Source organism: Streptococcus halotolerans (genome assembly GCF_001598035.1).
In the GTDB taxonomy this organism is placed as follows: domain Bacteria; phylum Bacillota; class Bacilli; order Lactobacillales; family Streptococcaceae; genus Streptococcus; species Streptococcus halotolerans.
The window spans coordinates 980,414-1,095,756 of the sequence record NZ_CP014835.1; the positions used below are offsets into that span (position 1 = coordinate 980,414).

A 115,343-nucleotide genomic window follows, 5' to 3' on the forward strand; every position below is an offset into this window, starting at 1 on the left:
TTCTGTCGCCTTATCGATTGGGATATTGTTCGTTCCTGCCCCCGCACGCGCAATAGCTTTAAGATTGTCCGGAAAATGATTGTCATGCAAATTTTGACTACGTAGCATATAGGCATCTGGATTTTCCGCCAAATCACCATCAATTTGAAAGGCGTTGCCCAATTCTTTCAAACCAAGCTTGTTAATATTATTAAATGTCTTTACGCTAAAGACCATACTAATCTCCTTTTATCTTGCTCTATTTAAATGGACTCATACACTTCACTCTTTCTGGTGAGTGCCTGCTAGAACGTTAGAAATCGTAACGAAGCCCCTCATCGACTTCTTGATAGTCAGCCGTCTCAGATCTACTCTTCATTTTTTGATAGGCTAGTCGTTCACCCTCAAACATGACTTTTCCACAATAAACATACCCTAGCTTTTCTAAAATGTGTTGCATGATCACGTTTTGAGGATGTGTATCACAACGGAAATCCGGTCCCTTATGACCTTCAATCAAACCTTGCAAGAAGGTCTGTGCTATCTTTTGACCACTAGCTTTCTTAGCGACAGCAATTCTATGGAAAACAGTGTATTGATGATTAGCATGCTTCCATTTGCCGTCTGTGATTTTTTCATAAGCGGGATCTTGCCCCACAATGACTGCCGCATAAGCTACAATCTCGCCATCCACGAGCCCAACCCAAGCCCGTCCCTGCAAAATATCATCAATGATATCGCTGACTTCTGGGTATTTTCCTTGCCATTGATCACTCCCGGATGCTTTTAAAAAAGCTCGCGCTTCTTCAATAATGACCATAATGGTCTCTACTTCGTTGGGATGTGCTAAGCGCAACTCCATTACTGATGTTCCTCCTCAAATGCTTTCATAAACGTAATCAATGCTTTGACACCCTCGAGTGGAAAAGCATTGTACAGGCTTGCTCTCATACCGCCCACACTACGATGACCTTTAATGTTTTTGAATCCTGCTGCATCCGCTGCTTCATTAAAGGCTTTATCCAATTCTTCACTTGGTGTCACAAAAGGAATATTAGCCAATGATCGGTCTTTGACAACCGTAACTGGACTCTTATAAAAATCAGAAGCGTCGATAAAATCATAAAGAAGGCCTGACTTCTGATGATTTAGTTCTTCCATTTTAGCAACGCCCCCTAGAGATTTGACGTGTTCAAAAACTAATTTGGCCATATAAATACTAAAAGTTGGCGGCGTATTATAAAGAGAGGCATTATCTGCTTGGAGACGATAATCCAACATGCTAGAAAGAGCAGGCTCATCATTCAAGAAATCCTCACGGATAATAACAATCGTTACACCAGCCGGACCCATGTTCTTCTGAGCACCAGCATAAATCATCGCAAAATCTGACACTTTGTAATTAACAGCCAAAATGTTAGATGACATATCCGCCACAACTGGCACACCATTAGTATCTGGCAAGTCGTAGATACTAGTTCCCTCAATGGTATTATTACTTGTTAGATGAACATAAGCTGCTTCAGGATCAATAAGGCTCGCATCAAAATCTGGAATACGATTAAAACCTGTTTCTTCAGAAGAAGCTAGGCAGATGGGTTCAAAAGCAATTGTCTTAGACAGCTTCACAGCTTCAGTATAAGCTTTCTTGCCCCAAGACCCTGCAACAAGATAATAAGCTTTTTTACCTCTGGCCATGTTTAAAGGCAACATAGAAAACTGAGTTGAAGCGCCTCCTTGTAAAAACAGCACCCTATAATTATCTGGAATTTGCATTAAATCTCTTAACAGTTGTTCAGCTTCTTTGATAATGCCATCAAATTCTTTGGAACGGTGGGACAATTCCATAACACTCATGCCCGAATTGGCATAATCTAAAAACTCAGCTTGTGCCTTTTTTAAGACTTCTTTTGGCAATACTGCAGGACCTGCAGAAAAGTTATAAATTGTCATAACCACGACCTCCATTTGAAAATTAATTCATTATATCACAAATTCCTACAATATTGTCAGAATTTTTGTGTAATGGCGCCCTTTTTTATGGCATCATTCCCAAAGGAAAACACAAACAATCATGATATAATAAAATCATCTCATCTTGAAAGGATACTTATGATTACGAAAGAATTTTGTGCTGAAAATTTAACCGACTTACATAGACTAACCAGCCCAGACATTACTCGGGTTGAACTATGTGATAACTTGGCTGTTGGTGGAACAACACCTTCATACGGTGTTATCAAAGAAGCCAATCGCTATCTCCATGAAAAAAAGATTACCACAGCTATTATGATCCGTCCTCGTGGTGGCAACTTTATCTATAATGATCTTGAGCTTCGTGCCATGGAAGAAGATATCTTACAGGCAGTTGAGTTGGAATCTGATGCTCTCGTTTTAGGCCTATTGACAGAGGACAACCAACTAGATAAGGACGCCATCGAACAACTCTTGCCTTCCACCCAAGGGCTTCCTTTGGTTTTCCACATGGCTTTTGATCAAATTCCTCAAGAAGATCAGTTTCAAGCTATGGATGACTTAATCGACTATGGCTTTACGCGCATCCTCACTCATGGAAATCCTGATGGCAAGTCAGACATCTTTAACAACCTCACACATTTAAAAGCCTTAATTGAACATGCTGCAGATCGAATCGAGATCCTAATTGGCGGAGGGGTCACTAAGGACAATTTCGAAGAACTAGTCAAGCTAACAGGCGCTAAGCAAGTTCATGGAACGCGTTTGCTATCATAAACCAAATAAAGAAGAGAGACTGTACAGTTATTACAATGGCACAGTCTCTCTTCTTTATTTCATTTCATAATAAGGCAGATTGTCATTTACCCTAGCACGTGGGAAACGGTATGATAGTTATCTTCTTGGAAAGTCCTTCCAAAGGTAAGAATTAGCCTAGTAATGCCTAGGAAAAACAGACTTAGGACAGCAAGCCCCTTGAAACCATCAAAAGCCCTAACATAACAAAATTGTGTGTATAGATAGTACAAACCAATCGCCCAGCCGATAAAATAATACCATTTGTCCGACTCTCCAAATGTGATCTTATGTTTCACAAAACCACCATAGAAAGGAATCAGAGAATACCAACCTTTCTGACCTGCTTTTTGAAACAATCGCCAATTGCCAATCAAAGAAAGCAAAGCAGAAATCATTATGGGAAAAATAAAACCATAAATGACTCTTAATATGGAATAAGCCATAACATCTTCTAAAACTCTTTTGAACATTTATTGTTCATGCAGTAAGAAGATCAATCACATGTTATTCTTTCGAAAACGCTCGCTCTAGACTATGTCTTAACTAAGCGCGTGATAAGCATTGTAAACTTCTTGTCGATTGAGGCCACGCTCTTTGGCAACGGTTTTAATCGCTTGATTAGGCTTGGTCCCTGACGCTATTCGTACTCTAACATCCTCTAAAGGAGACAGAACGTCCTGTTCTTCAGATACTCTAGAGCCATCATCACCTTCAACAATTAATAGACACTCCCCCTTTAAAGGATGCTCAGTCAAGTAAGCTAATACCTCTGTAATACAGCCACGTTGATATTCCTCGTAAAGTTTGGTCAACTCTCGCACGAGAACTACCTGCCGATCTCCGTAGATAGCAAGCATATTTTCCAAGGTTGATACCACACGATAAGGGGATTCGTAAAAAATTTGGGTCTCTTGATAGCCTTGTTTGTCAGTAAAAAAGGCCTTTTGCTGTCCAGCCTTACGAGGTAAAAAACCATAAAAAATATGAGGTTGGGGAGCCAACCCGCTAGCGATCAAGGCGGTAATGCCAGCTGAAGCTCCCGGTAGGGCCACCACTGAAATGCCTTCTGAAATGGCCGCCTTGACCAAGTCATGTCCTGGATCTGAAATGGATGGCATACCCGCATCAGACACTTGCGCTAGGGACACTCCTTCTTTTAATAGAGAAATCAAAGCCGGGATTTTTTCAAAAGCATTGTGTTCGTGAAAACTAATTTGCCGTGTCTCAATGTCAAAATGCTTAAGCAATAAACCAGTATTACGAGTGTCTTCTGCACATATGGCGCCAACAGTCTTCAAGGTCTCAACAGCGCGATATGTCATATCGGATAAATTACCTATCGGTGTTGGAACTAAAAATAAGGTTCCATAGGAAGCTTGTCCTTTAAAACTCTTTTGAATTTGCATGCTTACTCCCTATAAAGTAACTCTAAACAAAAGGCACATTGTTCATCATTTTCACGTCTCTGACCGTAAAAATCGGTACAAATATGAAACCCTTCCTCATAAATGGTATCCAAGTGTTGTTTGGTTTGATGCTGATTTTTTTCAGAATGTTGCTCACTAACATGGGACAATCGTTCTCGCAACTTACTATTTTCCAAGCGTAGTTGCGTATTTTCTTCTACCAAATCCTGCACTTGCTTTTTAATGGCTTCAATCTCGGCTAAGGTAACCATGAGATTTTGCGAAAACCCATCAAATGCATCAAATAAATCTTTTTTAGCCACCACAGCTACCTCCTCATGAACCTTCATTCATTATGCTTGTAAAATCATGTATTCTAAAGCATTTTGAAAACTAACGTTAGATCGCCACATCCTTCTAGCAAGAATCACCTTATCCAAATAGTCAAGCGCTTTTTGATTCTTCAAATCTTGTCCCAAAAGAGAAACCAGCAATTGAAATGCCAAAGCTTGAGAATCTTTATCTGTCAATTGACTTGCTAAACGGCTTATTTCTAAGTAGGCTTTTCCTTTGTCTGTTACTAATAAGTTTACCAATCGCTCCAGTAAATTTAAATATTGTAAAACTTTAGCATCCTCCGCTAAACGTCGAGCCTCACTAACAGATGAAGCGACATCTGAAAGAAGGACTGCTTGCTGGCGAAGCAAGCCCATTTGTTCCAAATCAGCCATAATCACTTGTTTATTTTTGCGAAAATGGAACTGTTGACAGCGGCTTTTAATGGTTGCTAAGAGCTGATTATCATCTTCGACCAAAAGAACCAAGTAAACTTGACTTTGTGGCTCTTCCATCACTTTAAGAAGACTATTAGCAGCATTGACATGCATCTTATCCGCTCCACGGATAAGCACAACTTGCTCCTTCCCTTCATAACTAGAACTGGAAAAACGACTCAATAACGAACGCACTTCATCTGTTTTAATCAGACCATTAGTGGGTTCCAAAATGGCCAAGTCCGCAAAATCGTTGTCTAGTATGAGACGGCAAGAACGGCATTGTCCACACGGCTCATGACCCTTAAAATCTTCACAAAACTGATACTGGGTCATCCAAATAGCCATCTCCCAAGACGCAAATCCACCTGTAAATAGATAGGCATGACTGCGTTTTCCACTAGCAAGAATCTGGCGCATCTCTGTTAATAATTGCGGTTGTTGCTGCTCCAATACCGTCGTCAGAGGATTTTTAGACATGCTTTAGTTCCTTGTATTTCTGTATAATAGCAGCCAAGGTATCATCGACAACCTTGTCCACAGACTGACTGGCATCAATCAAGGCAATACGTTCAGCATTTTCCTCAAGAAGTGCCAAATAGCCTTGGCGAACCTTTTGGTGCAACTCCAATTTTTCCAAATCCAAGCGATTCACTTCTCGATCAGCATTTTGAGAAATACGCTCTAAACCAAGTTCTGAACTAACATCCAGATACACCGTCAAATCTGGTTGACGGTGGTCTGTTGCATAAGCGTTCAACCAAGTAATATCTGCTATCTCTAACCCACGTCCATAGCCTTGGTAAGCTACTGAACTATCAATAAAGCGGTCTACTAGTACAAAAGCATCCTTCTCAAGATTTGGTAGTATTTTTTCCACAAGATGTTGACGACGTGCAGCGATATAAAGTAATAACTCTGTTTTCGCATCCATCGCCGTATGATTGACATCTAAGATAATATCGCGAATTTTTTCAGCAATGTCAACACCTCCAGGTTCTCGAGTTGCCACAATATCCTGATCGAATAATTGCTGTAATTTAGGGATAACTTGCTCCAAAACAGTCGTCTTTCCAGCACCATCAGGGCCTTCAAAGGAAATTAAAAATCCATTAGTCATAGTACTTCTATTTTAGCAGAATTTATGAAAAAAAACGACAGGAATTATTGTCGTTTTCTTGTCTTTTAAAATCCAGCTTTAGCCTCTGTTTTGATAATGTTTAGCACTGTGATACCTTGATTTTCCAATGCTTTTTGTAAGGTATGAGTATCTGCTTGTCCTTCAATCTGAATTTCAACCAAGGTTTTTCCAGACTTATGATTAGCCACAACAGTACGGTGAATATTAAGATTGGCATCACTAATCACACGAACTACCTTTTCCAAACTCCCAATGGTATCATTTAGAAGAATGTTAAGACGAAGACCTTCTGTTCCATAACCAGATACTTCAAGGAAAGCTTTGAAAATATCGCGATCCGTGATAATACCGTAAAGTTGGTCATTATCCACAACAGGTAATACACCTATCTTGTGTTTCATCATGATGTAAATAGCGTCTTCTAGACTGGCATCCTGTGAAACGGTAATGACATCACGAATCATAATATCACGAATGCTTGTTTTATTTAGCAAATAATTCATTTCATAAATGGAGAGACTAGTTGCTTTTGAAGGTGTTGCATCAGCCATGGTTCCTTCTGTTACCAAACCAACCAGACGATCATTTTCAATAACAGGTAGTCGACGCAAATCGTGAGACTTCATTTTATCTGAAGCGTGAGCAACCGTCGTATCTGGCGATACGTAAATGACCCTTGAGGTCATAAAATCTTTAACGGGCATAGAGTTCTCCTTCAACTTGTTCAATATTTTTAGACAACCAAAAGTAAAAACAATCATTGCCTATCATCTACTAGCTCAGAAAGGCTACCTAGCTGCCTTATCATTCACTAGTAACATTATCATTTCTTGATTAAAACTATCCACTGGGTAGGAGCGAACGATGGCTAGGTAATTCTAATCTACGACTTTAAAAGCGTCTGTGGACGTGGACGCAAGGATAATGGCTAGCGCAATGTCAATTACCAATTAACATTGTCCCCAAAAAATACGGAGGATTGTCCCACAATCCTTATCTACAACCTAAAAAGGTCCAGTGGACGCAAGGATAATTGCTAAAGCAATTGTCATTTCCCTATTAACATTGTCCCCAAAAAATACGGAGGATTGTGCCACAATCCTTATCTACAACCTAAAAAGGTCCACTGGACCTTTTTAGCCACCCAGATATGCTTTTTTGACATCATCTGATTCAAGGAGTTCTTGTCCTGTTCCTGATAAGACGATTTTTCCAGTTTCTAAGACATAACCACGGTCTGCGATTGAGAGAGCTTTGGTCGCATTTTGTTCAATCAGGAGCACCGTTGTTCCCTGTTTTTGAATGTCTTTGACAATATCAAAAATTTCTTGAATAAAGATTGGTGCTAATCCCATCGATGGCTCATCAAGGAGCAGGAGTTTGGGTTGACTCATGAGGGCACGCCCCATGGCCAGCATCTGTTGTTCACCACCTGACAGTGTCGCTGCATCTTGATTTTTACGTTCTTCAAGACGCGGAAAACGCTCAAAAATACTTTTTAGATTTTTTTGATTCTGGTCCTTATCTTTTTTCAAAAACGCACCCATTTCAAGATTTTCCATAACGGTTAATCCTGCGAAAACATGACGACCTTCTGGAACTTGTGATAAGCCATCAGACACAATCTTGCGAGCAGGCATTCTCTGAATCTCATCTCCTAAGAAAGTAATTTTCCCCTCCTTAGGACGAACTAGTCCGGAAATGGTCCGAAGAATAGAGGTTTTACCAGCGCCATTAGCACCGATTAAAGAAACAACTTCTCCTTCATTAACCTCAAAAGAAACATTTTTTACCGCCTCAATTGCCCCATAGCTGACTGACAGGTTTTCGACATGTAACATAGCCATTAGACATCACCTCCCAAGTAGGCTTCAATAACACGTTGATTCTTTTTAATCTCATCTGGCGTACCGTGTGCAATGAGACGACCATACTCAAGAACATAGATACGCTCGGTCACTTCCATAACCAGACTCATATCATGCTCAATCAAAATAATGGTAATCCCAAATTGATCCTTAACTTGACGAATAAGTGCTGTCAATTCAGCTGTTTCTTGTGGGTTCATCCCTGCAGCAGGTTCATCTAAGAAAAGAATTTTAGGTTCAGTAGCTAGAGCACGCACGATTTCAAGACGGCGTTGCTGTCCATAAGGTAAGTTCTTCGCTAAATGATTGGCATGACCATCAAGCCCAAAAATCGCTAACAACTCCATAGCTTTTTGACGCAATGTGTCTTCACTAGCATAGAACTTTGGTAATCGTAATAAGGAAGACAGAAGATGCGACTTATTAGTATTACTCATACCAAGCAATACATTATCCAAAACGGTCATATCTTTAAAAAGACGAATATTTTGGAAGGTACGAGACAAACCAAGTGAAGCAATAGTGTAAGGTTTTTTTCCATTTAGCAAGCTACCAGCAAGGGTTACAGTCCCTTCGGAAGGCTCATAAACTCCTGTCAAAAGGTTAAAAAGCGTCGTCTTTCCAGCACCATTAGGACCGATAAGACCAACCAATTCACCCTCATTGAGTTCCATGGTAACATCACCCACAGCTGTCAAACCGCCAAAATGTTTCGTTAAATGTTTCACTTCCAGTAAAGCCATTAGTAGTTGCCCCCTTTATTTTTTGGAATGAATTTAGACAACATCAATTCTTTAGTTCCCAAAAGCCCTCCCGGACGGAACACCATTACTAAAATTAAGGCTAAAGAATAGATAATCATACGCAAATCGGCAACATTCTGCAAATACATGTTAAGAATTCCCAACACGATAGCAGCAACAATCGTTCCAGTCATTGAGCCAAGACCACCTAAAACAGCAATGATCAAATAATCAATAGAGCGCATAATCGTAAAATCTTTAGGGGCAATAGTCCCAATGTAACCAACGTAGAGAGAGCCTGCGATAGCTGCTGTCATAGCAGCGATAGCAAAGGTAATCACCTTTACTTTTGTTGTATTCACTCCCATTGATTCCGCAGCAATCTCGTCTTCACGTACAGAAATGACTTGACGACCTGTTGCACTCCGAAGATAGTTCATCAAAAGCACTGCAATAATGACAACAAAGATAAAAACAACTTGCCAGCTTGTATAAGGAAGAATCCCTGTCAAACCAGCTGCGCCGTTGGTCAAGTCACCACCATTGACAATAGCGATACGGATGATTTCCGCCACACCAAGTGTTGCAATCGCAAGGTAGTCACCTTTAAGACGAAGCGTCGGAAAACCAACTACCACTGCAATGATACCTGCGACAATCGCCCCCACAAGCATCGATAGGTAGAAACCGACATACGTTGGATTAGCTTGTGTCATAATAGCTGTCGCATAAGCACCAATAGCCATAAATCCAGCTTGTCCAAGTGAGAATTGACCAGAAAAGCCTAAAACTAAATTAGTTCCCATAGCCATAATCATTGAGATACCAATTCCCATTAAAATCTGAACATGGTAAAGCCCTAAAATACCTGTACTAACTAAGCTATTGAGGACAAGAAAAGCGACTACAATAAGGCCTAGCCAAGCTAGGATTGATTTGATACGTTTTGTCATTTGCTTATACCTTCTCCTTAATATTTTTACCAAGAATACCTGTCGGACGAACCAAGAGAATAATGATCAAGATTGCATAAACAACAGCATCTTTATAGCTTGACAATCCCATAGCTGTAGACAGTGTTTCCAGCATCCCAATCATAAATCCTCCGACAGCTGCACCAGGAATAATCCCAATACCACCCAAAACAGCAGCCACAAAAGCTTTGATACCAGGTGCCATCCCCATGAGAGGATTCATTGTATTATAGTAAAGACCAATCAGCACACCCGCAGCCCCAGCCATAGCAGAACCAATAGCAAAGGTAAAACTAATCGTTGAGTTAACATTGATCCCCATCAATTGTGCGGCATCGCTATCAACAGAAACAGCCCGCATGGCTTTACCCATCTTTGTTTTCTTAACAATGAAGTTAAGCGCGAGCATCAACAGAAGAGATACTGTTAAGATAATCAATTGAATATTGGTTACACTAATAGGACCTAAATCATATTTAATCGTTTTGATTGCCTGTGGAAAGGCACGCGCTTCGGCACCAACCAAATAGACCATGCCATATTCTAAAAGAAATGAGACGCCAATGGCTGTAATCAAAGCTGCAATCCGCGTTGACTGTCGCAAGGGGCGATAAGCCAAAAATTCAATGACAACCCCAATAGCAGCTGTGATCAGCATTGTTACTATTAAAGCAACAAAGAAATTCAAGTGGAAGGTCGAGATCAGATAGTAGCCAACAAACGCTCCCATCATATAGACATCACCGTGTGCAAAGTTAATCAACTTGATGATACCATAAACCATGGTATAACCTAGCGCCAACAGTGCGTAAACACTTCCCAAAATGAGACCATTGACCAGTTGTTGTAACATAAGAGTTTACCAAACTTTCTATCAAAATGATAACATCTGAGAAGGGTTACTCCCCAGATGTTATCTTGCGTTTTAATTCTGAAACAAGTCGGGTAGTAATGGTCATCAAAAACCTTACCTACCACGATTTTAGATATTATTTGTCAGCTTCAACAACGGTAGCTGAACTTTCCTTACCATCTGTAAGGCCAACAACTGATACGGATTTCACTGGATTGTGCTTCTTATCAATCGTCATTGTACCAGTAGCGCCTTCAAAGTCTTTGGTTTTAGCAAGGTTTTTAGCAATTTCAGCAGAATTGTTAGCACCTTTTGCTGCATCTGCTACCATGTAAACAGAATCATAGCCAAGCGCTGCAAACATCGATGGTTCTTCACCATATTTTTCCTTGTAAGCTTTAGCAAATGCTGCTGCTTTTTGAGAGGTTTTAGCTGAGTATCCTGAAACGTAATAAACGTTTGAAGCATTCTTAGCTCCTGCCAACTCGACCAGTTTATCATCCGCAAAGCCATCAGGACCAACAATAGAGGCTTCGATTCCCATTTCACGAGCCTGTTTAATGATAGTACCTACCTCTTGGTAGTAACCTGGCATCACGATAGCATCGAAATCCTCATCTTTGAATTTTGTTAGAGCTGATTGAAAATCAGTGTCTTTGGCTTGGAAAGTTGACTCACTAACAATGTCACCTTTATAGTGCTTTTTAAACTCTTTAGCGATCCCTTTTGAATAATCGCTCGAATTATCATAGTAAAGAACTACTTTTTTGGCTTTTAAATCATTACTAAGAAATTTTGAAAGGACCTCACCTTGATAACTGTCGATAAAGGTTGTACGGAACATGTATTGACGTGTCTTACCATCCTTACCAACGGTCAGATCATCCTGTGTTGCTGCTGGTGCGATCAATGGCACAGCTGCTTTTTCAGCATTTGGACTAGCTGAAGCAACGGCTGACGATACCATTGGACCCACGACAGCATTAACGCTACTTTCCGTTGTTAAGTTTGTGGTAACTGTAGCTGACTCTGAGTTATCAGATTTATTATCTTTAACGAACGCTTTGATTTTCTTACCGTCAACACCGCCACCTTTATTGATCTCAGCAATCGCTAATTGAGCGCCATTTTTACCGGCATTACCATAAGCAGAAACATCACCTGTTGACTCAAAGTTTAATCCCACTTTCAGCGTATCGCCAACTTTAGTTCCTTCTGCGTTTGCACTTGAACTACTAGGAGCAGCGCTACAAGCTGCAAGAAAGGCTGTACTCATAACTGTAACAGCTGCAAAAGTTAATTTTTTCTTCATAAAACAATCTCCTTAAAGTATGTTACATCATAATACAGAATTATCAGAATATTGTCAATACTTTATTTCTGAATTTTTTAAATTTTTCAAAAAAATAGCTTTATGAGGCTTCTAAGCCGATCAGATTGAAGAAAAGTATATGGTGAACCATTTGCTTCAACCTTTTTTCTTTATATTAGAAAACAAAAAATCTCTTAGAAATACTGTCACATCAATACTTCTAAGAGATTTATTAGTTACAGACGTAAAGGTCCTTTTCTCGATAGTCTCATGTTCGAGAGGTTTTGTCTTCTTTCCGAGAGACTTTTAAGTCTCTTTCTTCAGAACTTTGGAAAAGAAACAGTAACACTTGAGAGTTTTTTTCTGTACTGTCACTATTTTCAGTAACAATCGACAAAAAAATAGACAGTCCTTAAGAACTATCTATTTGTTATCATTCCTCATGGTTGTTCAGATTCCCTACAAAATTCATATCGATATCATCGAGAGCGGACGGTTTAACCTTTTTAACATATTTCATTGTTTTTAAAGTTGACACAATGTCTTCTTCCTGCTCTTTATCAATATATATCATGACATATTTAAATCGTTTGGAATGGTAAAAAATATCACCAAATTTACTTAACTTTCTAGCATCGCGATTATAGTAAAGATAAACCGCAAGGCTCATTCTTTCTTTGATTTCCATAGTTTCCTTTTTCTTATTCAGTCTTATTTCTATTATTATAGCAAAATTTCCCAAATAAAAAACCTGCCAAGGCAGGTTAGCTCACATTCTGAATTATTTTAATTCATTGTTATCCATAATAGCATCGATGAAGCCATATGCAAGTGTTTCTTCAGCATCCATCCAGCGATCACGTTCAGCATCGATATGGATTTTTTCCATACTTTGTCCTGAATTATCAGAAAGAATTTTTTCTAGTTTGTGACGTGTTTTCAAAAGATGCTCAGCAGCGATAGCCATATCTGTTTGTTGCGTACCGCCACCAGTACCTCCCATCGGTTGGTGCATCATGTATTCTGCGTTTGGCAACATGAAACGTTTACCCTTGGCACCTGATGATGCGATAATAGTCCCCATTGAAGCTGCCATTCCCATAACGATGGTTTGCACATCAGCTTTGATGAAGTTCATGGTATCAACGATAGCCAAGCCAGCAGAAACAGAACCACCGGGCGTATTGACATAAAGGTAGATATCTTTAGTTGGGTCTTGGGCATCCAAGAAAAGCAACTGCGCAATCACTGAGTTTGCCATGTTATCTTCAACTGGACCCGTTAACATAATAATACGGTCTTTTAGCAGACGTGAGTAAATATCATAAGAACGCTCACCGCGTGACGTTTGTTCAATAACTACAGGAATCATATCTTTCTCCATTTCATTGTTTGTTAGCAATTTCAATTGCCAATTTAATGACTGATTTCATTATATGACTTTGGTCAAAAAAGGTCAAATAAAAAACTCATTTTTTAGCATTCTAAGTGATAGAGTGCTAATTCAACATCTAAAAGGAAAGAGCAATCTCTTGCTCTTTCTAGGCTAATGCCAACACTATTGCTATTTTGTACCAAAGAGACGGTCACCCGCATCACCGAGACCAGGAACAATGTAACCATGCTCATTTAGTTTTTCATCAAGAGATGCCGCGTAGATATCCACATCTGGATGAGCTGCTTGCAATTTTTCCACACCTTCTGGAGCAGCCACTAAACACACAAAGCGAATATTTGTCGCACCGCGTTTTTTGAGTGAATCTACTGCCAATATTGCTGATCCACCAGTCGCAAGCATTGGGTCAACCACGAAAATTTGGCGTTGATCAATGTCTTCTGGCAATTTAACCAAGTATTCCACTGGCTCAAGCGTTTCTTCGTCACGATACATACCGATATGACCAACTTTAGCAGCCGGAACGAGACTCAAAAGGCCATCTACCATACCAATACCAGCACGAAGGATTGGAACAATGGCTAATTTCTTACCAGCCAATTGTTTTTGAACCGTTGTTGTTACTGGTGTTTCAATTTCAACGTCTTCAAGAGGCAAGTCACGAGACACTTCGTATCCCATCAACATAGCAATTTCATCAACTAATTCTCTAAAATCTTTTGTTGGAGTCGTTGAACGACGTAAGATTGAGAGTTTGTGTTGAATGAGCGGATGTGAAATGACTTGGAATTTTCCCATGATTTAAAACCACTTTCTATTGTTTTTATTTATTATATCAAAAAATCCTCCACGAGGGGAGGATTTAAGCAGGTCAATCCAACAAAATTCAACTATCCTTTCGGGAAAGCTTTGACTAAGCGCGTCAGCGCTTCTTCTATCACGTGGGTGGGCGTTGCCGTATTTAGACGGAAGTGATACTCTCCCTCTTTTCCAAAGGTTAAACCATCGTTTAGGATTACTTTGACCTCTTCTTGAAGAATTCTTCCTAGTTCATTATGGTTAATCTCGTAGTCAGAAAAATCTAGCCAAACCAGATAAGTACCTTCTGGTTTCATTACCTTGATATTTGTTTGTGTGGTCAAGGTTTCAGTGAGTAAATGGATATTCGTTTCCAAAACGTTTTTTAACTCGTCTAACCAGTCCTTACCATACCTTAGCGCTGTTTCTGTGGCCCAAAAACCTAGCGTGGAGACTTCGTGTTGATTATTGACCAACTGTGCATCCCTAAAAGCTTTCTTTAGTTTAGGATTTGGGATGAGCGCAAAGCTATTTTTGGTTCCTGCAATATTAAAAGTCTTGGTTGCACTCGTCAATACCAGAGCAAAATTCTGATAGTCAGCATTAACAGACAAGAGGCTATGATGCTTGTGTCCAAAAAGGGCTAAATCTTGATGAATTTCATCTGAAACCAGATAAACACCATGTTTTCGGCAAAGTTCTGCTACCCTAACAATCTCCTCCTTGGTCCAAACTCGCCCTCCAGGATTGTGAGGACTGCAAAAGAGGTAGAGTTTAACCTCATGATCAACCAAGTCTTTTTCTAATTGCTCAAAATCTATCTCAAAGTGCCCATTCTTGTCTACCAAAGAGTTGCTTACTAAATGGCGCTCAGCTAACGTGACACTTCGTGCGAAAGGAGGATAAACTGGCGTGTTAATGAGGACAGCATCTCCTTTTTGTGTAAAAGCATTGATAGCCACTGAAATGGCTGGCACCACTCCTTCAATCAAGACAATGTCTTCTTTATTAAGGATAACTTGATGCTGTGTTTTTTCCCAATCTTGAATAGCTTGATAGAGGCTATCTTTTGGAGCATCGTAGCCAAAAACGGACCTTTTAGCAAATTCTTCAAGTGCTTTTGTCATAGCTGGAAAAACCTGAAAGTCCATATCCGCAATCCAAAGAGGAATAATCTCTGGATCATGTTTAACCTTTTGCCACTTGATGGCATTGGTTTTTAGACGTTCTGGAATATCGGTAAAATTGTACTTGGTCATATTTACTCCTCACTTACTCAAAGCTTGTTCTAAATCAGCTTTCAAATCCTCTACATCTTCGATTCCTACCGATAGTCGCAACAAATTATCGGACAAACCATAAGAAAAGCGTACTTCAGCAGGAATATCAGCATGTGTTTGAGTAGCTGGGTAGGTCATCAGACTTTCTACACCACCCAAACTTTCCGCAAAACTAATCACTTTGAGACTATTTAAAAGTGCAGGAATTTTTCCTTTGTCCTTAACTTTAAAAGAAATCATCCCGCCTTTTCCTGTGTAAAGGACTTCTTTAACAGCCACATGATTATCTAGAAAAACAGCCAACTCTTGAGCATTTTTTGTTACAGCCTCCATACGGATTTTAAGGGTTTTGAGCCCACGCATGAGAAGATAGGAATCCAGTGGAGATAAATTAGGTCCAGTGGTGTTGTAATGATACATAAGTGTTTCAAAAAGCTCTGTATTATCTGTAATCACAACCCCTGCTAGGACATCGTTGTGACCTGATAAGTATTTTGTCGCTGAATGTATGACAATATCAGCACCAAGCGGAATCGGATTTTGATAAACTGGGCTATAAAAAGTATTGTCAACCAAGACTTTTGCCCCCTTATCATGGGCGACCTTGGCTACTTTTGCAATGTCAAATTCAACCATCAAAGGATTGGTTGGGGTTTCAACATAAACCACATCAGTCGATTCATCAATAGCAGCGATCATTTCCTCTTCGGTATTGGCATAAGTGACACTAAACCGGCCTTCTGACTCCTGATTGTTAAACCAACGAAAAGAACCGCCATACAAATCACGCGCTGCAACAACTTTACTGCCATAAGCAAAGACGGAAAAAGCAAGCACAACAGCACTCATACCTGAACTGGTTGCAATTGCATACGCTGCTTGTTCAATTTTTGCCAATGTTTCTTCCAATGCACTTCTGGTAGGATTCTTAGTTCGTGTGTAATCAAAACCGGTAGACTTGCCAAATTCTGGATGTTGATAAGTGGTTGATAAATGGATTGGAGCAACCAGTGATCCGGTTGCATCATCTGATTTGATGCCTGCTTGCGCTAGAATAGTAGCCAGTTGATAAGCTTTTGTCATAAATCTTCCTTTCTGGTTTTAGAATGCCTCATCATAGTCACCTTTAATCAAGTACGTTTATTCTAACATTTCTCAGAAAAGATAACAGATGGCTGATTATACCGATTTATGATAGAGGGATATAGTTTAGCATTATAGCAACTAATACTCATCCAAAATCAAAAACTAACTTTCTGTAACCATTGTCTGTTGACGGTGGTTTTTAATACTCTTCGAAATCAAAGGCAGACCTTCTTGACATGATTTGATGAACTTTAGTTCTATCTGTATCGGCGTTGCCTAGTTTGTTTTTGATTTTCATTGAGTATAAACAAGACGGGACCACCACTCTAATCGATTTGTAGGTAACTAAGAGATCATTACTAATCAAAAGTCTTCTTAGCAATAGAAAAAGGCTAGACATCTGTCTAACCTAAGATCATTGATTTATGAAATCTTAAATTTCTCACGAAGACGACCAGCACGACCACCAATCAACTTATCTAGCATGCGAGTTTTAAGCGACATGTAGCCATAACTAAAAATACCAACAGCACCGACTATAACAACATAAAACACGCTATGAACACGACTAGCAGGATCAAGCACAAAACTTAAACCAAATGTCACAACCGCCGTCAAAAGGGCCATTACAAGTGTCATCAGATTAATCATCTGCAAACGCCGTGTCAAACCAGAAGCATCGATCGACGTCAAGTTTTGCAAACGAAGATAACTTAAGACTATCGGAACCGACAAAGCAATAGAAGTTGATAAGAGTGGGCCATAGCCATGGAACAGATAAATCATAGGAATCTGTAAGACAATCTTAGTTATTAAGCCATAGATGAAATAACGCATAGCTTTTCGATTTTCAAACATGGCTTGAAGCATGGGAGACAACATGATGTAAAGGGCTAAAAATACCGTCTGAACCATTGCTGCTACAAACATACCAAGTGCCATGTCACTAGGTGCACCGTAGAAAACAGTATAGACTGGCTTGGCTAACACAAGGATGCCGACAATCGCTGGCATAATAAACATAAAGAGCAGTTGTAAGTTATTAGTAATCAGGCTAGCGGCTGCCTTCATATCTTTTTTGACGTAATTCTCCGTCAATAAAGCAATCCCAACACCACCAATGGAAGCTGCAACAGATACCAAAAGCATCACAACCTTATTAGGGTTTGAAGCAAAATAAGCAAATTGAACTAGCAAATCCGAACGGCTATAATCTGTTATCATTTTCATAAAAGGAACATAAGAAAACTGATCAATCAAACTAAAGACTTGAACGGCTGATCCTGTCACGATAAAGGGAATTGCTTCTTTCAAGGTCTCAACAAACAAAACCTTGGCATCAACAGATACTTCTTTTGTTTTTTCAAAAAAGATTGGCTTCAACAAGTTTGACTTAGCCAAATAATAGACCAAAACAGCCATGCTGGCTAACATTCCAAGAAAAGCCGCAAAGGTTGACTGAGTAACAGCTTTAACATAATCACCCGAACCAAGCTGCATGATAAAATAGGCTGTTAACAGCATCCAAATAACACGGATAAATTGTTCAGCTATTTGACTCTTAGCAGAAGGAGCCAAATCATTGTGTCCCTGAAAAACGCCTCGAATGACACTCATCATTGGGAAAATAAAAACAGACCAAGATAGGCTTTGAATAACCGGGACTAGTTCATTACCCGCTCCTGACATTTTGGCAATAACCGGAGACAAAAAAAACATAACCCCAGCACTAATGAAACCAAGAAACAGCATGAACTTTAGGAATTGACGAATCAATTGTATGGTCTCAGACTGCCTATCCATAGCATTATATTTGGCAATCTGTTTTGCTACTGCCACATTCAAACCTGATGTGGAAATCAAGAGAAAAAGTGAGTAGATGTTATAACCTTGCGTAAAAAGGGCATTGGCTTCATTAGCATGCTTACCCATCCACAGATACCAAGGAATGATATAGACCACTCCCAATAAACGACTGATGAAACTTCCGGCTGCCGACCAGGCAGTCCCGCGCATCATCTGCTCCTGTTGGGAGACTTTTGGTTTGCTTTCAGACATTTTCAAATCCTTCTAAATCTTCTTCAATTCATTATAAACTTTTACATAAGACTTGTAAAACTCTAGCCATAGGTCTAAAATAAGAAGTATGATAACAATAGAAACTGTATTAGATATCTTAAAAAATGATCAAAATTACCGTCAAATCAACCACCCTAATGGTTACTTCTTTAACTGGCAAGGAGTTTGTTTTGATAACTTAAGCTATGATAGCCGAGAGGTCAATGCTCAGACACTCTTTTTTGCCAAAGGCGCATCCTTCAAAGCTGAATTTCTAGAACAAGCTGTTTCTAAGGGGCTTAGCTGGTATATCTCTGAAATGGATTATGACGTAGGAATCCCGGCAATCTTAGTCAATGACATTAAGCAAGCAATGAGTCTGATTGCTATGACTTTCTACAACAATCCCCAAGATAAACTCCAATTACTGGCATTTACAGGGACTAAAGGTAAAACCACTGCTGCTTATTTTGCCTATCACATCTTGAAACAACATTATAAGCCAGCCATGCTATCAACCATGAACACAACCTTAGATGGCAAAACTTTCTTCAAGTCAACTTTGACCACTCCTGAAAGTTTAGACCTCTTTAAAATGATGGCTGAAGCAGTCTCAAACGGTATGACACACCTAATCATGGAAGTCTCCAGTCAGGCTTATCTGGTCAAACGCGTCTATGGATTGACCTTTGATGTTGGCGTCTTCCTCAATATTAGTCCTGACCATATCGGGCCAATTGAACATCCAACCTTTGAGGATTATTTCTATCACAAACGCTTGCTAATGCTTAATAGCCAAGCAGTCATTGTCAACAGTAGTATGAATCACTTTCAAGTCGTTAAAGAACAAGTGGAAACTCGTCCTCATGATTTCTACGGCCAAGATTCTGATAATGCTATTGAGAACAGCTCTGCTTTTTCGTTTGATGCTAAAGGAAAACTGGCTGGGCATTACGATATCCAATTAATTGGTGACTTTAATCAAGAGAATGCTATTGCCGCAGGATTAGCTTGTCAACGGCTAGGCGCAAGTCTTGAGGATATCCAAAAAGGGATTGCTGAAACTAGTGTTCCCGGTCGTATGGAAGTTTTAACACAAGCAAACGGTGCTAAAGTATTTGTCGATTACGCCCATAATGGCGATAGTCTAACCAAATTGCTAGATGTTGTCAGCCAGCATCAAAAAGGGCAGATTACGTTAATATTAGGCGCTCCGGGTAACAAAGGTGAAAGCCGGCGTGCTGACTTTGGTCATGTCATCAATCAGTACCCCGAGTTAGCGGTCATCTTAACGGCTGATGACCCCAACTTCGAAAACCCACAAACCATCTCTGAAGAAATCGCCAGCCATATTGATCGACCTGTTAACATCATAATTGACCGTGAGAAGGCTATTCAAGCTGCCTTGACACACACAACCAATGAAGACGATGCCGTCATCATTGCTGGCAAGGGAGCAGATGCTTATCAAATCGTCGAAGGTAAACACGCTGAATACGCTGGTGATTTAGAAATCGCAAAATCATTTTTATAATCATTCTTGATACTTTTTTGAATGATTATTATTAAGAAAATTTTCTGCAAAAAGAGGTAAAAAGGGCTTTTGAAAGCCCTTTTACTATGCTATAATCAAACACAGATTATCCAGGATCAGACCGAATAAATCGTTAAAGTATTGGATATTCTAATCTTTAAAACACGTTGTACACTTCATCAATAAGAGGTTACTTTAAGAAATGGAGGACTCACCTTGTCAGAGATTCAAGCCCACAACATTGATGTGGCCTATGATCACACTACCATCATTGAAAATCTTTCGGTCAGTCTGCCTAAAAGAGCCATAACCACCATTATCGGTGCTAACGGTTGCGGGAAATCTACCTTGCTCAAAGCCTTGACACGTATTCATAGCGTCAAAAAAGGCCATATTTACCTCGATGGTCAGTCTATCGCCAAGATGCCTACTAAGGAGGTAGCTAAAAAAATCGCTCTTCTTCCTCAGGTTTTAGAAGCAACTGAAGGGATTACCGTTTATGAATTAGTGTCCTATGGTCGCTTTCCTCACCAAAGATATCTGGGGACTCTGACTGCTCATGACCGCAGCCGCATCCACTGGGCAATGGAGATGACAAAGGTAACGGAACTTGCCAATCTTGAAGTGGATAGTCTCAGTGGGGGGCAGCGCCAACGTGTCTGGATTGCCATGGCTTTGGCCCAAGACACAGACACTATTTTTCTAGATGAACCAACGACTTATCTAGACCTCAACCACCAACTTGAAGTTCTTGAATTGTTGGAGCGTTTAAATAAAGATTCTGATAAAACCATTATCATGGTACTGCATGACCTCAATTTATCGGCCCGTTTTTCAGATCACATCATCGCTATGAAAAAGGGAAGCATTCGCTATCAAGGACCTGTCAAAGAGGTCATTACACCTGAACGTATTGAAGATATTTTCCACATCAAGGCTCATATTATCGACGATCCTGTTTCCAAACGTCCCATTTTACTTTCTTATCAATTATTATCACCCTCGGAGGATTTATGAAAGGTCGCAAACTCTTAACGCTCATTTTTCTTATAACTACTTGTTTTCTTCTAGTCGCCTGCAGCTCTTCCAAAAAAGAAGCTTCAAAATCAGAAGAAGTCAATATTTCTAGCATGCCCAAGATAAAAGGATTTACCTACTATGGTGATGTCCCTGAAAACCCTAAAAAAGTCGTCAACTTAGCTTACTCATACACGGGGTATCTTTTAAAACTCGGTGTCAATGTTTCTTCTTATTCTCTTGATTTAGAAAAAAATAGCACAGCTTTTGGCGATAAACTAAAAGGATTACCGCGACTCACTTCAGCTGATATTGAGGCTATTGCTGCCCAAGAACCTGATTTGATCATTGTTTTTTCACTTGATGAAAATATCGATAAACTCAAAAAAATCGCCCCTGTACTGGCAATTGAATTTGGCGCTAGCGATTACCTTCAAGTCATGGACCAATTAGGTCAAGTTTTTGGCAAAGAAAAAGAAGCCAAGGCATGGCGTCAAGATTGGGACAAAAAAGTGTCTCAAACCAAAAAGGAATTAGCTCATCAACTCAATCCAGCTACCACTTTTACTGTTATGGACTTCTATGATAAAAATATCTATCTCTATGGTCCGGAATTTGGACGTGGCAGTGAGTTAATATACCGTGCTTTGGGCTACAAAGCACCTCAAAAAGTTCAAGAAGACGTTTTCAAAAAAGGTTGGTTCGGAGTCTCTCAAGAAGTTCTTGGCGACTACATCGGTGACTATGCTGTCGTCAATACCAATAAAGATAATCAAAAGGCTGCCTCATCACTTAAGGAAAGCGATGTTTGGAAAAATATTCCTGCCGTTAAAGAAAAGCACGTGTTAACTGTTGATTATAACCTCTTCTACTTCGCTGATCCAATGTCACTCGAACTGCAACTAGATGCTTTTGCCACTGCTGTCAAAAAAGCTAACTAATCATTAGAAAGGCTATTATGTCGCCCTTAATGACTCATCAAAATAGGCCAAGATTACTTTGGCTTGTTTTTTTCATCCTCACTATCTTTCTGCTAGTAGGGATCTACTTTGGTTTACGATTTGGAGCTGTTCATTTTTCTCATAAAGAGGTGTTAACTGCCTTGCAACACCCTCTCACGAATTCAAACATCCAAGATATTGTCATCGATATCCGCCTGCCTCGTATATTAGCTGCTATCTTTGTTGGAGCAGCTATGGCCCAAGCTGGTGCTCTTATGCAAGGGATTACGCGAAATGCTATTGCTGATCCAGGACTTCTTGGTACCAATGCTGGAGCAGGTTTGGCTCTCATTATGGCTTATGCTTTTATTGGTAATCTTCACTACCTCCAGATCTTATTGATTTGTCTTCTCGGTTCTAGTCTTGCGACTCTGATGGTATTCATCTTGTCCTATCAGAAAGGAAAGGGCTATCATCAAGTGCGATTAATCTTAGCCGGAGCCATGATTTCCACACTATTTTCAGCTATTGGTCAAGCCATAACCATCTATTTTAACTTGGAGACAACTATCATTGGTTGGCAGGCAGGTGGATTGGCACAAATCAACTGGTCTATGATTAGCATGATTATTCCTATTATTATTCTAGGGCTTGCCTTGGCGCAATTATTTTCCCACCAATTAACGATTCTCAGTTTAAATGAAACAGTGGCTAAAGCTCTTGGTCAAGAAACCTTTCTAATGACTTTATTTTTATTAATAATCGTTTTGGTTATTTCATCAGGTGCTGTTGCTATGGTAGGTTCCATTGCCTTTATCGGTTTAATCATTCCTCACTTCATCAAACTCTTTGTTCCAAAGGATTATCGCCTTATTCTTCCCTTATCAGCTTACGCTGGGGCAGTCTTCCTACTTTGGGTTGATATTGCTTCGCGCATGATTCATCCCCCCACAGAAACACCGATTAGTGCCATTATTGCTGTTGTTGGCTTGCCTTGTTTCTTGTGGCTTATTAGAAAGGGAAAATACCTATGATTGCACAGAAAAAACGCACCAAACCAACCTTTCTTACCCTAGTTTTCCTACTCGTTACTTGTTTTTTCCTTGCTTTATCAATCGGTTATGCCAATGCTTCCATCATGGATCTTGTTGACGTCTTAACTGGTCAAGCTTCTAGGGGCATGGCTTTGATTATTACCCAAATTCGTTTACCACGTATTATGGCCTGTCTTTTGGGCGGGGGCTCTCTTGCCTTATCAGGCTTACTCCTGCAAAATCTTACTAAGAATCCTTTGGCTGATTCTGGTATTCTAGGCATTAATGCTGGTGCAGGATTAATGGTTGCACTTGTTATCGGCTACTCTGACTTATCAGATATTAGCACCACGGCACTGACTCCTTTTCTAGCCATGTTTGGTGGGGCAGCAACGATTGTCCTTGTTTACTGGATTTCTCGAAAAAAGAATCACGGTGTCAACCCAACACGCTTAATCATCGCTGGTATTGGAATGTCCAGTCTATTATCGGGACTAATGGTTACCATTGTTTCTGGAATTGATGATTTTAAAGTTGATTTTATTGTCAGCTGGTTGAGCGGCAGTATTTCTGGAGCCTCATGGCCAAGAATACTAGGCTTTGCACCAGCTTTGCTTCTCCTTTGGGTCATCACTTATACCAGAAGTCAGTCCCTTAACATCATGAACCTTAATGAGCAGACCGCTCTAACTCTAGGTTTAGATCTTCATAAGGAACGAGTGGTTGTCCTCTTTCTATCAACCGCTCTAGCCTCTCTCAGTGTTGTCTTAATTGGCAATATTACCTTTATCGGACTTGTTGCCGGGCATATCACACGTCAATTACTAGGTGGCGACCATCATTTAACAATCCCAAGCAGTATTATTCTTGGCATGATTTTACTTTTGGTTGCTGATACTATCGGACGCGTATTACTTGTTGGAACAGGAGTTCCAACTGGAATTATTGTCACCTTGATTGGCGCTCCATATTTCCTTTATTTAATGACAAGAGTGAAATTATAACAAAAAAGCTTCCTAATTTTCTGTAGTGGATGACTTCCCTACGGAGGTTATGGGGCTTTTTCAGCGTAAAAAGGATAATCACAGCCGACTTCAACCAAGTCACACATGATTGCTTTCATACCTCGTCTCGTCAAGATAATGTTTTACTTCACTTCGTATTACAAACATTACGATTAGACGTCTAATCTAAAATCGGTAAAATTATCCATGCCGAATCATGCTGACACTTTGTCAAAAATTTTCCAAATAAAGTGTTTTTTAAAACCATCAAATCATAACAATAAGACACTAACCAGTAAGCGACTGTCGTATTTGAAAGTCATTTTTGGTAGTGTAAAATAGCTTGTGTAAACATGCAAAAGAAGAAAAACTAATATGATTCTCTCGTGCGCTTAGTCATCAGTCATCCACTATAAGATAGACTCCTCCCTGCCAATTGACAATTCAATAGAGCTTGCAGAAGCCTAGATAAGCACTTAACTTTTAGAAAAGCTGTTATTTCGACATTTTTGGTTATAAAGAAAAAAAGATTGAAGAAAAGGTCCAACATGGACTTTTTCTTCAATCTGAGAGACAACAATCAAAAGGATTGCTACCTTTTACTATCTTTAAGCATTGAAACTTTCTGTTAATTGTGGGACTACTTGTTTCTTACGTGAAACAGCACCTTCAAGGAAGGCATGGTTATTGTCAAGTTTGAAATTAAAGGCTGCTTCAACCTTGTCCATATTTGAACCTAGTGCCAGAATTTCTGAGTTTGAATTAAGAATATCAGTAATCATCAAGACAAAGTCAGAATAAGCTTCTGATACAATCGCATCAGCAATAGCTGCTTCAATCTCTTCTTGGCGTTCTAAGACATCCTGAATATCAACAGTGTTTACTTGCGCTACACGGACACTATTTCCATTAAGTTCAAATGTTTTAGCATCGATATCGATCAATTCTGCTGCTGACTTGCTAGAAAGGTTGGTACCTGCTTTGAGCAATTCAAGACCATATTCCTCCAAATTGATACCAGCTAGTTCTGCCAATTCTTTAGCGACCTGCGGATCTGATTCGTGAGTTGTTGGTGATTTCAAAAGAAGTGTATCAGAAATCAATCCCGAAAGCAAAAGACCAGCTACTTCTTTTGGAAGTTCTACCTTGTTTTCTTTGGCAGCACGATACACAATGGAAGATGCTGAACCAACCGGCTCTACGCGCATATAAAGAGGATTTGCAGTCTCAAAATTAGCCACACGGTGATGGTCAATAACAGCTGCAACTTCCACGTCATGAATATCTGAGATTGACTGTTGAAATTCGTTGTGATCAGTCAAGATAACTTGGCTAACCCCTTCTGCTTTAGCAGATTCAACCACACGCAGAGCGTCTACACCAAAGTAGTTAAGTGCAAAAGCTGTCTCCTCATTTGGTGTACCAAGTGCTACTGCTTCAGCATCGCGACCGAAAGCTGTGCGCTCCAAGTAAGCCCAACCATATGATGATGCAATGGCATCTGTGTCAGGATTTTGGTGACCAAAAACTAAAAATTTAGACATGTTTATACCTCTTTATTATTTTAACTTCTGTTACATTATACCATAAGTCCAGCTAACTACCAAAGTACTTGCTAACAAATAAGAACTGCCCTGACATAGCCTATTCTAAAAAAGCTAGGATCATTATCCCAGCTGACTTCATTTAAGCACCTTGCATGCGTTTCATGTATTCTGTGTAACTTTCAGTTTGCATGATATCCTTAGCATTTTGAACGCGGGCTGGTGTTGGCGGTTTAACACCCTCAAGTTTATAGGGAATGCCTAATTCTCGCCACTTAAATTCACCCATTGTATGGTAGGGTAGCACCTCGAACTTGTCTACATTGCTAAGGGTTTTGACGAATTGCCCTAACTCCTCTAATTCTTCATCCATATCTGTCAAGCCGGGCACCAAGACGTGACGAATCCAAACTGGTTTTCCCTTGTCAGAAAGATAGCGAGCACAAGCTAGGATATTGCGATTAGACTGACCTGTGACTAGTTTGTGCTTCTCAGGACGAATCGCTTTAATATCGAGAAGAACTAAATCAGTCACTTCTAGCAGCTTATCAAAGATTTCGTGATAAGCTGGTTTATCACGAAACGGCAAGGCACAAGTATCCAGAGTACAATGAATCCCATATTTTTTGGCTTCATGAAACAGGGCCGTAACAAACTCAATCTGTAAGAGAGCTTCTCCCCCCGAAACCGTGATGCCACCATTTTTACCCCAAAAATGACGGTACTTCATCGCTTCATTTAAAACATCTTGGACTGTTCTTTCTTGTGAATTATTGGTCTCCATTTGCCAAGTATCAGGATTATGACAATACTGACAACGCATTTTGCAACCCTGCATGAAGACAATAAAACGAATACCTGGACCATCAACAGAGCCAAAGCTTTCCGTTGAATGAACCATTCCCGTTACTTGTGAATAATCAGTTTCAGTCATTGCAGCCTCCCATACATGAAAATTTTATGTAACCGTTTTTATAATTTCTATTATACACTTTTCACTATCAAAATAAAAGAGTGACAAGAAAATGACGCGGCTAATTCAATAAGTTCTTTTATAGTACAGTCAACAAGCTTTGCCATTAATTTCCTAGAACCTAACATCAGAGATTGAAGACAAAGTCCTTAGAACTAAGTTTCCAGGGGCTTTTTGCTAATTTTCGCGGGTAATAAAAGAAAGAGAGCTTCTGAGGGTAACATATGTTTCACACAAAAACTGACTATAATCGCAAGCGATTCAGATATTATATCCTTGACCAGTTGGTTCCTGAGAGATGCTTTCCCTTCAAATGGAGCAAGTCGTTGATTCGGAGTTTATTTGTGATTTAGTTGACGACACCTATTCTTCTGATAATGGTCATCCAAGTTCGGATCTTACTATGTTAAGCAAAATCTCTATTATTCAATGTTTCTATGAGTTTCGCTCCATGCGCCAGACTATCAAGAAGATGGAGGTGAACACTGCCTATCCTTAGTTTTTTGAGCTAACTTTGGCGTGTCTCACTATCAACAATCCGAGAAAATTGATGGCAGGAAGGGCTTTTTATTTAGGTCTAGTCCAGCTTTATGACCCATTTTCACTTCAATGGTTGAGATAGCAAAAAAAGACAAACTTCCAAAAGGACGTTTGTCTCCCATCTAATCTTCTTCTTCCTCTTCAGGGATTTCAGAAACCAATAATTTTAACTTGTTAATACGACCATCCTTAACTTTATCGTTAATTAGGGTCAATTGTTTATCGTTACTATCCACAATGTAAGATTCCTTGACTTCTTGGCTCGGAATCGAACCGACTCCTGTTAGATAGAATCCAGCAATAGTGTCAACATCATCACTTTCTAAGTTTGTATCGAAATAACCATTGAACTCATTGAGAGTCATTGTTCCTTGAACAATATAGGTATTTTCAGCAATTTCGCGAACTGATTCAGCTGCAAGGTCTGTTTCATCATCGATTTCACCGACAATTTCTTCTAAAAGATCTTCAAGTGTCGCAATACCTGCCAAGCCTCCATATTCATCCAAAAGGATAGCCATTTGGTTCTGAGTTGCTCGCAATTGAGTCAACAGATCATCTACAAAAATAGTCTCTGGAACAAATAGTGGCTCTTGCATAATACGACGAATATTGATGTTATCAAAGCCATTAGCAAATGCATCGTTAAGGATTTTCTTAGTATGAATAAGCCCAATAACCTTATCCTTATCTCCGTCATAAACAGGAATGCGGGAATAATTTTCTTGTAAAATAGCTTGAACAATTTCTTTGATATCATCATTGATATCGACCATGAAAGCATCTGTACGAGGTACCATAACCTCCCGCGCCATCATCTCATCAAGAGAGAAAATCCCTTGAAGCATACCAATCTCATCTGCATCTAGTGAGGCTTCACTATTGGTTAAGATATATTCAATTTCATCACGCGTCATCTGCTCATCTGCATCATCAAAATTCATTGGGGTGATACGGCTAAGAAGATTGGTTGATGCCGATAGCAACCAAACAAAGGGACTGACAATCTTGCTTAAAACCAAAACAACTGGTGCTGAAACAACAGCAAGATTTTCCTTGAGATTCATGGCAATCCGTTTAGGATAAAGTTCACCAAAAACAATAGAGATATAAGTCAAGAAGATTAAGGACGCCGCGCTCCCAATAGTATTTGCAAGCCTAGAATCTCCAAACCAACCGGCAATAACTTCCCCTAAAGAATCTGCAAAATTGGCACCAGCCAAGAGATTAATCAAGGTAATCCCAACTTGAATAGTTGATAAAAAATTATTAGGATTTTCTAAAACTTTCACCAAACGAATGAATTTTTTATCACCCTCTTCGGCTTTTTGGTCAACACGAGATCGATTTAAAGACACAAGAGCCATCTCACTGGCTGAGAAAAAGGCATTGAGTAGGGTTAAGATAAGTAATAAAATAAATTGTAATATCAAGGACTGACCGGGGTCTTCCATCAATAGTCTCCTAAAAAGTAAATATAATGTCTATATTATAGCATAAAATTTAGCGATAAGCTAAATATTTCCTACCTAAAACAGCTAGAAATACTTTTATTAAGGCGTTTATGACAATTTCCATCAGCAAAAAAGTATTGCATTGATTTAACTGTCAGAAAAATCATAGAGTTGAGGGTATTCGTGACATTTTGGATTCTTAGGATGGCAGATAGCACGTCCAAAATAAATCATAGCTTGATGAGCCGGCAGCCATTCTTCTTCAGGCAATACCTCCATGACGCGTTTTTCAATGTCAAGTGGTGTGGCTGATTTTTTCACAATATCATGATGCTTACAAATTCTGGTCACATGAGTATCAACCGCAAAGGCTGGTATGCCAAAACCAACACTCATAACCACATTAGCTGTTTTACGTCCTACACCCGCCAAACTTTCCAACTCAGATCGAGTTCTGGGTACCTCCCCATCAAACTCTTCCAAGAGCTGTTGCGAGCACTTTTTCAAAAACTTAGCTTTATTACGATAAAGCCCCAGTCGTGAAATGTACTCGGCAATTTCCTCTTCCGTTGCTAAAGCCATATCAGCAGGAGTCGGAAAGGCCTCAAAGAGAGCCGGTGTCACTTTATTGACCGCCGCATCTGTTGTTTGCGCTGACAAGGTCACCGCCACTAGCAACTCAAAACTATTACGAAAATTTAGGCTAGGTTTGGCATCTGGAAAAAGAGCAATAATCTCTTCAATAACCTTACGTGCTCGTTTTTTTGATAATACCATAAACATTCCTTTTTGTTTTTTTCTTATTATAGCACGACTGCTGTCTTCAGACACAAAGCAACTTATTAAAAATGGTCCTATTATAGTTATCATTTAAATCATTTTTTTACTATTGCTGAACCAAGTATCATAAATAACAATTCTGACCTGGTAATCATCGGCGATCGCCATTGGATTTGACCCCAGCTCATGACAATCCCCCTGTCGCTGATCCTCTACCATCCTCTTTGGGGACAACCTTTTTTACACTACATCTTCACAAAATTTTAGTCTTTGTGGCATGAACAATACTTTCCAGAATTTTTAACAAGCTAGCTTTTTGGAAAACGAACCGTTAGAAGAAGATATCCCATCCCTTAACTTTTTGTTCGACTCAAATAGATTATTCATTGAACATTAGCCAGAAGACTTTGGTCAATCTAGCGTGCATCAACCAAACTCAAATCATATCTCAACCATTGATTAATCAACTATTTTTCACTTTTTACTCTACTTGAAGAAATTCTTACATCCAAACGTTAGGGTGTCTATCTAGATAGACTGGAAGACTGTAAGGCACTCCCATAGGATCTAAGATTTTTTCAACGGTTGCCAGATATCGTTAACACTTTTTTCAAATAATTATCCGATTTGTAACAGAGGTCACTCCTGATTTACCTAACTATCAGACAGCCGTCCCATGAAAAGGCAGTCTTTAACAAGACATCTCTATCCAGCATGAACAATTACTGGTTAATTATCCATAAAAACTGCTATCAATTATTAGACCATATGTTCTACTCACAAAGCTTTCGAAAACCTTTAACGGTACTTAAAATTATCAACAAGACGTTAAGCTTTCTCAGGGAAACTCTGACTCATAAAAAACCATATCACACACGCTAATACTATCTTCCAGACTGTCTTTTAAAAACGTTCAAGAAATACACAGACTATATCACAAACACCTTTGAATATCCCTTATTCTAGCACTAAACTCGAAGCCAACAACAAGCTCATCAAAGACATTAAACACCAAAAACTTTAGAACCAAGTTACTTCTCTCTTTAATCATGAAAAAAAGAGAGAAACAATCTGATTCTCTCTTACCCCTAGCTACCAATCATCTACTAGATGCTGGTTAGTTTACTTTCTTCTTGCTTGGAAGGCTGGGTCATAATAACTGATGGCTAGAAAGCCGATTATTAATTCTTACTCAGACAACTGTAAGGCTGCATAAGGCGTGCGGTAGCCGATTTGAAGGACCCTATCATCCTTGATAAGGATAGGGCGCTTGATTAACATGCCATCTTTAGATAAAAGTTCCAAAGCCTTATCAACTGTCAAGCTATCAAACTTGTCTTTAAGACCTAACTGTCTGTATGAATTTCCCGAAGTGTTGAAAAACTTCTTCAAATCAAGGTCGGAATGCTCCAGGAGTTCTTGAAGTAGACTGACTTGTGGGGGATTAGTCTTAATGTCAACCGCCTCATAGTTCACTCCAAGCATATCCAACTCCTTCTTAGCCTTCTTACAGGTCGTGCATTTAGGATATTCATAAAAAGTATACATCATTTCTCCAATTCTAAGAGCATCGCCTTGCGCTCAAGCCCGCCAGCATAGCCCGTCAAACTCCCATCTGCACCTAACACTCGGTGACAGGGCACGATGATGGATAGAGGATTTTTTCCAACGGCAGAGCCAATAGCTTGCGCAGACTTGCAATTAAGCTCTGTGGCTAGTTTGCCATAAGTGGTCGTTTGACCGTAGGGAATAGCCGCTAGCGCTGACCAGACTCGATGCTGGAAAGCAGTCCCATGCGGAGCCAGTCTCAATTGGCTAGGGTCTGGCTGACGCCCCGCAAAATAAGCATCTAGCCAAAGCTTAGCTTCTTGGTGAGGAGTGACTTCCTGATTCAATAGTTGAAATGACTCAAAACCACGCTCATAATAAGCCTGTCCCACAAAATAAAGCCCCAAAAGCGACTCCTCATCAGCTAAAAGACTGATTTGCCCCAAAGGAGACTGGTAAAATGTTCTAAATATCATTCGTCTATTATATCAAAAATAATAACAATATGAATCTGCATTTAGTACACTATAAAATCAGCAAAACTAATCCAAACAGCGACTAAAGCAGTGAACTGCCTAACAGACAACTATATTCACAATATTTCATCACCGCACCCGTGGCCTACCACAATAAAGCGTTAGACCAAACTCGCTATTTTGGGAACATAAGCCGTTATTGATTTCAATCCACGCACCCGCGAAGGGTGCGACCTTTAAACCATCTGGCTCTGTATAAACTTTTTTATTTCAATCCACGCACCCGCGAAGGGTGCGACCATAACTCGCAGAAGTATAGCCATCATTTGAATACATTTCAATCCACGCACCCGCGAAGGGTGCGACAGGAGTCCAAGAGCAGTTATGTTTTGCAATCGAAATTTCAATCCACGCACCCGCGAAGGGTGCGACAATCTCATGGGCAATTTAATAAAGGAGGTAAAATATTTCAATCCACGCACCCGCGAAGGGTGCGACTCAGATTGCGCATTATCATACAGGTCGATTAGAATTTCAATCCACGCACCCGCGAAGGGTGCGACTCCAGTTAATTTCCATGTTATTTCCTTTCTTTAATTTCAATCCACGCACCCGCGAAGGGTGCGACAAAACGCAACTCATGACCGTTTATCAAACAGAGATTTCAATCCACGCACCCGCGAAGGGTGCGACTTAGGGAATGATTTACTAGATGGCTCTTCAAAGTAATTTCAATCCACGCACCCGCGAAGGGTGCGACATGGAAACACTAACCTATACCTTAACCGACCGCCTAATTTCAATCCACGCACCCGCGAAGGGTGCGACCTACCACGAAAGAAAATAAAACGCTCAGAGAGCAATTTCAATCCACGCACCCGCGAAGGGTGCGACCCTTTGGAACAGGTATCACATCAGAAGAATCAAAATTTCAATCCACGCACCCGCGAAGGGTGCGACATCATGCTAAATCTAGTCATGCAATATCTAAAAATTTCAATCCACGCACCCGCGAAGGGTGCGACCAAACGTCCGGTTAACATTTATATGACAGCGTGGATTTCAATCCACGCACCCGCGAAGGGTGCGACCAGGACAAAAAATGAAAATAACTGCATTAACAATGATTTCAATCCACGCACCCGCGAAGGGTGCGACGAGTAGAGGTCTTAAATAAATCACTTGTCTTAAATATTTCAATCCACGCACCCGCGAAGGGTGCGACCAGGACAATTTACCGTCAACGATCTTAAACAAGCATTTCAATCCACGCACCCGCGAAGGGTGCGACGGTGTTACAGGCAGCATTCAGACACGTAACTATATTTCAATCCACGCACCCGCGAAGGGTGCGACTTTGGGAAATTGGAGTTCGACTAAAACATGTTAAAATTTCAATCCACGCACCCGCGAAGGGTGCGACGATATGTTATCCCAGCAGGTCATGATTACTACGAATTTCAATCCACGCACCCGCGAAGGGTGCGACTGATAAAAGATAACATAATCAAAAAGCAAACCTTATTTCAATCCACGCACCCGCGAAGGGTGCGACGGATTAGGCGTGATATTGAGGTAGATACCGACAAAATTTCAATCCACGCACCCGCGAAGGGTGCGACAACAACGATAAGCTCTGGGCGAAACTACTCAAAATTTCAATCCACGCACCCGCGAAGGGTGCGACGTTAATAAAGCTTTTATGTTGCATACCATAAAGATTTCAATCCACGCACCCGCGAAGGGTGCGACCTTTATTTTCCTTTCTGTCTTCATCCTCCCTAGTTATTTCAATCCACGCACCCGCGAAGGGTGCGACAGACGCACATACGCTTGTAAGTGGGGATTGCCTTATTTCAATCCACGCACCCGCGAAGGGTGCGACGTAATGTTGAGTACTTTGTAAAAATGCTAAAAAATATTTCAATCCACGCACCCGCGAAGGGTGCGACAGGTTTATATGGCGGTACTACTGCCGTAGGATATTTCAATCCACGCACCCGCGAAGGGTGCGACCGGTTGCTTTGGTTACTTGATAGCTTTCCACCAGAAATTTCAATCCACGCACCCGCGAAGGGTGCGACGCTGGTTTTTAGGAAAATTGAAAGTTAATAAGATCATTTCAATCCACGCACCCGCGAAGGGTGCGACTGGAGCACCTGAATATCAGTCTAATGATGATGTTATTTCAATCCACGCACCCGCGAAGGGTGCGACAGCGCAAGAAGACACTGTTTTGTATTATTTTATCAAATTCAAAAGTCCTTTTTCAAGGCATTTTTATTAAAAATCGCTCATTTCAAGCCGTTTTAGCAACGAACTTATGAGTTTTTACTGAGTAACTCAGGTTCGCACAACTATTTTTTATAAGAGTAAGACGCCTACATCAGGGTCATAACTATTATCGCGACCTATTGTCTCTATTCGATTTTGCCAATTTTTCCCCAGCAAATAGAAGCGAATACTGTCAGTTTCCATATCTATAATGTCCAGTAATGTTTCCTTAATGTCGACAAATTCAGCTGGTGTAACTGAGCATTCAAATACGGAATTTTGGACGCGCTGCCCATAATCTACGCACAACTTTGCTACATGACGCAGTCGTCTACGCCCTGCAGCTGTATTAGTATTAACATCATAGGTAACTAAAACCATCATAAACACCTCCTAGACCAAAAATGGCGGATAACTCTCTAGGTCGCCTCGAATAGCTTTCGCCAATAGCTGAGCTTGAACGTAAGGCAGCAGCATCAGTTTTACTTTTTCTTTAGTAAAAGGATGCACAACTTCTGTGTGCTTGCGTTTTTGCCATGCTTCAATGAATGTAGCACGACCTCTATCAGTTAGCAGAACACTGCCGTTTTCCTTAATCTCAAAATCTTTCTTACTCAACTGACTACGATTGATAAGTGAAAAGACAAAGCGATCAACAATATAAGCACGAAACTCTTCCACCAGATCCAGCGCGAGACTGGCTCGACCGGGACGATCCGTATGGAAAAAACCTACGTAGCTATCCAAACCAACAGCTTCCAAAGCGGATTGACATTCGTAGGTCAGCATACTGTAACCAAAAGACAAGAGAGCATTGACGCAGTCCAACGGTGGACGCCGTGAGCGTATCTTAAATGAAAAAGTTTCTTTATTAGTCAAGATAAAATCATTGAAAAGCCGGAAGTACTGATTAGCTGCCTGACCTTCAATTCCAAGCAAGGTCTCCTTATCTGGTGCAGCTTGAATTTGCTCCAATGCCCAAACCAGTTCCGTATTGACTTCTCCAAATAGCTGCCTATCGATACGGTCTTTGTGGTCACGTTTAAAGCGCAGAAGATACTTTCGCGAATTAGATACCTTAGCTAAAATAAAACGTTTGGCATACGTTAGCGACTCCTCATCGTCAGCTAAACGGTAGTGTTCCCGTCGTAACAATACATTGCCGTTAGTTGGTCCGACAAAACGGCCACAAAACTGACCTTGTGGGTTGTGAAATGACAGATTAATATGATGTTCCGCGCATAACTTTATCAAAGAAGGTGACGCACCTAGGTAAGAGAAACAAACAATACCTTCAATAATCCGATAGGGGAAACGTTGAACGACCTTTCCGTCCTTCTTGATAACGATATTATCCCGCTCTCGGGTCAGGTAAAAATCTTCCTGTGTCAAATATAAGGTATTCAGCAATTTTTTCATAAACTGTCCTCATCTTTCAAAGCTTGTGCGATATAATTATCCACATTTCGCCCTTTCTTGCTTAATCTCGGTAGGCAAATATGTACTAGAGAGCATAGTTGACAATTTTTAAAATATTCTGCCTTCGTCACATGCTTACCTTCGTAATAAGCGTGCATCTCCTTTGCTAAATCAAAGACTGCCTGCCTTAAGGTTGGCGTTATGTCAATTCTCTCTTTCTGATTCACCTTGTGATAATAAAGATAACCGACATCAATCCTACAATTCAATGTCTCTTCCAGGCAAATTGTCTGCGCTACCAGTTGAACAATATCACGCGTATCCTTTCTAGGCTGTCCGCGTTTATATTCAACAATAGTAGGACGCCATTTCCCACGTCTCCCCTTAAGTTCTACTCCTGCTGCATCCTTGTAAAATTCCACCACATCTAAAATACCGTAAAGTCCCAGCTTAGAAGAGGAAACGTGCATAGCTCGTGAAATAATCACATCTTTGCGCTTTTCTTTAATGTAAGGATTGTCAGCTTTTTTATGCAAAACTTGTCCATGTGCTGTGGCCTCATTATCTTCCCATTGTTGATCAATATGAATTAATCCCCACTGACGCTTACAAAACTGAAAATGTTGAATACCTGATAACATCAAATAATCTTCTTCGGAATAGACCATATTACAGTCCTTCTAAAATATCAACTGTCAAACCTTTCGCTTTATATTCTTCTAATTTTTCTTGATTAAGCATAATATCATAATCTTCATAGCTATTTTTGTCTGGATTTACTTTATCAAATTCTAACAGATCAAAGACACGTCCACTTGAAACGTTACCCAATTTGCTGGCATGAGTAAACCAGAAGACCTCACGCACACGCATGGAACCCTCAGGGCGGGCTGATGAAGCGTCATTTTCAAATAGACTAATTAGTGCCTCCTTAAGCACTTCTGCGTCTTCTTGTCTAAAACCTGTTTTTTCAGCAAAATAAGCGTTGATAGAACCTCTAACGACATAAATGCCGTAGTCGACAAAATGCTTGGTGCCCATGGTGTCAGACGAACGACCACTATTATTTTTAGATTCCATACCATTGGTGCTACGCGTAATTTGTAGGCTGGAAATCACGATAGGTTCCAGAGATTTAGCCATGCTAATAGAAACTGGACCACGTACCCCAATAGATTTTTTCAGATAAGTAAAAACTTGTCCAAAACTACGTACGTCAAGCCACATTTGATTAGCCTTCTCTTCAATCTCATCATTTGGTGTTTTAGTTGTAAAATGCTGAGAAAAACGTTTTTCAAGGGATTTGAACTCGTCTTCAATACGATCATTAGCTTGAACAAAAATAGAATGTCCCATATCTTGCATACGATTACGAATTTTACGTTTAATGGCGACATCACTCATCAGACCGTAACCTTTAGCATCTGTTCGTGGCATATTCCCTGATAAGGGATCGCCATTGGCATTCGCCTCACGTACCTCGAGGGTTACCATAAAATCAATTTTATTTTCTAACATCTGCTATTCCTCGCTTCCCATGTTTGCTTTTGATGTATAATAATATTTCTTTTCAGCATAATAGCCAAATATAAACTTGTAATCTAAGGCATCTGTAAATTCTTTCGCTGAAAAAGCTGGCGTTAGCAATTCAATAACTTCCGCACGCTCTTTATCTAATTTCTTCCAAAGACCTGGGCGATTTAACTTTAGAACTTCCTCATAAGGCTTCACTTTATTTTCCAAAAGTGTCATCATTTTCGCAGGTTGTCCTGTGTAAGCAGTCCAATAACGTTCCGCATTTGTAATGCGGTCCTGATTACCTTCTAAAGCATAGCGCTGCGTTTCAATCAACTCATAAATAGCAAGTAAACGTCCAAATAAATAGGAACGGTTACTATATTTGTGGTCCAACATAGGGGTAAACTCCTCTCCATTTTGTTTGTGCAAGATAGCCAGTGCCACCTGTTGAATCTGATACCAGTGTCTAGGGTACCTCTGCCGGTGTTTCAGATTACTTTCTAATTTCTTGACTAGATGAATGGGCACCGAATGCCCATCTAACAAAGCCGTGACAAGTTGCTGATACTGGTCACTTCGGAAGCTATCGTTGTCCAATTCCAGATAACGTTCTCTATCCGTTCCGTAAGCTGCTAAAATCATATCATTCAAACTTGGTGTTTTTATAACAAAGTTATTGCCCTGCTTTCTGCTTTCCCAACTGTAATTGTGCTGCCATCTTTCTAAATGTTGCAACAGTTCTGAAACCTGAAGGTGACGAAAATATTTCAGAGCAATTCGTCCATCATTAGTCTTATTTAAAATAGCTGCGTAATAGGTTGAAGCGTCACTAAATGTCTTCTTTCCGTGAATAAAGGACTGGTTAATCTCACGATTGGTCTTATCAATTGAAAAAACAGGTGTCTCTGTCTCATAAACATCAGGCAGCATGTTGTCCCAGTTGAAAACATCACTTTCTACAGACTTCGTCACATCAAGCTGACTGTCATTGGCTATATCATCACTAAACCAATTGATCATCTGCTGTGTTCCTCCCAACCAAACATGAGTTTGGTCATTTTCCAGCAAATATTTCGCCATCAGGTGAATCTTCTCAGAAGTCTGGGTGCCAACGGTAAAGACATCATCGCGCTCTCTAAAGCGACCTTTGTAGGTTTCGTTATTGTTACTAACCGAAATCAGTTTAGCATTTCCAATCAAGCCGCGATGCTTGGTTGCAAGAGTTTCTTTTCGTCCACTAATATTACAGATAATTTTATCGTCGTGATGACTTTCAACGTAAGCGATAAAGGCTTGGTGCAAGGCTTGATAATTAGTAACAGAGACTGTCCGATTACCAATAAAATGATCAATCTTAAATTCCAAAAAACACGTCGACAAATCAACTGTCTTTTCCTTATTGTCTGTCCCAACAGAGGTAACTTTCAAGCCTTCTCTTGTATAAGATTGACCATACAACGATTGACAAATCTGGGACAAAAATTCAGGTTGTAAGATAAATCTTTGGATAAGGCTCAGATAATCTTTGACTTGCTCATCGCGACAAGCGGCACGCCAGTTTTCCAATTGATTATGGTAAGCATCATACTGATCTTGGTTTATTTCGGACACGTAATAGCTGAGTTTATCAACCAGAGGATGGGAGGCAGGATTCTTACCAGAACGTGCCACCGAATTAGATGTGACAGGAAAAATAATCGTTTCTTCTTTCCCTATATAATCGGCTTTAATAAACTTCCCCTCATTATCGAGAACAACTGAAATGATATTTTTTCCATTCGATTTAAGACTGGTATGATAAATTGGTAGCAATATCGTTCCCTTGCTAGCATTATCAACCCAACTCTCAGTTTCCGCATTTTCATAGGTTTTGAGTAGCGAGGTAAAGAAATCCATCAGTGACCTCCTTTTTCCTTAGCTTCATCAGCTAGGTAACTATCATATTCTTCATCAACAGACTTGACTTGTCCTGGCGTCTTAAAGGCATAACTGGACAAGGTATTCATGATTTCACAATCTTCTTGCTCCTTAAAATGAACGATGCCATTTTCCATGACTGTCTGAGTGAAATAGGACCGTAGTGGTGTTTTCTTATCGGTTGGATAAGCAAACGAATGAAACATAATACCGAAATCAATGGTCTGACCTTGATAAGAAGAAATGGCCGCGTCATACTCTTCTTGACTAATCTCGTCGACTCGTCCGTAGCATTCTCGTGTCCCCAAAAAAACATCCCTGCGTCCCCCTTTTTTTAAAGACCGCGACATAATAGCTTCATGCTTTTTAGGTAAACGATCTTGCTCAAGATCGGAACGATTGCTATTCCACGTAAAATGAAACTTAATCAAGTATTCCACATCACTCAGATAAGAAACATAACTCAGATCCGCTCCGTAGTCAGCAAGCAACGCACGAACCCCATGCAATTCCGTCTGAATTTGATTAATCACTTTAACCTCTGTCACCACATTAACGATAGTTGGTTTATAGTATACAGCATCAACCACACCCTGCAGCGCCTGACGAGTAGGAATCAGGTAAGAGCTACGCTCTCCCCCACCCTTGGTTGCAGGGTTGGTGAACAACGCCAGATCTCCTCTCACACGCATGTAAAAATTTCGTGAACGATACAAATTGGATACCTCCTTAGTTTGATAGAGACATTTAGAAAAGACAATAATGTCAACGACAAAAAGAATTTGGGAAGAGAATCGTGCTAAACTCTTCTCTTCCGTTCTCTTTTTTTCTTCACTGATTGAGAGCGATAGACTTTCAAAAATGTCGCTGATGCCATAATGATTGCTGGCATTTTATCAATTAGCTTACTCAACAGTTGAAAAAGATAGTCGTCGATAAGATCTTACCTCCTCTATATTAATAAAACATGTCGCACAATCTATGTGCTTTTTAACATCTCAATGTTCTTATACGATACACCTAGCTCACAAAAGGCTACTTGTTAGATTCCTAATATCACATCTTAACTCTTAATCATAATCTCCTCTCAGCCAATTGAGTAAGGCTTTAGCTGTGACAATAAGAAGCATGATAGAACCTAGTGACATTACCATAAGAAATAGGAAGAATAATAATTTTATTACAATTGATAGCATTGACGTCCCTTTCTATCTAGTTAAAGCTCCATTTTAGTTGAAACGAATACTCTTTAACTAACAAATACCTTTAGTATCAAAGAAGTTCTAATGACACAATACTATTATATCACTTCTTAAATTATTATGAACTTCAGAATTGGAAGTATGCATATTTCGATAGATTATCATTGTCTCTCTCTGAGATGTTTTTGGTAATCAAGTGACTAACTTCATTTTAGAGGGGTCATTATTGTGGTATACTAGCCTTATCATAACTATTGGTTATGTGGATTGAAATAGAATGGGATGGATGCCCTTTCGTAACAGCAGCTAGCTTTTTTCTCTTAAAAGATAAAGCTAGCTGCTTCTTTTTTTACCCCAATGACTTCGTCATAATACTCCTCTTGTAAAATCAATACTTCTCCATCTAAATAAGATTTGGTTGCAGCTAATAGCTCGTCGCCATTTCTAAGGTTGACAGTATAGGTCTGCAATTCCTTGAGAAGTTGCTTGATACGAAACCATTCTTCATTTGTTGGATAATCTGTGCTACTTAAAATATCTTCTAAAACTGGTATTGTCTCTTTGGCTTTACCATAACTTACCAAAACACTGACGCTATCATCTTTAATGAGATTAATCTTATGGCCAGCTGTCTTAAACGACTGACACAGCATCGCTTGTGTTTTACCACCAGAAAACGTATTGCAACTGAGATAATCGTAACCTGTTTCGTTATCTCCGATAGGATAATCCATATCATTCTTATGATCGGCATAATATGTTTCAAAAAAGCAATCGTTGAGCGATACAAGGTCAATTGGGGAATGATACTGCTTCATAATAGCTTCAGTCACATCTTTCTTATGCTTGATTTCCTTCAGACGCGACAAGCTTTCTTCATTTTCGGTCAGATTAACCAAAGTGACACGCCCTTTATGACGTTTACCTTCACGATTACAACGACCACTAGCTTGCACGATGGAATCAATCCCTGCATAAGATCGCACAACTTGTTCAAAATCAACATCAACCCCTGCCTCGATTAACTGAGTGCTGACACAAATCACAGGCACCCCCTCTTTGAGTAGTTCTTTGATTTTCTTAATCAAGTCCAGACGGTGCTGAGGACACATGTTAGTTGAGAGTTGGTATAGTGGACGATCAACTTGATTTTCCAGAATCCGGTAAAGGTTATCCACGGATTTTTTAGTATTAAGAATAATCAAGCTTGATTTGTCCTCACTCAATACAAAATCAGCAACGTCAGTGAGACTGGTTTTACCATCAGTGTCATCAAATTTCCAAAGTTCTGTCCGTGTAAATCCTTCCAATTCTTCCGCTGACAATGTGACAATATCTGCCTCATTTGCATAAGAAAGCCGGTGTTTAACCTCATCAGATCCGTATGTAGGTTGCGTTGCTGTACACAAAACAATCGTTGCGTTCATCACTTGACTGAGAAAATTAAGAGTTAAGTTAAAGAGCGTAGTCACCTCAATTGGCAAGGATTGGACTTCATCCAAAATAATAATACTATCAATCAAACTAGAAAAGCGACGGATATTGCTAGACTTGGTCTTAACAAGCGTTTGAAAAAACTGTACCATGGATGTTAAAACAACAGGACTATCCCAGCTATCTAAAAGATAATCAGCCAATAGCGCTGCTTTTTCATCACCTTGCTCCTCTTTGGCGGTGCTTTCTTTCACAACGTTAGAGTGGTGTTCAAGCACCCCTTCTTCACCTATGACGCCTTTTATCGCGCTAGCATTTTGCTCCAAAACGGATAAGAATGGTGTAATGTAGAAGAAACGCTGCTTGCCTTGCTTTGTCATCTGTTGTGTCGCATAGCGCAAGCTAAGATTAGTTTTTCCTGCACCTGTCGGCAAATTGAGGCGGTAAACACCTGTCGTATCCGTAGCACCACGTGCCTTTACACGATCCGCAATAGCAGTACGAATACGATTTAGAGGTGTCTTAGGTTGCCCAAAACTAGCATACAAGTCTTCAACTGATTGCTGATAACCTTGAATGAGTTTTCGTTTTTTAGTCAAACTAGGCGGTTCGAGAATGAAATCGTAGGCGTTAATGGTGTCTAAAATATCCGCGTTTTTAAGCAAGGACAGGTACAATCTCACTATGCAGCCTGCATAAAAAGCTTCCTCACTCTTATCTCTAGGTGACAATTTTTCCCACAATAATTGAAAATTATTCCAAGCTTGCTCCAGTAGATCTCGCAAATAAGGATACCCATAATCGGATAAAGACGTTTCCAACTCCTCTGCATACTGGAGAACATCTGGGTTAAAAGCGTAATTTTCTCGCGTTTGCATTATCCGCTGAAAAGTTTTATTATAACGAAAACTTTGAGCGCTCTGACCATCGTCAAATGGGATATCATACATGCCATGATGGGCAGCGATAACATAAGTTACGATGTCTCTAAAAAAGCAGCGTTTTTTATCAGCGAATGCTTCTTTCGGAAAACTCTGAACCATCATACCATAGAGATACTTGGCACCTGCATAAGAATGGTCTACCTGCAAGTTAGGTTTCTGACAAAGCTTAGTTTGAAACAAAGGATCAGACTTGCCTAGGTCATGGTACAAGCCTAAAAGAAAGAGGATATCCCCTTGTCCAATTGATGAAGCACTTTGTCTAGCATCAACGGCCACGTTGAAAGAATGTTCCTTCAATGTCTGTTTTTGATTCATTTCTTGATTGTAATGTGCCCACATATTCCTTATCCTCACGGTTAAAAATATTACCAATATTGTACAATAAAAACGCTTTCATTTCTAGCTCCAATTTATAAAATTAAGCTAGACAAAAAAACAACGCACGTTATAGTCTCTTGAATTAAGGTTGAGACATCGTCACTTTCGCCTGGCCCTACTCAAGTGCTGCCCTCCTCTCAGCTCTTTATCTCGAAGTTAATCATTCGACTATATGTCCCAAGACACTAAGAAGAGAATCATCAAAAATATCAAAGCTATGGGGAGTTAGAACCTAATCTAGTTCATTTCTGTGAACTATTAACTGAAGTAGAAAACATCAACTACTCTGATACGACGGTTAGAAAACTGCTCTATCAAGCTGGACACTTATCGCCAAAAATGCAACGAAAAACGAAGCGACGCTTGACAAATAGTAGAAAAAACACCCCAAACATTAGATATCGCGTCTAATGTTTGGGGCATGTCACTCTCAAGTTTATTGATCACTTCAAACCATAAGAAGACAACATTACCTCTTCTTATTTTATCTTAAAATAGGGAGTCGTCTTCTAACTCGTCCTCTTCTTGGCATCGCTCTTCTTCTGTTTTTGACGGTACTTCCTCTACCTTAGCATTGGGATCTGGCTTAAAAATATTGAATACTTTAACTAAAGCGATAGCTTTAATAATCGAAAAAGCAAGTAGAATGAGAGCAATAATTTGAATAGATGACATGTTTCTCATAACCTTTCTGCCTGTTCTTTTTGACAATTACCACAAATACCGTAAATCATAAATTGACTCTTCGTAATTTCATAACCTGTTTGAAAGGCCGCCTCTCGAGCAATCTCTGGCAATTCGATTTCCAAATCACTAATTTTCCCACAAATCTCACAAATAACATTAATATGATCATGTCCCTTATAATCAAAATAAGTGGTTTGATCATTAGTCACTTTTATCTCTGATACAAAACCCTCATCGACCAAGACGTGGAGATTATTATAAACAGTCGCCAGACTGAGATTGGGATAACGGAGACTCAAATCCTTATAAATCTGCTCAGCACTAGGATGGTGATTGGCAGCAATCATATACGCTAAAATCGCTTTTCTAGACTCAGTAATGCGACTATGTTTTTTACGAAAATGCGCTAGAACAGCCTGATATTCTGCTTCTAACTCTTCAGTTAAGTCAATCATTACCTTTACCTTTCACCTTATCATTTTTACTATATGTTGTTGCTTCGTAACAGGAAACATTATCGTTTAGTGGTCTTTCCTCAGAAAATAAAATCCGACCAAACTGTAGGCAATGATCATGATAACCATTAACAGATGAACTAGCAGTGAACCTAAGTCATCCTTCTTTTTTATAGAGAAAAGATTGTCTACTGTGCCATCAAATAAGCCTATATCACTATCATCTCTCATAGTGGTTTTTCTAGCTTCTGCTGAATGTTGCGATTTGTCATTTGTCATTGTCTCTAATTCAGATTGATCAAAGGAAGCATCATTCCCCTCCTCTGAAGAATAAACCGAACCACTAAAGCGTTCTAAAACTTTTTGAGCTATTTTGACTGACACATCTAAATTATTCGAAGTAGAGACTACAGGAACACTTGTTACGTAAAACCATCGGCCTTGCCTTTGACTACTATTATCTTCAGAAATAGAAAGTCCAACTGGTATTATCATTGAAGTCTTTTCTTCCAAAGCAGGAGACTCGATGGCTTCCATTTCTTCCTCTGAACGGCTATCCGTCTCATCAGCATCGTCACTATCTGCTACAGCATCTAAATGAAGATAACTAGCAGGAATGAATCCCTCGCCACTATCAAAATCATCACTATTATTAACAGAGTCATTTTCCGCAAGAGTACTGGGTAACTCTGGTAAAACAGGAGGATCGCCATCAATCAAGCCATCACTAGATGAGGAGGCTTCAGATCCGTCATTGGGATCTTGCGGAGACTGAGAATCCTCTACTTCGTCTGTAGTTATTGGGTACTCAGGATCATTATCCGGAAGAGTACTAGGTAATTCTGGTGAAACAGGAGGATCGCTATCAATCAAAGCATCATCACTAGGTGTGGAGACTTCAGATCCGTCGTTGGGATCTTGCGGAGACTGAGGATCCTCTACTTCGGCTTCATCAATTGGTAGATCAGTTTTATCATCTTTATCATCCAAGGATGTATCGGGGTGAGATGGTGAAATAGGAGACTCATTAGTAACAAAGCCATCGTCTCTAGGTGTGGAGACTTCTGAACCATCGTTGGGATCTTGCGGAGACTGAGAATCCTCTACATCGTCTGTAGTTATTGGGTACTCAGGATCATTATCCGGAAGAGTACTAGGTAACTCTGGTGAACGAGGAGGATCGCCATCAATCAAGGCATCGTCTCTAGGTGAGGGATCTTCAGGTTGGTCGATAGGATCCTGCGGAGACTGAGAATCCTCTACTTCGGCTTCATCAATTGGTAGATCAGTTTTATCATCCAAGGATGTATCGGGGTGAGATGGTGAAACAGGAGGATCGCCATCAATCAAGCCATCATCACTAGGTGTGGAGAATTCAGATCCGTCGTTGGGATCTTGCGGAGACTGAGGATCCTCTACATCGTCTGTAGTTATCGGGTGCTCAGGAACATTATCCGGAAGAGTACTAGGTAACTCTGGTGAACGAGGAGGGTCGCCATCAATCAAGCCATCGTCTCTAGGTGAGAGATCTTCAGGTTGGTCGATAGGATCCTGCGGAGACTGAGAATCCTCTACTTCGGCTTCATCAATTGGTAGATCTATTTCATCTTTATCATCCGAGAGTGTATCGGGATGCTCTGGTGAAACAGGAGGATCGCCATCAATCAAGCCATCATCACTAGGTGTGGAGAATTCAGATCCGTCGTCGGGATCCTGCGGAGACTGAGGATCCTCTGCGTCGCCAGCATCCTTTAGATTTTCGTCTTCTGATAAGTCAGGAAGATTGTCCGAAAGTAATGGCGGTAAGATAGTCAAACCATACTCATTTTGAGCACTTTGACCATCAGAATCATTGACAGAAATCCGCACGCGATAATCCCCAGGATTACGGAATTGTACTGAAGTCGTGCCACCTTCTAGACTAGTAATTTCACCTGTGGATAGATTTTCATACGATAAGGTTTCAAGACGTGTTGTGTAGCTATCACTATTTGAAAAATCATCTTCCTTATCAAAGATTGTGACTGCCGACAATAAATCAACAACCTCATCAACTTTTGCCGTAACTGTTTTCGTAGCAATGCCAATAGTAGGTGCCGTATTTATAATCCAATCACTAACAGTAGCATACAACTTTTCTGAATACGTAGCTGTCACTGTATATAAACCTTTTTGAAAAACGGAGATTTGCTCTTTCGTCACTGGAACATAAAGGGCAATTGAGCCATTCTCCCTTTGAATAGATTTAACAACAAATGTGCTATTTCCCATTTGAGACTGATGCACATAAGGCTGCCCTCGCCAGGTGTCTGTGACCTCATCATAAGTGATTAGCAGGTCATGTCTATTATCCTTTTCAACCAATGTACCGTCAGTTTCAGAATAATAGCTAGCGCCTGAAAACTCAAGAACAATGGCTTTGACATTTGGCGAAATTAATAAAGGAATATCAGATCTAGTTGTTGAAATTGGAAAATTAGCTAATGCTATTTTTGTGGGATCACTAGCAGCTTTTTGATCAAAACCAACCGCGTCCCACAAATCAAATTGGCTTACTTCTTTATCCGTTATCGTTTTTGTATCTTGAGTAGAAGATTCACTTACTAAGTCTGAAGCATTACTTGTTTCAGCAGTATGTTCAGATAATGTTTGATCAGCTAATGAGCTCTTATCATCACTCCAAATCTTCTCATCAGCGGTCGACTCAATGGTGTTTTCTACCATTTTAGAAGCATCTTGATTGGTATCGTTCTCAAGACGGCGTTCTTCTGAATTATTTGGAATTGCCGTCTCACTCATTACAGAAACAACAGATTCATCTGACCCTGTTAACTCATCTGCATACCCTTGCCCCGATACCATTCCCGCTGAAAGAGCTGCCATCGTAAATAATGCAGCAAGGCTCCGAGTGGTTCTATATTCTCCAAAACATAACGGCAACACAAAATTGGAACGAGACTTTTCTCCCTCCATACAACCGTCTACCTCCTGCTTATTTCGTTTGTCAGCCAATAAATTGCGCTTCTCTCTTCTTTAGTCTCATCATTATAACGTATTTTCTCCAAAAATACTAAGGAAACAGTCCAAGACCGCGCCTTCTTTCAACCAAATAGTTAAAGCAATTAAACTCTTTAGATGATAACAAAAAAGAAGGCAATAGTCTATCTTTTCACAACAAAAAATCAATAGCTCAATTCAGACCAATTCACTCCATCTGGCTTCATAAAAAAGCAGATAAGTAGCTTTAAAAGCAATGAAGAAAAATCTTATCAGCCGTATCTTTCACCATACCTTGATCTGTCTAGCTGAACACAATATCTCTTTAACAGCTCTTATGAACCATGAGATCCCAACATGGGTGCTAAGACCTCAACACCAATCTATACCCACATCACTAAAAAACTCAATGTAAAAGTAGCTGAAAAACTGAAAAAAATGATTTCATGCCCTCTAAACATAGAAAAAGCCTATTGCACAATGTAGAAACGTTGATGCAATAGACTTTTTACTGCTAAATTATTTTACAGCGTCTTTAAGTGCTTTACCAGCTTTGAATGCTGGAACTTTTGAAGCTGCGATTGAGATTTCTTCACCAGTTTGTGGGTTGCGGCCTTTACGAGCTGCGCGTTCACGAACTTCAAAGTTACCAAAACCGATAAGTTGTACTTTATCACCTTTTGCAAGGAATCCTTCGATTGCTTCGAACACTGCATCAACTGCTGCAGCTGAATCTTTCTTAGTCAATTCTGTTGCTTCAGCAACCTTTGCGATCAAATCTTGTTTATTTGCCATTTTGAACAAATCCTCCATAAATTTTAAGCTTAATGCTTATTAACAGTCTCTATCATATCGGAAAAACCTTATAAGGTCAAGTAATTAACGCTCTTATGGCTGTTATTTTCCCATTTTTCATACCTTTACGGCTCTTTAAATAAATCAAAACTTATTCGGTCATTTGCTAAGTCAAACTCTGTTGCTTTGGCATAAAGACCATTTGACAATTTAATATCTTTCAATGACAAAATGATTTCAGATTTCTTCGGTTTTATCGCAAGAAATTTAGGAATATCATAAGCATTTGAAATATAACTCAAGATTTCCTTCTTTGGTAAGGTTAGGGTACCAGCAGAAACGGAGGTTACTTCTAGTTGGACATCACCATTCTTTAAAACGTAGGGTGCAAAGTAAACGTAAAGCGGGATTTCATAACCTAGTAATCGATAAGAACCTTGAAAAAGAACTTGACTTGAAGTCGTGTAAAATTCATACTTCAGCCCCTTGGTTTGATAATCTTCCAAAAAGGCTGCTGCTGTATTATTCAACTCTTCTCTTGTCGTGACAAAAGTGCCAGCTTTTATTGCTGTTTCCTTGTCTTTTGATTCTGATTGTTGACTAATTTTTTGCTCACGAGGTTGGATTACTCTGTAACCAACAACCCCCACAAAGGCCAGGTTCATCGCCAATAAAATCAGGAAGAGATACTTCCATAAACTAAGCTCATTTTTTTTCATGTGTCTGACTTATCCTTTCCATGATAGCATCTGCCATGATACTATAGCCAGTATTGTTGGGATGAAAGTGATCTTCTGTAAAGAGAGCATCATTGACAACCGTTGTTTGATCACCTGATACTGAAACAACACCTTCTTTTCCATCAACCCCTTTATATAATTGATCATTAATACCGACGAAATAAACCTTATCATACTCGGCTGTTAGTTTTTTGGTTCCAAGATTCCACTGATCAACAATATCTTGCATTTGGGTCATTTCAGGAAAGTTGAGGTAAAAAGGATTATAGATACCAACAACATAAATGGGTAAGTCTGGATTCTCTTTCCTAGCTAAATCAATAATCTGTCTAAGATTTTTTTTGTAAGTCTTTGAACCAGCTGTAAAGCTCCCCTCATTGAGATGATCCAAATTCTCTCGAATCACTTTCATAACATCATTGCCACCAACTGTCAAAGTCATGAGATTAGCAGTTTTTAAATTTTGTTGAATCGCCTTTTGTTTCTTCATACGATTCAAAATCTGACGACTGGTATTCCCTGAAATCCCATAGTTACTAGTGACCGTTCGATAGCGGTAAGTCTCATCCAGACGTTTGGCTAAGAGAGGTACAAAGCCGCCTTGATTAGTTGTATCACCAACACCTTGTGTCAGTGAGTCCCCAATAGCCAACAAATGGAATTTTTCCTGCTTTTCCTTTAAAAAATCCGACTTCTTCAGTTGGGCATTTGAAGCTGGAAACAAGAACCAAAAAATAAGGGTAAACACTAAAAGACTTGCCAAAAATACAGCAAGTCCACTTTTAATCGTCTTAGTCATAACGCACTAACACCGCAAAAGCATCCTCACCCGTGTGAGTTTGGATAATGGATCCGGTCTCTAAAACAGAGATTTCTTGGTTGACAAAAGCTTGTAATTTTTCTTTCAATGCTAGAGCAAAATCTTTCTTTCCTGCATAGGAAATACCAATTTCTGCGATCGGATGACCCTCAACACTAGCTAGAAAACTATCCAACCACTTTGTAAAGGTTTTAGCACCGCGTCCTTTAACAATTGGAACAAGCTCATGATTTGTCATTTCCATGACAACACGGATATTTAACAAAGAACTCAAAAGGCCTGTCACACGTCCAATACGGCCACCTTTCACTAGATTTTCCAAAGTTGACACACCAATATAAAGTTCCGTTTTCTGGCGAACCTGTTCGATGCCAGCTAGAATTGTCTCCAAACTAGCTCCTTCTTTCGCAAGTTTAGCCGCTTCAACAACTTGAAATGCCATGGCTTGATCAGTAAAGCTAGAATCAATAACGGTTGCATCAACACCAGCAATAGTTGCTCCTTGTCGAGAGGCCTCTACAGTTCCAGATAAAGAGTGAGATAAATGGATAGATACAATGTGATCAGCACCTTCTGCTACCAAACCTTCATAAACCTCCGCAAAGAGTCCTACTGGTGGTTGGCTTGTTTTGGGCAATGCCTTCCCAGACTTCATCAATGAAAGAAACTTTCCTTCTTCTTTTAAGTCAGCATCTGAGAAAACTTCACCATCAATCATTACAGAAAGTGGAACAACAGTAATATCCAATGCTTCTACAACGCTTTGTTCTATTGTAATAGAGGAATCTGTTACGATTTTTATCTTACTCATGTCAAAACCTGTTCTAATCTTATTTTCGTTATTCTGTGAATTACATTATATCAAAAAACAATCTGTTTAGGAACCGCTGACGCTCCCTGGGCAGCCATCAAGTGATGAAAACCTTATTTTCGGAGCAGTTCCTTGGCCTGCTCACGCGCTGAAGCAGTCACATCACTCCCAGCAATCATTTTGGCAATCTCTTCAATTCTCTCTTCTTGACTGAGAAGTCGCACAGTAGATACCGTTGACGTTTCATCACTTTCTTTAGAAATATAAAATTGATAATCTGCTGCTGCAATAACTTGTGGCAAATGCGAGATAGCAAGAACCTGTCCGTGACTTCCGATTTTATAAATCTTTTGAGCGATTGCTTGAGCAACACGTCCCGAAACCCCAGTATCCACTTCATCAAAGACGATACTGGTCTTATCTTCTTTACGGGAAAAGGCAGATTTAATCGCTAACATCAGACGGGATAACTCTCCACCAGAGGCTACTTTGACAAGCGGCTTAAATCCTTCTCCAGGGTTAGTTGAAATGTAAAACTCAACCAACTCATTACCCTCTTTACTGAATTTTCCCTTGTCAAATTGTACCCGAAAGTCTGCCTTTTCCATATACAGCTCTCTTAGTTCAGCTTTAATCTCTTGTTCAAGCGACAAGGCAATATCATGTCTAGTCTCAGATAATTTAGCAGCAGCAACTAACAGATCTTTCTCCAAACGACGAAGATCCTTCTCTAAACTCTCTGAGCTACCATCATTGCCTGTCAAGAGATTATATTCCTTAGTGATATTATCCAAATACTCCAGAACATCGTCCACACTACCGCCATATTTTCGCGTAATAGTGTTCAAGATGTCTAGACGTGCTTCAACAGCTAATAAGCGTCCTGCATCAAAGTCTAAATGATCAACGAGGTCACCCAACTGCTTAGTCACATCTTCTAAAACATAGTAACTTTCAGAAAGATGGAGTGATAATTCTTTGTAGTCTGGATCAAACTCTTCTAGGGTCATCAGATCATTCATAGCAGAACGAACATTTGACAAACTAGACATTTCCTCGTTATCAAGCATGGTATAAGCATTGGTCAAAGTATCAGCAATCTGTTTGTGATTCATCAGCTTATCACGTTCTTGGACCAATTTGTCATCTTCACCTGATTTGAGGGCTGCTGCTTCAATCTCTGCCATTTGAAATTCTAACATCTCAATTCGAGCCTTATGCTCACGTTCATTTTTTTGTTGTTCAAGAACCCGTTTACGTAATAACCGATAGGCATCAAACGTTTCTTGATAAGTCCTTTTAATATCAGAAAACTCAGCATCGCCAAATTCATCTAACATCCCAATATGCAAACTCGGTTTCATCAATTCTTCCTGATCGTGCTGACCATGAATATCAACTAAATGTTGCCCAATTGACTTTAAGGTTGTCAGATTCACCATCTGACCATTGACTCGACTGACACTACGCCCATTTTGGAAAATATCTCGCCGAATAATGAGGTCATCTTCACAATCAATGCCATTTTCTTCCAGAATAGCAACCAATCGAGGGCTCTTTTCCACTGAAAACAAGCCTTCAATTTCAGCTTTTCGCTGCCCGTGTCGTATCACTTCTGTTGAGGCACGCGCGCCAAGCATCATGTTCATAGCATCAATGATAATAGACTTACCTGCCCCTGTTTCACCAGTTAAGACTGTCATTCCATTATCAAAAGTCAATGAAATCTCCTCAATGATAGCAAAGTTTTTTATGGAAATTTCTAATAACATGACCTTCCTCGTTTTCTATTTTTTTCTTATCCAACTTCGAAACGTTCCAGCAAGTTCTCGAGCGGTTTCCCCAGTTGTTGCAATCAAAAGCAAACTATCATCGTCGCCAATCAAGCTAAAAATCTGATCAGCATAATCCTCTAAAATCAGTCGTTTTAAATATTTTGTCGAACCAGGAACCACCACAATATTAATCATATCCGCAATTCCCGACTGCCCTAGAGTCACTGTCAAGATATTCTCCTCAGCTGCACGTTGCAAGGGGCTCATGTAACGTTTAGCAGCTTCGTTTGATAGACCATAGACATAACCACCACGATTGCCTTTTACTTTGATAATACCGATGCTGTTAATATCTCTAGAAACCGTTGCCTGAGTTGCTGTAACCCCCTTTGACTCTAAAATAGTTACCAACTCTTGTTGTGTTTCAATTTCTTGTTCAGTAACAATTTTTCGAATCAACTCTAATCGTTCATTCTTCCGCATTTTTCTTAAATTCCTCGTGTGCTCTCGCAACAACCTGACCAATATCAGCTGATACGAACGTTTCAGGTGTCGCTGATTTTTCCATATAGGCTAAAAATTCAATATTCCCGTGACCACCTTGGATTGGTGAAAAATCTAGCCCCTTAACAGTAAATCCGTAATCCACCGCGAAAGTCGTCACTTTTTCTAAAACTTTTTCATGAACAACCTTATCTTTGACGATACCGTTTTTGCCAATCTGCTCACGCCCCGCTTCAAATTGTGGTTTAACAAGAGCAACTACCTGACCGCCATCAACTAAGACATTAGCTAGCGCTGGCAAGATCAAGTTGAGTGAAATAAAACTCACATCAATACTGGCAAATGAAGGTAAGCCTTCCGTGAAATCTTTACTTTCAGCGTAACGGAAATTGTACTGTTCCATCGAGCGCACACGCTCGTCTTGACGTAATTTCCAGACCAATTGGTTGGTCCCTACATCAACAGCATAGACTAGTTGGGCACCCTCTTGCAGCATAACATCTGTAAAACCTCCTGTTGAGGCTCCGATATCAATTGTTGTTTCGTCTTCAACTGAGATATTAAAAACTGTCAAGGCTTTTTCTAGTTTAAGCCCACCACGGCTGACATATTTGAGCTTTTCACCTTTTAGTTTCAGCTCAGTGCTATCATCAATTTTCTCACCTGGTTTATCATAGCGTTGCCCATTAATAACATTAATGACTAATCCTGCCATAACCCCACGTTTGGCTTGTTCACGTGTTTCAAAAAGGCCTTGTTTATAAGCTAATACATCCACTCTTTCTTTAGGCATGAAGTCGTAACCTTTCTATGATGGTCATCATACCATCAGCTTTAAAGACTGTTTCTTCTTCCATTTTTTGGAAAATAGCGACGACTTGATTTAGCGAATTTTCCAAAATCTCGTAAGATTTACCCAGGCCCAAAAGAGCTGGATAAGTTGACTTAGCAGCCTCGAGATCTTTATTCGGCGTTTTGCCTAAAGCCTCAAAATCCGCTGTGACATCTAAAATATCATCGCGAACTTGAAAGGCCAGACCAATTAATTGACCTGCTGTGCTTAAATCGGCAATGACCCTATCCGATTGTTTGGCAATGTGACCAGCAGCGACAAATGGAAATGCTAAAAGAGCACCTGTTTTGTTGGCGTGAATCAACTGAACTTGTTCAAGCGTCAAATCCTGACCTTCGCCTTTCATATCAAGCATTTGCCCACCAACCATGCCAAAAGTACCTGAGGAGCGAGACAACATCTGTATCAACTTGATTTTAATGTCATTATCCAAATCTGCTTCAGCAATCAAGCCTGAGGCATCTAAAAAGAGGGAGTCACCAGCCAAAATAGCTGTCGCCTCATCAAATTTTTTATGGTTGGTCAAGCGCCCCCGACGATAGTCATCATTGTCCATAGCAGGCAGGTCATCATGAATGAGACTACCTGTATGGATCATCTCAAGTGCTGCTGCCACATCAAAATGGGCCGTTGTTAATGCGAGACCAAAACCATCCAACAACTCTAATAAAATTCTTGGGCGAATCCGCTTGCCACCGCTATCAATCGAATAAAGGATAGCCTCAATCAAGTCAGATGATACAACATCTTGACTCTGATAATAAGTGCGAATAGCCTGATCAATTTCCCTTATCTTATCCATCAAGCATCCATTTCCACTTCTGTTCCGTCTGGCTGCATAACTTTAACCAAGGTTTTTTCAGCATCTTGCAAGGTTTTTTGGAGTTCTTTAGACAAAAGCATTCCTTTTTGAAATTGCTCAATAGCTTCTTCTAAAGGAACATCTCCATTTTCCAATTGAGCCACAATAGTTTCTAACTCTTTTAAATTATCTTCAAATGTTTTTTTCTTGCTTGGCATTTGCTACCTCTACTTCTATCTGACCATCTTTCATTTGAATAGAGAGATGGTCTCCTTTTTTGACGTCATTAATACTCGTGATGGCTTTTTGGTCTTTTTGGACAATGGCATAGCCACGCGCGACAATCCTAGTCGTATCTAGCGATAAGAGCGTTTCTTGGGCCTTTTCAAATCGATTAACTTTGCTGTCATAGACACTCGTCATGTTTGACATGAGAAGCCGATTTAAAATGGCTAGACGTTCATCATATCGATTCATTTTTTCAGACAATCCTGTTGTCAAGAAGCGTTGTTTTAACAGTCGCTCTTGTTGCTGGGCATGATTGAGATTATTAGCCATTAACTGTGTCAAACGGCTGGTCAAATGGTCTAATTTTTGCGAAATCCCATCATAAAGACGTTCAGGTTGTCTAAAAATAACGGACTGCCGTAGTTGATTCAAACGGTCTTCTTGCCATTTCAACTGTCTAAGACTAGCCTGATAGGCCCGTTGCTGACGTTCACCAATCCAAGCTAAAATATCTGCTTTACTAATTGGCGTGGCCAATTCAGCTGCTGCTGTCGGAGTAGCGGCCCGTCTATCTGCCACAAAATCAGCCAAAGTGGTATCCGTCTCATGTCCGACACTTGAAATAATCGGTAACCGCGATTCAAAAATAGCTTCTACAACCATTTCTTCATTAAAAGCCCACAAGTCTTCAATTGAACCACCACCACGCCCAATAATCAAGAGATCCAAATCCTCTCTCTGATTGGCCTTAGCGATGTTAGCTGCCACTTCCTGAGCCGCACCATCTCCTTGAACCTTGGTCGGAAATAGCAGAATATCAACTCCAGGGAAACGCCGTGAGATGGTTGTGATAATATCTCGAATAACGGCACCACTTGGACTAGTCACAACCCCAATCTTTTTAGGAAATTGAGGTAGGGCTTGCTTGTGTTTATCATCAAAATAACCTGCTGCCGTCAGTTTCTTTTTAAGTTGCTCAAACTGAAGGGCCAAGGCACCGATACCATCTGGCTCCGCTTTTTCAATGATAAGGGAATAAGAACCGCTAGGCTCATAGAGTTGAACGCGACCAATAACATTAATTTTCATGCCTTCTTCAAGGTCAAATCCTAACTTTTTGAATTGGCTTGCCCACATGGTAACTTGTATAACTGCGTGCTCATCTTTAAGCGAAAAATACTGGTGATTGGGACGACGTCGAAAGTTAGAGACCTGTCCAGTCAAATAAACCCGCTCCAAATACGGATCACGATCAAATTTCAGTTTAAGGTACTTGGTTAAATGACTAACCGTTAGATAATCCGACATCTGCTCCCTTTCCATTTTTATGCAAAATTCTTTATCCATTATACCATTTTTCAACCAAATAAGCAGAAAAAGCAAGCTGAAGAAATCGACAAAAAAAGTTAGAAGCACTGTCGTAACAGAACACTCCTAACTCTATTTTTAATCATCTTTTCTATAAATCTATCTACAAGGCTCCCACAATAGCATGGGGTTGGTAGCACTCATCCAAGTATGCCATCTCTTCTTCTGTCAAGTAGACATCAAAGGCCCCCATAAAATCGTCCAAATATTTTTCTTTAGTCACACCAACAATAGGTGAATGAATGCCTTTTTGCCATAACCACGCTAGGGCGATTTGCGCTCTGGAAACAGCCTTTTTACCTGCTAGCTCTGCCACTCGCTCTACAATAACACGGTCTTGATCTTCGGTAGCATCGTATTTGGCATGTGCAATTTGATCTGTTTTACTCCGCGCTGTATCTGCTGTCCAATCTCGAACAACACGTCCAGCCGCCAAAGGACTATAAGGCACCAAGGCAACCCCATAATCGTTGCAGAATGGAATCATCTCACGTTCATCTTCGCGGTAAAGCATGTTGTAATGGTTCTGCATAACTGAGAAGGTTGTCCAACCATTCTTTTCAGCCACATATTGTGCCTTTTGAAATTGCCAAGCATACATAGCTGAAGCACCGAGATAATGAACCTTACCAGCACGCACCAAATCATTCAAAGCGGCCATGGTTTCTTCAATCGGCGTATGGTAATCCCAACGGTGAATGTATAAGATATCAATATAATCGGTTCCCAAACGTTTTAAACTGGCTTCTACTTGATTAAAAATAGCCTTGCGTGACAAACCTTTGGTATTTGGGCTGTCAGAATGGCCGTCACCGAAAAAGAGTTTGGTAGCAATAATCACCTCATCACGCTTAGCAAAGTCAGCCAAAGCACGACCTAGATATTCTTCACTAGTCCCTTGGGCATAGGTATTAGCGGTGTCGAAAAAATTGATTCCCATGTCCAACGCTTTTTTGATAATATGACGACTATCTGCTTCATTAAGTAACCAACCAGAATGAAAACCTACGCTTGCATCTCCGAAACTCATACAACCCAAACATAATTTTGACACTTCAAGGCCTGTATTTCCCAATCTTGTGTATTCCATCATTGCCCTCCATTTATCTAACCTGAACTTATTATACACCCTAGAGTGAACTCCAAGTCAAGCGTTTTCATGATGAAACTAATAAGAATCGGATGACATCCAATGCTTAAAGCATATACCAGACGATAGCTATGTATTGCAAGGCTGAAGCTAGAAGGATAAAGAGGTGCCAAATCATATGAAAATAAGGTTTTTTCTTAGCGTAAAAGAAAGCACCGACTGTATATGATAAGCCCCCTGCTAGCATGAGCAGGCCAAAAACAAGATTAGTTTTTTGAATAATGGCTGGGAGAATAAAAACAACCAGCCAGCCCATAAAGAGATAAAGAGAAAGACTAAAACTTTCATTAATATTCTTAGCAAAAATTTTATAAAGAATCCCAAAAACAGTGGCTCCCCACTGTAAAACGATAATGGTAATACCCAGCCAACCACCAACCAAGGATAGGGCTACTGGCGTGTAAGAACCCGCAATAGCAATGTAAATCATACTATGGTCGACAATTCGCAGGATATATTTCTGTGGTGTTCCATAAGTCATTGAATGATAAACCGTCGATGACAAAAACATCAAGAAAAGGCTGATAACAAAAATAGACATCCCCACTGCTGCTGTCATATCATAAAGCTGGAAAGCTCTAATAGCAGTAACGGGTAAAAGACCTAGCATAATGGCTGATCCCACCCCATGTGTTGTTGCATTGGCAATTTCTTCTCCAAACGATAGCGGATGATTTAATTTAAAGGTTTGATTCACTATTTTTTCCTCCCAGTTCAATCGTTAACAAGCGAGCCTTATAATAAGACTTTACAGCCAAACAAGCGTAAGCAATAACCTCTGGCACTTCTGCTTCTTCATTCATACAAGTGGCAAACCAATTGTATAAATCTTCCGAGCTATAATCCTGTTCCAGAACGCTTAGCGTCTCACCAATCTCTTGCAAGCTAAAAACATTTTTCAAAAACGCAATAGCAATTAAACGAGCTATCTGATGACGTTGGTATTTTTTCTTAAACGGCTTTTCTAAATGACCATGCTTGACATAATTGTTTACCATAGAAGATGTAATCCCTTTAGCATCCCTGTCAACACCTGTCTGGCTAACCTTGTTAACATAGTAAAGGACTTGGTCTAAATAGAGGTCCAATTCTGGTAACTCTTTCCATAGTGGTATTTTCTCTAATTTTATTTCTTCAAAAATATCATATCTAGTTTTCATAACCAGATTATATCATTTATATAATTTAAAACAAGAAAAAACCTTGCCCAGAGACAAGATTTCGAGGTTATTTTAAAGTGGCTAAGGCAGCCTCATAAGTTTGCTCTAGTAACATGGTAATAGTCATAGGACCAACACCACCAGGAACTGGCGTTATCAAATCAGCTATTGATTTAACTGCTTCAAAATCGACATCCCCCGATAGTTTCCCATTCTCATCGCGATTCATGCCCACATCAATCACGACTGCGCCTGGTTTGACATAATCAGCTGTGATAAATTTTGAGCGCCCAATAGCAACCACCAAAATATCTGCTGTCTTGGTAATGTCAGCCAAATGTTTCGTTCTAGAATGTGTCGAGGTTACGGTAGCATCAGCTTCTAAGAGAAGAGCAGCCATCGGTTTACCAACGATATTGGAACGACCAACAACGACCGCATTTTTTCCTTCTAAGTCAACACCATAAACTGCGAACATCTTCATGATACCAGCAGGTGTGCAAGGAATCATAGCTGGTTTTCCAGACCACAAACGTCCCGTATTAACATGATGAAAACCATCAACGTCCTTAGTCGGGTCAATTGCTAGGACAACTTTTTCCTCATCAATATGATCTGGCAGGGGTAACTGCACTAGAATCCCGTGAAAGCGATCATCACGATTGTACTGCTCAACCACAGCCAGAAGCTCTTCTTGAGAGATAGCTGCTGATAAACGAACCGTTTCACTGAAAAATCCAGCTTTTTTAGCAGACCGTTCTTTATTTCTAACATAAACCTGACTAGCAGGATTTTCTCCGACCAAAATAACCACCAAACCTGGAACAAGTCCCTCTTTCTCCTTTAAGTGAGCAACCTTTTCAGCCAATTCAGCCTGCATCTTTTGGGCCAAGCCCTTACCATCAATCAATCTTGCCATCCTACACTCCTATACTTTTTGACCATTATACCAAAAAGCTAGGCTGATACCTAGCATCTTTTTTATAATACTTTACTCAAGAAATGTTTCGTTCTTTCTTCCTGAGTATTTTCAAAGATTTGTTGAGGTGTGCCATCTTCTACGATAACACCACCATCCATGAAAATGACACGGTCAGCCACCTCACGCGCAAATCCCATTTCATGTGTCACAATAACCATGGTCATCCCAGACTTCGCCAAGTCTTGCATAACGACCAAAACCTCTCCTACCATTTCGGGATCAAGAGCTGATGTTGGTTCATCAAAAAGCAAAACATCTGGATCCATAGCCAATCCACGCGCTATGGCAATACGTTGCTGTTGCCCACCAGATAAACTGGACGAGTAGGCATCTGCTTTATCACGAAGACCAACTTTATCTAGAAGTTCAAAAGCTTTTCTTTCTGCTTCACTCTTTGATAAACCTTTTGTTTTTATTGGCGATAAAGTGATGTTCTCCAAAATACTCATATTTGGAAAAAGGTTAAATTGTTGAAAAACCATTCCCATTTTCTCACGCATCTTGAAAACATCATTCTTTTTATCAGTAATATCCACACCTTCAAAAGTAACACTACCTTTCGTTGGTATTTCTAGTAAATTCATGGTTCTAAGGAATGTTGATTTTCCTGATCCAGAAGGACCAATGATAACCACAACTTCTCCCTTATGAATTTCAAGATTGATCCCTTTTAACACTTCATTTTGGCCAAAGTGTTTATGCAAATTCTCGATTGAAATTAATGTCTCTATCATTATAATGTTCCTCCATTACCCATTCGTTTTTCAAGGATTTGCAATAATCTAGACATTGCCGTTGTGATCATTAAATAGTAGAACGCTGCAAACAAGAGTGGTTCAACAGGAATATAGGTCGCTGTTACGACAGATTGGGCACCATTCCAAAGTTCCATTACCCCAATGGTTTGTAACAGTGAGCTGTCCTTGATGATGGTAATAAACTCATTCCCCAAAGCCGGCAAGATATTTTTGATCGCTTGAGGCAGAATAACATAACGCATAGCATTTTTAGGCTTAATACCAAGTGAATAGGCTGCTTCCAGCTGACCCTTTGGAACAGACTCAATACCGGCACGAACGGACTCCGAAATATAGGCACCACTATTCAATGAAATAATAATAATACCAGGCAAAAGACGGCTAAAATCCATATCTAAGACACCAAAACCAACCGTCGGCGCCCCACTAAAATGCATCCAGGCAAATGCAATCATGATTTGGACTACCATAGGAGTCCCCCGAAAGACCCAAACATAAAAACTGGCTATCCAAGCTAAAGGCTTAAAGGAACTCCTTTTTGAGAACGCCACTAAGATACCAATAATGGTTCCCAAAAAAACAACACAGGCAGAAATCATAATGGTGACGATAACGCCGTAATTAAAATAAGCCCAATACTTGGGAAGGAAAGAAAAATCCATAACGAACTCCTATTTACTAAAAGATAAGAACCATCATAGCATAGATAAACTAAAAACACAATGTTTTTTGGTATTTTTATACAATAAAGCATCCTTTTTTGTATAAACAAAGCTAAAATCTATTGAAATATTCACATCAGATCATAGCCTTTCTAACACCTGAGTTTTTACATGAGCTACCAGCGATGCCTCTAATATCACAGGCTCCCAACACTCGTATCACCATCTTTAAAGGCAAAATAAAAATGAGTCCGACACTATGTCCCAGACTCATTTCTACTACCTTAATAAAGCAAATCATAGATTTCCATTGCAATCAAATCAATGCTATCAAACGAATACGACTCCTTAGCTTCAACATCGCGCAAAGTGAAGACTGGTCCGTTTTCTGGATCGTTATTGAATGATACTTCTGCAACAACAACTCCTTCTCGCTCAAAATTACGTTTTAAATTACCGCCATCTGTGGCCATAAGCTCAAGACGATTGATGATTCTCACTAAATGTGATTCCATATCTTACTCCTCTATTTCTATTAATTTCTCTTATTTTACCACAAAAAGCTTTCAAAGTAACACTAAATCAACTATTTTCCTGATATTAAAAGTTTAAAAAAACGCATTAGCACTCCCTTAGTTAGACTGCCAATTTTTTGAACTTTTTACTTGCAATGCAGAACTATCGTGCTATAATAAAGTCAGATAAAGTTTGACTATATTTGACCAAAATCAATTTGGTTTGGTAAAAGTCCTATATCTATTGAAACATTTCACTTTTAAAAATCTCTCAAAAAGCGAGGTATATCTATGCTTTGTCAAAATTGTCAATTAAACGAATCAACTATCCATTTATACACTAATGTTAATGGAAGACAAAAACAAGTTGATCTTTGCCAAAACTGTTATCAAATCATGAAAACAGATCCTAAAAACAGTCTTTTGTCAAACTTAGGCCAAGGTCAAGAAAGAGCGTCATCATCTATGAACCCATTTTTCGATGATTTCTTTGGTGATCTCAATAACTTCCGCGCCTTCAGCGGTGATTTACCAAACAGTCCTAAAACACAAGCAGGTGGTCAAGGTGGCAACAACGGTCCAGGAAACCGTCATCCAAATGGTCCCCAAGGACCTACTCAACAAAAGAACCAAGGTCTCCTAGACGAATTCGGTATCAATATCACTGAAATCGCTCGTCAGGGTGACATTGATCCTGTTATTGGCCGTGATGATGAAATTCTTCGTGTCATTGAAATTCTAAACCGCCGTACTAAGAACAATCCTGTTCTTATCGGTGAACCTGGGGTTGGTAAAACAGCTGTTGTGGAAGGCCTAGCACAAAAAATTGTCGATGCTGATGTTCCACAAAAACTCCAAGGCAAGCAAGTCATTCGTCTAGATGTTGTCAGCCTTGTTCAGGGAACCGGTATCCGTGGTCAATTTGAAGAGCGTATGCAAAAACTCATGGAAGAAATTCGTAATCGCCAAGACGTGATTCTCTTTATCGATGAAATCCATGAAATTGTTGGTGCTGGTAGTGCTGGCGATGGCAATATGGACGCTGGTAATATCTTAAAACCTGCTCTCGCACGTGGCGAGCTCCAATTAGTTGGTGCAACAACTCTTAATGAGTATCGTATTATTGAAAAAGACGCTGCTTTGGAACGTCGTATGCAACCGGTTAAAGTCGATGAGCCAAGTGTTGAAGAAACCATCACTATCTTAAAGGGAATTCAACCAAAATACGAAGATTACCATCATGTCAAATACAGCTCTGATGCTATCGAAGCAGCAGCCATTCTCTCCAATCGTTACATTCAAGATCGCTTCCTTCCCGATAAGGCTATTGACCTTCTTGACGAATCCGGTTCTAAGATGAATTTAACCTTGAATTTTGTTGATCCGCAAGAAATCGATCAGCGACTAGTTGAAGCTGAGAATCTCAAAGCTCAAGCAACACGTGATGAAGACTACGAACGTGCCGCTTACTATCGTGATCAAATCGCTAAGTACAAAGAAATGCAAGCTCAAAAAATAGACGATCAAGATACCCCTATTATTACGGAAAAAAATATCGAAGCTATTATTGAGCAAAAAACTAATATCCCCGTTGGCGATCTTAAAGAAAAAGAACAAAGTCAATTGGTTCATTTGGCGGATGATCTTAAATCACATGTCATTGGTCAAGACGATGCTGTCGATAAAATCGCAAAAGCTATCCGTCGTAACCGGGTCGGTCTTGGCTCCCCAAATCGTCCTATCGGTTCCTTCCTCTTTGTAGGACCAACTGGTGTTGGTAAAACAGAACTCTCTAAACAATTAGCTATTGAACTCTTTGGTTCAGCTGACAGCATGATCCGTTTCGACATGTCTGAATACATGGAAAAACACGCTGTTGCCAAACTTGTCGGTGCTCCTCCGGGATACGTTGGTTATGAAGAGGCTGGGCAATTAACTGAAAAAGTCCGCCGCAACCCATATTCACTCATCCTACTTGATGAAGTTGAAAAAGCGCATCCAGATGTCATGCACATGTTCCTCCAAGTACTTGATGATGGTCGCTTGACTGATGGCCAAGGTCGTACGGTCAGCTTCAAAGACACCATCATTATCATGACTTCTAATGCCGGTACTGGCAAAGTTGAAGCTTCTGTTGGTTTCGGTGCTGCCCGTGAAGGTCGTACCAATTCTGTCCTTAACCAACTTGGTGATTTCTTTAGCCCAGAGTTTATGAACCGTTTTGACGGTATTATCGAATTCAAGGCCCTTGAAAAAGAAAACCTTCTAACGATTGTTAACCTTATGCTTGAAGATGTTAACGACCGTCTCGCTGTCAACGGCCTCCACCTCGAGGTAACCGATAAAGTTAAGGAAAAACTAGTTGACCTTGGCTATGATCCAAAAATGGGGGCTCGACCACTGCGCCGAACTATACAAGACCATATCGAAGATGCTATCACAGATTTTTACCTTGAAAATCCTTCAGAAAAAAATCTCCGTGCTATCATGACTTCGAATGGACATATCGTCATCAAATCAAACACAAAAGCTGAAGCTGTTATTGAAGAAAGCTAGAAAAAAGGTTGTGTCAATCATGAGATTGACACAACCTTTTTGCATTATCGGAGGTTCCAGTAAGCCTGAAAATCCTTAACAATTGATGTTCTAAAATAAAGACAATAAACAACCAAGATCGAGAGAACAGCCGCCAACACATCAAAGGGTAATTTCATCATCGCATATTGAAGATTGGCATAAAGAAAAGCTCTACCTAGTCCATAACCAATAATATCAACCATTGCCCCTAGAGACATCGCCAACAAAACGCGCTTTTTGGTAGCCTTCGTCTCCTTTGGCCCAACAACAACTGATATGACAGCTACTTGTAAACTATGCGTTACAAGCGTGACAAACATGGGTGTCGGATAAAAGAAGAAATCTCCTAAAAACGAACCAATCCCCGCAACCACCATCGCTTCCAGAGGTGGAAATAAGAGCCCTACTAAAAAAATAACAATACCATTGATATAAAAATGTCCTCCCGGTACAGGAATCGATAAGAAACGAGCACTCAAAATAATGGTCACCGCCATAAAAAGAGCTGAAATTGTGACTTGTCTTGCTGACATAACCAACCTCTCCAAGCTTTAACTGTTGTCATCATTTATACCAATATTCTCAGGAAATGTCAAAATTTTGGGAAACTTTTCTAGTTTATTAGGTTAATTTTTAGTATAATAAGAGAAAAAACTATCGAGGAAAACTATGGTAAATCCTACATTCGGCCACAAAGAAGACAATGTTGTCTATCAAAATCGTTATGGCGTTTATGCTGTTATCCCAAATAAAGAGCAGGATAAAATGATTCTGGTTCAAGCACCAAATGGAGCCTGGTTTCTCCCCGGTGGAGAAATAGAAGGAAACGAAGACCATTTTCAAGCGCTCGAACGTGAACTGATCGAAGAACTTGGTTTTAAGGCACAACTTGGAGACTATTTTGGACAAGCTGACGAGTATTTCTACTCTAGCCATCGCGATACACATTTTTACAATCCTGCCTATATCTACGAAGTCACTTCCTTTGAAGAGTTAGGAAATCCTTTGGAAGATTTTAATAAGCTGGCTTGGTTCCCTATCCATGAAGCTAAGGCTAAATTAAAACGTGGTAGTCACAAATGGGGCATTGAAATGTGGGAAAAAAAACATATTAAATAATTTTTTCAGGTTAATAAGTGTTATAATATAAACAGAAAAAGTTTTATTGGAGGATAAACATGAGACTTATCAATGTGACAAGCAGCCACCCTACACTCGTTAAAAACCAACTCCGAAACACTGATGCAACTTTAGTCGAAGTCTACTCTGCAGGTAACACTGACGTTATCTTTTCGCAAGCACCAAAACACTATGAAATCCTCATTTCAAACAAATACCGTGCTATCAAAGATTCTGAATTAGAAGCTATCCGAGAATTCTTCCTTAAACGCAAAATAGATAAAACTATTGTTTTGAAAGAACAATTGAGAACATCACACACTGAAAATCTCATTAATATCTCTATTCCAACAACTGTTTAACAAGCTACCACCATGGCTTGTTTTTTTATAAAAAATGACACAAACGACAAAAAATTGAGATTTAGATCCATAATGCCATTATCATGTGCTTACTAAAAACCCCTAAGCGTCATGGTTTGAACACTGAGAAATGCGTCACTCATCTTCCAACACCCTCCCCCCCTCCAGATCCTCGTCAACAAGGAGCTTATTTACCATGATTAGACATTGTCCTAGGACAACCCTTGTCATTTATCAAGTATATCAATGTTTTGGGTAAGCCATCTTTTTTGGACAGTAGTCAATGATTGGCTATTGTTTTTGTTTAGACTATATTATAAATGACCATCAAAAGCAGACTAGGGGATGTTGATACAGATAGAACTGAAGGTTATCAAATCAAGTCAACAACGTCCGCTTTTTGATCGTCATTGAGTATTAGCTTCAAAATGATATTAAAAACAAGAACCTTATTGGGATAATTTTTGATAAGAATATCTAGTTGAATGAATTAACTTTGAGACAAAGAACTGAGATACGGGCAGCACTTGAGTAGGGTAAGACGAAAGCAATGATGTACCAACCTTAATTCAAAATACTATACATAAAGCTAATCGTATATCGCTTAGTTAAAGTCATTTGCTATTGCTTTTTTACTTATCACATAGAAGTCTACAATGTGATAAGTATTAGTCTGACTCGCCGAAGCCATACTATGCATACTGTGAATACGCTTGAACGTAAGACGCCAGTACTTTAATCTAAAAGAAAAAATAATGAGCACTCTCTCCCATCAGAGATTTCCTCACTACTAATCTTAGTATGTTTTTAATATACTTCATTATTAAATGATTATCGATTTTGGCATTTTCATCTACCCACTACGGTTACTAAGGAACCAATCATTGTTTTAGAAAGCCTCGATAGCATGTTTCTATTCATAGATCTACGGACTTCGACATTCTGGCTCTATAATTTCTGTAGTGGGTAAATTCTCCTCGGAGATTATGGAGTCTTTTTGAATATAGCAAAAAAGTCCCATATGACTTATAATGAAGAGCAACCGAACCACTCATTAGAAAGACTCATATGGAACAATTAGATTATATCAAAGAGTCGCTTGACATTAAAGACCCTAACATCACTTTTGAAAAGACATTTGACAAGTTCTTCACTCACAGAGAGTATCATGCCAAGTTAGATTATGATCCCCCTCAATGCTCTGTTTGTCAAGGAAAAATGACAAAGTACGATTTCCAAAAGCCTTGCAAAATTCCCTATCTGGAAATGGCGGGTTGTAAAGTACTGATTCGTCTCAAAAAGCGTCGCTTCAAATGTCAAGCGTGTGGGAAAATGGCTGTTGCTAAGACCTCTCTGGTCAGAGAAAATCACCAGATTCCCAACATCATTAACCACAAAATCACCGACAAACTCATGAGTCGTGAGGCAATGACAAAAATCTCTGAAGACCTGTCTGTCTCTGTGTCAACCGTCTATCGGCAGCTCAACCGCTTTGAGTGCAAGACCGATTTAACCTGGTTACCCGAGAACATGTCCTGGGATGAGTATGCTTTTAAGAAGGGAAAGATGAGCTTTATTGCCCAAGATTTCGATGCTAACAAGATTATCGCTATCCTTGATGGTCGGACGCAAGCTGTCATCAGAAATCATTTTTTGCGGTATTCTCACAAGGTGCGCAGTCGTGTTAAAGTCATCACCATGGATATGTTTAGTCCCTACTATGACATCGCTAAGACACTGTTTCCTAAGGCGAAGATTGTTCTCGATAGGTTCCACATTATTCAACATTTATCTCGCGCTATGAACCGTCTCCGTATCCAAATCATGAACCAATTTGAGCGTCAATCTCACGAATATAAGGCCTTGAAACGTTACTGGAAACTCATCCAACAAGATAGTCGTAACCTAAACGATAAACGGTTTTATCGTCCAACTTTTCGCATGCACTTGACCAATCAAGAGATTGTGCAACGTCTTTTGAGCTACTCTGATGAGCTACGTCACCACTATGAACTCTTTCAATGCCTTCTCTTTCATTTCCAAGAAAAGCAGGAGAAACACTTCTTTGAACTCATTTCTGATACCATCAAACAAGTCCATCCCATCTTCAAGACCGTCTTATCAACCTTTCTAAAAGACAAGGAAAAGATTATCAACGCCCTGAAACTACCTTATTCCAATGCCAAACTAGAGGCGACCAACAACCTTATTAAAGTCATTAAGCGAAATGCTTTTGGCTTTAGGAACTTCGAAAACTTCAAAAAACGGATTTATCTTGCTTTGAATACAACAAAAGAGAAGACCAAACTGGTCCTCTCTCGGTGTTAACTATAAGTCAACCCACTACAGTTGACAAAGAGCCGACATTCTCTTTCTCTCTCGCTAGTCAGGCGTAGAAGTCGCTTGCAATGCACCCAATAGTGATTCCCACAAAGGGACTTGCTCTTCAAATATGTGATCTGCCCATCATACGACAAAACGAGAAGACCAAATGGTCTTCTCGTTTGCTTTTTTGAGAAAGAATCATTTCACCACATATAGTAGCGGACCTAAGCTTTCATACCCAGTTATCATTGTCAGATGTTCTAAACTGATTTCCTTGATATTAAGCTTTAACTTCGAATCCTTCTGCTACTGCTTCTGGGAAGTTTTCTTCGATGACTTTTGCGCTAGCATCACAGACCATCACTCCGTATGGACGCATACGAGTTGTTGGATCAATCCGACGAGAACGCTCACAAACTTCTCCTTCTGCACGCTCTACACTGAAAGCAACACCATCAAAAGCCACAGCATCCACTGGCTTATCAGCTTCATCAGCAATCGTCAATTGTGAGACAATCAATAAAAGAGCGATATCGCTATCCAGTGAATCTAGTAAGTTTCTCACTTCTTTGCTGGCGTAAACTGTCATATGAGCTTCTAGTGATTTCCCAATAACTTTAGCATTGCGTGCTTCTTCAAGCGCTTTTTGAGCATGAGCGCGGAATTCCATGAAGGCATCCCACTCTTCTAAAATAGCTTCTTGCCCTTCGAATGCTTGAGCCACAGGCATCTCTGATAGTTGAACGAAGTCTTCTTCTTCATGTTCAAGGTATGACCAGATTTCTTCAGCCGTATGAGGCAAGATTGGGGTCAATAACTTAGTGATTTTTACCAAGATATCATAGAAAACAGTTTGCATTCGACGACGTTCTGGGCTATTCGCAGCTTCAATGTATACCACATCTTTAGCAAAATCAAGATAAAAGGCAGATAAATCAATAGTCACAAAGTTAACAACTGCTTTATAGATAGCCATGAAATCATAATTGTCGTAAGCTTTGTTAATTGTCTCAACAAGTTTGTTAAATTTGATGGTCATGTATTTATCGACTGCACCTAAATCTTGATAAGCAACCGCATCTGTAGAAGGATTGTAATCATGTGTATTAGCGAGTAAGAAACGAAGCGTATTACGGATTTTACGGTAAGTCTCAGAAACTTGACCTAAAATGTCCATAGATACTCGAACATCATTATCAGTATCAACAGATGCTACCCAAAGACGGAGAATTTCAGCACCATATTGCTTAGCCACATCATTTGGTGAAATGATATTACCTTTTGATTTAGACATTTTCTCACCTTTACCATCTAGAACGAAACCTTGTGAAAGGATAGCTTTATATGGCGCATGTCCATTGACAGCTACAGAGGTGATCAATGACGAGTTAAACCAACCACGATATTGATCAGACCCTTCAAGATAAAGATCAGCAGGGTAAGAAAGATTCTCACGAGCATTCATAACACCATTCCATGATGAACCAGAGTCAAACCAAACATCCATGATGTCAGTTTCCTTAGTAAATTCACCATTTGGAGAACCTGGATGGGTAAAGCCTTCAGGAAGAAGGTCTTTAGCCTCACGTTGCCACCAAATAACAGAACCGTGTTCCGCAAACAAATCAGCAACATGGTCCGTAACTTCTTTAGTCATGATTGCTGTGCCATCTTCAGCATAGAAAATTGGAAGAGGGACACCCCATGAACGTTGACGAGAGATAACCCAATCGCCACGGTCACGAATCATATTGTAAAGACGAGTTTTTCCCCATGACGGATGGAAGGTTGTTTTCTCAATTTCATCAAGGATTTCTTGGCGGAATTTCGCTACTGAAGCAAACCATTGCGGCACTGCACGCCAGATGATTGGTTTTTTAGTGCGCCAATCAAATGGATAGGAGTGACTAATAACTTCTTTAGCAAGTAGCAAATCACCTAATTTTTCCAGAACGGTTGGGACAACCTTATCATAGAATTGTCCTTCAAAATCAGGCCCAGCAAGTTCATTCATAAGACCACGTTCGTTCACTGTCACATAAACTTCAAGGTCATATTTCGTCCCAACATTGTAGTCATCCTCACCAAATGATGGTGCGGTATGGACGATACCTGTACCAGAATCTGTTGTTACATGATCACCTAGGATAACTAATTCTTCGACAGCTTCATCCCATGGGTGTTCAGTGACAATATACTCTAAATCAGAACCTTTATGGCGCTCAAGAACCTCAAATGATTCCCATTCAAATTTTGCAGCAAGTGTATCAACAAGAGCTTCTGCTACGACAAATTTACGCTCATCATTTGGCGTTTTAACCAATAGGTAATCTAAATCAGCACCAACGGTCAATCCGCGTGAAGCTGTAATGGTAAATGGGGTAGTTGTCCACACCACGATATAAGTATTTGTGTCAAGGATACCCTTACCATCTTTTACTTTATTGGCATAGTAGAGTGATGTCGACTCAATATCATGATATTCAATTTCTGCTTCAGCCAGAGCAGATTCAGAAGACCAAGACCAGTAAACAGGCTTAGCACCACGGTAGATATATCCCTTATCAGCCATCGCGCCAAAAACCCGGATTTGATCTGCTTCAAATTGAGGATCAAGCGTGATATAAGGATTTTCCCAATCGGCAGAAACGCCGAGACGTTTAAAGTCTTCACGTTGCTTATCAACTTGAGACAGAGCATACTGGCGACACATTTCTAGGTATTCAGCCAGATCCATTTCTTTACGCTTAACACCTTGCTTGGCTAATACTTGCTCAATTGGAAGGCCATGCGTATCCCAACCTGGTACATATGGTGCTGAAAAACCAGACATTGATTTTGAACGAACAATGATATCTTTTGAAATTTTGTTCAGAGCATGTCCAACATGAATATTACCATTGGCATAGGGAGGACCATCGTGAAGGTGGAATGACGGTTTTCCTTCATTCAATTCTTGACGTTTTTGATAAATGGCTGCCTCTTGCCAAGCTGCTTGCCATTGTGGTTCTTTATTGGGAAGACCAGCACGCATCGGGAATGCTGTTTTACCGAGATTCAATGTATCTTTTAATTTCATATAAAACTCCTTAAAAATAAAAGCTTTCATCCAAAAAGGACGAAAGCTCGTGGTACCACCTTAATTCAGAAAATACCATTTCAAACCAAATGTTAAAGCGTAAGGCTCACTAAAAATGGTGATATTTTCCCTCTTGAGCCGATAAGGGAGCTCACCCCTCCTAACTTACTGACTTCAGCTAGAAAGATCGAAAATGATAATTTTTTAAGCAGTGATGACAGGACTCACACCCTCTCCTGTTCGCTTAGCATATACTTAAAAAATCGTGTTTTTCTTAATCTTCGAAATTCAATTTAAAAGTTTGTGTTTCATTTAAGCTTGCTTCTGACTCATCGCTAGCGTATGTTGAATGACCAGAATATGACTCGGACTCAAAGAATTCTGGTTCCGTTTCAAAACTTAAAGATTCTTCTTCAGCTAAGTCTGATTCAAAATTAAAACCTTCAGAAGAACTTGTCTCAAATAAAAGATCATCTGTCAATAAAGGATCTTGACCTGCAATGGTTTCTTCCAATTGACGATTGCTTTCTTCAACACGACGCTGTAATTCTGCCATTTCTTCAGGCGAGAATTGACGAGTTGCATCGATAGTTGCCGCATCAGCTACTTGAGGCGCTTCATGATTAGCATCAAGCACTGACTCGACAACTTCCCTAAAGGCAACATCTGAATTTTGAATATAGGAAGCAGTAGGTTGTAATAATTCATCCCATTCAGGTGAATTTACTAATGCTAAATGGCTTTCAACAGATGACAATAGACGTTGATGGAAGACACGAGTTTGACGTTTCAAATCTTCTGTCTCAATAGCAACGCGTTTAGCCTCATCAGCGGCGTCACGAAGCATGTCGCTCGCTTTTTGTTTGGATTCTTCTAAAAGAAGTGTCGCTTGATTGTTAGCGTGTGTCAAAATGTTATCAGACTCTGTACGAGCAGATGCTTTTACTTTATCAGCAGTTTCTTGGGCCAAGATAACTGACTGACTCAATGATTCTTTCATTTCGTCAAAGTAAGCTAACTTTTCTTCAAGCATTTTGATTTTTGCTTCTTGCTCGCGATTTTCACGGGTTAGTTTTTCATAGTCATCAACAACGATGTCTAAGAATTCATTAACTTCTTCTTCGCTATATCCGCGGAATTTTAGTTTAAACGTTTTATCTTTAATATCAAGTGCTGTAATAGCCATTACAACCTCCCCTATTTCTGTCTAATTTTTTTGACGACTAATTTATGTTTTCCTTTCGATGTTACACCATTGTCTGAAATGATACGGCACCTGCCATATCCTCGAACACTGAGTAAATCATCAACCAGTACTATTTCAGTCGTTCTCGTCGTTAATTTATGGTTAACTTTTACTTTCTGGGACTGAATCAGCTTTTGGCTGGTTTGTCTCGGTAATTGATGAACTGCTGCAATTACTTTATCCAATCTTAAACTCGCGACAAGATAAAGCTGCTCTTGGCCTTCTTCAAGATATTCGAGCTTCTGACTAAAGTCAACTTCTTGAAGTTTAACAGGGACCTTAGCAATCTTGCTAACATTTGTTTCAAAATAAGTAACCATTGATTTTTCAAGAAATATTTGTGCATCATCACCATTAACTAAAATATCACCGAAAATGGAACGTTTAATGCCTAATTGATTAATCAATGTACCCATAATTTGCGAATGGTTGAGGCGATTAAACTTTTTAGCATATTGGATGTTGAGCAGGCTTATTTCAAAATCATCGACATTTAGTTGATAATAATCTGGAGCAATAATGACCCTATGATACTCCTCGGTAAGAATATCACGACTTGAGTAAAATGTCAAAGTTGTTTGAGAAACCAGCTCATTAACAATGACTTCTTGTCTAGGATCAAGAAAATCTGTTAAATACATGCTGTAAGTATTCTCAACAGAATGAATTATATCTTGAACTTTATCTATAAAGGCATGTTCACTAACATCGTAATGTTGATATAAGTGTTTCGATGGTTTTTCCATTAGAATAATAGTAAGTATGAAAAGAGTCTAAGTAATAACTGAAGTACCAAGAAAACGGCAACAATGGTAAAATCGATTCCACCGAATTGAAGTCTTAAGCGTCGAAACGGAGCCAAGGTTGGCTCAACAATTGCAACTAAAACTTGTCCTAGCTTAGTTTGATAGGCTCCTGGAAACCAAGAGAGTAAAGCATAGATTACTAAAAGTGTCGAATAAACTCGTACGAGTCTAACTAGTATTATATAAACTAAAAACATATTAACGTCGTTTCATATCGTAGTCAAAATTAACCTCTTGACCAGCATTTGGAATTGTCATTTCTTCAATGTCAACAATAACAAATTGTGGTGTCAATAAATACATTGAAGAACCTACTTTTTGAAGATTACCTGATAACACACGGCTAGCTCCATCAACAAAGTCTAAGCAACGGCGTGCTTGGGCTTCTAGCATGTATTGAAAGTCAATCAAAACGCATTCATTACCGGCTAGCAAATCAACAATTTCTGTTGCATCTTCGTATTTACGTGGGTATTTTAAGGCAATAGTTGGTTGGGATGAATTACTCATTTGCTCTTTTCTATATTGTTGTGCGGGAGCAACACCGTCGCGATGCGCTTGTTCTGATGGGACAGAATTCACCTGTCTTTGACCGCGCTTTTGTGTTTGCCCTTGCATCGAAGCTGCTGATTGATTAGCTGCCTGCGATGGTCGTTCTTGTGATACATTACTCGTTTGTGCGGATAAACCTCGTTTTTGTTCTTGTTGAGGCAATGCTTGCTCAAACTCTTCTACATCACTAACTTCATCTGTAGCAAAGTATAAAGTTATTTTTTCAATCGTATCTTTAAAAAATGCCATATGTCTCTCCTATTGAAAGAAAGCTGTACCAATTCGAACAAATGTTGCACCATGTTTGATAGCGATGAGATAGTCACCACTCATTCCCATGCTCAAGTCTGTCATCGGCATATTCTTTATATTTTTAGCTTTAATATCTTCTTTTAATTGGTAAGTTTCTTCAAACAAAATGTCTAATTCCGCCTGACTCGCTTTTAGCGGAGCCATTGTCATCAATCCAACGAGATTAATATTAGGTAACTCTGCTAATTCCAGTAAGGCTTGTTCGATCTCACTCTTTAGAAAACCATGCTTACTAGGTTCTTCTGATAAATTAACCTGAAGGAAACAATTGATCGGATGATCTGCTCGCTTATTAATCTCCTTAGCCAATTTTACTGAATCCAAGGCGTGAAAATAATCCACTAGATTAATCACATCTTTAACTTTTCGGCGTTGAAGGCTACCAATTAAATGCCAAGTAACTGACTGATCTGCCAACGCATGGTATTTATCCAAAAATTTGTCAACACGGTTCTCACCAATATGTCTAACACCCGTGTCAACCAACTGATGAGCTACTTCTGCTTCGACATATTTTGTTACTGCAATAACATTAACTTCCTGAGTGTTATTGGAAGACTCAATGGCATCTGCTACACTGCTGAAAATCTTTGTTTTATTGTTTGCTAAATCCATCGCATTTTATCGGTTTTTAAAGAATGGCGGTGTATCCAATTCATCATCTTCTTCAGAAGCACCTGAGAAGGTTGACATATTTAGTTTGCCATCAAGCTCACCTTCTGTTGGGCGAGCGATGTTATCACGACGAAGGTCCCAGTTGCCAAAAGCAGAATTTTGGTTAGGTTGATTAAAATCAGTTTGAGATGTTCGTGGAGAAGACGGCATGTCAACATTTTGTGCCATATCAAAGTTCATTTGACGACGATCAAACGATGGAGCTGGTTCTTCAGCACGTTGATTATCATATTGAGAGGATGCTGACTGTGCTGACGTTTGATTATTAAACGTACGTGGTGTTGAGCGCATTCCTGTCACTTGTTCTGTACGATCTTGGCGAACACCCGTTGCAACAACCGTTACACGAATTTCATCTTTAAGCGTATCATCAATAGAGGTACCAAGCCAAATATTAACACCGTTACCAGCTGCTTGCCCAACAATTTCTGACGCTTCTTCAGCTTCAGTAAGAGTCATATCAAGGCCACCTGTCACGTTAACAATAACATCTTCTGCACCATCGATTGTGGTTTCAAGTAATGGTGAGTAGATTGCTTTACGAGCTGCCTCAACAATACGCTCTTCACCTGAACCAATACCGATCCCCATGAGGGCATTTCCTTTATTGGCCATAACTGTTTTCACATCAGCAAAGTCAAGGTTAATCAGACCTGGACTTGTAATCAAGTCGGTAATCCCTTGCACACCTTGGCGAAGGACATTGTCAGCCTCACTAAGTGCTTCAAGAAGTGGCGTTTTCTTATCAACAATTTCAAGCAAGTTGTTGTTTGAAATAATAAGAAGGGTGTCTACCTGCTCACGCAATTCTTGAATACCTTCAATCGCAAAGTTTCCACGTTTGTTTCCTTCAAAACCGAAAGGACGAGTGACTACTGCAACGGTCAAAGCACCTAAACTTTTTGCAATACGTGCAATGACAGGTGCTGCACCAGTACCTGATCCACCACCCATTCCGGCAGTTATAAAGACCATATCTGCTCCAGTAAGTGCTTCTGTAAGAACTTCTTCACTTTCCTCAGCGGCTTTGCGTCCAACTTCAGGCTGTCCTCCAGCACCAAGTCCACGTGTTAATTTTGGACCCAACTGGATAACAGTCTCCGCTTTAGATGAGCTTAGTGCTTGAATATCAGTATTTGCTGCAATAAATTCTACGCCAGCAAGTCCTTCATCAATCATACGGTTGATGGCATTGCCTCCGCCGCCACCGACTCCGATAACTTTGATGATGGCACCTTGCATAGACGCTGTATCAAATGAAAATGGCATTTTAATTCCTCACTTTTTTTAATCAAACATACTGCCGAAGATTCCTCGAACTCTATCTCCAATATTTTGTTTAGGTTCGCGTGGCTTAGGCGCTTCTTGGATGTTCTCATCTTGATCAAAATGATCTGGTTCATTCAACGAAAAATCATTTTGAATAGGTTGTTGTATTTGTTTTGGTATCGTATCATTTGGACCAATATCAATAGGTTTACGGCGAAGGATTTCTTCTCCCGTAACTGCTAACTGAGCGATAATATCGACATCAGTTAACGTGCCAACGTACTCAACCAAACCAATGACATTCGCAAACATCGGGTTACGGATACCAACTTGATGTGGCACAAAAAGTTTTACTTTAGTTCCAAACACTTCTTGTGCTATCTCAACGACACCAGGAAGAATTGCGCCACCTCCAACGATGACAATTCCACCAGGAAGTTCAAGCAAGCGACCACGTTCCAAATCTTGCTTTACCCGCTCTAAGACATGCTTTATGCGAGCTGAGATAATCTCTGCAAGATATTTTTCGGTAACATCAACCGGTGTATCGCTTCCCACAACTTCAACTTGAACACTATCTGTTGCGCTTGCTTCTTTAACATTGGCATTACCAAAATTAAACTTCAAGGCTTCTGCAATTTGTAGCGACGTTTTTAAGACTTTTGAAATGTCTTTAGTGACGTATTCTCCACCCTCTGGATAGATGTTGGTGTATTGAAGTTCCTGAGCTCGCATTGAAGCAACAGTCGTTTGACCACCACCCATATCAATGACAGTCGCACCAAATTCGCGTTCTCCTTCATTAAGAACTGACTTGGTCATTGCCAATGGAGAAATGATGATATTTTCAACTGTAATGCCTGCACGCTCAACCGTTTTACGAAGATTATGCAAGATTGTGGTTGGACCTGTGTAAAGAAGGCCACGCATCTCAAGGCGAATCCCCATCATCCCACGCGGATCGCGGATGCCTTGGAAACTATCAACTATGAACTCCTCAGGAACTAAAGAAATCACCTCACGTTCTGGGGTGATGCTTTTAGTTAATGCCGATTTTACAACACTTTCAACATCTTCGTCTTTTATTTCTTTTGACTCGCTAGTAACAGGAATCATTCCTTGTGTAGGTTCAATTTGCAAAAGATTTGCTGGCAAACCAACATTTATTTTTTCGATTGAAATTCCTGATTTTTCTTCTGCTTGTTCAATTGCTAATTTAATTTCTTTTGCTGCTGCATCGATGTCAACGATAATACCATCTTTCACACCGGAGCTTTTAACATTGCTAACACCGATGACATTCATTTCACCATCAATGTATTCTGCAACGAGTACTTTAATCGAGCTAGTACCAATGTCTAAGCCCGTAAAAAAGCCGTTTCTTGCCATTACCCAACCTCTCATTCTTTCCATTACTTACTATTCTAAAAACCACACAAGGGCGGAATTATTCAAAGCATATTATATCATAAAAAAGCACAAAATGAATAGATTTTGTGCTTTTTGTTATAGAAATGTAAACAAGTAAAATCAGTTTTCAACCATTATTGCACCGCGGTTTCAGCTTCTTGTTCTGGAGCCTCTTCAACTTCTCGATTCTCAGATGGTGTTGGAGGATTTTCTTCAGCATTAGCATTCTCTGTTGGTGTCTCACTTGACGCTTGACTCGGCGCTTCTTCAGAGGTATCTGCCGTTTCATTTGTAACATAAATGCCAACTTCCATGTCAATAACACTTGGCACTTCTAGTTTAGTGCTTATTTGAGAATAGTAGGGCATGCGTTCTTTAATCTTAGAAAGTGGCACAATAACTGTATTGCCATCGTACATCGTTAACTTTACCAAATCATCTGTTGATTTGGAAGCTTCCTTTGAAACGGATTGAATATTTCGCCGAATTCTTTTAGACAAAGTATTTCTCGCCTCGATGAATTCTTTAACCTCTTTTTGAGTATCTAGATTAACATTCAAATACGTCGCTGGTAATTTTTGAACGTTTTCTTTGACTACTATACCACTTGATAAAATGGGGTAATAGGAATCCTTTTCCTGACGATATGCTATAATCCGATCTTCTGTGACCTTAATGTTAAAATGATTTGGCAATTCAAAGGTCATCTTAGCCCTCTTAACCCAAGGGTCTTTTTTTACAATCGCTTTTTCGATCTGGTGCCGGTTTACAAAGACACTGGTTAAATAATCATCTTTTCGAATACCAGAGGCTTTCATAATAGCAGCCGTATTCGTAAAGCGATGTCCAGAGACAGTGACATTTTTTGTTGTACTCAAGGGACTAATCATAAAGCTCGAGAACAATAGCACAATGATTCCTAACAAAACCACTGTGATGAAGCGATTAAGATGTGGATTTTTTTGTCTAACTTTTTTGGGTTTAGGTTCTTTTTTCTTCTTTTCTTTTCGTTTCTTGCGTTTTTTAGATTTGGGTTCTTGCTCTTTTTCCTCTGATTTATCCCCTAAAAATTGAGAACGCCTAAGCTCTTGGAGGCGCTTTTCAGCTTCTTCCTGCTCAGCTTTATCTTGCTCTTTTTTCTTTAAAAATTCTTGATTGCGTTTTTGCCACTCGGTTAAAACCGGCTCTTTTGTTTCAGAATCTTTAGTTGTTTCCTTATCTTTTGTCATCTTTTTATCCCTTTGCCTTCTTGATAGATTCTGTCAATTCATGATAGAAGGCTTGTTGAGATGTCAACTCTTGACTATTTTTCATAGCTTCTTCAAAGTTAGAAGCATGCTCCAGTAACTCTTGGATTTTCTGGTTTAAACTCTCCAAACTCAATTCTTCTTCTGCGAGCTGAAGGGCGTAACCTCTCTTTTGAAAATAAGCAGCATTTTCTAATTGATCGCCACGACTGGCTTCTTTTCCAAGTGGAATAATTAAATGCAATTTCTGAAGAGCTACTAGTTCAAATATCGTATTTGAGCCTCCTCGAGTAACGACTAAATCAGCTAAATTCATCAGTGGTTGGTATAAATCTGTAACGTAATCGACACGGTATACATTTTTGTCTAAGCTATTTAAGTCAGAATCTCCAGAGATATTGATGATATTGTAGTGTGTTGTTAATTCAGCTAAGTGCTCAGTGATAAAATCATTAAATACTTTGGCACCAGCTGATCCGCCAACAAAAAGAAGCGTCTTTTTAGAATCATCAAACTGCTCCTTGATATCTTCAACCATCTGATCATATTGAACCGAATAAGGTTCAACCTTAGTGATGGCACCAATATGTTCTGCTTTTGTTAAAGCAGCATCCTGTTCAAAAGTGGTATACATTTTTGTCGCAAACTTGTAAGCAATTTTATTTGCTAGCCCCATTGATAAATCAGATTCATGAATAAAAACAGGAACCCCTAGCAATTTAGCAGCAATAACTGGTGGCACAGAGACAAACCCACCTTTGGAAAAGAGGGCTTCTGGCCTTATTTTGACAATAGTAACGAGAGATTGTAGGACACCAAAGCCAACTTTAAAAACATCCCATAAGTTTTGCCAGGAGAAATAGCGTCTTAATTTTCCAGTTGCAATAGCATGAAATGTTACTTCCTCATCCAAACGTTGGATTTCCTCGTATTCAATCCCATGTTTGTCTCCAAGATAATGAATTTCCCATCCATCTTGGATTAATTTAGGAATCAACAATAAATTAAGCGTGACATGCCCCACTGTACCGCCACCTGTTAAAACAATTTTGTGTTTACTCATAAGTAGCCCCTTTCAAGGAGTCAACTGTTAACAAAAATTCATCTCCACGAACTTCAAAATTCTTATACATATCCCAGCTAGCATTAGCAGGGCTTAGCAATACAGTGTCACCAGCCTCAGCCAACTCGTAAGCTTTTCTTGTCGCATCGGCAACGTCTTTAGCATATTCTACCGGAACATTGGCTGCTTTTGCTATTTCAGCTAGCTTATCTGCTGTTTCGCCAAGAACAACCATTGCTTTTAGATTAGTGATATGAGACGAAAGTTCCTCAAAACCATTCCCACGATCTAAACCACCTGCTATCAAAATCAAATCTTTATTATCAAAACCTGACAAGGCCTTTTGCGTTGCCAAAATGTTAGTCGATTTGGAATCATTGAAGAAAGAAACCCCTCTAACTGAGCCGGCATCTTGCAAGCGGTGTTTCACACCCCCAAAAGTTGAAAGGGTTTCTTGGATAACGTGATTTGAAATATCTGACAACTTTGCAACTGCAATTGTGGCTAGAGCATTTTCAATATTATGTTCTCCTGGTACACCAAGGTCTTTAGCTGCCATGACCAGCTCGCCTTGATAAAATAACTGACCTTCTTTGAGATAAGCCCCATCAACCTCTTCAATTGTTGAAAAAGGGATGACAGTAGCCTTTGTTTGTTTCGCTAACTGATCTGTAATGCTTTGGTTGGCATTAAGAACAATATAATCAGAAGCCGTCATATGATTTTGGATATTCCATTTAGCAGCCACATAGTCTTCAAAAGTACCATGGTAATCCAAATGCGTTGGTTCAAGATTAGTAATGACAGCGATATGCGGTTTAAAAGAATTTACCCCCATCAACTGAAAAGAAGATAATTCCATAATCAAGGTATCATTGGCACTGGCCTCCACTACCACTTCTGATGCTGGAAAACCGATATTACCAGCTAAAAGACCTGATTGACCAGCATGGTTAAACACCTCAGCAATCATGGTTGTTGTAGTTGTCTTACCATTTGAACCAGTTATCCCAACGATGGGAGCATCAGAAACAAGGCTAGCTAACTCTATCTCTGTCCAAATTGGGATTTGTTTCTCACTGGCCTTAACAACCATTGGATTAGTGTAGGGGATTCCAGGATTTTTAACCATCAAGGCGAAGTCTTCATCCAGTAGTTCCAAAGGATGACTTCCGCAAACAACCTTGATTCCCTCTTCTAGTAAGGCTTGTGCAGAAGGGTTTTCATCAAATGGTTTTCCATCGTTAACAGTCACAATGGCACCTAATTTTGCTAAAAGTCTAGCTGCTGCTTGGCCAGACCTAGCTAGACCTAAAACGAGAACTTTTTTATTTTCAAAATTTGAGATAGTTTTCATATTATTATAAAACCTGTCAGTCTGTTGATAGTTACTGCATTTATCACAACTGTCTATTTCCTTTTTTCATTCAATACTATTGTCTTATTTTACCCTTTATCAAGGCATTTTTCAAGAAGACTAGTTTTCTCGGATCGCTCAGCAAAAAAGAAACACCCAACATAGGTTAGGCGCTTTCTCTTATTTTTCTTTTTTGAAAGGTAGGCGAATCTGAAATGGTCTAGAAGACAAGCGGACCACATCTCTAATCGCTAAAAAACCAAAAACAAGCATGATGGCTATGATGTAAACTTCACCTGGAGACCTAATAAGCTTCATGAAGCTCATGCCTGCTAAGATAAGTAACAGAGCCATCACAATCATAAACCCAATAGAATTAATGGTGCTGCGAATAGTTTTGGGAGCCATGAAGAAATAGTAAAGAACTATGGCAAGTAATACTAATAAATAAAACATGTTCCTCCTTACTATCTTACCTTTCAATCACTGATTCTTATTCAGCTGACTTTTTCTTTTTGTTAGCTTTGTCACGCGCAGCCTTGTTCAAAATTTGTTTACGCAAACGAATCGATTCTGGCGTAACTTCCATGTACTCATCGTAATCCAAGAACTCGATAGATTCTTCAAGAGTCAAAATACGTGGTGTTTTGATAACAGACGTTTGATCTTTTGTTGCCGAACGGACATTGGTCATTTGTTTAGCAGTTGTGATGTTAACGCCAAGATCATTTTCGCGAGCATTTTCCCCGATGATCATTCCTTCGTAGACTTCAGTTCCTGGATTGACAAAGATAGTACCGCGTTCTTCAATACGCATGATTGAGTAAGTCGTTGCTTTACCAGCGTCAATGGAAACAAGAGCACCACGGTGGCGTCCACCGATTTCGCCTGGAATCAATGGTAGGTATTGGTCAAAGGTATGATTCATGATACCGTAACCACGTGTCATTGAAAGGAATTCTGTTGAAAATCCAATCAAACCACGAGCGGGAATTAAGAAAATCAGACGCGTTTGTCCATTACCAACCATCGTCATATCAAGCATATCACCTTTACGTTCTGACAAAGCTTGGATGATGGCACCTTGGTATTCTTCTGGTGTGTCAATTTGAACACGTTCAAATGGTTCGCATTGAACACCATCAATTTCTTTGATAATAACTTCAGGTTTTGATACTTGGAGTTCGTAACCTTCACGACGCATGGTTTCGATAAGAATAGACAAATGCAATTCACCACGACCTGATACGATCCATTTATCTGGTGAGTCAGTTGCTTCAACACGAAGCGACACGTCTGTCTGAAGTTCAGCCAATAAACGTTCTTCCACTTTACGCGATGTCACATGTTTACCTTCGCGGCCGGCAAACGGTGAATTATTAGCCAAGAAAGTCATTTGAAGGGTCGGCTCATCAATTCGAAGGATTGGAAGGGGCTCAATGGCATCTTGCGGTGTGACTGTTTCACCGACGAAGATATCTTCCATACCTGAAACAGCAATCAAATCACCTGCTTTAGCTTCTTGAATTTCACGGCGTTCGAGACCGAAAAATCCAAATAGTTTCGTAACACGGAAGTTTTTAGTTGAACCATCAAGTTTTGAGAGGGTAACTTGGTCACCAACTCTTACAGTCCCACGAAAGACACGCCCAATACCGATACGACCGACAAAATCGTTGTAATCAAGAAGAGATACTTGGAATTGAAGTGGCTCATCTGAGTTATCAACCGGAGCTGGAATATGTTCGATAATCGTATCAAAGATTGGCGCCATTGAAGCTTCTTGATCAGCAGGATTATCAGACATCGACGAGGTTCCATTAATAGCTGAAGCGTAAACCACTGGGAAGTCCAATTGATCATCATCTGCACCTAGTTCAATGAACAGTTCAAGAACTTCATCAACAACTTCTGCTGGTCGAGCCGATGGTTTGTCGATTTTATTAACAACAACGATTGGAATGAGGTCTTGCTCAAGAGCTTTTTTCAACACAAATCGTGTCTGAGGCATAGTACCTTCGTAAGCATCGACAACTAGAACGACTCCGTCAACCATTTTCATGATACGTTCCACTTCGCCGCCAAAGTCCGCGTGTCCAGGAGTATCCATAATATTAATACGCGTCTCTTTGTAAGCAACCGCTGTATTTTTAGCTAAAATGGTAATCCCACGTTCCTTCTCAATATCATTGGAATCCATTGCACGCTCTTCAAGCTCTTTACGAGCATCTAGTGTGTGTGATTGCTTCAAAAGCTCATCAACAAGGGTGGTTTTACCATGGTCAACGTGGGCTATAATGGCAACGTTGCGGATATCTGTTCTTAAATTTGTCATGTTTTCCTCTATAATGTGTTTTATTAACTGTACAAGTATATCACAAAAATGTTTAAAAAGCTGAATCAAGTCAAGTGTAAATGTTTTCACTTCTATTTATGATAATGTCCTCGAAAAAACTCCATAAGTTACATGACCTTACAGAGTTTTGAGTTTTCATTTACAAAATATGTTCAAAAGCATTACGAACATCTGTCGGCCAAACGCTTGATTGAACTTCACCGATATGTTGTTTACGAAGTAAAAACATTACCAAGCGAGACTGACCGATACCCCCTCCAATAGTCAATGGGAAATCACCATTGAGTAGTGATTGGTGCCAATCGTATTGCAGACGTTCTTCATCACCTGTAATGGCCACTTGTTTTTGAAGGGCTTCTTGGTCAACACGAATGCCCATAGAAGACAATTCAAAAGCTGCTCCGAGTTGATCATTCCAGACCAGAATGTCCCCATTTAAACCTTTGTAATTTCCTTCAGACGCTGATGTCCAGTCATCGTAGTCTGGCGCACGCCCATCATGAGGTTGACCATCACTGAGTTCTCCGCCAATCCCAATCAAAAAGACAGCACGGTGTTTCTTAGTAATAGCATTTTCACGTTCTTTTGGAGTCATAAAAGGATACTCTTTGACCAAGTCTTCAGAGTGGACAAAAGTGATCTTTTTAGGAAGAATGGACTCAATGTCATAACGGGCTTCGACAGCCAACTCTGTCAATCGAATAGCCTTATAAATCTGCTCAACGGTTTCTTTCAAATAAGCTAAATTCCGCTGTCCACTGGGAATAACCTTTTCCCAATCCCATTGATCCACAAACACAGAATGGGTAGGGTCAAGGGAATCTTCGTCTGGTCGAAGAGCCTTCATATGGACAAAAAGCCCCTCACCTTCACCAAAGTTAAAGCGAGCCAGTGTGTGACGTTTCCATTTAGCAAGAGAATGGACAACTTCATACTCATCGTCAGGAATCAATTTCACGTTAACACGAACCGCATTTTCAATACCGGATAAATTATCCTGCATGCCGTCTCCCACACGGCTTAAAATCGGACCTTGTACTTCAACAACATCAAGTTTATCCTTCAGATACTGCGTAAATGTATTTTTGACAAAAGAAATCTCTTCTTGTTGATGAATGAAACTTTTCTGCATACCATTCTCCTTACTTTTTTGATAATGAGAGTATTGTACTACTTTTCACGAAAAATATCATCAGAATTTTGACATTTAACAAAAAAAGAGCTAATCATGCAGCTCTTTTTCCGAAAATACTTTATTATTTTACCTTACCATCCCAGCCATCAAAGCCATTTTCCAATACATAAACTCGCTCGAACCCTGCTTTTTTAAGTATATTGGCTACTCTAGGAATCAAAGCACCACGGTTGTCGTCATAGATGAGAACCGGTTTTTCTTTAGTCAAGGCTCCAAGTGATGCTTCAAATTGTTGAAAAGGAAAGTTACGTGCTCCCAGAATGTGTTTTTGATGGAAGCGACTAGGTTCACGAATATCAATCAGCTGACCAACTCGCATAAGCTGCGCAAATTCTGCATTATCCACAAAAGTTGCTGCTTTTTTCAAACGGAAATAATTCCAAGCAGAATAAGCAAGAATCACTAGGCTGACGGCAATTAAAATAATCCAAAACATTATTTACACAACCTCTTCCTTAGTTCTCAGTTCTTGCTAAGCTTGCTGCTCCAATAATTCCAGCATCATTTCCCAACTCAGCCAATTTAATTTGCGTTGACTGACGGACTTGAGGGAAAGTGTACTTCTTAAAGTTAGCTTCGACACGGCTACGTAGGAATTCACCAGCTGCAGAAACACCTCCACCAATAACGATTGAATCAGGATTCAAAAGGTTGGCAATATTAGCAGCTGCTAGACCAAGATAGAAGCAGACTTTATCAACAACACTATTGGCAAAGTTATCACCTTTTTGAGCTTCTTCAAAAATATCTTTACTTGACACATTCTCACCATTATCAATAGCTGCCTTAATAGGTGAGTCACCCTCATAGCCTTCTGCTAAACGGCGAGCCACACGAACCACACCGGTAGCTGAAGCAACCGTTTCAAGGCAGCCGATAGTGCCGCAAGTACACTCAAAACCAGTATCAGGCTCAACAACCATGTGACCAATCTCACCACCAGCACCAGCGACACCATGGATAAGATTTCCATCAGCAATAACGCCACCACCGACGCCAGTTCCTAGTGTCACGAAAACCACATCTGGATGGTTAGCACCAGCACCTACCCAACGTTCCCCAAGAGCAGCAACGTTAGCATCATTATCAATGGCAAAAGCAATACCGGTTTCTTTTTCGATAATAGAACCCACTTCTTGAGTTTCCTTCCAGTTAAGGTTAAAGGCTCCTGTAACCGTTTTTTTATCACGATCAACTGCACCAGGTGATCCCATGCCAATACCCACAAAATCCTCACTCGTTAGTCCATACAGGTCCAAACGGTGCTTGATTGAAGCCACAATATCTGGGACGATGTGTTTGCCATCTTCAAGAACATTAGTTTCAATCGCCCATTTTTCTTGGACTTCTCCCGCTTCTGTCAAAATGCCAAATTTGATCGTTGTGCCACCAAGGTCAATACCTAATAATTTTTTACTCATTTTTCGCTTCCTTTTCTAGTTCTAAACGGTGCTCTCGCCTTAAAACCAACTCAGCTTGCAAATATTGGTCGCGTGCAATCAGACCATTATCATGGAGTCTAGCCAATTCTAATTTCATGAGTTCGATATCAAAAAGACGCTTGCCGACATAAACATATATCCCAAATTGTTTAAGTAATTGTTGAACATCGTAAAGAGTTTTCATAGAAAAATTTTAGCAAAATTAAGCATTTTTTTCAAGCTTTTTTGCAATCGTTTGCACTTTCGTTCGCCAAAAAATGGCTACTAATTAACTCTCCTTTAAACGAACAACGAGAAGAATGTATTCACTTCAGCCATAAGGCATGTGTTTACCTGTCTAAAATTAGTCAAACAACGCTGTCTGTTAGGGAGTGATGCCTTATCCATCGTTGTACCTTTCGACAATCAAATCAGATCTAGTTAGATCGATTTGATAAACTTTGGGTCTATTCCACATCAGTGTCGCCCAGTCTGATTGTGATTGAGTATTGCAGCCAAATGAAAGACAAACCATACACTTGCAACATGAAAAGCAAGGCCATGAACTGCCAACTCTTTCTCCCTATTCGCCTAAGTTTAATACCATCAAGAAAACGTATGCTCACACTAAAAACGAAAACGACGATCGCAAGTAACTTCAACTAAGTCACATAGGATTGCCGCCCTGCATCGTCTCATTCAGATCATGTATTACCTCATAAAGCTTTATTTTAAAATAGAAAGTAAACTGTTGATTTTGCATACTTTTTTTGAAAAAACAGCTGATACTATCCTCTCAGGGAAGCGACATTAAACTTTTTTCTAAAAAAATCCCTTGCGGCACTAGACAAACGATAGAAAAACTACCTCAGAAAAGTACGACCATTTGGTTATACCTTTCTTGAGGTAGTTTTGTTCTATTCTTATTTCACACGAGCATACAATCATCAAGAGATCAAGAAAACCATAACAAGCTTACACCTCTGAAATCGAGGAACAAGGCTCTGTCTTAAAGCGTGATGATATTATTGTCTACTTAGTAAGAAACCTCTCCTAAGAGCGCTCGCTCCTTCTTATAATCCAGTAGGACGACCAAGTTCTGCTTGTAACATCCATAATGTTTTTTGAACAGTATCCTGAGCATCTGAAAAAATGCCATTTGATGGATCGTCTCCTTCTTTGTCACTGGCATCTAAACCTTCTTGGAAGAGGTCTGAAAGATAAGAATAAACATCAGCTAACTTCTCTAAACGTTCTGCCATAGATTTATCGTAAGATCCCACTTCTTCAGTTAATTTAGAATGGTCATCAAATTCTTTCAACGTAGAGTATGGGGCACCACCAATAGTGATTAAGCGCTCGCTCATAATATCAAGAATGTCATTCAAGTCATCCATCAACTCATCCATTTTAGGATGTAAATGGAAAAAGCCAGGTCCGCGCATGTACCAGTGTGTTTGGTGAACAATTGATGCTGCTTTTGAAAGATCTGCAACGGCTTGATTAAGAACTGCTTGTGTTTTTTCGTATACCATCTAAAAGGCCTCCTTTATTAGTTCTAACTCTATTTTAGAATCATTCTAAATAAAAGTCAAGCAAATAACTGTTTTTATTTTCGAATAATAAAGTATGACTATCTTAATCTTTTTTATCGGTGCTACACTCGGTTCTTTTATTGGACTGGTCCTTGACCGTTTTCCTGAACAATCCATTATCTCGCCTTCCAGTCACTGCTTTTCTTGCCATACCCGCCTAAAGTGGTATGATCTCCTTCCTATCCTCTCTCAACTGCTAAGCAAGAGTCGCTGTCGCTATTGTCAGACAAGGCTACCTATCCATTATGCGGTTATCGAAACAAGCTACGGTCTACTGGCCTTATTGCTTTTTTGGCAAATCCTAACTGCTAGTCAAGCTATGTTATTGGCGACCAGCATCTGTTTATCTCTTTACGATCTCAAATCACATTCCTTTCCTTTCATCATCTGGTTAATGGTTTTTCTTCCTATGGCAGTCACAAACCATTGGCAGCCTGTCACAACCGTTTTTATCCTTCTAGGGATTTTGGCAGATATCCAAGATATTAAAATGGGTAGCGGTGATTTTCTCTACCTTGCTCTACTCTCTTTAACAATGTCTTTTCAAGCTATTTTATGGATTATTCAAATAGCCTCACTTTTAGGGATTTTGATATTGATGACTAAAAAAGATAGAGAACTAGCATTTGTTCCCTACCTCAGTTTGTCTTATATGATTGTGTTAGTCTTCCATTACACCAGCTTGTAATTGATACATTTTCTGGTAGGTCCCTCCAAGAGCAAGGAGTTCTTCGTGACGACCACTTTCAATGATACGACCTTTGTCTAAAACATAGATGCAATCTGCATCTTGGATAGTTGATAAACGGTGAGCGATAGCAATGGTTGTTCGACCTTGTCGCATCTTCTCAAGAGAATGTTGCACTAAAATTTCAGTTTCAGAGTCAATATTGGCAGTGGCCTCATCTAAGATTAGCACTTTAGGTTGGGCGGCAACTGTTCTTGCAAATGCCAGAAGTTGGCGTTGACCTGTTGAAAAGCCAGAGCCGCGTTCAGCAACGGCGTGGTCGTATTGGTCTGGTAGTTTTTGAATAAAGTGGTCCGCATCTACAAACTCTGCCGCCGCTTTGATTTCTTCGTCTGTTAGATCCTTATACATAGCAATATTGGATTTAATATCCCCATGGTATAAGAAAGGATCCTGTAAAACGAGACCAACATTATTTCTTAACTCATGAGCGGGGTAATTACGAATGTCAATGCCATCAACTAACACTTGACCGGATTGAAACTCATAAAAACGCATGAAAACGTTAATAATTGACGATTTGCCAGAACCAGTCGGACCAACAAAGGCAATGGTTTCCCCCTTGTTCACTTTAAAGGAAATATCCTTGAGAATCTGATGTTTCCCATCGTATGAGAAAGAAACATTCTTAAATTCAATATTTCCGTCAATCATCTGAATATCCTGTGCATTCTGCTTAGGTTCATAGCCATTCTCATCAATGAGTTCGAAAACACGACTAGCAGATACCATGGAAGTCTGTAGGACCGAGAAATTTTGTGTCACTTCGATCAGCGGATCAAAGAGACGATTGATATATTGTATAAAGGCATACATCATACCTGCTGTAATACCAAGTTCATTCCCTCGGTAGCCGAAGTAAGCCATCAAAACAGCGTAGGCCAAAAGTTTTAAAAGACTCATCGCTGGGCGCAAGAAGAGACTATCTAGCGACATTGACCGCCTTGAATACTCAAAATGCTGGTCGTTGATAGCATCGAATTCTTCTTGCAAGCGCACTTCTTGACCAAAAGCCTGGATGATGCGGATCCCTTCGATGCTTTCAGATAACTTGGAATTAATGTCGCTCAAAAAGGCACGTGTTTTAGCAATAATGACCACCGAACGCTTGCGGTAAAGATTTACCAAAATAAAGATAAGAGGTAAAAAGAGAACAACAAATCCTGTTAAACGCACATCCAGCGTTAGCATGGTGTAAAGCGTTACTGTAAAAATGAAAATGGCAGAAATAAAGCTAGATAGGATTCCTGAGAACATCTCGCTGACAGCTTCAGTATCATTGGTGATACGAGACACAATAGTACCTGCTGGTGTCTGATCAAAATAAGACATGCCTAATCTTTCCATGTTAGAAAAAGCATCGCGACGAATATCGCGTACAATACTATATGATACCCGCGCAAAGAAATAGTTCCCCAAATACTGAATAAGCGTCTGCAAAAGATACATACCATAATAACCAACCAAAACCATAACAGCAACACCTGTTACATTGGAAAGGTACTGGTCAATAAAATGCGAGGCAACTAAAGGGATCAAGCTCTTAACCACTGACGTTAGTAATAGTAAGACTAGGGCTAAGATTGTCCATAATTTATAAGGCTTCAAATAGCCGATTAATCGTTTAAAAACTTGCCATTGTTGACCTTTAGATGTCATACCCCACCTCCTCTTCTACTGCTTCAGCTAATTGCTGGGATTCATAAGTTCTTGCATACCAACCCTTTTGTGCCAAGAGTTCTTCATGGTTTCCTCGCTCAATGATATGCCCATCTTGCATTACCAAGATAAGATCTGCATGTACGACTGCTGAGAGACGATGCGCAGAAATAATAGTTGTCTTATCCTGACGACTGGCTTTCAGATTTTCGATAATGCTGTGTTCTGTTCGAGCATCCACTGCTGATAGCGAATCATCTAAAATCAAAATCTCAGGATCCAAAATCATCGCACGACTCATGGCAATACGCTGTCTTTGACCGCCTGAAAGCGATACCCCTTTTTCTCCAATTAGAGTATCAAAGCCTTCTGGCATGGCCTTAATATCGTCGTAAACATGTGATAGTTGTGTGGCACGCTCTACTCTATCAATGCCTAATTTGATATCCCCAAAGCGGACATTATTGATAATACTTGTTGCAAATAACATTTGATCTTGGGGAACGTACCCTGTCAATCGACGCAGATCAGCTAAGTGATAATCCTTGATATTATTTCCATCCAAGATAATCCGACCTTCTGTCACGTCATGCTCTCGCAGAAGTAACTTGATGAGGGTTGTTTTACCTGAGCCCGTCTGACCAACTAAGCCTAAGGTTTGGCCTTTTTTCAAAGTGAAATGAATATCTTCTAAGGTTGTATAAGAAGCATCGTCATAATCAAAATGATTGATATCAAAGGTAATATCCCCGTTCTGGATACTAGGCAGAGGATTTTCTGGGTTTTGAACATCTGATTGTTGATTCAAGAGATGTTCGATACGATCGTAAGACACTGTCCCACGTTGTACCATATTAAACAAAAAACCAATCGCCATCAAAGGCCATACCAACATATCAAGGTAAGTAATAAAGGTCACCAAATTACCAACCGTAACCTGTCCTTTCGATACCATAACAGAACCCATGACCAAAGTAAGGGTGTAGGAGGCTCCAATAAACAAAAGAACTAGTGGATCAAAGAGAACATCGTATTTTTTAGTGTACATGTTCTTTTTAAAAGTCATTTCATTAGTCTCTTGGAATGACGCTAACTCTTCAGCTTGATAACCAAAAGACTTGGTTACTTTGATTCCTGAAACACTTTCTTGAACCTTGTTATTGAGTTCTGAGAAAGCTGCTTGGGATTGCCCAAAAGCTTTATGCGTTTTTCGGCCAAGTCGACTAGTGGCATAAGCCATGAATGGTAGGGGGATGATCGCCACTATGGTCATTTGCCATGAAATACTTAAAAACATGGTGAGAAGAGTCACTGCTGCTGTAACAGAGGCGTCAACAGCAGACATAACGCCACCACCTGCTAAACGTGTCAAAGCATTGATATCATTGGTCGCATGAGCCATCAAGTCACCTGTCCGGTATTTTTGGTAAAAAGAAGGTGACATGCGTGTGAAATGCTCAAAAAGACGTGATCGCATAATTTGTCCTAGTCGGTAGGAAGTCCCTAAAATGTACATGCGCCAAACATATCGTAAAGCATACATACCCACCGCTGCTAAAACTAATAGAAAGAGATTCCACAAAAGTACCGTTTCTTCTAAGCTCTGCGTTGTAATATTATCAATGACCCTCCCCATAATCATTGGGGGAATTAAGTTGAGCACTGAAACCAACATCAAGGAAGTAATTCCAATCAGATAGGCTTTTTTCTCAAGCTTAAAAAACCATCCTAACCTAACCAAAATATTCTTTGGTCTATCTTTTTTCTCTGTATTATTCATAACTCTCCTTTTCGTCCATAGGAAAAGGGAGTGGATTGAGCTCAATAATGTCGAGCATATGTCCACTTCCCATCTTTACGTTAGATTTGATTCTATTTAAGGAATCTTTCGACAAGTACTTCACGGTTTACTCAACAACAGCAGACAAAAGTAGCACAAATCCTTTTGATAACGATCACACCTTCTCTCGAGTGTAGGGGCTTAGTGAGAAGGAAGGCTCCTTTTACCATCATTATAGCCTTTTTAGTCATTAAATGTTAGCAAATCAATCTATAGGATACTTGCTTGACAACCATTTTCGCTTTACCCACTTGACGGTAAGATAGGCTAAAAATACTCCCAAGGCATTTGTCCACAAATCATCCACTTCAAAAACGCGATTGACATCAAATAACAGGTCTAAAACAAGCTGGGTCGTTTCAATAAAGATACTCATCCCAAATCCCAACAGGAGAGATTTTTGTGGGGTTGACCATCTGTTCCAAAGCAGATGAACACAAATCCCCAAAGGATAGAGTAAAAAAATATTGGCTACATTTTGCCCGACAACCCAAACTTTTTCTCGCAGTGTTTCCAACTCATTAAAAGTTACAAAAGAGTTAAAGGGAACAAGGAGTAATCTCAGGCGACCAAGATAAATGATATTAGGGGTGGTAACGCCAGATATTGATGATTGAGGCCCAAAACACATAACGCCAATTAACCCTGCGTAAAGCACCAATGCCAGAAAAACAGGCTTACGATAGTTTTTATGCAATTGAGCTTTTTCGTTAAACACATTTCCTAACACTGTTCTATCACCCTAACTTTTCTTGCGGATAGTAAAATGCTGATGTTGTCCACCTGCTTTGTCAGAAGCTTTAGCAGGATTGTCTCTTTTTTGCTTTTGACTTTGCGTTTTTGGTCGACGTTTTCGACTTGAAAAATGCTCATTGTCATTGGAAAGTTCTGATCGTTTAGAGTTATTTTTAGATGATGTTACTTTTCGAGATTTCTCGGTCTCTTTTTGGGAAGTAGGGTTAGTCGTTGTGACTTTAGTTGATTTGCGTTTACGACTACGTTTTCGCTTAGAAACTTTTTCTTCTTCAAAAGCTATTTCCACAGGTTGCTCATTCTCCAAAATGAAATAAGCGCACCCAAAGGCACAGTATTCTTTCAGATAATCATCAATTCTAGATAATCGACTAGATCTTCGGACATTATGATTATCTCTAAAAAAACCTTTAATCCGTAACTGATCACTCGCCCAATCACCGACAAGGTAATCATATTTTAAAAGAATCTCTGAGAAACGTTGCCCAAAAGTTTCTGAGTTAAAGGCATCCTTATTATTTTGAACCAGCTTAAAATGAATAGCGCCATCTTCACTCTTGACCATATCCCCAAAATGAAGAAAACTAGGTCCTGGAAATTTATTATAATTGAATTGTTCTGGTAACACTTCTTTTCGCAAGGCAAATCCTTTCTTGTTATCAGCCAAATTGGTTTTTGTAAACCTTTTTAGCTATTTCTCTGTTGATGTAATCCTTTCTATTATACACTATTTAGCCTTGTTTGTACCTCTTGACACATCATAAAAAAGCAGACCACAGCCTGCTTTTACTAAGACTCATCTTGATCTGAGTATTTCTGAACAAGGTAGTATTCTCCGTCATTTTCTATAAAATCGAGAGTCACATAGCTTAGCTTACCATCCTCAGAATCATAATCACTATAGGTGACATTTAACATTTTTGAGACACCATCTCCATAGTTAGAGAGATGAACAAAGGCATCTTTTGGATCTCCATATTTCTTCTGAATATGACTCCACTTGCTTCCACCTTTTCCTGTTTCATAATCACCCTGCATTAACTTGTCATACTCTGCCTTAGTCCAATTTGATTTGTAATTGTGATTAAGCTTAACCGCTTCGCTGATCCCGTAAGCACTGCCACTAGATAAAATAAAGCGCCCATCGTATTGTTTTTCAAAACGAAGACGCGTTTCCTTACGGTTAACGCCACTTCCTGATTTGTAAGTCAAGGTCAGAGCATTTCCTGAAACTTCAGCATCATTTGCCTTACCATGGTTTTTGATGATTTCCTTTAAGCTAGTACCTTCTTTATTATCATAACCAGCAAATGTTAAAGCTGTAAAATCCTTTTCAGTCCAAGCAAACGACGCTTTTTTGTCAATATAATCATTAACGTCTGTGCTATCTGCTTCATCACCCTTATCAGAATGATCAAGAGCATCATCTTTATTCATTTCTTGGCTGTTTCTTTGGTCGAGAGCAGCAAGTTGCTTTTCTTGATAATGATGAAACATCAATGCCCCCAATGAAGAAAGAAGAACAAGTCCAGCCACCACTGTTGCTACAATAGATAAGAGCTTTCCTGATTTCTTAAGATTTAAGAAGAGAACCACTCCAGCAAAACTAAGATTTAAAACAGAGAGCACCAAGAAAATGACAACAAAGGGCGTCAGCCAAGCCGCCAATAGTAAACTCAATGACAAGACCAATGATACAATCGCTAAAATGATACCAAGTTTACCAGCTGATTGCATGGGTTCATTTGTTACTTGACTGGCTTCTGGAACTTGCCAATCAAAATCAGTTACGGATTGCTGAGACTTCGTTGTCTCTACTCTTTTGTTCTGAACAGAAGTCGCTGTCTCTGAATCCCCTTGGCCCTGATGAAAACCAGCAATACGCAACATCTGAGATGGGTCAAATCCCCCTTCTTTCGCTGCCATAAATTCATCTGACGTTGGTTTACGTCCCACAACCGTCTCAAATAGTCTTACCCACTCTTCTTTTGTAGCCATAAGAGCCTCCTTTACCATTTTATACATTCTACCATGATTAAAATCGTTTTCATAGGTTTGTCATCACATTCAAGCACAATTATGGTATAATTTCACTAATTCATTTGTTAAATAGAGGTTACTATGAAAAAATTATTGCTAATCAGTTTAGTTGGTCTTATTTTTTTAACAGGTTGTGACAAGGTGGAACGAACCCTCAAAGGCGATGATTATGTCAATCAAAAAAAGTCACTTCAACAAGCCAAAGAAGCCAATACTAAATATCAAAAAGATATTCAAAAAGCCTTGAAATCAGATCAAGATGCCTTTCCCCAGTTATCTGATAAGGTAGCCAAAGATGAGAGTCAAGTCATTTTATCCACAAGTCTGGGAGATATTAATATCAAACTGTTCCCTAAATATGCGCCGCTAGCTGTGGAAAACTTTATCACTCACGCTAAAGAAGGTTACTATGATGGCTTAACCTTCCACAGGGTTATTAAAGAGTTTATGATTCAAGCAGGTGATCCAAATGGCGATGGTACTGGAGGCCAATCTATTTGGAACGGGAAAGACTCTAACATTGACTCAGGTACTGGTTTTAAAAATGAAATCACACCCTTCCTCTACAATCTTAGAGGTGCGCTTTCTATGGCTAATGCTGGGTCAGATCGTACTAACGGCAGCCAATTTTTCATCAATCAAAATCCTAAGAACCAAGCCAACCAAGTCAAAGAAGGTGATTACCCTACGCCAATTATCGATGCCTACAAAGATGGGGGAAACTTGAGCTTGGATGGTAAGTATACTGTCTTTGGCCAAGTCATTTCTGGTATGGATATTGTGGACAAGATTGCCGCAGTCGAAACTGGTGATAGGGACAAACCAAAAGAAAAGGTTACCATTAACAAAATTACGGTTAAACAAGAAGCCAAAAGCAAGTGATAGCCGTTAACACTCAATGAAAATCGATATAGGATTGACTCACTAAAGCCTAAATATAAGGCAAGATCATCAGACATATCAAACTTTTTACTTTTGAAATAAATTCTCATCAAAAAACACAGGCAGAAGATGCACTAACACCATCTTCTGCCTGTGTTTTTTAGATTGGTTTTCTCTTTGAAATGAGAACCACGATGTTTTTAACTAATAAAAGAACTAGAAAACTAATCAGAGCTACTACTGCTGAAATACCAGAAACGGTCACATCAAGCAGCATTCCCAAGTAATATCCCAAACTAGCCAATAGAATGGATGAAAGGAGACTAAGCATCGTAAAAGTCAGAAAAGTCTGCGACCATAGGCTAGCTATCATGGCAGGAGCAACCAAAAAGCTAATGACTGTGATTGAGCCCAAACTATCAAAAGCAGCCACAATCGTCAAAGAAACCAGAAAGGTCAGAGACATTTTCAGCAGTCCAAGATTGACTCCCACCAACCTAGCCTGTGTTTTATCGAATAAATAAAGAGACAAACGTCGAAAGTATAGGAAATAAAAGAGTGCTAGAAAAATTAAAAGTAAACTCCCCCTCAATAAGGCAACCGGTAAATCAACTCCCAAAAGTTGGCTTCTCACAAATGGCGTAAAAAGAACTTCTCCCATCAAGACCACATCTAAATCCAAATGAACATTTCTAGCAAATAAAGAAATCAGCATAACTCCCAGTGCGAAAAAGAATGTAAAAACTAAACCTGTCGCTGCATCTTGGGCGACTTTTTGACTATGAATGGCTTCAATCATAACAATCGTCAGTACCCCAAATACACTGGCACCAATCAATAGCAAGGGAGAATTTAAATCTTGTGTCAGAAAGAATCCCAACACAATTCCCAAAAGAACTGAGTGTGACAAAGCATCTGCAAGCATACTTTGATTGCTGATCACTAAAATGTTACCAATCAAACTGCAAGACATAGCAGTAACAATCATTATTAAAAGCACTTCAGACACGCCGATTCTCCTTTCGAATATGGGTAGACCAGAAAAAAGCAATCCCTAAGCAGCACATCATGCAAACAATAATGGCCGGTCCCGTAGACATTCCACGAATACTAGAACTCATTAAACTTCCCAAAAAGGCAGAGGCCATTGCCATCAGACTTCCTAAAACTAAGGTTTGCTTATAGGTTTTGCCTAACAATAGACCAAAAATACTCGGTGCAATGAGGAAACTGCTCATCAAGATAGCACCGACTACTTTCAAACCAACGGCAATCAAAGCTGTCATCAATATAACTTGACCTCCTTTAATCAACGATAGAGGTAGGCCACTCATTTGGGCAAACCCTTCATCGAAAAGGTAAAGCGTTAGACGTTGGAAAAAACAAGCGAATAGTCCTAATGCCACAAGGGAAACTCCCAGAATCAAATAAATATCTGATTTTTGAATAAAGGCAGCCTGCCCAAATAAATAAGTCTGAAGCCCAGCCTGAGAAGCATTCTGATAATGATGATTCCCCTGAAGAAGATTCTTCAAGACCATCCCTAATCCAAAAAACGAAGCTGATACCAAGGATAAGGCATTAACGAAGCTCTGCCCACCATAAGTATTAATAACGTAAATCAGACTGTAAGAGAGAAGACCTGTCAGCATGGCTCCCAACATCAGAAGTAAAGGATTGCGTGATTCAAAAACCATAAAGGCTAAGATGACCCCTGGGTAAGACGCATGACCAATGGCATCTCCAATAAGGCTTTGGCGCTTCAGGACGCTAAGCGAGCCCAGCAAGCAAGAGGCGAGTGCAAAAACCGATGTTCCAAAGGCTACGGTCAAAAAAGAATAGTCCGTCAAAACAGCTAACATCTCAATCCCCCTTACGCCTTGTCAAGAATGGCGATTGTGACAAAACTTGATAAGTTGCTTGGTAATTTTCTTCTGTCAAGACTTGGTTGATAGTCCCCTGAGCAATTGTTTTTTTGTTGAGCCAAACAAGGTAATCAAAATAAGTTGCCACACTTTGAAGATCATGGTGAATAACGACCGAGGTCTTCTTCTCCTTTTGAAAATCGCGAAGAATATCCATAATCTTCTGTTCTGTCTTGATATCGACACCAGCCAGTGGCTCATCCATTAGATACAAGTCAGCTTCTTGAGCCAGCGCTCTAGCTAAAAAAACCCGCTGTCTCTGTCCACCAGATAGTTGGTCGATTTGGCGTTTTTGAAAATCTAGCAAATCCATTTTTTCTAGAGCAGCTAAGGTTGCTTCCTTATCTTTTTTCCCTGGTTTCTTAAACCAATTATCAATCAAAGAATAGCGTCCCATCAAAACTATATCAAAAACCCTTGCTGGAAATTGCCAGTTCACTTGACTCGCCTGGGGAATATAAGCTACTTTTCGAGCTAACCACTGGGGAGAAGGTTGGTCATTGCCGAGTAGGGAAATATGACCAGTTTGAGCCTTCTCCAATTGGAGAAGACTCTTAAATAAAGTGGACTTCCCAGCCCCATTGGGACCAACAATAGCCGCACGACTCCCCTTAGGAATCTCTAAATTTAGATGAGATAGGGCTTGATTTGATTGATAAGATACGGATAAATCCTTAATTTGAATAGCTGTTTCCATAATAGTTAGTTACTCTTTTCAGAGTGCCCTTCCTTTCTAAAGAGTTATTGAGATAAGAGAATGGTACCACTTATCGTTGGGAGATAGGTCTCAAGTGTCATGACAATTTGAGAGGAAACGTTAATTTTCCCCTCAATCGCTTTTTATTTCAGTGAGTCAACAATAAGCTTAGTATTGTGCTTGTACATGTCAATATAGCTGTCACCATCTTGACCTTCTGGTGCTAATGAATCTGAAAATAGTTCTTTACCTTCACCTGAAACAACATCTACTTTACCACCTTTAGCAGCAACTGCTTCTTGTAGTTTTTTCATACGTTCTGGATTTGTTGTTGATTCAGTGAAAATAGCTTTGATATGATGTTTATTGATCAAGTTGACCGTTTCCATCATGTCACTGTTAGCGACTTCGGAATCGGTGCTAACCCCCTGTGGTGCATACAAGGTAAAGTCGTAACGACGGGCAAAATAGTTAAAGGCATCGTGTGGTGTAACCAAGTAGCGACTTTCTTTTGGAATAACGGACAAGGCATCCTTATTCCATTGATCCAATTTATCTAAGTCAGCAAGGTATTTTTTAGTATTTTTAGCAATTTCTTTTTGATGCTCCGGTAGCAATGACTTCAATTCTTCGGAAGCTTCCTTGACTGCTTTTTGGTACAAGTTAATATCAAACCAGAAGTGAGGATCCACGACTTCTTTGCCATCTTCATCCATGGTACCAATATCTTTTTTGGTAAAGTTTTTTGTCACAGCTGTTCCTTTTCGTTCCAAGGCATCCACCATTTTCCCTTCAAAGTGTAAACCATGATACAAGACCAAATCAGCTTTTTGTAATTTTTTTAAATCACTTGACTTGGCAACATAAAGATGTGGGTCTTCACCAGCCGGTATAATTAACTCACGTTTGACATAATTACCCGCTAACTGTTTGACCATATCATTTAGAAATGACGTGGTAACGGTAACAACTGGCTTATCATGCTTAGCATTTGACGCTTGACTACTCTCTTTAGAGCCACAAGCTGTCAAACCAACAAGAACTAACAGTAAGAGTGATAGGCATTTTAGTATTTTCTTCATCTGAAAACTCCTTAAATAGGTTTATAAAATAAATTAGGTATACTTAATTTTATAAATAGACTAACCTTTTATTTTTATCTTGTCAACAATTTTCCGTAAATTTTGCTATACTTAATTTAGGATATGAATTAAGAAAGTAATATTATGACTCCAAATAAAGAAGATTACCTCAAACGCATTTATGAATTGAGTGAGCACAACGCTAAGATTACCAACAAAGAAATTGCCGCACAGATGGACGTTTCGCCGCCTGCTGTATCTGAAATGATCAAAAAAATGATCCATGAAAACTGGATCACAAGGGACAAACAAAAAGGATATCTCGTTACTGAAAAAGGAATGGTTCTGATTTCTAGTCTCTATCGAAAGCATCGCTTAATCGAGTTATTTTTAATCAAAGATTTAGGCTACTCTGAAAAAGAAGTACATGAAGAAGCTGAAATTTTAGAACACAGCGTTTCTGATAAGTTTATCGATCGTTTAGAGAAAATTCTTGATTTTCCTGAGACTTGCCCGCATGGAGGGAGTATTCCTCGAAAAAATGAATGTCTCAATGAAACCTATACTAACTGCTTAACAGATGTCACAGAACTTGGCTGCTATAGTTTAAAACGTTATCATGATCATGCTGACTTATTAAATTACTTAGAAGAACATAACTTTCACTTATTAGATTCATTCGAACTGATTGAAATTGATGATTACACCAAAACGATGACCATCATATCTGAAAAATGGTCCTTAACACTTCCCCAAATCGTTTGTCAGGAACTTTTTGTCGAGAAGCATCTCGATTCAGCAAAACCCAACTAACTAGTATTATAGGGATTACCTAGACCACTTACGCTCCAAACCCATTGACTACATGAGGTACTTGATACTATTAAAAAGGCTCTATAATTTCTGTAGTGGGTAAATTCCCATCGGAGATTATGGAGTCTTTTTGAATATAGCAAAAAAGTCCCATATAACTTATAATGAAAAGCAACCAAACCACTCATTAGAAAGACTTATATGGAACAACTAGATGATATCAAAGGTTCACTCGACATTAAAGACCCTAACATCACTTTTGAAAAGCAATTTGACAAGTTCTTCACTCACAGAGAATACCGTGCCCTGTTTGTCAAGGAAAAATGACAAAGTACGATTTCCAAAAGCCTTGCAAAATTCCCTATTTGGAAATGGCGGGTTGTAAAGTACTGATTCGTCTCAAAAAGCGTCGCTTCAAATGTCAAGCGTGTGGGAAAATGGCTGTCGCTAAGACCTCTCTAGTCAGAGAAAATCATCAGATTCCCAACATCATTAACCACAAAATCACCGACAAACTCATGAGCCGTGAAGCAATGACAAAAATCGCTGAAGACCTGTCTGTTTCTGTCTCAACCGTCTATCGGCAACTCAACCGCTTTGAGTGCAAGACCGATTTAACCTGGTTACCTGAGAACATGTCCTGGGATGAGTATGCTTTCAAGAAGGGAAAGCTGAGCTTTATTGCCCAAGATTTCGATGCTAACAAGATTATCGCTATCCTTGATGGGCGGACGCAAGCTGTCATCAGAAATCATTTCATGCGGTATTCTCACAAGGTGCGCTGTCGTGTCAAAGTCATCACCATGGATATGTTTAGTCCCTATTATGACATCGCTAAGACACTATTTCCTAAGGCGAAGATTGTACTTGATAGGTTCCACATTGTTCCACATTTATCTCGTGCCATGAACCGTTTCCGTATCCAAATCATGAACCAATTTGAGCGTCAATCTCACGACTATAAGGCCTTAAAACGTTACTGGAAACTCATCCAACAAGACAGTCTAAAACTCAATGATAAACGATTTTATCGTCCGACTTTTCGCATGCACTTGACCGATCAGGAGATTGTGCAAACGTCTTTTGGGCCACTCTGATGAACGACGCCACCACTATGACCTCTTCCAATGCCTTCTCTTTCATTTCCAAGAAAAGCAGGAGAAACACTTCTTTGAACTCATTTCTGATACCATCAAAACAGGTCCATCCCATCTTCAAGACCGTCTTGTCAACCTTTCTAAAAGACAAAGAGAAGATTATTAATGCCTTGAAACTACCTTATTCCAACGCTAAACTAGAGGCGACCAACAACCTTATTAAAGTCATTAAGCGAAATGCTTTTGGCTTTAGGAAGATGAAAACTTCAAAAAACGGATTTATCTTGCTTTGAATACAACAAAAGAGAAGACCAAACTGGTCCTCTCTCGGTGTTAACTATAAGTCAACCCACTACAGTTGACAAAGAGCCATTAAAAAAACTTTGAACATTTTGCCGTTCAAAGTTTTTTTAGAAATCAAAGCAGCTAATTAAAAGAACAATACATCATCATTTTTCATTTCTTATTATGGGCCTATAGCCACGTCATTTTGTTGCCCATTATACCTAAAACCTACCAAATGCGCATGCGAGGAAGTGTTGATAATTGGACGAGTCTTTTTACCATTTGACAATCCTAGAAAAACAGCTGTCACCAATCTAGAAAGTAAAAAACATTGCACCAGCGACGACTAGACAAACGCTTGGGAACAGCGGAAGTTTGGAGATTTAGCTAAAATAAGACGTGGCTTAACTTACAAGCCTAACGATGTTTCAGATAATGGCATTCGTGTTTTAAGGTCCTCAAACATAAATGAAGATACTTTTGTCATCAGAGATGATGATGTTTTCGTAAATCCAACAGCGGTTAATATTACTTCTGTCAAAGAAAAGGATATTTTAATTACTTCTGCAAATGGTTCTAGTCGTTTAGTTGGAAAACATGCACTAATACAAAATGTTGAGCAAGAAATGGTTCACGGTGGATTTATGCTAATTGCAACTGCAAAAAATCCCTACTTTGTGAATACTCTCATGAGTTCGGCTTGGTATGATAAATTTATAAATTCCTATGTTTTAGGTGGGAATGGTGCTATTGGCAATTTAAGCAAAAAAGATCTAGAAGAACAGATTGTTTCTGTTCCAAGCAACCCAGCCGAACAAACCTTCATCGGTACCTTCTTCTCCACCCTTGACACCCTCATCACCCTTCATCAGCGTGAGTAAAATTTGCTAAAAATTTAGCAGTTAACTTAGGTTTGATAGCGACCGCATAACCAAGTCAATATCTTGATTTTCTAATTCTTGAATGATGTGTAGATAAGTTTTTTGAGTAGTCGTCATACTTGCGTGCCCAAGCCTCCTAGCGACACTTGCAATAGATACTCCACCGAACAATAATAAGGACGCATGCGTATGACGTAGTCCATGTATAGAAATTATTGGGATATTTGATTTCTCGCATAATCGTGTCAGCACACCATTTACAGTAGAATTATAAATTTTCTTAGAAGAGGGCACAAAAATGGGCTGGTTTTCTGGCAGATTTTTGACTAATTCAGAAAACTGGATGACAGTCTGCCAATCAATCTGAATTTTTCGAATAGAGGAACGATTTTTAGTTGGTAAAAACCCCCCTTTTCCCTTATAATCCCAAGTTTTTGAAATAGATAACATTTGGTGAGAGAAATCAAAATCTTTGGGAGTTAATGCAAGTGCTTCTGAAAATCGCATACCTGTTTTTGCTACAAGTAGAATAAACCAATCCCAATTTATTTGATTACCTAAATGAAGATTCGTAAGTAATGTATGCAGTTCAAATTGATTTAAATATTTTATTTTTTTCTCACGTGGTGTTTTCCCTTTTATAATGGCTTTTCTGGTTGGATCTCGATCGATGAGACCTTCATCCACGGCATCTAATATTGCCCCTTTTAGTTGATGATGAAAATCCATAGTAGTTTGACGTTCATGCTCTTGTGCATAATCATTAAGAAGTTGTTGGTAGGATATTCGTGTTAATTCTTGGATGGTTAAATGCGGAACCAATAAGACTAACCATTTATGAGTCATTAAATATTTTGCCATCGTTACATTTCGAATTGCTCCTTCTTTATAAATTGTTATCCATTTCTTATAATACACATGAAACAAATCATTTTTTGTAATTTCATTCAGCATTTTTTTCCTCCATAAATAAAATTAGGCTGATACTCACGCTGATGAAGGGTGATGAGGGAGTCAAGAGTGGAGAAGAAAGTGCCAATGGTGGTTTGCTCTTCTTGAAATTTTGGGAAGAAAAAATCTGCTGTGGATACTTGGCTCCAATCTGAACGTGGCATTTTCGTACCAGTAGATAAGTTAGATACAGTTTGATATTTCGACGTTTGTATTAAAGTATAAATATATTGTTGACTAACTTTACTAGATCGCAGTACCCACCAGTCACCAACAGCAATTCCTCTAAAATCTGCTAAAAGCCAGTTTTTAAGATATGGACGAAGCTTTCCAAATAATATATCCCCCACCTCAAATAATATACCTTTCTTATTACTACTCTTTAAATATATATTCTTATTCAATTGACCTTGACCAGAAATAATATCTTCATACTCTACACGTGGCAGCCCTGCTTTCCCACTTGTTTGTGATACTCTTTCCACCACTTCCCTCAACTTCCGCTGTTCCCAAGCGAAAGTAAAAGGAGCAAGAAATCTTTTCTTGCTCCTTTTGACGCTCCTTATTTCCCAAATAAATTGATAAATTTTGTCAATTCTTCTTGTGCTTCATCTGTTGTACCCTTAAGTGAGCCTAGGAGCTTGAATAACTCACGGGAAGATTGCTCGATTTCTGCTTGTACCTGTTGTAACTCCTGCGCTACTTCTGATAATGGTGGTAGTTCCTCCTCTTCAAAGGTATCAACATAACGCGGAATGTTTAAGTTATAATCATTTTCTTTGATTTCATCAAGCGTTGCGACATGTGCATATTTTTCAACATCTTCTCGGTTGCGATAAATCTCAATTATCTTGTCGATATTTTCGCTTGATAGCTTGTTTTGATTTTTTCCTTTTTCAAACTCTCTAGACGCGTCAATAAACAGAATATCCTTCTTATTACCACGCGCTTCTCGTCCTTTAAAGACTAGGACACAGGTTGGGATACTGGTTCCGTAAAAGAGGTTAGCTGGTAAGCCAATCACGGCATCCAGCAAATTTTCATGGATGATATTTTTACGAATTTTCCCTTCTGATGCACCACGAAACAGCACCCCATGTGGCAAAACAATAGCCATTGTCCCTGTTTTTTCTAAGTGATATAAACCATGCAAGATAAAGGCATAGTCTGCTTTTGAGGCTGGGGCTACACCAAAGCCTTTAAAGCGTGTATCCTTCTCACGATCGATATTTTTAATATCCCATTTTTGAGAGTAAGGAGGATTAGCCACGACTGCATCAAATTTCAAAGGGATTTGGACGCCATTTTTTTCCGCAAAAGGCCAGTCAGCATCTAAGGTATCTGCACGCTTGAGAGTCATATTTCGGTAATTGACTCCGTGCATCATCAAGTTCATGCGCGCCAAATTATAGGTTGTCGTGTTTCGCTCCTGTCCATAAAAATTGACTGATCCATTCTCACTTCCGTGTGGCAATTCTTTTTGAACCGTTAGAAGAAGCGAACCAGATCCCATTGTTGGGTCATAGACATGGAATTGTTCGTCTGATTGTCCGGCATCCATGGTGACTAATTTTGCCAGAATTTTGCTGACTTCATGAGGGGTATAGAACTCTCCCCCTTTTTTTCCAGCATTGGCAGCAAATTGTCCAATCAAGTACTCATAGACATCTCCTAGAATGTCTTTTCCTGACTCATCTTTAAAATCAAATTCATGAATCATCAAAACAATGTCGTTTAGGGCTTTCGCACGCTCATTTGTAGAAGACCCCAGACGAGTATCTCCTAGATTGACATCTGAAAAAACATTCGCAAAATCATCCGCTGCTACTGGATTGCGCTTGGCGTTCATATTGAAGGAATCAAACATATCTTGAAAATCACTAGCTTTGATTTTATGATGTTCGATTTTTGAGACCATTTTCTCCCAAATATAATCTGGATCGATGGCATAGCCAATGCCTCGTGAGATTTCTTCAAGATACTCTTCTTTTTCCTCGGCATCTGTGACTTCATAAAATTCTTCTAAATGATTTGTCTTCAAATAGTCGTCTTGATTTTCTGATAGATAACGATAGAACATAAAGGGAAGAATATAGTTCTTGTATTCGCTTGCGTCCATGGTTCCACGCAATTTATTGGCCATTCCCCATAATTTTGATGTAATTTCATTCGCATTTGCCATAATTTATTTCCTTTCCTTAAATAAACATTTGTTTTAAGAGTGTTTTTTTCAATTTTTTCAGCAATTCACACTTACGTTGATGAAGGGTGATGAGGGAGTCAAGAGTGGAGAAGAAAGTGCCAATGGTGGTTTGTTCTGGAAGAGCAGGATAAAAAATGGGAATTAATTTTAAATCTGATGAATTTATCGCTGGATAGCTTGTTCCAGTACAATTATCCAAAACAATTCTTACAAATTTTTCTAACTGAACTGCAGATAATAAAAAATAACTATTGCCTTTCGGACGCAATTGAGCATAACCTGTTGAAAACACAAAATCATCATCATTTAAGTTAAATAAATAATTATTTTTTTGATACGGACGAACAGTTTGATAAAAAACATCTCCTTTTTTAGCAACTCGTTGGGCTCTTGAAGGCGCCAATTCTTTTATTACTTCCTTATAAGAAACTAATTCTGTTCCTATAACAGACTCCAAATCTACATATTTAAAAATACTTGGTACATCTGATTTGGGATTTAGTTCCGCCACCTCCCCCAACTTCCGCTGTTCCCAAGCGTCCGTAAATCCATCAAAACGAAACTCTGGCGTTACCTCACCATTTTTAGGAAACATCTTTTGTAAGAAAATTCGTTTTATATCACCCAAACGGTCACACTCACGCTGATGAAGGGTGATGAGATTGTCGAGGGTGGAGAAGAAAGTGCCGATGGTGGTTTGTTCAGCTGGATTGCTTGGAATTTTTAAACCAATTTTTTCAATAGCTTTACTATTTAAAGATGGTAAAGCTCCTGTTTGTGCAAACTTAGGCAAGTGAATAGTTTCAAAAATAGTTTTGGCAAAATAGGTGTCCCAAGATTTAGCCAATATGTAAGCCATCGTATTATTATCAATTAAAAAATCGTTTAAAACTAATCGTTTGCGATTTAACAATAACGCCGCACCTACTTTGGCAAATATAATTGCAGGTGTAGTTTTTATAACCTTCCACTTATTATTTTTAATCTGTTCTTCCGTAACATAATGATTAGCTATTTGCATGACTAACTCATTTCCATTTAAATTCATATCTGAAACTTTATAGAAAGGAATACCAAATTTTCCGCCTTGTTCATGTTCAGGAAAGCCTATGCCTGAGACAGTTTCCCCTATCTCCCCCAACTTCCGCTGTTCCCAAGCGGAAGTAAATCCTTTAAAACGAATCAAAGGTTCTTTGTTTATTTTTTCATTCATCTTGCTCTCCTTTTGTATATTTTTCATTTCAACATCGTTTCCATGTTTTTCCACACAAATATTCCTTATTCTCCCTGCTTAATTTTATCCGCCATATCATAAAATGCCTTGCGTAACTCAATACGGTATCTCACCCAAGATAATTGAGCGACTAGCTCTTCAGCAATCTCCTTGTAATCTGCACGCGCTTCATTCATAAGAGCCGTAAGCTCTCCTTGCCTATCCATATCTTCTTGACCTAACTGGTGTTTGCTAATCAATTTCATCAGTTCCCGAGGATTTGTACTATTGTCCAAACCCCACTTCCGAATAAAATCTGTCACTAGCTTGAGATGACTCTCTTTTTGAACTTTCTCCATAGCTGCATTCATCGTCTCAACATCACGAGGAGCAGGATAAGTATCAAAAACGAAACTTCCATCAAAAATCTTATCAACGAAATGGCGCACTTTGGCTTTTTCTTTCTCATTGTCAGATTTAGCAATTTCAACCTGAATTTCTTGATGTGTATGACTGGCTTTTTCCATCTGATTCGCATGAATTTCATCTGCCATTTTGGCAATCAAGTCTACCAAATAATCATAATTGATTGTAACATCATGAATATGAACCATAGCTAGGCTTACTTGAGAAATATCAACATTGTCCCGTTTAGCACGTCTTTCTTTTAATTCTCCAGCAATAACCGTCGTGAGCCTCACTTCTTGTTCATGCGTTATTCCAATCCGCTGGTAAAACATTTCTGGGTCTTCATATGCTGAAATTTTTTGCCCTTCTTCATCTTCTGTGTATTGTTTTAGCTGACTGAGCAAGCGATTATACTCTTTCAACTCTTCAAATACTTCATCTTGCGCTTTTTCACTCGGCGGCAACTCCATGAAAGTATTGGTTAAGGTAGATAAGTTTTGAACAACCTTTTGCATCTTTGTTTGAACAGTATTAAAGGGCTTTGAAATAATCTGTGCGTCTTCATTGCCTTTTTTTAGGTCATCGAGGGATAATTGCTCATCGGCAGAAGAACGGTTGGAATAAATGGCAAAGGCCTTATTCATTTCATATTCATTTTGCTTTGGCCAACGATAGTTCACCACATTTCCCCATGGCTTATCAACCAAATTGTGCATGCGATTGGTCCTAGAATAAGCCTGAATGAGATTTCCGCCTTTTAATGTCCGATCCACATATAAGGTATTCATCTCTGGAGCATCAAATCCTGTTAAGAGCTGATCTACGACAATCGCAAGATCCAAATACTTCCCATCATCTGCCGTTTTATTTAACCTTCGAGCCAAATCTTCCGTATACTGCTTGACACTGGTCATGTCAAAAGCCGTTCCAAACAGCTGATTGTAGGCCTTGATTGCACGATGAAGATTTTCATTTGTTTTCAATTGATTCGCCCCATTGGATGTATCTGCTGAAAAACTAATAGCTACTTTTAACTTGTCCTCATCTGCCTTTGTAGCATTGACAGCCGCAAACCGATCAAAATATTCCATAGCACGAGGGGTGCTGGCTCTATTGCCACCAACATGCACGGTGAAAAGAGCATTGTATTTACGGTTATTAGATCGCTCCTTCCAATGTTCAAAAATATCTTTTACGACTAAATCAACATGCTCCGGACTATCATCATAGACACTTGCACGAATCCGATCATCTATCTCTTCTTCTGTCGGATTTTCAGGCGCCTCAATCGTTTCCTTAAATTCTACATTAAAGCCCAATACATTTTTATCAGCGATCGCTTCCTTAATCGTATAGGCATGCAGAAGTTCGCCAAAAATAGTAGGTGTTTCAGGAAATTTTGGAGTGCCTGTATAACCAACCCAAGCAGCATGAGGGAAGGCTCTACGAATGGATTCCAGCATTCCTTCATTGTCACTTCCGTCTCCAGTAGAACGATGTGCTTCATCCACAATGAATAAGATATGGTCTGACAAAGGCTTAAATCGCTCTTTTGCAACATAACGCGACATTTTTTGGATACTGGTCACGATGATATTCTTATCACTCTTTTGGGTCAACTTTCGATGTAAGTCGGCTATATTGGCTGTATCACTGATCACACCTGTCTTTCCCTCAAAGCCTGACACAGGATCATACGCTTGATAAGCATCCACTGTTTGATTGGTAAGAGCAATCCGATCGACCAAAAAGATGACTTTATGGACATTTGATAAGCGGCTCGCAAGCCATGCTGTTTTAAAACTGGTAATGGTTTTTCCCGAACCAGTTGTATGCCAGATGTACCCTAGCTTACCATCGTCATATTGGAAATCAAAGGCACGCACCTTATCAAGCACTCGCTTGGTCGCATACACTTGGTAAGGACGCATTACCTTGATACTTTCCTTATTTTTGGTGCCATCAAGTACCATATAGCGGGTTGATAGCTCATGAGCCATTGGAATGGATAGAACCTTGTCAGCAAAAACCTTCCAATCTCCCACACGATGAGCATCTTCTTCATTTTGCCAATGAAAAGCGAAAGCACGATTGAACTTATCTAAAGTCGTATTGGCCATATAACGAATTTCATGAGGCGTCATCGCAATGAGGATTTGCAGAGTAGAAAAGATATCACTATACTGCTTTTCAGCAATATACTGCTCCATTTGATTTAAGGCTTCCGTTACACTATGTAATGCTTTTTTCAGTTCAATTTGAATAATAGGAAGGCCGTTTATGAGCAGAGTAACATCAAAACGGCGATTTAGTTTTCCATCAACGACCTTTGGTCGTTCAATCTGATTGACGACTTGATAAACAGTATTGCCACCACCGACTTGAGCTTGATCAAAAACTGTTAGAAAGACATGCTTCCCGTTATCTAGATCAATTTCAATTTCTGAAACACCATTAACTCCATATAGGAATTGTCCCGCTTTATATGGCGTATCAATATCTGATATTACTTTTTTTACTTGATTGAATTCTGTAACGGTTAGCGGTTCATCCAAACGAGCCTTATTATTTTGCTCAAGAATTCGTTTGAAATTGTCCCATAAATCATCTGTTGTCTTAATCGTTTTCTTATACTCCCACTGTTTTACTCCTCCAATTTTTGTCAAATAATCAATGACTTCCATCTCAAACGCTAATTCAGACTGACTTTTCATATGGCTATCTCTCCTTTATACTTTCTTCTATCACTTGAGAAACAATAGTCTCGGTTAATACTGCATATCGCTTCAAGTAAGTTTTTAATCTTAGAGTCTCACTGTAAGCTTCTCCTATTTTAATTTGTTCTTCCAAATCAACTACTGGAATCATTAATTGATTTAACAGTTTAACGGAAAGACGTAAAATGGAAGCTCCTTGAAGATCTCTTTCTTTTTGACGTTGCACCTCGCTGTATGAGTTAAAAAGATAAAGAAAATAAAGTTTATCTAACTTATCTCCTTTAAATTCTACTTTTATAAAATTAAGTGTAGGCACTTTTCCTTCATTTGATGCACTAACAATAGCTGCCTTCTGCAGAGAATTACTAATGATAACATCTCCTTGTCGAAGAGACAACTTATCTGAAACATCATCTACAGTCTTTTTGCTAACCAAATCCGCTTCAAAGCTATAATCTTTCTCAAATGCTTCTTGATCATAGTAATGAAAGATGTTACTACCATATTGCCTCTTAGCTCTTGTTGGATTGACCCCCGCCACAAACGATACAAAATCACTCATTTGCCTTTTTTCCATATTTTTCTCCACGTTTTTCTGTAATATGATTATATTCTACTAGTTTAAAGGTGTTTTGTCAATATTTTTTTGTAATATATATATATTACTAGATAAACTTGAGAATTTTTAGAAAGTACAGTCTAACTTCTCATGGTAAACGCTTTATCTTCTATACTATCTTCAACATAATATTGCAAAAACAGATGTCTAAAATGTCATTATTATGGATTTGGATGAAGTGAAAAACACGTTCTAAAATAGTGTCTCTAAATGAAAATCAAACGTAGACAAGGCGACACCGACACAGATAGAACTGAAGTTCATCCAATCAAATCAACAGCGTCTTCATTTAATTACCGAAGAGTATAAGCTCATCACAGTAAGATAGCTACTATTATTTATTGTTTTTAACATCAAAAAAAAGAGAACCAATTAGATTCTCTTACCATTACGATTGTCAAACATCTTTTACAGTTAAGTCTTACATTTTCAAGTTCTCCACCATATTGAGGACTTGTTTACGTTATAAAAAGAGTCAAGAAGAGCTCTAACAAAGAAAGGAACAGACTTCGTTCTTTGATTGCTGAACCCAGGCTAAAGTAATCTACTAGATTCTTTTAGCCCACTTTCAGTTGATGATGCCTTCTTCGGAGCTTAAAAAGCGAATGTCATAACAAGCAAATACTGCGTCAACTTGATTACACTAAAATAAGTGGCTCTATAATTTCTGTAGTGGGTAAATTCTTCTCGGAGATTATGGAGTCTTTTTGAATATAGCAAAAAAGTCCCATATGACTTATAATGAAGAGCAACCAAACCACTCATTAGAAAGACTCATATGGAACAATTAGATTATATCAAAGAGTCGCTTGACATTAAAGACCCTAACATCACTTTTGAAAAGACATTTGACAAGTTCTTCACTCACAGAGAGTATCATGCCAAGTTAGATTATGATGCCCCGCAATGCCCTGATTGTCAAGGAAAAATGACAAAGTACGATTTCCAAAAGCCTTGCAAAATTCCCTATCTGGAAATGGCGGGTTGTAAAGTACTGATTCGTCTCAAAAAGCGTCGCTTCAAATGTCAAGCGTGTGGGAAAATGGCTGTCGCTAAGACCTCTCTAGTCAGAGAAAATCATCAGATTCCCAACATCATTAACCACAAAATCACCGACAAACTCATGAGCCGTGAAGCAATGACAAAAATCGCTGAAGACCTGTCTATCTCTGTGTCAACTGTCTATCGGCAACTCAACCGCTTTGAGTGCAAGACCGATTTAACCTGGTTACCTGAGAACATGTCCTGGGATGAGTATGCTTTCAAGAAGGGAAAGATGAGCTTTATTGCCCAAGATTTCGATGCTAACAAGATTATCGCTATCCTTGATGGGCGGACGCAAGCTGTCATCAGAAATCATTTCATGCGGTATTCTCACAAGGTGCGCAGTCGTGTCAAAGTCATCACCATGGATATGTTTAGTCCCTATTATGACATCGCTAAGCAACTGTTTCCTAAGGCGAAGATTGTTCTCGATAGGTTCCACATTGTTCAACAGTTATCTCGTGCTATGAACCGTCTCCGTATCCAAATCATGAACCAATTTGAGCGTCAATCTCACGACTATAAGGCCTTGAAACGTTACTGGAAACTCATCCAACAAGATAGTCGTAACCTAAACGATAAACGGTTTTATCGTCCAACTTTTCGCATGCACTTGACCAATCAAGAGATTGTGCAACGTCTTTTGAACTACTCTGATGAGCTACGTCACCACTATGAACTCTTCCAATGCCTTCTCTTTCATTTCCAAGAAAAGCAGGAGAAACACTTCTTTGAACTCATTTCTGATACCATCAAACAGGTCCATCCCATCTTCAAGACCGTCTTGTCAACCTTTCTAAAAGACAAAGAGAAGATTATTAATGCTCTGAAACTACCTTATTCCAATGCCAAACTAGAGGCCACCAACAACCTTATTAAAGTCATTAAGCGAAATGCTTTTGGCTTTAGGAACTTCGAAAACTTCAAAAAACGGATTTATCTTGCTTTGAACACAACAAAAGAGAAGACCAAACTGGTCCTCTCTCGGTGTTAGCTATAAGTCAACCCACTACAGTTGACAAAGAGCCAAATAAGTTAAAGAGGATGGCTCGAACTCAACCTCTTTAATTTACAATTTCTCAAGAAATGACATCAATACTTCAGCTGATTTCTTTCCTGCTTCAATGATAAAGTCATCAAAGGTGATATTGGCGTCGTGTGCCGCTGTATCGCTCATAGAACGAACGACAATAAAGGGTTTCCCACAGGCTGCGGCGGCTTGAGCAATAGCAGCCCCTTCCATCTCAACAGCTAACACTTCAGGAAAGTGACCTTTAATAACAGCCACCTTATCATTACCAGCGATAAAGCTATCACCAGTGGCAATCAAGCCAACCTGAGCATTGACGTCAGCTTGCTTTAGTACCTCTTTAAAAACCGATACAAATTGACCATCAGACTCATAATAAAGGGGCTGCATGGACATTTGTCCATAATCATAGCCAAAAGCTGTCAAATCGACATCATGATAACTCAACCTATCAGCTACAACCACATCGCCAATAGCCAGGCCATGTGCCACTGCCCCAGCTGACCCTGTATTAATGACAGCATCTACCTGAAAGTGATCCACCAAGATAGCTACTGACATAGCTGACATAACTTTTCCGACACCTGATTGAACCAAGACTAGGCCATGATTTCCAAGACGTCCAGTGTAATAGGTATTTCCTAGAACGTCTTTTTCAGATTTATCCACAAGTTTTTCCACCAAAAGGCGCAATTCCTGCTCCATAGCGGCAATAATTCCAATTTTCATAAATACTTTCTATAAATAAAAGATAGCTGCCAACAAGAGGGCAAAGAGCAGAATGACAATCAAAAGAATGCGATTGATTTTAGCTTGAAAAGCATTTCTTTTGGCATTCTCAATCCGACGACTCTTGATAACCGGCTTATCCTTCTTAGAGGAAAAGAACCCCTTTTTTGTGGGAGGTTCAATGGTCTTCTCTGTTGAAATGACCCTTGTCTCCTGACCATCAAAGTCATCATCATAGAGATCATCAAAATCTTCACCGCGGTTGGCACGGTCAATGATTTCATCTGTTAATAACGGTTTTCCCATAACTGATTATTTCCTCACATGAAGTCCATAATATTGTAAAGCAATAATGGTTTTAGCGTCTTGGATTTGCCCAGAAGCTACCATTGCCATACACTCGTCGTAACTGAGTTCCAAAATCTCAAGAACTTCATCATCATCTTGAGGAAGTGGATTTGGTACCTTTGTTAAATGATTTGCCAAATACAGTTTGATTTTTTCGTTGCAAAAGCCTATCGCTGTGTAAAATTCGTACAAGAAAGTTAAGTCACCGGCATAGCCAGTTTCTTCTTCCAACTCACGCGCGGCAGCCTCTTTTTCAGAACCTGTTTCTCCAATTTCCAATTTTCCAGCTGGAATCTCATAAGAAATACTTTCAATCGCCTTGCGATATTGCTTGACCAAGATAATCTTGTCTTCTGGAGTGACTGCAAGCGTCGCTACGGCTCCCTTGTGAAATACCAATTCACGTTTAGACTGTCCTAAACCATTAGGCAATGCGACATCATCAACTGCTACGGTAAAGATATGTCCTTCAAAAACCATTTCACGCTTTAGCGTTTTTTCTTCAAAATCCATAATAAATCCTCAAAACCACTTTCTATAATCACATAAATTAACTTTCAGAATAAGAAACCGAGATGTGGCCAGCACTCGAGTACGACAAGTCGAAAGCGAGGCTCTATCAAAGTTAATTCAAAAGACTATAACTTATTTTTTGCTTGGATGATGTGGTAATTTAAGAGCGTAAAACTCTTTGTTTTCTTGACGACTACGTCCAATAGCAACACTATCTTTAGGAACATCCTTGGTAATGGTTGAACCAGCAGCAGTCAACGCATTATCTCCCACTTCAAGTGGCGCAATTAAGGTTGATTGGCTACCAACAAAGGCGCTATCACCAATAACTGTCTTGTATTTGTTGCGACCATCGTAATTGACCGTAATTGTACCTGCACCAATATTAACATTTTTGCCAATCTCAGCGTTACCAAGATAAGTCAAATGACCAGATTTAGTATTTTCACCAAGCTTCGATCCTTTAACCTCCACAAAATTTCCGATGTGCACATTATTGGCCAACTCAGAACCTGGACGGATATGCGCATAAGGACCAACTGTCACACCGTCAGCTAGGACACTTTCTTCAATCATCGCATGCGTTATCACAGCATTTGCTCCAATCTCTGAATCGACAACATAAGTACCATTAGTTAGGACAGTTCCGCGACCAATTTTAGTGTGACCTTTAAGCGTAACATTAGCTTCTACAACAACTTCTTCAGCGATTTCAACATCAATATCAATATAAGTGGTATCAGGATTTTGGAAAGACACCCCATTAACCATGTGCATATGGTTGATACGACGGCGCATCACGCCTTCAGCTGTCGCAAGAGCAACACGATCATTCACGCCCAAACTTTCATCAAAATCACGAAGTTTGTAGGCACCTACTTTCTCACCAGATTCTTTGAAAATACCGATAACATCTGTTAGATAGTATTCTCCTTGAGCGTTGTCAGTATTAATATTTTTAAGGGCTTCAAAAAGACGTTTATTATCAAAGAGATAGGTCCCTGTGTTGATTTCTTTGATAGCTTGCTCATAATCATTGGCATCTTTTTGTTCAACAATTTTGGTCACTTCTTGATCTTCGTTGCGAACAATGCGACCATAACCAAATGGATTGTCAGCTTCTGCCGTTAAAATAGTTGCCACATTTTTGTGACTGATATGGTACTCAATCAAACTTTGAAGACTGTCACCTGTAATCAAGGGAGTATCACCGGCGATAACCAAGGTTTGTCCTTCAAGATTTGCCAGTTCTTCTTCAGCCATCATTACAGCATGACCCGTTCCCAATTGTTCAGTCTGCATAGCAAATTGCGATTGTTCTCCAAGAACCTCTTTGACTAGTTCTGCTTTGTGCCCAATAACCGTCACATTTTTTTCAGGATTAATGGCCGAAACAGCACGAAAAACGTGTTCTAGCATGGTAATACCTGCTACCTTGTGCATGACCTTTGGAAGGTCAGACTTCATACGAGTTCCTTTACCCGCAGCCAGAATGATCGCATAATTTGTCATTTTATTTTTTCTCATCAGACCTATAGTCTGACAGCCTTTCCTACATCTTTAAACGATAATTATTATAGCATAATTAAAGGATATACAAAAGCCAAGCTACTAGTCTTGGCTAAATAGGCTATTAATGAATACTATGACGTCATGCTTTCTGCTGCAGCTTCTAGAACTGTCATCACGGATAGGCTGTGAGCTAAGGCTTTTTTCGCCTGATCCCTATTTCTATTAGCTAGCATCTTTTCAAAGGCAACAAATTCTGCATGCATACGATGGTGATTGCTATTATGATTCATCACTTCGGGCTCTTGACCATTCAGGGCAAGACTAATTTCTGGCATAGTATTTGTGGCACCAAGCACCGCCATAGAACCCTGGTTTCCTTGGATAGTCGACTTAATGTCGGCACTACAATCTTTAGCACCAATACAAACTGCCTTGAATTTCCCATAATCAAGCACCAAAATGCCTGAGGTATCCACACCTCTCTCCATGTTTGGCAAATACTCAACCCGCTCAGGTTGTCCAAATAGACCAACAACAAAATGAATGTTGTAGATATTAAGATCACGCAGAGCCCCGCCACCTTTGGCTGGATCAAACGCTGGAGCGATTTCTCCACGCTTAAAGGCGTCATAGCGTGATGAATATTGAGAGTAATTACAATTCACAATCTTGATCTCACCCAGCTGATCGAGCTCATTTTTGATATAGGTGAAATTCTCTAAATATTGATTCGTAATAGCTTCCAGTAAGAAAAGTCCTTTCTCTTCTGCTAGAGCAATCAGGTCTTTTAATTCTGCCAAACGCAAGGTAAATGGTTTTTCACAGATAACATGTTTACCCGCTTCAAGTGCTTTCTTGGCATAGTCATAATGCAAATGGTTAGGAAGTCCAACATAAACCGTATCCACGTCTGAATTGCTCAGTATATCATCGTAATCGCTGCTTGCCTGAGGAAT

107 protein-coding genes, 4 pseudogenes and 1 CRISPR repeat array (2 of these 112 running past the window's edge) are annotated in these 115,343 nt (G+C 39.5%); of the genes and pseudogenes, 19 read left to right on the top strand and 92 right to left on the bottom strand.

The genetic code is table 11. The features are described 5' to 3' along the window. From A2G56_RS04205 to serC, 3 genes are all read right to left on the bottom strand, one after another. Positions 1-216, bottom strand: partial view of a 3-phosphoglycerate dehydrogenase family protein gene (locus A2G56_RS04205; RefSeq protein ID WP_062709486.1) — the 5' portion only. Its footprint begins 966 nt before the window's first position; the window shows 216 of its 1,182 coding nt (coding positions 1-216); it begins with the start codon at positions 214-216; the stop codon falls past the left edge of the window. Positions 217-292: 76 nt separating this feature from the next. After that, on the bottom strand, positions 293-841 hold the full coding sequence (locus A2G56_RS04210; protein ID WP_062709489.1) for a GNAT family N-acetyltransferase: 549 nt from the start codon (positions 839-841) through the stop codon (positions 293-295). Further along, entirely contained in the window at positions 841-1,932 is a 1,092-nt protein-coding gene (gene serC, locus A2G56_RS04215) for a 3-phosphoserine/phosphohydroxythreonine transaminase (RefSeq protein WP_062709492.1), read from the bottom strand. Before serC ends, A2G56_RS04210 begins: the two co-directional genes overlap by 1 nt. A 159-nt stretch (positions 1,933-2,091) precedes the next feature. Here serC and A2G56_RS04220 point away from each other — a divergent pair, with 159 nt between their 5' ends. Next, positions 2,092-2,730: a copper homeostasis protein CutC gene (locus A2G56_RS04220; protein WP_062709495.1), complete on the top strand. Its 639-nt coding sequence runs from the start codon at positions 2,092-2,094 to the stop codon at positions 2,728-2,730. 86 nt (positions 2,731-2,816) lie between these two features. Here A2G56_RS04220 and A2G56_RS04225 read toward each other — a convergent pair whose 3' ends face one another. The 17 genes from A2G56_RS04225 to A2G56_RS04305 all read right to left on the bottom strand — a co-directional run bounded on the left by A2G56_RS04225 (position 2,817) and on the right by A2G56_RS04305 (position 18,439). Further along, positions 2,817-3,194, bottom strand: coding sequence for a hypothetical protein (locus A2G56_RS04225; protein WP_099091460.1), 378 nt, complete (start codon positions 3,192-3,194; stop codon positions 2,817-2,819). Positions 3,195-3,290: 96 nt separating this feature from the next. Beyond that, on the bottom strand, positions 3,291-4,157 hold the full coding sequence (gene rsmI / locus A2G56_RS04230; protein WP_062709501.1) for a 16S rRNA (cytidine(1402)-2'-O)-methyltransferase: 867 nt from the start codon (positions 4,155-4,157) through the stop codon (positions 3,291-3,293). Between the two features lie 2 nt (positions 4,158-4,159). Then, a complete protein-coding gene (gene yabA, locus A2G56_RS04235; protein WP_062712440.1) occupies positions 4,160-4,480 on the bottom strand; it encodes a DNA replication initiation control protein YabA in 321 nt (106 codons plus the stop codon). Between the two features lie 30 nt (positions 4,481-4,510). Further along, on the bottom strand, positions 4,511-5,410 hold the full coding sequence (locus A2G56_RS04240; protein WP_062709503.1) for a DNA polymerase III subunit delta': 900 nt from the start codon (positions 5,408-5,410) through the stop codon (positions 4,511-4,513). Continuing rightward, complete coding sequence (gene tmk, locus A2G56_RS04245) at positions 5,403-6,050, bottom strand: dTMP kinase (protein ID WP_062709504.1); 648 nt, start codon at positions 6,048-6,050, stop codon at positions 5,403-5,405. The genes A2G56_RS04240 and tmk overlap by 8 nt, the downstream gene beginning before the upstream one ends. Before the next feature lie 65 nt (positions 6,051-6,115). Next, the gene (locus A2G56_RS04250; protein ID WP_062709507.1) at positions 6,116-6,775 is read right to left on the bottom strand and encodes a CBS and ACT domain-containing protein; all 660 of its coding nucleotides are present in this window, start codon (positions 6,773-6,775) and stop codon (positions 6,116-6,118) included. Positions 6,776-7,207: 432 nt separating this feature from the next. Beyond that, positions 7,208-7,918, bottom strand: coding sequence for an ABC transporter ATP-binding protein (locus A2G56_RS04255; protein ID WP_062709510.1), 711 nt, complete (start codon positions 7,916-7,918; stop codon positions 7,208-7,210). Continuing rightward, entirely contained in the window at positions 7,918-8,682 is a 765-nt protein-coding gene (locus A2G56_RS04260; protein ID WP_062709513.1) for an ABC transporter ATP-binding protein, read from the bottom strand. Before A2G56_RS04260 ends, A2G56_RS04255 begins: the two co-directional genes overlap by 1 nt. Beyond that, positions 8,682-9,635 (bottom strand): branched-chain amino acid ABC transporter permease, encoded by a 954-nt coding sequence (locus A2G56_RS04265; RefSeq protein WP_062709516.1) that lies wholly within the window; start codon positions 9,633-9,635, stop codon positions 8,682-8,684. Before A2G56_RS04265 ends, A2G56_RS04260 begins: the two co-directional genes overlap by 1 nt. Positions 9,636-9,639: 4 nt before the next feature. Beyond that, on the bottom strand, positions 9,640-10,509 hold the full coding sequence (locus A2G56_RS04270; RefSeq protein WP_062709519.1) for a branched-chain amino acid ABC transporter permease: 870 nt from the start codon (positions 10,507-10,509) through the stop codon (positions 9,640-9,642). Positions 10,510-10,645: 136 nt separating this feature from the next. Further along, complete coding sequence (locus A2G56_RS04275; RefSeq protein WP_062709522.1) at positions 10,646-11,821, bottom strand: ABC transporter substrate-binding protein; 1,176 nt, start codon at positions 11,819-11,821, stop codon at positions 10,646-10,648. Between the two features lie 433 nt (positions 11,822-12,254). Continuing rightward, complete coding sequence (locus tag A2G56_RS04280; protein WP_062709525.1) at positions 12,255-12,509, bottom strand: DUF2129 domain-containing protein; 255 nt, start codon at positions 12,507-12,509, stop codon at positions 12,255-12,257. 93 nt (positions 12,510-12,602) lie between these two features. Continuing rightward, entirely contained in the window at positions 12,603-13,193 is a 591-nt protein-coding gene (locus tag A2G56_RS04285; protein ID WP_018381204.1) for an ATP-dependent Clp protease proteolytic subunit, read from the bottom strand. Between the two features lie 192 nt (positions 13,194-13,385). Beyond that, positions 13,386-14,015, bottom strand: a complete 630-nt coding sequence (gene upp / locus A2G56_RS04290; RefSeq protein ID WP_062709528.1) for a uracil phosphoribosyltransferase — start codon at positions 14,013-14,015, stop codon at positions 13,386-13,388. Between the two features lie 92 nt (positions 14,016-14,107). Beyond that, positions 14,108-15,274: a MalY/PatB family protein gene (locus A2G56_RS04295; protein WP_062709531.1), complete on the bottom strand. Its 1,167-nt coding sequence runs from the start codon at positions 15,272-15,274 to the stop codon at positions 14,108-14,110. 9 nt (positions 15,275-15,283) lie between these two features. Then, positions 15,284-16,378, bottom strand: a complete 1,095-nt coding sequence (locus tag A2G56_RS04300; RefSeq protein WP_062709534.1) for a cystathionine gamma-synthase — start codon at positions 16,376-16,378, stop codon at positions 15,284-15,286. A gap of 426 nt (positions 16,379-16,804) precedes the next feature. Next, complete coding sequence (locus A2G56_RS04305; protein WP_062709537.1) at positions 16,805-18,439, bottom strand: putative polysaccharide biosynthesis protein; 1,635 nt, start codon at positions 18,437-18,439, stop codon at positions 16,805-16,807. Between the two features lie 88 nt (positions 18,440-18,527). Here A2G56_RS04305 and A2G56_RS04310 point away from each other — a divergent pair, with 88 nt between their 5' ends. From A2G56_RS04310 to A2G56_RS04330, 5 genes are all read left to right on the top strand, one after another. Further along, positions 18,528-19,973 carry a UDP-N-acetylmuramoyl-L-alanyl-D-glutamate--L-lysine ligase gene (locus tag A2G56_RS04310; RefSeq protein WP_062709539.1) on the top strand — a complete coding sequence of 482 codons (1,446 nt, stop codon included), beginning with the start codon at positions 18,528-18,530 and terminating at the stop codon, positions 19,971-19,973. A gap of 216 nt (positions 19,974-20,189) precedes the next feature. After that, a complete protein-coding gene (locus tag A2G56_RS04315; protein ID WP_062709542.1) occupies positions 20,190-20,990 on the top strand; it encodes an ABC transporter ATP-binding protein in 801 nt (266 codons plus the stop codon). After that, a complete protein-coding gene (locus A2G56_RS04320; RefSeq protein WP_062709545.1) occupies positions 20,987-21,931 on the top strand; it encodes an ABC transporter substrate-binding protein in 945 nt (314 codons plus the stop codon). Before A2G56_RS04315 ends, A2G56_RS04320 begins: the two co-directional genes overlap by 4 nt. Positions 21,932-21,948: 17 nt before the next feature. Continuing rightward, on the top strand, positions 21,949-22,965 hold the full coding sequence (locus A2G56_RS04325) for a FecCD family ABC transporter permease (protein ID WP_099091461.1): 1,017 nt from the start codon (positions 21,949-21,951) through the stop codon (positions 22,963-22,965). Beyond that, entirely contained in the window at positions 22,962-23,969 is a 1,008-nt protein-coding gene (locus A2G56_RS04330) for a FecCD family ABC transporter permease (RefSeq protein ID WP_062709554.1), read from the top strand. Before A2G56_RS04325 ends, A2G56_RS04330 begins: the two co-directional genes overlap by 4 nt. Positions 23,970-24,577: 608 nt before the next feature. On the opposite strand, the gene A2G56_RS04335 is transcribed toward A2G56_RS04330, so the two are convergent. Together A2G56_RS04335 and pflA are read right to left on the bottom strand one after the other, a co-directional pair. Then, positions 24,578-25,513, bottom strand: coding sequence for a manganese-dependent inorganic pyrophosphatase (locus A2G56_RS04335; RefSeq protein WP_062709557.1), 936 nt, complete (start codon positions 25,511-25,513; stop codon positions 24,578-24,580). A gap of 142 nt (positions 25,514-25,655) precedes the next feature. After that, on the bottom strand, positions 25,656-26,447 hold the full coding sequence (pflA, locus tag A2G56_RS04340; protein ID WP_062709560.1) for a pyruvate formate-lyase-activating protein: 792 nt from the start codon (positions 26,445-26,447) through the stop codon (positions 25,656-25,658). Positions 26,448-26,710: 263 nt separating this feature from the next. Here pflA and A2G56_RS10935 point away from each other — a divergent pair. Then, positions 26,711-26,979, top strand: a pseudogene (locus A2G56_RS10935) (transposase); the annotation flags it as partial. Between the two features lie 169 nt (positions 26,980-27,148). On the opposite strand, the gene A2G56_RS04345 reads toward A2G56_RS10935, so the two are convergent. Then, entirely contained in the window at positions 27,149-28,480 is a 1,332-nt protein-coding gene (locus A2G56_RS04345; RefSeq protein WP_062709563.1) for a hemolysin family protein, read from the bottom strand. A gap of 147 nt (positions 28,481-28,627) precedes the next feature. Then, entirely contained in the window at positions 28,628-29,257 is a 630-nt protein-coding gene (gene nth / locus A2G56_RS04350) for an endonuclease III (RefSeq protein ID WP_062709569.1), read from the bottom strand. 889 nt (positions 29,258-30,146) lie between these two features. Between nth and A2G56_RS11155 the strand changes: the two are divergent. Then, positions 30,147-30,275 (top strand): annotated as a pseudogene (locus A2G56_RS11155) (transposase); the annotation flags it as partial. Between the two features lie 173 nt (positions 30,276-30,448). Here A2G56_RS11155 and A2G56_RS04355 read toward each other — a convergent pair. The 9 genes from A2G56_RS04355 to A2G56_RS04395 all read right to left on the bottom strand — a co-directional run bounded on the left by A2G56_RS04355 (position 30,449) and on the right by A2G56_RS04395 (position 42,331). Then, the gene (locus A2G56_RS04355) at positions 30,449-30,808 is read right to left on the bottom strand and encodes a Spx/MgsR family RNA polymerase-binding regulatory protein (protein ID WP_062709572.1); all 360 of its coding nucleotides are present in this window, start codon (positions 30,806-30,808) and stop codon (positions 30,449-30,451) included. Further along, positions 30,808-31,284: a methylated-DNA--[protein]-cysteine S-methyltransferase gene (locus A2G56_RS04360; protein ID WP_062709575.1), complete on the bottom strand. Its 477-nt coding sequence runs from the start codon at positions 31,282-31,284 to the stop codon at positions 30,808-30,810. The genes A2G56_RS04355 and A2G56_RS04360 overlap by 1 nt, the downstream gene beginning before the upstream one ends. Before the next feature lie 202 nt (positions 31,285-31,486). Further along, a CRISPR array of direct repeats spans positions 31,487-33,501; the repeat unit is 32 nt; unit sequence ATTTCAATCCACGCACCCGCGAAGGGTGCGAC. A gap of 147 nt (positions 33,502-33,648) precedes the next feature. Continuing rightward, positions 33,649-33,942, bottom strand: coding sequence for a CRISPR-associated endonuclease Cas2 (cas2, locus tag A2G56_RS04365; RefSeq protein ID WP_062709578.1), 294 nt, complete (start codon positions 33,940-33,942; stop codon positions 33,649-33,651). A gap of 9 nt (positions 33,943-33,951) precedes the next feature. Beyond that, entirely contained in the window at positions 33,952-34,977 is a 1,026-nt protein-coding gene (gene cas1c, locus A2G56_RS04370; protein ID WP_062709580.1) for a type I-C CRISPR-associated endonuclease Cas1c, read from the bottom strand. After that, entirely contained in the window at positions 34,974-35,645 is a 672-nt protein-coding gene (gene cas4, locus A2G56_RS04375; RefSeq protein WP_062709583.1) for a CRISPR-associated protein Cas4, read from the bottom strand. Before cas4 ends, cas1c begins: the two co-directional genes overlap by 4 nt. A gap of 1 nt (position 35,646) precedes the next feature. Further along, positions 35,647-36,495, bottom strand: a complete 849-nt coding sequence (cas7c, locus tag A2G56_RS04380) for a type I-C CRISPR-associated protein Cas7/Csd2 (RefSeq protein ID WP_062709586.1) — start codon at positions 36,493-36,495, stop codon at positions 35,647-35,649. 3 nt (positions 36,496-36,498) lie between these two features. Beyond that, a complete protein-coding gene (cas8c, locus tag A2G56_RS04385) occupies positions 36,499-38,391 on the bottom strand; it encodes a type I-C CRISPR-associated protein Cas8c/Csd1 (protein WP_062709589.1) in 1,893 nt (630 codons plus the stop codon). Continuing rightward, the gene (cas5c, locus tag A2G56_RS04390) at positions 38,391-39,128 is read right to left on the bottom strand and encodes a type I-C CRISPR-associated protein Cas5c (protein ID WP_062709592.1); all 738 of its coding nucleotides are present in this window, start codon (positions 39,126-39,128) and stop codon (positions 38,391-38,393) included. Before cas5c ends, cas8c begins: the two co-directional genes overlap by 1 nt. 806 nt (positions 39,129-39,934) lie before the next feature. Next, complete coding sequence (locus tag A2G56_RS04395) at positions 39,935-42,331, bottom strand: CRISPR-associated helicase/endonuclease Cas3 (protein ID WP_062709594.1); 2,397 nt, start codon at positions 42,329-42,331, stop codon at positions 39,935-39,937. Positions 42,332-42,542: 211 nt separating this feature from the next. Between A2G56_RS04395 and A2G56_RS10190 the strand changes: the two are divergent. After that, positions 42,543-42,751, top strand: a pseudogene (locus A2G56_RS10190) (ISNCY family transposase); the annotation flags it as partial. Between the two features lie 108 nt (positions 42,752-42,859). On the opposite strand, the gene A2G56_RS04400 reads toward A2G56_RS10190, so the two are convergent. The 20 genes from A2G56_RS04400 to A2G56_RS04495 form a co-directional block, all read right to left on the bottom strand. Next, positions 42,860-43,045, bottom strand: a complete 186-nt coding sequence (locus A2G56_RS04400; RefSeq protein ID WP_157761194.1) for a hypothetical protein — start codon at positions 43,043-43,045, stop codon at positions 42,860-42,862. A gap of 5 nt (positions 43,046-43,050) precedes the next feature. After that, the gene (locus tag A2G56_RS04405) at positions 43,051-43,512 is read right to left on the bottom strand and encodes a Fur family transcriptional regulator (protein WP_062709600.1); all 462 of its coding nucleotides are present in this window, start codon (positions 43,510-43,512) and stop codon (positions 43,051-43,053) included. Between the two features lie 66 nt (positions 43,513-43,578). Next, a complete protein-coding gene (locus A2G56_RS04410; protein ID WP_172793783.1) occupies positions 43,579-46,395 on the bottom strand; it encodes a hypothetical protein in 2,817 nt (938 codons plus the stop codon). 633 nt (positions 46,396-47,028) lie between these two features. Next, a complete protein-coding gene (locus A2G56_RS04415) occupies positions 47,029-47,304 on the bottom strand; it encodes an HU family DNA-binding protein (protein WP_017769711.1) in 276 nt (91 codons plus the stop codon). A gap of 125 nt (positions 47,305-47,429) precedes the next feature. Further along, positions 47,430-48,023, bottom strand: a complete 594-nt coding sequence (locus A2G56_RS04420) for a YpmS family protein (RefSeq protein WP_062709606.1) — start codon at positions 48,021-48,023, stop codon at positions 47,430-47,432. After that, positions 48,010-48,843 carry an SGNH/GDSL hydrolase family protein gene (locus A2G56_RS04425; RefSeq protein WP_062709609.1) on the bottom strand — a complete coding sequence of 278 codons (834 nt, stop codon included), beginning with the start codon at positions 48,841-48,843 and terminating at the stop codon, positions 48,010-48,012. Before A2G56_RS04425 ends, A2G56_RS04420 begins: the two co-directional genes overlap by 14 nt. Further along, positions 48,836-49,675, bottom strand: coding sequence for a DegV family protein (locus A2G56_RS04430; RefSeq protein ID WP_062709611.1), 840 nt, complete (start codon positions 49,673-49,675; stop codon positions 48,836-48,838). The genes A2G56_RS04425 and A2G56_RS04430 overlap by 8 nt, the downstream gene beginning before the upstream one ends. A 113-nt stretch (positions 49,676-49,788) precedes the next feature. After that, on the bottom strand, positions 49,789-51,447 hold the full coding sequence (recN, locus tag A2G56_RS04435; RefSeq protein WP_062709614.1) for a DNA repair protein RecN: 1,659 nt from the start codon (positions 51,445-51,447) through the stop codon (positions 49,789-49,791). Positions 51,448-51,462: 15 nt separating this feature from the next. Next, positions 51,463-51,933: an arginine repressor gene (locus A2G56_RS04440; RefSeq protein ID WP_062709616.1), complete on the bottom strand. Its 471-nt coding sequence runs from the start codon at positions 51,931-51,933 to the stop codon at positions 51,463-51,465. Further along, positions 51,920-52,747, bottom strand: a complete 828-nt coding sequence (locus A2G56_RS04445; protein WP_062709619.1) for a TlyA family RNA methyltransferase — start codon at positions 52,745-52,747, stop codon at positions 51,920-51,922. Before A2G56_RS04445 ends, A2G56_RS04440 begins: the two co-directional genes overlap by 14 nt. Then, positions 52,740-53,612 carry a polyprenyl synthetase family protein gene (locus A2G56_RS04450; protein ID WP_172793784.1) on the bottom strand — a complete coding sequence of 291 codons (873 nt, stop codon included), beginning with the start codon at positions 53,610-53,612 and terminating at the stop codon, positions 52,740-52,742. The genes A2G56_RS04445 and A2G56_RS04450 overlap by 8 nt, the downstream gene beginning before the upstream one ends. Continuing rightward, entirely contained in the window at positions 53,609-53,827 is a 219-nt protein-coding gene (locus A2G56_RS04455; RefSeq protein WP_062709624.1) for an exodeoxyribonuclease VII small subunit, read from the bottom strand. Before A2G56_RS04455 ends, A2G56_RS04450 begins: the two co-directional genes overlap by 4 nt. Beyond that, entirely contained in the window at positions 53,802-55,145 is a 1,344-nt protein-coding gene (xseA, locus tag A2G56_RS04460) for an exodeoxyribonuclease VII large subunit (protein WP_062709627.1), read from the bottom strand. The genes A2G56_RS04455 and xseA overlap by 26 nt, the downstream gene beginning before the upstream one ends. Positions 55,146-55,308: 163 nt before the next feature. Next, positions 55,309-56,295, bottom strand: coding sequence for an aldo/keto reductase (locus tag A2G56_RS04465; protein ID WP_062709630.1), 987 nt, complete (start codon positions 56,293-56,295; stop codon positions 55,309-55,311). A gap of 106 nt (positions 56,296-56,401) precedes the next feature. Further along, complete coding sequence (gene trhA, locus A2G56_RS04470) at positions 56,402-57,052, bottom strand: PAQR family membrane homeostasis protein TrhA (protein WP_062709633.1); 651 nt, start codon at positions 57,050-57,052, stop codon at positions 56,402-56,404. Beyond that, positions 57,036-57,515 carry a DUF1836 domain-containing protein gene (locus A2G56_RS04475; protein ID WP_062709636.1) on the bottom strand — a complete coding sequence of 160 codons (480 nt, stop codon included), beginning with the start codon at positions 57,513-57,515 and terminating at the stop codon, positions 57,036-57,038. Before A2G56_RS04475 ends, trhA begins: the two co-directional genes overlap by 17 nt. A gap of 67 nt (positions 57,516-57,582) precedes the next feature. After that, on the bottom strand, positions 57,583-58,434 hold the full coding sequence (locus A2G56_RS04480; RefSeq protein ID WP_062709639.1) for a bifunctional methylenetetrahydrofolate dehydrogenase/methenyltetrahydrofolate cyclohydrolase: 852 nt from the start codon (positions 58,432-58,434) through the stop codon (positions 57,583-57,585). A 62-nt stretch (positions 58,435-58,496) separates the two neighbouring features. After that, positions 58,497-59,231, bottom strand: coding sequence for an amino acid ABC transporter ATP-binding protein (locus A2G56_RS04485; protein ID WP_062709642.1), 735 nt, complete (start codon positions 59,229-59,231; stop codon positions 58,497-58,499). After that, on the bottom strand, positions 59,231-59,917 hold the full coding sequence (locus tag A2G56_RS04490; RefSeq protein ID WP_062709645.1) for an amino acid ABC transporter permease: 687 nt from the start codon (positions 59,915-59,917) through the stop codon (positions 59,231-59,233). Before A2G56_RS04490 ends, A2G56_RS04485 begins: the two co-directional genes overlap by 1 nt. Before the next feature lie 284 nt (positions 59,918-60,201). After that, a complete protein-coding gene (locus A2G56_RS04495; protein ID WP_062709648.1) occupies positions 60,202-60,432 on the bottom strand; it encodes a DUF1797 family protein in 231 nt (76 codons plus the stop codon). Between the two features lie 291 nt (positions 60,433-60,723). Between A2G56_RS04495 and A2G56_RS04500 the strand changes: the two genes are divergently transcribed. Then, the gene (locus tag A2G56_RS04500) at positions 60,724-62,988 is read left to right on the top strand and encodes an ATP-dependent Clp protease ATP-binding subunit (RefSeq protein WP_062709651.1); all 2,265 of its coding nucleotides are present in this window, start codon (positions 60,724-60,726) and stop codon (positions 62,986-62,988) included. A 44-nt stretch (positions 62,989-63,032) separates the two neighbouring features. Here the strand turns inward: A2G56_RS04500 and A2G56_RS04505 are convergent, their stop codons facing one another. Then, on the bottom strand, positions 63,033-63,542 hold the full coding sequence (locus tag A2G56_RS04505; RefSeq protein ID WP_062709654.1) for an ECF transporter S component: 510 nt from the start codon (positions 63,540-63,542) through the stop codon (positions 63,033-63,035). A 136-nt stretch (positions 63,543-63,678) separates the two neighbouring features. Here A2G56_RS04505 and A2G56_RS04510 point away from each other — a divergent pair, with 136 nt between their 5' ends. The 3 genes from A2G56_RS04510 (at position 63,679) to A2G56_RS04520 (ending at position 66,818) form a co-directional block, all read left to right on the top strand. Further along, positions 63,679-64,128: an NUDIX hydrolase gene (locus tag A2G56_RS04510; protein ID WP_062709656.1), complete on the top strand. Its 450-nt coding sequence runs from the start codon at positions 63,679-63,681 to the stop codon at positions 64,126-64,128. A gap of 59 nt (positions 64,129-64,187) precedes the next feature. Then, a complete protein-coding gene (locus A2G56_RS04515) occupies positions 64,188-64,490 on the top strand; it encodes a DUF1827 family protein (RefSeq protein WP_062709659.1) in 303 nt (100 codons plus the stop codon). Between the two features lie 1,068 nt (positions 64,491-65,558). Continuing rightward, the gene (locus A2G56_RS04520; protein WP_062709662.1) at positions 65,559-66,818 is read left to right on the top strand and encodes an ISL3 family transposase; all 1,260 of its coding nucleotides are present in this window, start codon (positions 65,559-65,561) and stop codon (positions 66,816-66,818) included. 277 nt (positions 66,819-67,095) lie between these two features. Here A2G56_RS04520 and ileS read toward each other — a convergent pair whose 3' ends face one another. From ileS to A2G56_RS04610, 18 genes are all read right to left on the bottom strand, one after another. Next, positions 67,096-69,894 (bottom strand): isoleucine--tRNA ligase, encoded by a 2,799-nt coding sequence (ileS, locus tag A2G56_RS04525; protein WP_062709665.1) that lies wholly within the window; start codon positions 69,892-69,894, stop codon positions 67,096-67,098. A gap of 274 nt (positions 69,895-70,168) precedes the next feature. Then, positions 70,169-71,080 carry a DivIVA domain-containing protein gene (locus A2G56_RS04530; RefSeq protein WP_062709667.1) on the bottom strand — a complete coding sequence of 304 codons (912 nt, stop codon included), beginning with the start codon at positions 71,078-71,080 and terminating at the stop codon, positions 70,169-70,171. A gap of 11 nt (positions 71,081-71,091) precedes the next feature. After that, complete coding sequence (locus A2G56_RS04535) at positions 71,092-71,886, bottom strand: YlmH family RNA-binding protein (RefSeq protein ID WP_062709670.1); 795 nt, start codon at positions 71,884-71,886, stop codon at positions 71,092-71,094. Then, positions 71,886-72,143, bottom strand: a complete 258-nt coding sequence (locus tag A2G56_RS04540) for a YggT family protein (RefSeq protein WP_062709673.1) — start codon at positions 72,141-72,143, stop codon at positions 71,886-71,888. Before A2G56_RS04540 ends, A2G56_RS04535 begins: the two co-directional genes overlap by 1 nt. A 1-nt stretch (position 72,144) precedes the next feature. Next, a complete protein-coding gene (locus A2G56_RS04545; protein ID WP_062709677.1) occupies positions 72,145-72,747 on the bottom strand; it encodes a cell division protein SepF in 603 nt (200 codons plus the stop codon). Between the two features lie 9 nt (positions 72,748-72,756). After that, positions 72,757-73,425, bottom strand: a complete 669-nt coding sequence (locus A2G56_RS04550; protein ID WP_062709680.1) for a YggS family pyridoxal phosphate-dependent enzyme — start codon at positions 73,423-73,425, stop codon at positions 72,757-72,759. Between the two features lie 6 nt (positions 73,426-73,431). Beyond that, complete coding sequence (ftsZ, locus tag A2G56_RS04555) at positions 73,432-74,754, bottom strand: cell division protein FtsZ (protein ID WP_062709683.1); 1,323 nt, start codon at positions 74,752-74,754, stop codon at positions 73,432-73,434. 18 nt (positions 74,755-74,772) lie between these two features. Next, the gene (gene ftsA / locus A2G56_RS04560) at positions 74,773-76,143 is read right to left on the bottom strand and encodes a cell division protein FtsA (protein WP_062709687.1); all 1,371 of its coding nucleotides are present in this window, start codon (positions 76,141-76,143) and stop codon (positions 74,773-74,775) included. Between the two features lie 155 nt (positions 76,144-76,298). Continuing rightward, positions 76,299-77,393 (bottom strand): cell division protein FtsQ/DivIB, encoded by a 1,095-nt coding sequence (locus A2G56_RS04565; RefSeq protein WP_062709690.1) that lies wholly within the window; start codon positions 77,391-77,393, stop codon positions 76,299-76,301. 4 nt (positions 77,394-77,397) lie between these two features. After that, entirely contained in the window at positions 77,398-78,474 is a 1,077-nt protein-coding gene (locus tag A2G56_RS04570) for a UDP-N-acetylglucosamine--N-acetylmuramyl-(pentapeptide) pyrophosphoryl-undecaprenol N-acetylglucosamine transferase (RefSeq protein WP_062709693.1), read from the bottom strand. Continuing rightward, a complete protein-coding gene (murD, locus tag A2G56_RS04575) occupies positions 78,467-79,831 on the bottom strand; it encodes a UDP-N-acetylmuramoyl-L-alanine--D-glutamate ligase (protein WP_062709696.1) in 1,365 nt (454 codons plus the stop codon). Before murD ends, A2G56_RS04570 begins: the two co-directional genes overlap by 8 nt. 180 nt (positions 79,832-80,011) lie before the next feature. Further along, a complete protein-coding gene (locus A2G56_RS04580; RefSeq protein ID WP_062709701.1) occupies positions 80,012-80,287 on the bottom strand; it encodes a DUF3165 family protein in 276 nt (91 codons plus the stop codon). Between the two features lie 37 nt (positions 80,288-80,324). Next, positions 80,325-82,166, bottom strand: a complete 1,842-nt coding sequence (typA, locus tag A2G56_RS04585) for a translational GTPase TypA (RefSeq protein WP_062709706.1) — start codon at positions 82,164-82,166, stop codon at positions 80,325-80,327. 160 nt (positions 82,167-82,326) lie between these two features. Further along, positions 82,327-83,319, bottom strand: coding sequence for an aspartate--ammonia ligase (gene asnA, locus A2G56_RS04590; RefSeq protein WP_062709709.1), 993 nt, complete (start codon positions 83,317-83,319; stop codon positions 82,327-82,329). 124 nt (positions 83,320-83,443) lie between these two features. Then, positions 83,444-83,818, bottom strand: coding sequence for a rhodanese-like domain-containing protein (locus tag A2G56_RS04595; protein ID WP_062709712.1), 375 nt, complete (start codon positions 83,816-83,818; stop codon positions 83,444-83,446). A 19-nt stretch (positions 83,819-83,837) separates the two neighbouring features. After that, entirely contained in the window at positions 83,838-84,803 is a 966-nt protein-coding gene (locus tag A2G56_RS04600; protein ID WP_062709715.1) for an ROK family glucokinase, read from the bottom strand. After that, a complete protein-coding gene (locus A2G56_RS04605) occupies positions 84,796-85,008 on the bottom strand; it encodes a YqgQ family protein (RefSeq protein ID WP_062709717.1) in 213 nt (70 codons plus the stop codon). Before A2G56_RS04605 ends, A2G56_RS04600 begins: the two co-directional genes overlap by 8 nt. An 868-nt stretch (positions 85,009-85,876) precedes the next feature. Beyond that, a complete protein-coding gene (locus A2G56_RS04610; protein ID WP_062709719.1) occupies positions 85,877-86,338 on the bottom strand; it encodes a Dps family protein in 462 nt (153 codons plus the stop codon). Between the two features lie 94 nt (positions 86,339-86,432). Between A2G56_RS04610 and A2G56_RS04615 the strand changes: the two genes are divergently transcribed. Next, positions 86,433-87,086 (top strand): prepilin peptidase, encoded by a 654-nt coding sequence (locus A2G56_RS04615; RefSeq protein ID WP_062709722.1) that lies wholly within the window; start codon positions 86,433-86,435, stop codon positions 87,084-87,086. Here the strand turns inward: A2G56_RS04615 and A2G56_RS04620 are convergent. From A2G56_RS04620 to A2G56_RS04640, 5 genes are all read right to left on the bottom strand, one after another. After that, entirely contained in the window at positions 87,060-88,805 is a 1,746-nt protein-coding gene (locus A2G56_RS04620) for an ABC transporter ATP-binding protein (protein ID WP_062709726.1), read from the bottom strand. The genes A2G56_RS04615 and A2G56_RS04620 overlap by 27 nt on opposite strands. Further along, on the bottom strand, positions 88,795-90,585 hold the full coding sequence (locus A2G56_RS04625) for an ABC transporter ATP-binding protein (RefSeq protein ID WP_062709729.1): 1,791 nt from the start codon (positions 90,583-90,585) through the stop codon (positions 88,795-88,797). The genes A2G56_RS04620 and A2G56_RS04625 overlap by 11 nt, the downstream gene beginning before the upstream one ends. Before the next feature lie 265 nt (positions 90,586-90,850). Beyond that, positions 90,851-91,375, bottom strand: coding sequence for a VanZ family protein (locus tag A2G56_RS04630; protein WP_082785104.1), 525 nt, complete (start codon positions 91,373-91,375; stop codon positions 90,851-90,853). A gap of 12 nt (positions 91,376-91,387) precedes the next feature. Beyond that, a complete protein-coding gene (locus A2G56_RS04635; RefSeq protein WP_082785105.1) occupies positions 91,388-92,038 on the bottom strand; it encodes a YutD family protein in 651 nt (216 codons plus the stop codon). Between the two features lie 149 nt (positions 92,039-92,187). Continuing rightward, positions 92,188-93,396 carry a hypothetical protein gene (locus tag A2G56_RS04640; RefSeq protein WP_062709735.1) on the bottom strand — a complete coding sequence of 403 codons (1,209 nt, stop codon included), beginning with the start codon at positions 93,394-93,396 and terminating at the stop codon, positions 92,188-92,190. A 123-nt stretch (positions 93,397-93,519) separates the two neighbouring features. Here A2G56_RS04640 and A2G56_RS04645 point away from each other — a divergent pair, with 123 nt between their 5' ends. Further along, positions 93,520-94,320 carry a peptidylprolyl isomerase gene (locus tag A2G56_RS04645; RefSeq protein WP_062709737.1) on the top strand — a complete coding sequence of 267 codons (801 nt, stop codon included), beginning with the start codon at positions 93,520-93,522 and terminating at the stop codon, positions 94,318-94,320. Between the two features lie 160 nt (positions 94,321-94,480). On the opposite strand, the gene A2G56_RS04650 is transcribed toward A2G56_RS04645, so the two are convergent. The 4 genes from A2G56_RS04650 to A2G56_RS04665 form a co-directional block, all read right to left on the bottom strand. After that, positions 94,481-95,308: a metal ABC transporter permease gene (locus A2G56_RS04650; RefSeq protein WP_082785150.1), complete on the bottom strand. Its 828-nt coding sequence runs from the start codon at positions 95,306-95,308 to the stop codon at positions 94,481-94,483. A 13-nt stretch (positions 95,309-95,321) separates the two neighbouring features. Further along, positions 95,322-96,182: a metal ABC transporter permease gene (locus tag A2G56_RS04655; protein WP_062709743.1), complete on the bottom strand. Its 861-nt coding sequence runs from the start codon at positions 96,180-96,182 to the stop codon at positions 95,322-95,324. Position 96,183: 1 nt separating this feature from the next. Continuing rightward, positions 96,184-96,942, bottom strand: coding sequence for a metal ABC transporter ATP-binding protein (locus A2G56_RS04660; protein WP_062709746.1), 759 nt, complete (start codon positions 96,940-96,942; stop codon positions 96,184-96,186). Between the two features lie 143 nt (positions 96,943-97,085). Then, positions 97,086-98,024: a metal ABC transporter solute-binding protein, Zn/Mn family gene (locus A2G56_RS04665; protein WP_062709749.1), complete on the bottom strand. Its 939-nt coding sequence runs from the start codon at positions 98,022-98,024 to the stop codon at positions 97,086-97,088. Between the two features lie 144 nt (positions 98,025-98,168). Here A2G56_RS04665 and A2G56_RS04670 point away from each other — a divergent pair, with 144 nt between their 5' ends. The 3 genes and pseudogenes from A2G56_RS04670 (at position 98,169) to A2G56_RS04685 (ending at position 101,100) form a co-directional block, all read left to right on the top strand. Then, positions 98,169-98,837, top strand: coding sequence for a metal-dependent transcriptional regulator (locus tag A2G56_RS04670; protein ID WP_062709753.1), 669 nt, complete (start codon positions 98,169-98,171; stop codon positions 98,835-98,837). A 201-nt stretch (positions 98,838-99,038) separates the two neighbouring features. Beyond that, positions 99,039-100,271 (top strand): annotated as a pseudogene (locus tag A2G56_RS10195) (ISL3 family transposase). Positions 100,272-100,611: 340 nt separating this feature from the next. Beyond that, entirely contained in the window at positions 100,612-101,100 is a 489-nt protein-coding gene (locus A2G56_RS04685; protein WP_082785106.1) for a restriction endonuclease subunit S, read from the top strand. 21 nt (positions 101,101-101,121) lie between these two features. Here the strand turns inward: A2G56_RS04685 and A2G56_RS04690 are convergent, their stop codons facing one another. The 6 genes from A2G56_RS04690 to A2G56_RS04715 all read right to left on the bottom strand — a co-directional run bounded on the left by A2G56_RS04690 (position 101,122) and on the right by A2G56_RS04715 (position 109,181). Next, complete coding sequence (locus tag A2G56_RS04690) at positions 101,122-102,054, bottom strand: site-specific integrase (protein WP_062709759.1); 933 nt, start codon at positions 102,052-102,054, stop codon at positions 101,122-101,124. Beyond that, on the bottom strand, positions 102,048-102,536 hold the full coding sequence (locus A2G56_RS04695; RefSeq protein WP_062709762.1) for a restriction endonuclease subunit S: 489 nt from the start codon (positions 102,534-102,536) through the stop codon (positions 102,048-102,050). The genes A2G56_RS04690 and A2G56_RS04695 overlap by 7 nt, the downstream gene beginning before the upstream one ends. A gap of 77 nt (positions 102,537-102,613) precedes the next feature. After that, entirely contained in the window at positions 102,614-104,233 is a 1,620-nt protein-coding gene (locus A2G56_RS04700) for a type I restriction-modification system subunit M (protein WP_062709765.1), read from the bottom strand. A 16-nt stretch (positions 104,234-104,249) separates the two neighbouring features. Further along, positions 104,250-105,521 carry a restriction endonuclease subunit S gene (locus A2G56_RS04705; RefSeq protein WP_237334437.1) on the bottom strand — a complete coding sequence of 424 codons (1,272 nt, stop codon included), beginning with the start codon at positions 105,519-105,521 and terminating at the stop codon, positions 104,250-104,252. Between the two features lie 11 nt (positions 105,522-105,532). Beyond that, positions 105,533-108,589, bottom strand: a complete 3,057-nt coding sequence (locus tag A2G56_RS04710; protein ID WP_062709771.1) for a type I restriction endonuclease subunit R — start codon at positions 108,587-108,589, stop codon at positions 105,533-105,535. A gap of 4 nt (positions 108,590-108,593) precedes the next feature. Then, complete coding sequence (locus A2G56_RS04715) at positions 108,594-109,181, bottom strand: restriction endonuclease subunit S (RefSeq protein WP_216634355.1); 588 nt, start codon at positions 109,179-109,181, stop codon at positions 108,594-108,596. Between the two features lie 808 nt (positions 109,182-109,989). On the opposite strand from A2G56_RS04715, the gene A2G56_RS04720 reads away from it, so the two are divergent. Then, the gene (locus tag A2G56_RS04720) at positions 109,990-111,249 is read left to right on the top strand and encodes an ISL3 family transposase (protein ID WP_062709783.1); all 1,260 of its coding nucleotides are present in this window, start codon (positions 109,990-109,992) and stop codon (positions 111,247-111,249) included. A 75-nt stretch (positions 111,250-111,324) separates the two neighbouring features. Here A2G56_RS04720 and A2G56_RS04725 read toward each other — a convergent pair whose 3' ends face one another. The 5 genes from A2G56_RS04725 to A2G56_RS04745 form a co-directional block, all read right to left on the bottom strand. Then, entirely contained in the window at positions 111,325-112,014 is a 690-nt protein-coding gene (locus A2G56_RS04725; protein ID WP_062709785.1) for a 5'-methylthioadenosine/adenosylhomocysteine nucleosidase, read from the bottom strand. Positions 112,015-112,023: 9 nt separating this feature from the next. Next, positions 112,024-112,320 (bottom strand): cell wall synthase accessory phosphoprotein MacP, encoded by a 297-nt coding sequence (macP, locus tag A2G56_RS04730; protein ID WP_062709794.1) that lies wholly within the window; start codon positions 112,318-112,320, stop codon positions 112,024-112,026. A 6-nt stretch (positions 112,321-112,326) separates the two neighbouring features. Further along, positions 112,327-112,875: an NUDIX domain-containing protein gene (locus tag A2G56_RS04735; RefSeq protein WP_062709796.1), complete on the bottom strand. Its 549-nt coding sequence runs from the start codon at positions 112,873-112,875 to the stop codon at positions 112,327-112,329. Between the two features lie 132 nt (positions 112,876-113,007). Further along, positions 113,008-114,387, bottom strand: a complete 1,380-nt coding sequence (gene glmU, locus A2G56_RS04740) for a bifunctional UDP-N-acetylglucosamine diphosphorylase/glucosamine-1-phosphate N-acetyltransferase GlmU (protein WP_062712449.1) — start codon at positions 114,385-114,387, stop codon at positions 113,008-113,010. 131 nt (positions 114,388-114,518) lie between these two features. After that, positions 114,519-115,343 carry the 3' portion of a Gfo/Idh/MocA family protein gene (locus A2G56_RS04745; RefSeq protein ID WP_062709798.1) on the bottom strand. Its footprint extends 144 nt past the window's final position, so 825 of the gene's 969 nt are visible here — the last part of the coding sequence; the start codon falls outside the window, past its right edge; it ends in the stop codon at positions 114,519-114,521.

Excerpts from the sequence above, each read along its gene's own strand:
- recN (WP_062709614.1), bottom strand. The coding sequence starts at position 51,447 with ATGTTATTAGAAATTTCCATAAAAAACTTTGCTATCATTGAGGAGATT.
- A2G56_RS04570 (WP_062709693.1), bottom strand. The coding sequence starts at position 78,474 with ATGAGTAAACACAAAATTGTTTTAACAGGTGGCGGTACAGTGGGGCAT.
- A2G56_RS04690 (WP_062709759.1), bottom strand. The coding sequence starts at position 102,054 with ATGCTGAATGAAATTACAAAAAATGATTTGTTTCATGTGTATTATAAG.
- A2G56_RS04440 (WP_062709616.1), bottom strand. The coding sequence starts at position 51,933 with ATGCGGAAGAATGAACGATTAGAGTTGATTCGAAAAATTGTTACTGAA.
- A2G56_RS04625 (WP_062709729.1), bottom strand. The coding sequence starts at position 90,585 with ATGAATAATACAGAGAAAAAAGATAGACCAAAGAATATTTTGGTTAGG.
- xseA (WP_062709627.1), bottom strand. The coding sequence starts at position 55,145 with ATGTCGGATTATCTAACGGTTAGTCATTTAACCAAGTACCTTAAACTG.
- glmU (WP_062712449.1), bottom strand. The coding sequence starts at position 114,387 with ATGACAAATTATGCGATCATTCTGGCTGCGGGTAAAGGAACTCGTATG.
- A2G56_RS04415 (WP_017769711.1), bottom strand. The coding sequence starts at position 47,304 with ATGGCAAATAAACAAGATTTGATCGCAAAGGTTGCTGAAGCAACAGAA.
- A2G56_RS04670 (WP_062709753.1), top strand. The coding sequence starts at position 98,169 with ATGACTCCAAATAAAGAAGATTACCTCAAACGCATTTATGAATTGAGT.
- A2G56_RS04400 (WP_157761194.1), bottom strand. The coding sequence starts at position 43,045 with ATGTCATCTATTCAAATTATTGCTCTCATTCTACTTGCTTTTTCGATT.
- A2G56_RS04300 (WP_062709534.1), bottom strand. The coding sequence starts at position 16,378 with ATGACAAAAGCTTATCAACTGGCTACTATTCTAGCGCAAGCAGGCATC.
- A2G56_RS04475 (WP_062709636.1), bottom strand. The coding sequence starts at position 57,515 with ATGAAAACTAGATATGATATTTTTGAAGAAATAAAATTAGAGAAAATA.
- A2G56_RS04495 (WP_062709648.1), bottom strand. The coding sequence starts at position 60,432 with ATGGAATCACATTTAGTGAGAATCATCAATCGTCTTGAGCTTATGGCC.
- A2G56_RS04280 (WP_062709525.1), bottom strand. The coding sequence starts at position 12,509 with ATGGAAATCAAAGAAAGAATGAGCCTTGCGGTTTATCTTTACTATAAT.
- A2G56_RS04220 (WP_062709495.1), top strand. The coding sequence starts at position 2,092 with ATGATTACGAAAGAATTTTGTGCTGAAAATTTAACCGACTTACATAGA.
- A2G56_RS04275 (WP_062709522.1), bottom strand. The coding sequence starts at position 11,821 with ATGAAGAAAAAATTAACTTTTGCAGCTGTTACAGTTATGAGTACAGCC.
- A2G56_RS04425 (WP_062709609.1), bottom strand. The coding sequence starts at position 48,843 with ATGACTAAGACGATTAAAAGTGGACTTGCTGTATTTTTGGCAAGTCTT.
- A2G56_RS04610 (WP_062709719.1), bottom strand. The coding sequence starts at position 86,338 with ATGGTATACGAAAAAACACAAGCAGTTCTTAATCAAGCCGTTGCAGAT.
- ileS (WP_062709665.1), bottom strand. The coding sequence starts at position 69,894 with ATGAAATTAAAAGATACATTGAATCTCGGTAAAACAGCATTCCCGATG.
- A2G56_RS04725 (WP_062709785.1), bottom strand. The coding sequence starts at position 112,014 with ATGAAAATTGGAATTATTGCCGCTATGGAGCAGGAATTGCGCCTTTTG.
- typA (WP_062709706.1), bottom strand. The coding sequence starts at position 82,166 with ATGACAAATTTAAGAACAGATATCCGCAACGTTGCCATTATAGCCCAC.
- macP (WP_062709794.1), bottom strand. The coding sequence starts at position 112,320 with ATGGGAAAACCGTTATTAACAGATGAAATCATTGACCGTGCCAACCGC.
- A2G56_RS04330 (WP_062709554.1), top strand. The coding sequence starts at position 22,962 with ATGATTGCACAGAAAAAACGCACCAAACCAACCTTTCTTACCCTAGTT.
- A2G56_RS04465 (WP_062709630.1), bottom strand. The coding sequence starts at position 56,295 with ATGGAATACACAAGATTGGGAAATACAGGCCTTGAAGTGTCAAAATTA.
- A2G56_RS04355 (WP_062709572.1), bottom strand. The coding sequence starts at position 30,808 with ATGTATACTTTTTATGAATATCCTAAATGCACGACCTGTAAGAAGGCT.
- A2G56_RS04645 (WP_062709737.1), top strand. The coding sequence starts at position 93,520 with ATGAAAAAATTATTGCTAATCAGTTTAGTTGGTCTTATTTTTTTAACA.
- A2G56_RS04735 (WP_062709796.1), bottom strand. The coding sequence starts at position 112,875 with ATGGATTTTGAAGAAAAAACGCTAAAGCGTGAAATGGTTTTTGAAGGA.
- serC (WP_062709492.1), bottom strand. The coding sequence starts at position 1,932 with ATGACAATTTATAACTTTTCTGCAGGTCCTGCAGTATTGCCAAAAGAA.
- A2G56_RS04430 (WP_062709611.1), bottom strand. The coding sequence starts at position 49,675 with ATGAGTAAGATAAAAATCGTAACAGATTCCTCTATTACAATAGAACAA.
- asnA (WP_062709709.1), bottom strand. The coding sequence starts at position 83,319 with ATGCAGAAAAGTTTCATTCATCAACAAGAAGAGATTTCTTTTGTCAAA.
- A2G56_RS04565 (WP_062709690.1), bottom strand. The coding sequence starts at position 77,393 with ATGACAAAAGATAAGGAAACAACTAAAGATTCTGAAACAAAAGAGCCG.
- A2G56_RS04240 (WP_062709503.1), bottom strand. The coding sequence starts at position 5,410 with ATGTCTAAAAATCCTCTGACGACGGTATTGGAGCAGCAACAACCGCAA.
- A2G56_RS04360 (WP_062709575.1), bottom strand. The coding sequence starts at position 31,284 with ATGATATTTAGAACATTTTACCAGTCTCCTTTGGGGCAAATCAGTCTT.
- A2G56_RS04540 (WP_062709673.1), bottom strand. The coding sequence starts at position 72,143 with ATGTTTTTAGTTTATATAATACTAGTTAGACTCGTACGAGTTTATTCG.
- A2G56_RS04395 (WP_062709594.1), bottom strand. The coding sequence starts at position 42,331 with ATGTGGGCACATTACAATCAAGAAATGAATCAAAAACAGACATTGAAG.
- rsmI (WP_062709501.1), bottom strand. The coding sequence starts at position 4,157 with ATGCAAATTCAAAAGAGTTTTAAAGGACAAGCTTCCTATGGAACCTTA.
- A2G56_RS04700 (WP_062709765.1), bottom strand. The coding sequence starts at position 104,233 with ATGGCAAATGCGAATGAAATTACATCAAAATTATGGGGAATGGCCAAT.
- A2G56_RS04250 (WP_062709507.1), bottom strand. The coding sequence starts at position 6,775 with ATGCCCGTTAAAGATTTTATGACCTCAAGGGTCATTTACGTATCGCCA.
- A2G56_RS04595 (WP_062709712.1), bottom strand. The coding sequence starts at position 83,818 with ATGTTTTGGATTATTTTAATTGCCGTCAGCCTAGTGATTCTTGCTTAT.
- A2G56_RS04295 (WP_062709531.1), bottom strand. The coding sequence starts at position 15,274 with ATGACCAAGTACAATTTTACCGATATTCCAGAACGTCTAAAAACCAAT.
- cas4 (WP_062709583.1), bottom strand. The coding sequence starts at position 35,645 with ATGGTCTATTCCGAAGAAGATTATTTGATGTTATCAGGTATTCAACAT.
- A2G56_RS04255 (WP_062709510.1), bottom strand. The coding sequence starts at position 7,918 with ATGGCTATGTTACATGTCGAAAACCTGTCAGTCAGCTATGGGGCAATT.
- upp (WP_062709528.1), bottom strand. The coding sequence starts at position 14,015 with ATGGGAAAATTCCAAGTCATTTCACATCCGCTCATTCAACACAAACTC.
- A2G56_RS04640 (WP_062709735.1), bottom strand. The coding sequence starts at position 93,396 with ATGGCTACAAAAGAAGAGTGGGTAAGACTATTTGAGACGGTTGTGGGA.
- A2G56_RS04665 (WP_062709749.1), bottom strand. The coding sequence starts at position 98,024 with ATGAAGAAAATACTAAAATGCCTATCACTCTTACTGTTAGTTCTTGTT.
- A2G56_RS04660 (WP_062709746.1), bottom strand. The coding sequence starts at position 96,942 with ATGGAAACAGCTATTCAAATTAAGGATTTATCCGTATCTTATCAATCA.
- A2G56_RS04335 (WP_062709557.1), bottom strand. The coding sequence starts at position 25,513 with ATGTCTAAATTTTTAGTTTTTGGTCACCAAAATCCTGACACAGATGCC.
- A2G56_RS04490 (WP_062709645.1), bottom strand. The coding sequence starts at position 59,917 with ATGGATTTTTCTTTCCTTCCCAAGTATTGGGCTTATTTTAATTACGGC.
- A2G56_RS04285 (WP_018381204.1), bottom strand. The coding sequence starts at position 13,193 with ATGATTCCTGTAGTTATTGAACAAACGTCACGCGGTGAGCGTTCTTAT.
- A2G56_RS04600 (WP_062709715.1), bottom strand. The coding sequence starts at position 84,803 with ATGAGTAAAAAATTATTAGGTATTGACCTTGGTGGCACAACGATCAAA.
- A2G56_RS04650 (WP_082785150.1), bottom strand. The coding sequence starts at position 95,308 with ATGATTGTTACTGCTATGTCTTGCAGTTTGATTGGTAACATTTTAGTG.
- nth (WP_062709569.1), bottom strand. The coding sequence starts at position 29,257 with ATGGTATTATCAAAAAAACGAGCACGTAAGGTTATTGAAGAGATTATT.
- A2G56_RS04455 (WP_062709624.1), bottom strand. The coding sequence starts at position 53,827 with ATGCCAAGCAAGAAAAAAACATTTGAAGATAATTTAAAAGAGTTAGAA.
- cas8c (WP_062709589.1), bottom strand. The coding sequence starts at position 38,391 with ATGGATTTCTTTACCTCGCTACTCAAAACCTATGAAAATGCGGAAACT.
- A2G56_RS04520 (WP_062709662.1), top strand. The coding sequence starts at position 65,559 with ATGGAACAATTAGATTATATCAAAGAGTCGCTTGACATTAAAGACCCT.
- A2G56_RS04580 (WP_062709701.1), bottom strand. The coding sequence starts at position 80,287 with ATGTTTTATTTATTAGTATTACTTGCCATAGTTCTTTACTATTTCTTC.
- A2G56_RS04620 (WP_062709726.1), bottom strand. The coding sequence starts at position 88,805 with ATGACATCTAAAGGTCAACAATGGCAAGTTTTTAAACGATTAATCGGC.
- A2G56_RS04420 (WP_062709606.1), bottom strand. The coding sequence starts at position 48,023 with ATGAAAAAAAATGAGCTTAGTTTATGGAAGTATCTCTTCCTGATTTTA.
- A2G56_RS04260 (WP_062709513.1), bottom strand. The coding sequence starts at position 8,682 with ATGGCTTTACTGGAAGTGAAACATTTAACGAAACATTTTGGCGGTTTG.
- A2G56_RS04320 (WP_062709545.1), top strand. The coding sequence starts at position 20,987 with ATGAAAGGTCGCAAACTCTTAACGCTCATTTTTCTTATAACTACTTGT.
- A2G56_RS04605 (WP_062709717.1), bottom strand. The coding sequence starts at position 85,008 with ATGAAAACTCTTTACGATGTTCAACAATTACTTAAACAATTTGGGATA.
- A2G56_RS04535 (WP_062709670.1), bottom strand. The coding sequence starts at position 71,886 with ATGGAAAAACCATCGAAACACTTATATCAACATTACGATGTTAGTGAA.
- A2G56_RS04405 (WP_062709600.1), bottom strand. The coding sequence starts at position 43,512 with ATGATTGACTTAACTGAAGAGTTAGAAGCAGAATATCAGGCTGTTCTA.
- A2G56_RS04485 (WP_062709642.1), bottom strand. The coding sequence starts at position 59,231 with ATGATAGAGACATTAATTTCAATCGAGAATTTGCATAAACACTTTGGC.
- A2G56_RS04345 (WP_062709563.1), bottom strand. The coding sequence starts at position 28,480 with ATGGAAGACCCCGGTCAGTCCTTGATATTACAATTTATTTTATTACTT.
- A2G56_RS04445 (WP_062709619.1), bottom strand. The coding sequence starts at position 52,747 with ATGCCTAAAGAAAGAGTGGATGTATTAGCTTATAAACAAGGCCTTTTT.
- A2G56_RS04225 (WP_099091460.1), bottom strand. The coding sequence starts at position 3,194 with ATGGCTTATTCCATATTAAGAGTCATTTATGGTTTTATTTTTCCCATA.
- A2G56_RS04710 (WP_062709771.1), bottom strand. The coding sequence starts at position 108,589 with ATGAAAAGTCAGTCTGAATTAGCGTTTGAGATGGAAGTCATTGATTAT.
- A2G56_RS04410 (WP_172793783.1), bottom strand. The coding sequence starts at position 46,395 with ATGGCAGCTCTTTCAGCGGGAATGGTATCGGGGCAAGGGTATGCAGAT.
- A2G56_RS04510 (WP_062709656.1), top strand. The coding sequence starts at position 63,679 with ATGGTAAATCCTACATTCGGCCACAAAGAAGACAATGTTGTCTATCAA.
- A2G56_RS04480 (WP_062709639.1), bottom strand. The coding sequence starts at position 58,434 with ATGGCAAGATTGATTGATGGTAAGGGCTTGGCCCAAAAGATGCAGGCT.
- A2G56_RS04310 (WP_062709539.1), top strand. The coding sequence starts at position 18,528 with ATGATAACAATAGAAACTGTATTAGATATCTTAAAAAATGATCAAAAT.
- A2G56_RS04515 (WP_062709659.1), top strand. The coding sequence starts at position 64,188 with ATGAGACTTATCAATGTGACAAGCAGCCACCCTACACTCGTTAAAAAC.
- ftsA (WP_062709687.1), bottom strand. The coding sequence starts at position 76,143 with ATGGCAAGAAACGGCTTTTTTACGGGCTTAGACATTGGTACTAGCTCG.
- A2G56_RS04265 (WP_062709516.1), bottom strand. The coding sequence starts at position 9,635 with ATGACAAAACGTATCAAATCAATCCTAGCTTGGCTAGGCCTTATTGTA.
- A2G56_RS04270 (WP_062709519.1), bottom strand. The coding sequence starts at position 10,509 with ATGTTACAACAACTGGTCAATGGTCTCATTTTGGGAAGTGTTTACGCA.
- A2G56_RS04500 (WP_062709651.1), top strand. The coding sequence starts at position 60,724 with ATGCTTTGTCAAAATTGTCAATTAAACGAATCAACTATCCATTTATAC.
- A2G56_RS04305 (WP_062709537.1), bottom strand. The coding sequence starts at position 18,439 with ATGTCTGAAAGCAAACCAAAAGTCTCCCAACAGGAGCAGATGATGCGC.
- A2G56_RS04545 (WP_062709677.1), bottom strand. The coding sequence starts at position 72,747 with ATGGCATTTTTTAAAGATACGATTGAAAAAATAACTTTATACTTTGCT.
- cas1c (WP_062709580.1), bottom strand. The coding sequence starts at position 34,977 with ATGAAAAAATTGCTGAATACCTTATATTTGACACAGGAAGATTTTTAC.
- A2G56_RS04325 (WP_099091461.1), top strand. The coding sequence starts at position 21,949 with ATGTCGCCCTTAATGACTCATCAAAATAGGCCAAGATTACTTTGGCTT.
- A2G56_RS04550 (WP_062709680.1), bottom strand. The coding sequence starts at position 73,425 with ATGGATTTAGCAAACAATAAAACAAAGATTTTCAGCAGTGTAGCAGAT.
- pflA (WP_062709560.1), bottom strand. The coding sequence starts at position 26,447 with ATGACTGAAACTGATTATTCACAAGTAACGGGAATGGTTCATTCAACG.
- A2G56_RS04615 (WP_062709722.1), top strand. The coding sequence starts at position 86,433 with ATGACTATCTTAATCTTTTTTATCGGTGCTACACTCGGTTCTTTTATT.
- cas7c (WP_062709586.1), bottom strand. The coding sequence starts at position 36,495 with ATGTTAGAAAATAAAATTGATTTTATGGTAACCCTCGAGGTACGTGAG.
- cas2 (WP_062709578.1), bottom strand. The coding sequence starts at position 33,942 with ATGATGGTTTTAGTTACCTATGATGTTAATACTAATACAGCTGCAGGG.
- A2G56_RS04655 (WP_062709743.1), bottom strand. The coding sequence starts at position 96,182 with ATGTTAGCTGTTTTGACGGACTATTCTTTTTTGACCGTAGCCTTTGGA.
- A2G56_RS04505 (WP_062709654.1), bottom strand. The coding sequence starts at position 63,542 with ATGTCAGCAAGACAAGTCACAATTTCAGCTCTTTTTATGGCGGTGACC.
- A2G56_RS04530 (WP_062709667.1), bottom strand. The coding sequence starts at position 71,080 with ATGGCTATTACAGCACTTGATATTAAAGATAAAACGTTTAAACTAAAA.
- ftsZ (WP_062709683.1), bottom strand. The coding sequence starts at position 74,754 with ATGCCATTTTCATTTGATACAGCGTCTATGCAAGGTGCCATCATCAAA.
- tmk (WP_062709504.1), bottom strand. The coding sequence starts at position 6,050 with ATGACTAATGGATTTTTAATTTCCTTTGAAGGCCCTGATGGTGCTGGA.
- A2G56_RS04720 (WP_062709783.1), top strand. The coding sequence starts at position 109,990 with ATGGAACAATTAGATTATATCAAAGAGTCGCTTGACATTAAAGACCCT.
- murD (WP_062709696.1), bottom strand. The coding sequence starts at position 79,831 with ATGAAAACTATCTCAAATTTTGAAAATAAAAAAGTTCTCGTTTTAGGT.
- A2G56_RS04210 (WP_062709489.1), bottom strand. The coding sequence starts at position 841 with ATGGAGTTGCGCTTAGCACATCCCAACGAAGTAGAGACCATTATGGTC.